This window comes from Stenotrophomonas sp. OVS01A (genome assembly GCF_019969775.1).
Classification (GTDB): Bacteria; Pseudomonadota; Gammaproteobacteria; order Xanthomonadales; family Xanthomonadaceae; genus Stenotrophomonas; species Stenotrophomonas indicatrix.
The window spans coordinates 55,730-146,370 of record NZ_JAHXYV010000008.1 but is presented as its reverse complement, the minus strand read 5'-3'; the positions used below and the strand labels follow the sequence as shown (position 1 = coordinate 146,370).

At 66.7% G+C, this 90,641-nt stretch carries 88 protein-coding genes, 1 tRNA gene and 1 pseudogene (1 of these 90 cut by a window edge); 41 read left to right on the top strand and 49 right to left on the bottom strand.

Translation table 11 applies throughout. From position 1 onward, the window contains the following. Window positions 1-479 precede the first annotated feature (479 nt). On the bottom strand, window positions 480-1,688 hold the full coding sequence (gene tyrS / locus LC407_RS19815; RefSeq protein WP_025879425.1) for a tyrosine--tRNA ligase: 1,209 nt from the start codon (window positions 1,686-1,688) through the stop codon (window positions 480-482). A 167-nt stretch (window positions 1,689-1,855) separates the two neighbouring features. On the opposite strand from tyrS, the gene LC407_RS19810 reads away from it, so the two are divergent. Together LC407_RS19810 and LC407_RS19805 are read left to right on the top strand one after the other, a co-directional pair. Further along, the gene (locus LC407_RS19810; RefSeq protein WP_025879426.1) at window positions 1,856-3,325 is read left to right on the top strand and encodes a peptidoglycan DD-metalloendopeptidase family protein; all 1,470 of its coding nucleotides are present in this window, start codon (window positions 1,856-1,858) and stop codon (window positions 3,323-3,325) included. A gap of 64 nt (window positions 3,326-3,389) precedes the next feature. Then, a complete protein-coding gene (locus LC407_RS19805) occupies window positions 3,390-4,517 on the top strand; it encodes an anhydro-N-acetylmuramic acid kinase (protein WP_223483455.1) in 1,128 nt (375 codons plus the stop codon). Between the two features lie 87 nt (window positions 4,518-4,604). Here LC407_RS19805 and LC407_RS19800 read toward each other — a convergent pair whose 3' ends face one another. From LC407_RS19800 to LC407_RS19790, 3 genes are all read right to left on the bottom strand, one after another. Continuing rightward, a complete protein-coding gene (locus tag LC407_RS19800; RefSeq protein WP_025879428.1) occupies window positions 4,605-4,835 on the bottom strand; it encodes a hypothetical protein in 231 nt (76 codons plus the stop codon). A gap of 77 nt (window positions 4,836-4,912) precedes the next feature. Next, complete coding sequence (locus LC407_RS19795) at window positions 4,913-6,217, bottom strand: MFS transporter (protein ID WP_032977021.1); 1,305 nt, start codon at window positions 6,215-6,217, stop codon at window positions 4,913-4,915. Next, window positions 6,214-7,014 (bottom strand): exodeoxyribonuclease III, encoded by an 801-nt coding sequence (locus LC407_RS19790; protein WP_032977024.1) that lies wholly within the window; start codon window positions 7,012-7,014, stop codon window positions 6,214-6,216. The genes LC407_RS19795 and LC407_RS19790 overlap by 4 nt, the downstream gene beginning before the upstream one ends. Window positions 7,015-7,177: 163 nt before the next feature. Between LC407_RS19790 and pyrE the strand changes: the two genes are divergently transcribed. From pyrE to LC407_RS19750, 8 genes are all read left to right on the top strand, one after another. Further along, window positions 7,178-7,837 (top strand): orotate phosphoribosyltransferase, encoded by a 660-nt coding sequence (gene pyrE, locus LC407_RS19785; RefSeq protein WP_025879424.1) that lies wholly within the window; start codon window positions 7,178-7,180, stop codon window positions 7,835-7,837. A gap of 19 nt (window positions 7,838-7,856) precedes the next feature. Then, complete coding sequence (locus tag LC407_RS19780) at window positions 7,857-8,531, top strand: hypothetical protein (RefSeq protein ID WP_025879423.1); 675 nt, start codon at window positions 7,857-7,859, stop codon at window positions 8,529-8,531. 175 nt (window positions 8,532-8,706) lie between these two features. Next, window positions 8,707-8,799, top strand: a complete 93-nt coding sequence (locus LC407_RS19775; protein WP_005407770.1) for a potassium-transporting ATPase subunit F — start codon at window positions 8,707-8,709, stop codon at window positions 8,797-8,799. A gap of 12 nt (window positions 8,800-8,811) precedes the next feature. Further along, window positions 8,812-10,521: a potassium-transporting ATPase subunit KdpA gene (gene kdpA / locus LC407_RS19770; protein WP_025879422.1), complete on the top strand. Its 1,710-nt coding sequence runs from the start codon at window positions 8,812-8,814 to the stop codon at window positions 10,519-10,521. Window positions 10,522-10,530: 9 nt separating this feature from the next. Beyond that, complete coding sequence (kdpB, locus tag LC407_RS19765) at window positions 10,531-12,591, top strand: potassium-transporting ATPase subunit KdpB (RefSeq protein ID WP_025879421.1); 2,061 nt, start codon at window positions 10,531-10,533, stop codon at window positions 12,589-12,591. Then, window positions 12,588-13,232, top strand: a complete 645-nt coding sequence (gene kdpC, locus LC407_RS19760) for a potassium-transporting ATPase subunit KdpC (protein WP_223483454.1) — start codon at window positions 12,588-12,590, stop codon at window positions 13,230-13,232. Before kdpB ends, kdpC begins: the two co-directional genes overlap by 4 nt. 51 nt (window positions 13,233-13,283) lie before the next feature. Beyond that, a complete protein-coding gene (locus LC407_RS19755) occupies window positions 13,284-15,944 on the top strand; it encodes a sensor histidine kinase KdpD (RefSeq protein WP_025879419.1) in 2,661 nt (886 codons plus the stop codon). Next, window positions 15,925-16,638, top strand: coding sequence for a response regulator transcription factor (locus tag LC407_RS19750; RefSeq protein ID WP_080150427.1), 714 nt, complete (start codon window positions 15,925-15,927; stop codon window positions 16,636-16,638). The genes LC407_RS19755 and LC407_RS19750 overlap by 20 nt, the downstream gene beginning before the upstream one ends. 336 nt (window positions 16,639-16,974) lie before the next feature. Here the strand turns inward: LC407_RS19750 and LC407_RS19745 are convergent, their stop codons facing one another. From LC407_RS19745 to coaBC, 3 genes are read right to left on the bottom strand one after another with little or no spacing between them, the layout of a single operon-like run. Then, window positions 16,975-19,323: a phosphomannomutase/phosphoglucomutase gene (locus tag LC407_RS19745; protein ID WP_100437098.1), complete on the bottom strand. Its 2,349-nt coding sequence runs from the start codon at window positions 19,321-19,323 to the stop codon at window positions 16,975-16,977. A 12-nt stretch (window positions 19,324-19,335) separates the two neighbouring features. Beyond that, complete coding sequence (dut, locus tag LC407_RS19740) at window positions 19,336-19,824, bottom strand: dUTP diphosphatase (RefSeq protein WP_025878378.1); 489 nt, start codon at window positions 19,822-19,824, stop codon at window positions 19,336-19,338. Then, entirely contained in the window at window positions 19,821-21,077 is a 1,257-nt protein-coding gene (coaBC, locus tag LC407_RS19735) for a bifunctional phosphopantothenoylcysteine decarboxylase/phosphopantothenate--cysteine ligase CoaBC (RefSeq protein WP_140226755.1), read from the bottom strand. Before coaBC ends, dut begins: the two co-directional genes overlap by 4 nt. A gap of 225 nt (window positions 21,078-21,302) precedes the next feature. Here coaBC and LC407_RS19730 point away from each other — a divergent pair, with 225 nt between their 5' ends. The 4 genes from LC407_RS19730 to LC407_RS19715 all read left to right on the top strand — a co-directional run bounded on the left by LC407_RS19730 (window position 21,303) and on the right by LC407_RS19715 (window position 25,423). Further along, window positions 21,303-21,929, top strand: coding sequence for a response regulator transcription factor (locus LC407_RS19730; RefSeq protein ID WP_025878376.1), 627 nt, complete (start codon window positions 21,303-21,305; stop codon window positions 21,927-21,929). Between the two features lie 71 nt (window positions 21,930-22,000). Then, window positions 22,001-22,705 (top strand): DNA repair protein RadC, encoded by a 705-nt coding sequence (gene radC / locus LC407_RS19725; RefSeq protein WP_025878375.1) that lies wholly within the window; start codon window positions 22,001-22,003, stop codon window positions 22,703-22,705. Between the two features lie 114 nt (window positions 22,706-22,819). Next, on the top strand, window positions 22,820-24,508 hold the full coding sequence (gene argS, locus LC407_RS19720; RefSeq protein ID WP_025878374.1) for an arginine--tRNA ligase: 1,689 nt from the start codon (window positions 22,820-22,822) through the stop codon (window positions 24,506-24,508). 21 nt (window positions 24,509-24,529) lie between these two features. Then, window positions 24,530-25,423: an SPOR domain-containing protein gene (locus tag LC407_RS19715; RefSeq protein WP_218788453.1), complete on the top strand. Its 894-nt coding sequence runs from the start codon at window positions 24,530-24,532 to the stop codon at window positions 25,421-25,423. An 86-nt stretch (window positions 25,424-25,509) separates the two neighbouring features. On the opposite strand, the gene LC407_RS19710 is transcribed toward LC407_RS19715, so the two are convergent. After that, entirely contained in the window at window positions 25,510-26,262 is a 753-nt protein-coding gene (locus tag LC407_RS19710) for an SDR family NAD(P)-dependent oxidoreductase (RefSeq protein WP_025878372.1), read from the bottom strand. 88 nt (window positions 26,263-26,350) lie between these two features. After that, window positions 26,351-26,845: a hypothetical protein gene (locus tag LC407_RS19705; protein ID WP_080150422.1), complete on the bottom strand. Its 495-nt coding sequence runs from the start codon at window positions 26,843-26,845 to the stop codon at window positions 26,351-26,353. Between the two features lie 85 nt (window positions 26,846-26,930). On the opposite strand from LC407_RS19705, the gene LC407_RS19700 reads away from it, so the two are divergent. Beyond that, window positions 26,931-27,398 (top strand): DUF1456 family protein, encoded by a 468-nt coding sequence (locus LC407_RS19700; RefSeq protein WP_025878370.1) that lies wholly within the window; start codon window positions 26,931-26,933, stop codon window positions 27,396-27,398. On the opposite strand, the gene LC407_RS19695 is transcribed toward LC407_RS19700, so the two are convergent. After that, on the bottom strand, window positions 27,367-28,254 hold the full coding sequence (locus LC407_RS19695; protein ID WP_223483453.1) for a LysR family transcriptional regulator: 888 nt from the start codon (window positions 28,252-28,254) through the stop codon (window positions 27,367-27,369). The two genes, LC407_RS19700 and LC407_RS19695, sit on opposite strands and share 32 nt — an antisense overlap. A 99-nt stretch (window positions 28,255-28,353) precedes the next feature. On the opposite strand from LC407_RS19695, the gene LC407_RS19690 reads away from it, so the two are divergent. Continuing rightward, window positions 28,354-29,547, top strand: a complete 1,194-nt coding sequence (locus tag LC407_RS19690; protein ID WP_223483452.1) for an MFS transporter — start codon at window positions 28,354-28,356, stop codon at window positions 29,545-29,547. Here the strand turns inward: LC407_RS19690 and LC407_RS19685 are convergent. After that, window positions 29,544-30,242, bottom strand: coding sequence for a TorF family putative porin (locus LC407_RS19685; RefSeq protein WP_223483451.1), 699 nt, complete (start codon window positions 30,240-30,242; stop codon window positions 29,544-29,546). The genes LC407_RS19690 and LC407_RS19685 overlap by 4 nt on opposite strands. 165 nt (window positions 30,243-30,407) lie before the next feature. On the opposite strand from LC407_RS19685, the gene LC407_RS19680 reads away from it, so the two are divergent. Continuing rightward, on the top strand, window positions 30,408-30,797 hold the full coding sequence (locus LC407_RS19680) for a DUF6165 family protein (RefSeq protein WP_223483450.1): 390 nt from the start codon (window positions 30,408-30,410) through the stop codon (window positions 30,795-30,797). A gap of 9 nt (window positions 30,798-30,806) precedes the next feature. Here LC407_RS19680 and LC407_RS19675 read toward each other — a convergent pair whose 3' ends face one another. Together LC407_RS19675 and LC407_RS19670 are read right to left on the bottom strand one after the other, a co-directional pair. Then, window positions 30,807-31,484 carry a response regulator transcription factor gene (locus LC407_RS19675; RefSeq protein ID WP_025878365.1) on the bottom strand — a complete coding sequence of 226 codons (678 nt, stop codon included), beginning with the start codon at window positions 31,482-31,484 and terminating at the stop codon, window positions 30,807-30,809. Between the two features lie 191 nt (window positions 31,485-31,675). After that, the gene (locus tag LC407_RS19670) at window positions 31,676-32,248 is read right to left on the bottom strand and encodes an Ax21 family protein (protein WP_025878364.1); all 573 of its coding nucleotides are present in this window, start codon (window positions 32,246-32,248) and stop codon (window positions 31,676-31,678) included. 278 nt (window positions 32,249-32,526) lie between these two features. Between LC407_RS19670 and LC407_RS19665 the strand changes: the two genes are divergently transcribed. After that, the gene (locus tag LC407_RS19665) at window positions 32,527-32,886 is read left to right on the top strand and encodes a DUF1428 domain-containing protein (protein ID WP_025878363.1); all 360 of its coding nucleotides are present in this window, start codon (window positions 32,527-32,529) and stop codon (window positions 32,884-32,886) included. A gap of 15 nt (window positions 32,887-32,901) precedes the next feature. Here the strand turns inward: LC407_RS19665 and LC407_RS19660 are convergent, their stop codons facing one another. Beyond that, window positions 32,902-33,600 (bottom strand): hypothetical protein, encoded by a 699-nt coding sequence (locus LC407_RS19660; protein ID WP_223483449.1) that lies wholly within the window; start codon window positions 33,598-33,600, stop codon window positions 32,902-32,904. A gap of 139 nt (window positions 33,601-33,739) precedes the next feature. Continuing rightward, a complete protein-coding gene (locus tag LC407_RS19655) occupies window positions 33,740-34,654 on the bottom strand; it encodes a histone (RefSeq protein WP_223483448.1) in 915 nt (304 codons plus the stop codon). A 489-nt stretch (window positions 34,655-35,143) separates the two neighbouring features. On the opposite strand from LC407_RS19655, the gene LC407_RS19650 reads away from it, so the two are divergent. From LC407_RS19650 to LC407_RS19605, 10 genes are all read left to right on the top strand, one after another. After that, complete coding sequence (locus LC407_RS19650) at window positions 35,144-36,577, top strand: Do family serine endopeptidase (protein ID WP_025878360.1); 1,434 nt, start codon at window positions 35,144-35,146, stop codon at window positions 36,575-36,577. Window positions 36,578-36,681: 104 nt separating this feature from the next. Beyond that, complete coding sequence (locus LC407_RS19645; RefSeq protein WP_025878359.1) at window positions 36,682-37,044, top strand: hypothetical protein; 363 nt, start codon at window positions 36,682-36,684, stop codon at window positions 37,042-37,044. Window positions 37,045-37,052: 8 nt separating this feature from the next. Continuing rightward, window positions 37,053-37,523, top strand: coding sequence for a phage holin family protein (locus LC407_RS19640; RefSeq protein ID WP_025878358.1), 471 nt, complete (start codon window positions 37,053-37,055; stop codon window positions 37,521-37,523). Beyond that, window positions 37,520-37,957, top strand: coding sequence for a hypothetical protein (locus LC407_RS19635; RefSeq protein ID WP_025878357.1), 438 nt, complete (start codon window positions 37,520-37,522; stop codon window positions 37,955-37,957). Before LC407_RS19640 ends, LC407_RS19635 begins: the two co-directional genes overlap by 4 nt. 67 nt (window positions 37,958-38,024) lie before the next feature. Next, complete coding sequence (locus LC407_RS19630) at window positions 38,025-39,131, top strand: AI-2E family transporter (RefSeq protein ID WP_025878356.1); 1,107 nt, start codon at window positions 38,025-38,027, stop codon at window positions 39,129-39,131. 97 nt (window positions 39,132-39,228) lie between these two features. Continuing rightward, window positions 39,229-39,699, top strand: coding sequence for a hypothetical protein (locus LC407_RS19625; protein ID WP_032978295.1), 471 nt, complete (start codon window positions 39,229-39,231; stop codon window positions 39,697-39,699). 62 nt (window positions 39,700-39,761) lie between these two features. Continuing rightward, entirely contained in the window at window positions 39,762-40,490 is a 729-nt protein-coding gene (locus tag LC407_RS19620) for an HAD-IA family hydrolase (protein WP_025878355.1), read from the top strand. A 3-nt stretch (window positions 40,491-40,493) separates the two neighbouring features. Continuing rightward, a complete protein-coding gene (locus tag LC407_RS19615) occupies window positions 40,494-41,861 on the top strand; it encodes a M17 family metallopeptidase (protein WP_223483447.1) in 1,368 nt (455 codons plus the stop codon). A 168-nt stretch (window positions 41,862-42,029) separates the two neighbouring features. Next, window positions 42,030-43,136 (top strand): catalase family peroxidase, encoded by a 1,107-nt coding sequence (locus LC407_RS19610; RefSeq protein ID WP_223483446.1) that lies wholly within the window; start codon window positions 42,030-42,032, stop codon window positions 43,134-43,136. Beyond that, window positions 43,133-43,669, top strand: a complete 537-nt coding sequence (locus LC407_RS19605) for a cytochrome b (RefSeq protein ID WP_088100728.1) — start codon at window positions 43,133-43,135, stop codon at window positions 43,667-43,669. The genes LC407_RS19610 and LC407_RS19605 overlap by 4 nt, the downstream gene beginning before the upstream one ends. A gap of 511 nt (window positions 43,670-44,180) precedes the next feature. Here LC407_RS19605 and LC407_RS19600 read toward each other — a convergent pair. The 3 genes and pseudogenes from LC407_RS19600 to LC407_RS19590 all read right to left on the bottom strand — a co-directional run. Further along, entirely contained in the window at window positions 44,181-44,783 is a 603-nt protein-coding gene (locus LC407_RS19600; protein WP_025878350.1) for a response regulator transcription factor, read from the bottom strand. Beyond that, window positions 44,780-45,994, bottom strand: a complete 1,215-nt coding sequence (locus LC407_RS19595; protein WP_223483445.1) for a sensor histidine kinase — start codon at window positions 45,992-45,994, stop codon at window positions 44,780-44,782. Before LC407_RS19595 ends, LC407_RS19600 begins: the two co-directional genes overlap by 4 nt. Before the next feature lie 33 nt (window positions 45,995-46,027). Then, window positions 46,028-46,336, bottom strand: a pseudogene (locus LC407_RS19590) (ATP-binding cassette domain-containing protein); the annotation flags it as partial. Window positions 46,337-46,538: 202 nt separating this feature from the next. On the opposite strand from LC407_RS19590, the gene LC407_RS19585 reads away from it, so the two are divergent. The 5 genes from LC407_RS19585 to LC407_RS19565 all read left to right on the top strand — a co-directional run bounded on the left by LC407_RS19585 (window position 46,539) and on the right by LC407_RS19565 (window position 54,408). Beyond that, window positions 46,539-47,786: an efflux RND transporter periplasmic adaptor subunit gene (locus LC407_RS19585; RefSeq protein WP_140227881.1), complete on the top strand. Its 1,248-nt coding sequence runs from the start codon at window positions 46,539-46,541 to the stop codon at window positions 47,784-47,786. Window positions 47,787-47,903: 117 nt separating this feature from the next. Then, the gene (locus LC407_RS19580; RefSeq protein ID WP_025878346.1) at window positions 47,904-48,593 is read left to right on the top strand and encodes an ABC transporter ATP-binding protein; all 690 of its coding nucleotides are present in this window, start codon (window positions 47,904-47,906) and stop codon (window positions 48,591-48,593) included. A gap of 14 nt (window positions 48,594-48,607) precedes the next feature. Next, window positions 48,608-49,765 carry an FtsX-like permease family protein gene (locus LC407_RS19575; protein WP_032978283.1) on the top strand — a complete coding sequence of 386 codons (1,158 nt, stop codon included), beginning with the start codon at window positions 48,608-48,610 and terminating at the stop codon, window positions 49,763-49,765. A gap of 13 nt (window positions 49,766-49,778) precedes the next feature. Beyond that, window positions 49,779-51,095 carry an ABC transporter permease gene (locus LC407_RS19570; RefSeq protein WP_223483444.1) on the top strand — a complete coding sequence of 439 codons (1,317 nt, stop codon included), beginning with the start codon at window positions 49,779-49,781 and terminating at the stop codon, window positions 51,093-51,095. Window positions 51,096-51,549: 454 nt separating this feature from the next. Next, complete coding sequence (locus LC407_RS19565; protein ID WP_180831779.1) at window positions 51,550-54,408, top strand: TonB-dependent receptor; 2,859 nt, start codon at window positions 51,550-51,552, stop codon at window positions 54,406-54,408. A gap of 135 nt (window positions 54,409-54,543) precedes the next feature. Here the strand turns inward: LC407_RS19565 and rarD are convergent, their stop codons facing one another. Together rarD and yedA are read right to left on the bottom strand one after the other, a co-directional pair. Continuing rightward, window positions 54,544-55,443 carry an EamA family transporter RarD gene (gene rarD / locus LC407_RS19560; protein WP_025878342.1) on the bottom strand — a complete coding sequence of 300 codons (900 nt, stop codon included), beginning with the start codon at window positions 55,441-55,443 and terminating at the stop codon, window positions 54,544-54,546. Beyond that, window positions 55,440-56,345: a drug/metabolite exporter YedA gene (gene yedA / locus LC407_RS19555; RefSeq protein WP_222387925.1), complete on the bottom strand. Its 906-nt coding sequence runs from the start codon at window positions 56,343-56,345 to the stop codon at window positions 55,440-55,442. Before yedA ends, rarD begins: the two co-directional genes overlap by 4 nt. A gap of 221 nt (window positions 56,346-56,566) precedes the next feature. Between yedA and LC407_RS19550 the strand changes: the two genes are divergently transcribed. Together LC407_RS19550 and LC407_RS19545 are read left to right on the top strand one after the other, a co-directional pair. Then, window positions 56,567-57,901: an MFS transporter gene (locus LC407_RS19550; protein ID WP_032978271.1), complete on the top strand. Its 1,335-nt coding sequence runs from the start codon at window positions 56,567-56,569 to the stop codon at window positions 57,899-57,901. 31 nt (window positions 57,902-57,932) lie between these two features. Next, a complete protein-coding gene (locus LC407_RS19545; protein ID WP_223483456.1) occupies window positions 57,933-58,268 on the top strand; it encodes a hypothetical protein in 336 nt (111 codons plus the stop codon). 167 nt (window positions 58,269-58,435) lie between these two features. Here LC407_RS19545 and LC407_RS19540 read toward each other — a convergent pair whose 3' ends face one another. The 4 genes from LC407_RS19540 to LC407_RS19525 form a co-directional block, all read right to left on the bottom strand. After that, window positions 58,436-60,088 carry a M28 family metallopeptidase gene (locus tag LC407_RS19540; protein ID WP_100437110.1) on the bottom strand — a complete coding sequence of 551 codons (1,653 nt, stop codon included), beginning with the start codon at window positions 60,086-60,088 and terminating at the stop codon, window positions 58,436-58,438. Window positions 60,089-60,237: 149 nt separating this feature from the next. Next, on the bottom strand, window positions 60,238-61,170 hold the full coding sequence (locus LC407_RS19535) for an MBL fold metallo-hydrolase (protein WP_223483443.1): 933 nt from the start codon (window positions 61,168-61,170) through the stop codon (window positions 60,238-60,240). Between the two features lie 156 nt (window positions 61,171-61,326). Then, a complete protein-coding gene (locus tag LC407_RS19530) occupies window positions 61,327-61,629 on the bottom strand; it encodes a hypothetical protein (protein WP_099786217.1) in 303 nt (100 codons plus the stop codon). 126 nt (window positions 61,630-61,755) lie between these two features. Beyond that, window positions 61,756-63,048 carry a tryptophan--tRNA ligase gene (locus LC407_RS19525; protein ID WP_025878334.1) on the bottom strand — a complete coding sequence of 431 codons (1,293 nt, stop codon included), beginning with the start codon at window positions 63,046-63,048 and terminating at the stop codon, window positions 61,756-61,758. Between the two features lie 108 nt (window positions 63,049-63,156). Between LC407_RS19525 and LC407_RS19520 the strand changes: the two genes are divergently transcribed. Beyond that, window positions 63,157-63,969: a hypothetical protein gene (locus LC407_RS19520; protein ID WP_223483442.1), complete on the top strand. Its 813-nt coding sequence runs from the start codon at window positions 63,157-63,159 to the stop codon at window positions 63,967-63,969. Window positions 63,970-64,047: 78 nt separating this feature from the next. On the opposite strand, the gene LC407_RS19515 is transcribed toward LC407_RS19520, so the two are convergent. The 3 genes from LC407_RS19515 to rocF all read right to left on the bottom strand — a co-directional run bounded on the left by LC407_RS19515 (window position 64,048) and on the right by rocF (window position 65,706). Continuing rightward, complete coding sequence (locus tag LC407_RS19515) at window positions 64,048-64,269, bottom strand: CsbD family protein (RefSeq protein ID WP_025878332.1); 222 nt, start codon at window positions 64,267-64,269, stop codon at window positions 64,048-64,050. A 211-nt stretch (window positions 64,270-64,480) separates the two neighbouring features. Next, window positions 64,481-64,618: an entericidin A/B family lipoprotein gene (locus LC407_RS19510; RefSeq protein ID WP_019661832.1), complete on the bottom strand. Its 138-nt coding sequence runs from the start codon at window positions 64,616-64,618 to the stop codon at window positions 64,481-64,483. A 167-nt stretch (window positions 64,619-64,785) separates the two neighbouring features. Continuing rightward, window positions 64,786-65,706, bottom strand: coding sequence for an arginase (gene rocF, locus LC407_RS19505; protein ID WP_032978254.1), 921 nt, complete (start codon window positions 65,704-65,706; stop codon window positions 64,786-64,788). 130 nt (window positions 65,707-65,836) lie between these two features. Here rocF and LC407_RS19500 point away from each other — a divergent pair, with 130 nt between their 5' ends. After that, complete coding sequence (locus LC407_RS19500; protein WP_117309301.1) at window positions 65,837-66,184, top strand: hypothetical protein; 348 nt, start codon at window positions 65,837-65,839, stop codon at window positions 66,182-66,184. A gap of 15 nt (window positions 66,185-66,199) precedes the next feature. Here LC407_RS19500 and LC407_RS19495 read toward each other — a convergent pair whose 3' ends face one another. After that, window positions 66,200-67,144 (bottom strand): ankyrin repeat domain-containing protein, encoded by a 945-nt coding sequence (locus tag LC407_RS19495; RefSeq protein ID WP_223483441.1) that lies wholly within the window; start codon window positions 67,142-67,144, stop codon window positions 66,200-66,202. Window positions 67,145-67,202: 58 nt separating this feature from the next. Continuing rightward, window positions 67,203-67,979: a DUF3011 domain-containing protein gene (locus tag LC407_RS19490; protein ID WP_223483440.1), complete on the bottom strand. Its 777-nt coding sequence runs from the start codon at window positions 67,977-67,979 to the stop codon at window positions 67,203-67,205. A gap of 161 nt (window positions 67,980-68,140) precedes the next feature. Here LC407_RS19490 and LC407_RS19485 point away from each other — a divergent pair, with 161 nt between their 5' ends. After that, on the top strand, window positions 68,141-69,076 hold the full coding sequence (locus tag LC407_RS19485) for a hypothetical protein (protein ID WP_223483439.1): 936 nt from the start codon (window positions 68,141-68,143) through the stop codon (window positions 69,074-69,076). Window positions 69,077-69,097: 21 nt separating this feature from the next. On the opposite strand, the gene LC407_RS19480 is transcribed toward LC407_RS19485, so the two are convergent. The 6 genes from LC407_RS19480 to birA form a co-directional block, all read right to left on the bottom strand. After that, on the bottom strand, window positions 69,098-69,475 hold the full coding sequence (locus tag LC407_RS19480; protein WP_025878326.1) for an addiction module antidote protein: 378 nt from the start codon (window positions 69,473-69,475) through the stop codon (window positions 69,098-69,100). A 46-nt stretch (window positions 69,476-69,521) separates the two neighbouring features. Next, a complete protein-coding gene (locus tag LC407_RS19475) occupies window positions 69,522-69,842 on the bottom strand; it encodes a type II toxin-antitoxin system RelE/ParE family toxin (protein WP_059064042.1) in 321 nt (106 codons plus the stop codon). Between the two features lie 55 nt (window positions 69,843-69,897). Continuing rightward, a tRNA-Thr gene (locus tag LC407_RS19470) sits at window positions 69,898-69,973 on the bottom strand. A gap of 41 nt (window positions 69,974-70,014) precedes the next feature. Beyond that, window positions 70,015-70,848 (bottom strand): SPOR domain-containing protein, encoded by an 834-nt coding sequence (locus LC407_RS19465; protein WP_223483438.1) that lies wholly within the window; start codon window positions 70,846-70,848, stop codon window positions 70,015-70,017. A 9-nt stretch (window positions 70,849-70,857) separates the two neighbouring features. After that, entirely contained in the window at window positions 70,858-71,589 is a 732-nt protein-coding gene (locus LC407_RS19460; RefSeq protein ID WP_025878323.1) for a type III pantothenate kinase, read from the bottom strand. Then, the gene (gene birA, locus LC407_RS19455; RefSeq protein WP_093820899.1) at window positions 71,586-72,551 is read right to left on the bottom strand and encodes a bifunctional biotin--[acetyl-CoA-carboxylase] ligase/biotin operon repressor BirA; all 966 of its coding nucleotides are present in this window, start codon (window positions 72,549-72,551) and stop codon (window positions 71,586-71,588) included. The genes LC407_RS19460 and birA overlap by 4 nt, the downstream gene beginning before the upstream one ends. A 143-nt stretch (window positions 72,552-72,694) precedes the next feature. Here birA and LC407_RS19450 point away from each other — a divergent pair, with 143 nt between their 5' ends. Further along, entirely contained in the window at window positions 72,695-72,970 is a 276-nt protein-coding gene (locus tag LC407_RS19450) for a hypothetical protein (RefSeq protein WP_025878320.1), read from the top strand. Continuing rightward, complete coding sequence (locus LC407_RS19445; RefSeq protein WP_223483437.1) at window positions 72,937-73,725, top strand: M90 family metallopeptidase; 789 nt, start codon at window positions 72,937-72,939, stop codon at window positions 73,723-73,725. Before LC407_RS19450 ends, LC407_RS19445 begins: the two co-directional genes overlap by 34 nt. Window positions 73,726-73,798: 73 nt before the next feature. Here the strand turns inward: LC407_RS19445 and LC407_RS19440 are convergent, their stop codons facing one another. From LC407_RS19440 to dusA, 4 genes are all read right to left on the bottom strand, one after another. Continuing rightward, complete coding sequence (locus tag LC407_RS19440; RefSeq protein WP_032978238.1) at window positions 73,799-75,223, bottom strand: sensor histidine kinase; 1,425 nt, start codon at window positions 75,221-75,223, stop codon at window positions 73,799-73,801. A gap of 22 nt (window positions 75,224-75,245) precedes the next feature. Beyond that, the gene (locus LC407_RS19435; protein WP_004136763.1) at window positions 75,246-75,929 is read right to left on the bottom strand and encodes a response regulator transcription factor; all 684 of its coding nucleotides are present in this window, start codon (window positions 75,927-75,929) and stop codon (window positions 75,246-75,248) included. Between the two features lie 72 nt (window positions 75,930-76,001). Continuing rightward, window positions 76,002-76,370 (bottom strand): hypothetical protein, encoded by a 369-nt coding sequence (locus LC407_RS19430; protein WP_025878314.1) that lies wholly within the window; start codon window positions 76,368-76,370, stop codon window positions 76,002-76,004. 212 nt (window positions 76,371-76,582) lie between these two features. Next, complete coding sequence (gene dusA / locus LC407_RS19425) at window positions 76,583-77,614, bottom strand: tRNA dihydrouridine(20/20a) synthase DusA (protein WP_223483436.1); 1,032 nt, start codon at window positions 77,612-77,614, stop codon at window positions 76,583-76,585. Between the two features lie 146 nt (window positions 77,615-77,760). On the opposite strand from dusA, the gene LC407_RS19420 reads away from it, so the two are divergent. After that, window positions 77,761-78,339 carry a hypothetical protein gene (locus LC407_RS19420; protein ID WP_099786226.1) on the top strand — a complete coding sequence of 193 codons (579 nt, stop codon included), beginning with the start codon at window positions 77,761-77,763 and terminating at the stop codon, window positions 78,337-78,339. 57 nt (window positions 78,340-78,396) lie between these two features. On the opposite strand, the gene LC407_RS19415 is transcribed toward LC407_RS19420, so the two are convergent. From LC407_RS19415 to LC407_RS19370, 10 genes are all read right to left on the bottom strand, one after another. Beyond that, window positions 78,397-80,799 (bottom strand): peptidoglycan-binding protein, encoded by a 2,403-nt coding sequence (locus tag LC407_RS19415; protein WP_059064037.1) that lies wholly within the window; start codon window positions 80,797-80,799, stop codon window positions 78,397-78,399. 41 nt (window positions 80,800-80,840) lie between these two features. Beyond that, window positions 80,841-81,431 carry a lysozyme inhibitor LprI family protein gene (locus tag LC407_RS19410; protein WP_105163269.1) on the bottom strand — a complete coding sequence of 197 codons (591 nt, stop codon included), beginning with the start codon at window positions 81,429-81,431 and terminating at the stop codon, window positions 80,841-80,843. A gap of 130 nt (window positions 81,432-81,561) precedes the next feature. After that, window positions 81,562-82,425 (bottom strand): lysozyme inhibitor LprI family protein, encoded by an 864-nt coding sequence (locus tag LC407_RS19405; protein WP_223483435.1) that lies wholly within the window; start codon window positions 82,423-82,425, stop codon window positions 81,562-81,564. A 210-nt stretch (window positions 82,426-82,635) separates the two neighbouring features. Next, window positions 82,636-83,187 carry a hypothetical protein gene (locus LC407_RS19400; RefSeq protein ID WP_223483434.1) on the bottom strand — a complete coding sequence of 184 codons (552 nt, stop codon included), beginning with the start codon at window positions 83,185-83,187 and terminating at the stop codon, window positions 82,636-82,638. A 7-nt stretch (window positions 83,188-83,194) separates the two neighbouring features. Beyond that, the gene (locus tag LC407_RS19395) at window positions 83,195-84,655 is read right to left on the bottom strand and encodes a SulP family inorganic anion transporter (protein ID WP_223483433.1); all 1,461 of its coding nucleotides are present in this window, start codon (window positions 84,653-84,655) and stop codon (window positions 83,195-83,197) included. Window positions 84,656-84,880: 225 nt separating this feature from the next. Beyond that, window positions 84,881-85,558, bottom strand: a complete 678-nt coding sequence (locus LC407_RS19390) for a hypothetical protein (protein WP_134831864.1) — start codon at window positions 85,556-85,558, stop codon at window positions 84,881-84,883. Window position 85,559: 1 nt separating this feature from the next. Continuing rightward, the gene (locus tag LC407_RS19385; protein ID WP_033832795.1) at window positions 85,560-85,838 is read right to left on the bottom strand and encodes a hypothetical protein; all 279 of its coding nucleotides are present in this window, start codon (window positions 85,836-85,838) and stop codon (window positions 85,560-85,562) included. After that, complete coding sequence (locus LC407_RS19380) at window positions 85,838-89,326, bottom strand: host specificity protein J (RefSeq protein ID WP_223483432.1); 3,489 nt, start codon at window positions 89,324-89,326, stop codon at window positions 85,838-85,840. Before LC407_RS19380 ends, LC407_RS19385 begins: the two co-directional genes overlap by 1 nt. Further along, the gene (locus LC407_RS19375; protein WP_080150377.1) at window positions 89,323-89,925 is read right to left on the bottom strand and encodes a tail assembly protein; all 603 of its coding nucleotides are present in this window, start codon (window positions 89,923-89,925) and stop codon (window positions 89,323-89,325) included. The genes LC407_RS19380 and LC407_RS19375 overlap by 4 nt, the downstream gene beginning before the upstream one ends. Beyond that, a protein-coding gene (locus tag LC407_RS19370; protein ID WP_080150375.1) for a C40 family peptidase crosses the window boundary here: on the bottom strand, window positions 89,918-90,641 show its 3' portion. Its footprint extends 17 nt past the window's final position; the window shows 724 of its 741 coding nt (coding positions 18-741); its start codon lies off the right edge, out of view; it ends in the stop codon at window positions 89,918-89,920. Before LC407_RS19370 ends, LC407_RS19375 begins: the two co-directional genes overlap by 8 nt.

The following is a 90,641-nucleotide window of genomic DNA, read 5'->3' as shown; positions in this document are numbered from 1 at the left end:
AATGATTCTGGCAACGTATCGCTTGCTTTAAAACAATTAATAGTTGCTTGATCAAACGTCTGCAAGATGGACAATCATCCTTCCTGCAGGCGCCTTCACAAGATACCTGCGCATACTTTCAAAGATCTTGGGAAGTGGCCTCAGCGCCGTTCCCGCGTGCTGCGAAGTTTCCTTCGTAGCGAGCCGCCTATTATGCCGGACTTTTCGAGTCCGTCAACACCTTTCGTTCGATCATCTCGTTCGTCGGTGGCGGCGTCCCTTGTGTCGCTGAAGCCCCTTGTTGGCGACCCCTGCGACGGGGGAGGGAAAGTATGTCCCTATTCGCGGCCTTTGTGAAGGGGGTGTGGCAACTTTTTTCATCGGATGTTGCATCCGTTCATGCAAAGGCGCCGCCACAGGCCCCGCGAACAGCGGCAGAGCGTCAGCGCCGCTCTGCAGGAGCAGAAGCAGGGGCCGGCTGCGCCGGCCCCTGCCTCCGGTCAGGCAGCGACCAGGCGCACGCGGGCGAAGGTGCGCTTGCCGACCTGCAGCAGCCCCTCGAAGCCGGGCTGCAGTACCTGTTGGCCGTCTTCCACCACTTCACCGTCCACCTTCACCGCACGCTCCTTGAGCTTGCGGTTGGCCTCGGAGTTGCTCGGGGTCAGGCCGGCGGCGGTCAGCAGGGCCGCGATGCGCAGGCCCTCGGCCGGGATGGCCACATCCTGCAGCGGCAGCTGGGTGATGTCGCCCTGCCCGGTAACGGCAGCTTCCCAGCCGGCAATCGCCTGCTCTGCCGCTGCGGCATCGTGGAACCGGGCAGCCAGTTCGCGGGCCAGGCGCAGCTTGACCACGCGCGGATTCAGGCCGGCGGCGATCTGCTCGCGCAGGGAGGCCGCTTCGGCCTGGCTGATATCGAAGGACAGCAGTTCGATCCAACGCCACATCAGGGCATCATCGACCTTCATGGTCTTGGTGACGATGTCGATGGCCGGCTCGCTGATGCCGATGTAGTTGCCCAGCGACTTGGACATCTTGTTGACGCCGTCCAGGCCTTCCAGCAGCGGCATGGTCAGCACCACCTGCGGCTTCTGGCCGTGGTGTTCCTGCAGGCCACGGCCCATCAGCAGGTTGAACTTCTGGTCGGTACCGCCCAGCTCGACGTCCGCTTCCAGGGCCACCGAGTCGTAGCCCTGCACCAGCGGGTACAGGAATTCGTGGATGGCGATGGACTGCTGGGCGGCATAGCGCTTGGCGAAGTCGTCGCGCTCGAGCATGCGTGCCACGGTGTGCTGGCCGGCCAGGCGGATCATGTCGGCCGCGCTCATCTTGCCGAACCACTCCGAATTGAAGCGGACCTCGGTGCGGCTGCGGTCCAGCACCTTGAACACCTGCTCCTCGTAGGTCCGGGCGTTGGCCAGCACGTCGTCACGGCTGAGCGGCTTGCGGGTCAGGCTCTTGCCGGAGGGGTCGCCGATCATGCCGGTGAAGTCGCCGATCAGGAAAATGACCTGGTGGCCGAGGTCCTGGAACTGACGCATCTTGTTCAGCAGCACCGTGTGGCCCAGGTGCAGGTCAGGCGCGGTGGGGTCGAAGCCGGCCTTGATGCGCAGCGGGCGGCCTTCCTGCAGGCGCGCGCGCAGATCCTCGAGCTTGAGGATCTCGTCGGCACCGCGGCCGATCAGGGCAAGGGCTTCTTCAATCGAGGACACGTGACTACTCCCGGCAACGCCGTTTCTTATGTGGGGTGTTAAAGCGAAGTTAACCCGATCGGCTTCACAAAAGCCAATAGGCACAAGGGTTTGACGCGAATTTGTTAGGTGTCTATGTTACCGGCGTTTGGGCCCGCGTTCCCGGGTCAGCCAGAGACCGACATCTGATGCTCAATTCCGATCAAGGCCGCGCTCGCAAGCAGCGCTTCCAGGAACGACTCCACGTCCTGCACGACAACGCCCTGCACCGGAAGCTGAGGCAACACCTTCCCGCTGCGTTCAATGAGCGCTGGACGCGGCGTCATTGGATGCACGCCAGCCTGTTTGTGACCATTGGCGCGCTGGTGGCCACGATCGTGCCGGGCTTCTCGCACACCATCGATGCGCCCTACGCCGACAGCCACACCAGCCTGGCACTGCCGTTGCCGCCGTTGGCAATGGCCCGCCAGCAGCAGATCCCCGGCGACAGCTGGCAGGTGCTGCGGGTGCAGCGCGGGCAGACCCTGAGCGACCTGTTCGACAAGGCCGGCATCTCCGCCACCACCCTGCACCGGGTGCTGGACCATCCGGGTGCGCGCGAATCGCTGACCAAGCTGCGCCCGGGTGCCGAGATCGCCTTCGACATGCCGCTGTCCGGTGACCTGCGCAGCATCCGCTTCGACCGCGATGCCGACAACCGGGTCGAACTGAGCCTGAGCGGCGATGACATCAAGGAAACGGTGACCAAGCGCGAGACATCCACGCGCACGGTGGTCACCAGCGGCGAGATCACCAGTTCGCTGTATGCGGCCGCGCGCCGCGCCGGACTGTCACCGTCGGCGATCGCGACGATGACCGACGACATCTTCAAGTACGACATCGACTTCTCCAAGGACCTGCAACCGGGCGACCGCTTCAGCGTGGTGATGGATGAGACCTGGCGCGAGGGCGAGAAGGTCGATACCAGCAAGATCCTGGCGGCGACCTTCACCACCGGCGGCAAGACCTATTCCGGCTTCCGCTTCGACCGCAACGGCAAGTCCGAGTACTACGACATCAGCGGCCGTTCGCTGAAGAAGAGCTTCATCCGCATGCCGATCCCGTTCGCCCGGCTGAGTTCGACCTTCGGCGCGCGCAAGCACCCGGTGCTGGGCAAGATGCGCATGCACAAGGGCGTGGACTACGCCGCGCGCACCGGTACCCCGATCATGGCCGCCGGCGATGCGCGGGTGCAGTTTGTCGGCGTGCAGCGCGGTTATGGCAACGTGGTGATCCTCGACCACGGCCGTGGCCACACCACCCTGTACGGCCATATGTCGCGCTTTGCCGGGATCAAGAATGGCCAGCGCGTGGCCCAGGGCACGGTGATCGGCTACGTCGGCTCGACCGGCCTGGCGACCGGCCCGCACCTGCACTACGAATTCCGCGTCAATGGCGAGCACCGCAACCCGCTGACGGTGACCATGCCGCCGCCGGAGCCGCTGAAGGGCGCCGAGCTGGTGGCCTTCCGGGCGCAGACCGCGCCGGCGATGGCCCGCATCCAGGGCATGGAGAAGCTGATCTACGCCGACGCCAGCCCCGCGCCGGCCGCCGAAAGCGCGAGCACCGAGGTGGCCAGCGCCAAGGACAAGGCGCCGGCAGGCCGCAAGCGCGGCTGAGCCCTGCGTTGACGAAGGAGGACACGGCAGCACAAGCTTGCCGTGTCCTTTTTTTATGCCCGCCATGAACACCACTGCCGATCCGTCCCTTCCCCTCTACCTGGGCCTGATGTCGGGCACCAGCGCTGACGGCATCGATGCCGCGCTGGTGCAGTTCCCGGCCGATGGGGGGTGCCGCTTCGTGCACGGGCTGACCGCCCGCTGGGAGCCGGTGCTGCGGGCGCGGCTGGTGGCCCTCGGCGAAGGCGGCCCGCTGCAGTCGCTGGAGGAGCTGGGCGAACTGGACGCGCGGATTGCGATCAGCTTCGCCGCCGCCGCCAACCAGCTGCTGGAAGAAGCCGGTGTCGACCGTTCGCAGGTACGAGCCATCGGCTCGCACGGGCAGACGGTGCGCCATCGACCGTTGGCCGACCCGGCCTTCACCGTGCAGCTGGGTGACGGCAACCGCATCGCCGAGCTGACCGGCATCACCACCGTGTGCGATTTCCGCCGCCGTGACGTTGGCGCCGGTGGCCATGGCGCGCCGCTGATGCCGGCCTTCCACCTGGACATGCTGGGTGCGGCCGATGAGGACCGTGCGGTGCTGAACCTGGGCGGGATCGCCAACCTGACCCTGATCCCATGCGAGGGCGTCGTGCGTGGCTTCGATACCGGCCCGGCCAACGCGCTGATGGATGCCTGGTGCCAACGCCATACCGGGCGCAGCTTCGATGCTGACGGCGCCTACGCAGCCAGCGGTGCGGTGGATGACAGCCTGCTGGCCGGCTGGCGCGCGGATCCGTGGTTCGCGCTGCCGCCGCCCAAGAGCACCGGGCGCGAGCAGTTCCACCTGCCGTGGGCCGAGGCACACATGGAGGAAGGCCAGTTCGCCGCAGCCGATGTGCAGGCAACACTGCTGGAGCTGACCGCGGCGACGGTGGTTGATGCGCTGCTGGCCCAGCAGCCGCACACCCGGCGGGTGCTGGTGTGCGGCGGTGGCGTGCGCAATACGCAGTTGATGCGGCGGCTGGCGGCGCGGTTGCCGGGCGTGGTGGTGGAGTCCACGGCGCTGCACGGGCTGGACCCGGAGTATGTGGAGGCGATGGGGTTTGCCTGGCTGGCGCAGCGGACGATGGACGGGCTGCCGGGCAACCTGCCGAGCGTGACCGGGGCGACGGGGCCGCGGATTCTCGGGGCGATCCATCCGGCGTGAGGTGACGCCATCCGCCGGGCATGGCCCGGCGCTACCCGTCGGCGGCGCGCGGTAGCGCCGGGCCATGCCCGGCGACCCGACATCAGATCAATCGAAGCCCTGGCCGGCCGGCAGCGCCTGCAGTGCGGCGATCGCGTCGGAAAGCGCGTCGACTTCGGGATCGCCGAAGCCGGAGCGGACCTCCAGTTCACTGCTGAACAGGCCCTGCTCCAGCAGGACCGCGCAGGTCTGTTCGTGGGTCCAGCCCCGGGCCACCGAGACCCGTTTGATGCGTTCCAGCAGCAGCGGGTCCAGGTCCCGCAGCACTACGTCGGCCATGCTCACTTCCCCGTTCGCAAGGCACCGCCCCCTCGGCGCGTCGGGGCGATCATCCCGCAGTAGGCGCGGACAGGCAATCAGGCGGCGGGGGACGGCCCACGATCAACGATGCGTGGCCACAGCCAGGCCAGCAGCAGCATGGTGGGCACCACCGTGACGGCGCTGAGCATGAAGAAGGTGCTGTACGAGGTGGCCTCCACGATGTAACCGGAAACGCCGCCGACGAACTTGCCCGGCAGGTTGGCCAGCGATACCAGCAGGGCATACTGGGTTGCGGTGAAGTTGCGATCGGTCAGCGAAGACATGAAAGCCACCAGCACCGTGCCGGCAAAGCCCTGGAACAGGTTGTCGGCGCTGAGCGCGGCGTAGAACGCCCACAACTGCCCCGGATTGTGCGCCATCAGCAGGAAGGCCAGATTCGACAGGGCCACACCCAGCGCCGCGACAAGCAGCATCCGGCGGAAACCGAAGGCGGCGACGGCGATACCGCCAAGGAACGCCCCACCAATACCCATCCACACGCCGAACAGCTTGGAGACCGTAGCGATGTCTGCCTTGTCGAAGCCCGAATCGAGATAGAAGGGTCCGGCCATCACGCCGATGACCTGGTCAGGAAACTTGAAGAACCCGACGAACGCCAGCAGCGCCAGCGCCAGTGCCATGCCGTTGCGGGTGAAGAAGCTGGTGATCGGCTGTACGAACGCTTCGGCAATGTCGATGCGGCGCTGCACGGCGTTGGCCGGGCGCTCCGGTTCGCGGCAGAACAGGGTGGTGATGATCGGCAGGATCATCAGTGCGGCCATGGCCAGATAGGCAATGATCCAGCCTTCGAACTGTGCCAGGTACAAGGCGCCGGCACCGGCCAGGATCAGGCCGATGCGATAGCCCAGCGTGTACGTGGCGGCCAACGCGGCCTGCGCGGTCTGCGGCGCGATCTCGATGCGGTAGGCGTCGACCACTGAATCCTGGGTGGCACCTGCAAACGATGCCACCAGTACCCAGGCCACCAGCGGCCACACGCCCTGCTCTGGTCGCACGAACGCCAGTGCCACCAGGCCCACCAGTACCAGGATCTGCGAGACCAGCAGCCACGAGCGGCGGCGACCGAGGAACCCCAGCAACGGAAACGCGTAGCGATCCAGCAGGGGTGCCCAGACGAACTTGAGCAGGTAGAAGAAGCTGGCCAGGCTGATCAGGCCGATGCTGCCCAGATCGAGGCCGACATCGCGCAGACGGGTGGACAGGGTCTGCGAGGCGATCAGCAGGAACGGCAGGCCACTACCGAAGCCCAGCAGGGCCATGGTCAGCGCCGAGGGCGTACCGAACGCACGCTTGATGCCGGCCCAGCCCTTGTAACCGGCAGGCTTGGCAGCCTCGGTCACAGGTCGTAGTCCACGATGAACGGCGCGTGGTCGGAGAAGCGCTGGTCGCGATAGATCGAGCAGCTGCGCAGGCGGTCACGCAGGCCCGGGGTGATGAACTGGTAGTCGATGCGCCAACCAACGTTGTTGGCGCGGGCGGCGCCACGGTTGCTCCACCAGGTGTAGTCCTCGCCGGTCGGGTTGAGCAGGCGGTAGGCATCGGCCCAGCCGCGACCTGCGCCCACATCGGTGGCCTGGCCATGGTCGGCACACAGGGCATTGAGCCAGTCGCGTTCCTCGGGCAGGCAGCCGGAGTTCTTCTGGTTGGACTTCCAGTTCTTGATGTCCAGCGCCGAGCGGACGATGTTCCAGTCGCCACACAGCACGTAGTCGCGGCCACTGCGCGCCCATTCTTCGAGGATCGGCCGCAGCCACTCCATCACTTCAAACTTGAAGCCCTGGCGCAGGTCGCCCGAACTCCCGGACGGGATATAGAAGGAGACCACGCTGAGGTTGCCGAAGCGGGCCTCGATGTAGCGGCCTTCGTCGTCGAACGGGGCCCAGCCCAGCGAGGTGATGACCTGGTCCGGTTCGCGCTTGCTGTAGATCGCCACGCCGCTGTAGCCCTTCTTGGTGATGGCATCGCGGTAGAAGCAATGGTGGCCGTCCGGGCGGAACATCGGGTCGGTCAGCTGGTCTTCCTGGGCCTTGGTCTCCTGGATGCAGAGGACGTCGGCGTCCTGGCCACGGAACCAGTCGAGGAAGCCCTTGGTGGCGGCCGAGCGGATGCCATTGGCGTTGAAGCTGATGATGCGCATGCGGAAGAACCTACGGCGGGAAACCGGGCAAGCATACCGGTTGCCTGCCGGGCTGAGCAGCCCGCGGGGGCAGCTGCGGATACCTGCGTGAAGGGGCCGGACGAGCGCAGAAAGCCCAGCTGGATTAGGATTTGCGCTCCAAATGAAGATGAATCGAGTTTTGATGAGCGACCACCGTCACCGTTTCCTGCAGCTGGCCCTGACCGCCGACGCCCTGCGCTTCGGCCAGTTCACCCTCAAGTCCGGCCGGCTGAGCCCCTATTTCTTCAACGCCGGCCGTTTCGACTCCGGTTCCCTGCTGTCGCAGCTGGGTGCGTGCTATTCCGACGCCATCGACGCCACCGGGATCAAGTACGACGTGGTGTTCGGCCCGGCCTACAAGGGCATTCCGCTGGCCACCGCAATGGCCTGCGAGCTGGCCCAGCGTGGCCGCGACCTGCCGCTGTCGTTCAACCGCAAGGAAGTGAAGGACCATGGTGAAGGCGGCCAGTTGATCGGCGCCGACATGACCGGCAAGCGCGTGCTGATCGTCGACGACGTGATCACCGCCGGCACCGCCATCCGCGAGGCGCTGGCGATCATCCGCGCTGCGGGCGGTATTCCGGCCGGCATCGTGGTCGCCCTGGACCGCCAGGAGATCGCCTCGGACAGCGACCATCGCTCCGCCGCACAGGCCGTGGCCGAAGAAGCCGGCATCCCGGTGATCGCCGTGGCGACGCTGGCCGACCTGCTTGATTTCGCGTCCGGAAATCCGGAACTTGTAGGCTACCGGCAGCCGCTGGAGGCCTATCGCGCCCAGTACGGCGTCCGTTCCACGCGCTGACCACCAGGGGGAAGGTCGCATGTTCCGAGTTCCTGCCATCGTTGCTGCCAGCCTGCTGCTGGTGATGCCGCAGACGCTGCTGGCACAGTCCAGCGGCAAGGCCGCAGACAAGAAGCTGTACTGCTGGAACGAGGGCAAGGAGCGGATCTGCAGCGACGCGCTGCCGGCCGATGCGGTCAACCACGCCCGTGATGAGTTCAGCGCCAACAGCGGCCTGCGCAACGCGCAGGTGCAGCGCGCGTTGAGCGATGAGGAACGCGCTGCCGCCAGCACGGCGGCGGCGCAGGTCCAGCTGGACCAGATGGCCGAGCAGACCCGGCAGCGTACCGAACAGGCGATGCTGACCACCTACGGTGATGAGAATGCGCTGCGGCGCGTGTTCGCCGAGCGCCAGGAGGTGCTCGACAACAACCTCAAGACCGCCCAGTACAACGTGGCCAGCCTGCGCGAATCGCTGGTGGCCCTGCTTGCTGCCGCCGGCGACCGCGAACTGGCCGGCGGCAAGGTGGCCGACAAGCAGGCCCAGGCGATCGGCCAGCGCCATGCGCAGCTGCAGTCGCAGCAACGGCTGCTGGCCAGTTTCGAACAGCAGCAGCAGGCATTGAAGGTCGAAATCGAAAGCAGCCTGCAGCGCTATCGGCAGCTGAAGGGATTGGCGCCGGTGGACGTGCCGGCACAGACCCCGGCGGGTTGAGCGGCGCGCTGCTCGCCCGGCATGGGCCGGCGCTGCCGCTTGCCGGGTTACGGCCTGGACCCTGAAATTTATGCACTCTTTACGCGTCGGCCCTGTCCGGCGCGTAGTGCGTTTATGGGGGCGGGGACGACGATGACGGCCTGAGGTGGAGGGGTTCCACCAGGTCTCAAATTCCATGTCCCCCTGGCTGTCGTTGCTGTGTGGCGTGCTGGTGCTGGTTGCCGCCGCCTATCTTCTTTATGTCGTGCTGCGGCCCGAGTCGTTCTGAGCGGAGCCTGCCATGACTGAAATTCTTGCCATTCTTGCCGCCAGCCTGGTGCTGGCCTGGCCCCTGGGCCTGTACCTCGCCCGGGTGATGCGCGGCACGCCGATGAAGGTCGACGTGCTGTTCCACTGGATCGAAAAGCCGCTGTACAAGGTGCTCGGCGTTGATCCTTCACGTTCGATGTCCTGGCGGGGCTACGTGCTGGCATTCGTGCTCAGCAACGTGGTGATCGCGGTGCTGACCCAGGCCGTGTTCATGACCCAGGCGTGGTTGCCGTTGAATCCGGACCAGATCCCGAACATGCGCTGGGACACGGCGCTGCACACGATGATCTCGTTCCTGACCAACACCAACCAGCAGCACTATTCCGGCCAGGCCCAGCTGTCCTACTTCTCGCAGATGACCGGCATCACCGGCCTGCAGGTGGTGACGCCGATGATGGGCCTGGCGCTGGCCGTGGCCACGTTGCGTGCATTGTTCTCGCGCGCGCCGAAATCGGTTACCGCGCCCGCCGCGGGCGATGACCGCCAGGTGGCGGTGGGCAATTACTACGCCGACGTCGTGCGCCTGTGCGTGCGCTTCCTGCTGCCGCTGTGCCTGGTATGGACGCTGCTGCTGACCAGCCAGGGCGTGCCCTCCACGATGGCCGGTGGCCCGCAGGCCACGCCGATCGATGCCAGTGCCGGCATGGCGCAGCAGAAGCTGCCGCTGGGCCCGGTTGCGGCGATGGTCGCGGCCAAACAGCTGGGCGCCAACGGCGGCGGCTGGTATGGCCCGAACAGCAGCTTCCCGCTGGAGAACCCGACCCCGGTGTCGAACATGCTGGAGGTGATCGGCATCCTGCTGGTGCCGATGGCGGTGATCTTCATGATCGGCGCGTTCACCGGGCGCCGTCGTTTCGGCGCGCTGGTGTTCAGCTGCATGCTCGGCATGTCGCTGCTGTCCACCGGTGCGATGGTATGGAGCGAGGGCCATAGCGCGAGCGCGGCCACGCCGCTGCTGATGGAAGGCAAGGAAGTACGCTTCGGCGCCGATGGCACCGCGCTGTGGGCGGCGGTGACCACCCAGGTCTCCAACGGTTCGGTCAACGGCATGCATGATTCGCTGAGCCCGCTGTCTGGCGGCCTGGCGATGGTCAACATGCTGGTCAGCGCGATCTGGGGCGGCATCGGCTGCGGCCTGCAGCAGTTCATCGTGTACCTGCTGCTGGGTGTGTTCCTGGCCGGGCTGATGACCGGCCGTACACCGGAACTGTTCGGCCGCAAGCTGGAAACGCCGCAGGTGCGCCTGCTGGCACTGCTGGTGCTGCTGCAGCCGATCACCCTGCTGCTGTTCACCGCGATCACGCTGGCCGTGCCGGGTCTGGCGGGCACCTCCAATCCCGGCTTCCATGGCATCAGCCAGGTGTTCTACGAGTACGTCTCGGCCTACGCCAACAACGGCTCGGGCTTCGAGGGACTGGGTGACGCCACGCCCTGGTGGAACCTGAGCTGCTCGCTGGTGCTGCTGCTGGGCCGCTTCCCGCTGCTGATAATCCCGCTGGTGGTGGCCGCACAGCTGGCCGCCAAGCGGCAGGCCCCTGAATCGGCCGGCAGCCTGCAGATCGAAACCCCGACGTTCGCCCTGACCCTGGTCTCGGTGATCGTCATCCTGACCGTGCTGCAGTTCATGCCGGCGCTGGTACTCGGCCCGATCGCCGACCACCTGAGCCTGGGACTGCACTGAGGACACCCCATGAGTAGTCACGCAACCGCAAACCGTTCCTCTTCCGTGGCTTCCCGCCCGGCCCTGCTCGATGCCGCCGGCCTGCGCCGCGCGCTCATCGAGGCCGTACGCAAGCTGTCGCCGATGCATCTGGTGCGCAGCCCGGTGATGGCGGTGGTGATGGCCGGCACGATCGTCGCCGCGATCATCACCCTGACCGGCAATGCACCACTGGGCTTCGGCCTGGCGGTGACCGCGATCCTGCTGGTCACCGTGCTGTTCGGCAATTTCGCCGAGGCCGTGGCCGAAGCACGTGGCCGTGGCCAGGCCGCCTCGCTGCGCCGCGCCCGCCAGGACCTGGTGGCGCGTCGTCTGGCGTCGGCGCAGGCCGGTGCCAGCGAGACCCAGGTGCCCGCCGCGGAACTGCGCCCCGGTGATCATGTGATCGTCAGTGCCGGCGAGCTGGTGCCGGCCGACGGCGAGATCGTGCAGGGCCTGGCCACCATCAACGAAGCGGCGGTGACCGGCGAGTCGGCACCGGTGCTGCGCGAGGCGGGTACTGATCGCTCCGGCGTGATCGGCGGCACCAAGGTGCTGTCCGACCAGATCGTCGTACGCATCACTGCCGAGCCGGGACACAGCTTCCTGGACCGCATGATCGCGCTGGTGGAAGGCGCCAACCGTCAGAAGACCCCGAATGAAATCGCGCTGACCCTGCTGCTGGCGGCGATGACGCTGACCTTCCTGGTGGTGGTGGCGACGCTGCCGGCGATCGGTGCGTCGGTGGGCGTCAAGGTGGATCCGCTGCTGCTGATCGCGCTGCTGGTGTGCCTGATCCCGACCACCATCGGTGGCCTGCTGCCGGCCATCGGCATCGCCGGCATGAACCGCGCGCTGGCGGCCAACGTGCTGGCCAAGTCGGGCAAGGCGGTGGAAGTGGCCGGTGACGTCGACGTGCTGCTGCTCGACAAGACCGGCACCATCACCTACGGCGACCGCCAGGCCAGCCACTTCCACGCACTGGCCGGAATCGACGCCGACCAGCTGCGTGAGGCGGCGCTGCTGTCATCGCTGGCCGACCCGACCCCGGAAGGCAAGTCGATCGTGCGCCTGGCCCGCGAACAGGGCTGCACCACCGCCGAGCCGGACCAGGCCGACTACCTGGCCTTCAGCGCGCAGACCCGCATGTCCGGTGTCGACCTGATGCACGGCCGGCAGATCCGCAAGGGCGCTGCCGATGCGATCCGTGCCCATGTGCAGGCGCTCGGCGGCACCGTACCGGCCGAACTGGCCGGGCGCGTGGACCAGGTCGCGCGCAACGGTGCCACGCCGCTGGTGGTGGCCGAGGGTCGCCATGTGCTGGGCGTGATCGAGCTGTCGGACGTGGTCAAGCACGGCATGCGCGAGAAGTTCGCACAGCTGCGGGCGATGGGCATCCGCACGGTGATGATCACCGGTGACAACCCGCTGACGGCTGCTGCGATCGCCGCCGAAGCCGGCGTGGATGACTACATCGCCGAGGCACGGCCCGAGGACAAGCTGGCCCGCATCCGTGCCGAGCAGGCCGGTGGCCGCCTGGTGGCGATGGTCGGCGACGGTACCAACGATGCGCCGGCGCTGGCCCAGGCCGACATCGGCCTGGCGATGAATTCGGGCACGCAGGCGGCCAAGGAAGCCGGCAACATGGTCGATCTGGATTCGGATCCGGCCAAGCTGCTGGCGGTGGTGGAGGTGGGCAAGCAGCAGCTGATCACCCGCGGCGCGCTGACCACGTTCTCGCTGGCCAACGATGTGTCCAAGTACTTCGCGATCCTGCCGGCGTTGTTTGCCGCCACCGTGCCTGCGATGGCCGCGCTGAACGTGATGCAGCTGTCGAGCCCGCGCAACGCGGTGCTTGCGGCGCTGATCTTCAATGCCCTGGTGATTCCCGCCCTGATCCCGCTGGCATTGCGCGGTGTGCGCTTCCGCCCGGCCACCGCAACGGCGCTGCTGCGCCGGAACATGCTGGTGTACGGCCTGGGTGGCGTGCTGCTGCCGTTCGCGGCGATCAAATTGATCGACCTCCTTCTTGTCCTGGTATTCGGCGCATGAACCGTTCTGACTCCCCTTCCCTTTCCCGCGAGCTGAAGCGCGAGGCGCGCGTGGCCACGCTGCAGGATGGCGCCAGCTGGCGCCCGGCCATCGGCCTGAGCGTGGCCACCCTGCTGCTGGCCGGTGCGGTCTACGCCGGCATCGCCACCGGTTTTGCCGGCCTGTCCTTCCCGGCGCAGGCCGAAGGCAGCCTGCTGCGCGATGGCAGCGGCCAGGTGCGTGCGTCGGCATGGCTGTCGCAGCCGTTCACCGGCGATGGCTACTTCCAGGCGCGACCGTCGGCCGCCAACTACGACCCGATGGCGGCGGCCGGCTCCAACCTGGCCCGCAGCAACCCGGCGCTGGCCGAGCGTGTGGCGGCGAGCACCGCAGCAGTGGCCGCGCGCGAAGGCGTAACGCCCGCGCAGGTGCCTGCCGATCTGGTCACCCAGTCCGGCGGCGGGCTGGATCCGCAGTTGTCGCCGGCGGCAGCGCAGCTGCAGGTGGCCCGGGTGGCGCGTGCGCGTGGCCTGCCCGTCGAGCAGGTGCAGGCACTGGTGAAGGCCAACACGCAGGGCCGGCAATGGGGCGTATTCGGCCAGCCACGGGTGAACGTGGTGACGCTGAACTTCGCACTGGACCACGCGGCACGCGCGCCGTGATGCAGGGCTGCACCCGCTGCGCGCACAATGGCGGCCATGACAGCGGCTCCCATGACTGATCTGCGGACCCGCCAGGCCAACGCCCTGGTGGAAGGACTGCAACGCGAAGCCGGTGGCAAGCTCACCGTGTTCCTGGGCGCTGCGCCCGGCGTCGGCAAGACCTACGCCATGCTGACCCGCGCGCAGGAACAGCTGCGCCGTGGCGTGGACCTGGTGGTCGGGCTGGTGGAGACCCACGGCCGTGCCGATACCCAGGCCCTGCTGGAAGGCCTGCCACGGCTGCCGCTGAAGGACGTGGCCTACCATGGCCACGACCTGCAGGAGATGGACCTGGACGCCGTTCTGGCGAGGAAACCCGCGCTGGTGCTGGTGGACGAGCTGGCCCATCGCAATGCGCCGGGCAGCCGCCACGAACGGCGCTGGCAGGACGTGATGGAACTGCTGGACGCCGGCATCGACGTCTGGACCACGGTCAACATCCAGCATCTGGAAAGCCTCAACGATGTGGTGATGCGCATCACCGGCGTGCGTGTCAGCGAGACCGTGCCCGATGGCGTGCTCGACCGCCTGCATGACATCGTGCTGGTCGACCTGCCGCCGCGCGAACTGATCGCGCGCCTGCAGCAGGGCAAGGTGTACGTGCCCGAGCAGGCCGCGCAGGCCCTGCAGGCGTTCTTCTCGCCGGCCAACCTGACTGCATTGCGCGAGCTGGCGATGCAGGAGGCCGCCGACCGTGTCGACAGCAGCCTGCGCGAAGCACGCGCCGCGCGCGGCGAGAGCAATCTGCCGTTGCGGCGCGGCGTGCTGGTGGCGATCGACGGCGGTGGCCAGAGCGAATACCTGGTGCGGGTGGCACGGCGCATCGCCGAACGCCGCGATGCACCGTGGACGGTGGTGACGGTGCAGGGGCGCCGCCAGGACGAAGCGACCCGGCGCGAGATCGATGCTGCGTTCGCGCTGGCCCGCCGCCTCGGCGGCGAAGCCGAGCTGCTGCATGGTTCAAGCATCGCCGATGCATTGCTCGACCACGCCGCGCACAACGGCGTATCGACGCTGGTGCTGGGGCGTACCCGCGAACGGCCGCTGGCGCGGATGTTCAACCGCACCCTGACCCAGCAGCTGATCCAGCGCGGCGCGCACTACGAGATCACCATCATCAGCACGCCGCAGGCGCGTGCGCGTTCCCGTCGAGAGGGGCTGCTGCCACCGATGCGCGGGGTCAGCCACGAGCCGTTGCAGGCCCTGATCGCCACCGCCCTTGCCTGCGCGGTGGCGTGGCTGGTCGAACGCTGGGTGGGCATGGCCGATCTGTCGATGGTGTTCATCGTGGCGGTGGTGCTGGTGGCTGCACGTACCCGCGCCAGCGTCGCGGTGATGGCGGCGATCCTGTGTTTTCTCGCTTACAACTTCCTGTTCATCGCGCCGCGCTTCACCTTCGCCATCGGCGCGCGGCAGGGCGTGATCACCGTGTTCCTGTTCCTGGCGGCGGCGCTGGTGGCCGGACGCCTGGCGTCGCGCCTGCGCATGCAGGTGATCGCATTGCGCGCGGCCAACCGCCATGCACGCGCACGCCAGCAGCTGGGCCGGCAGCTGGCCAGCGCGGCCGGCAATGGTGAAGTGGCACAGGCCGGCCGGCATGCGCTGGAACAGGCCATGGACGTACCGGCCTGGCTGCGGATCGGCGCCGATACCGCCGCCGGTGGCCGCAGCCTGCCCGGTGATACCGATCTGGCGGCGGCCGACTGGGCCCTGCGCCATGGCCAGCCCAGTGGCCGCTTCACCGATACCCTGGCCGGCGCGCAATGGTGGTTCCTGCCGCTGCTGGACGGCGAAGACCGCGCGATCGGCGTCGCTGGCCTGTACCTGCCGGGTGCGCAGGCGCGGCTGCTGCCCGAACAGCGCCAGCTGGCCGAAGCGATGGTCGACGACATCGCCCAGGCCGCGTTGCGCACGCGCCTGGTGGCCGAGCTGGAACAGGCGCATGTGAGCAACGAGACCGAGCGGCTGCGCTCTGCCCTGCTTTCTTCGGTGTCGCACGACCTGCGTTCGCCGCTGGCAGCGATGATCGGCTCGGCCGACAGCCTGGCCAGCTACGGTACGGCGATGGATCTGGCCGACCGCCGCGCGTTGCTGGACACCATCCTGGTCGAAGGCGAGCGCCTGGACCGCTACATCCAGAACCTGCTGGACATGACCCGGTTGGGCCACGAGGGCCTGAAGATCAACCGCGACTGGATAGGTGTGGACGAGCTGATCGGTTCGGCCGCCCGTCGCCTGCAGCGCTACCAGCCGAAGGTACGGCTGGAGCTGGATATTCCGGCAACGCTGGCACCGATCTGGGTGCATCCGGCGCTGGTGGAACAGGCGGTGTTCAACGTGATGGAGAACGCCGCCAAGTTCTCGCCAGCCGATGCCGCCGTGCAGGTGCTGGCGCGCGAACTGGACGGTCAGCTGCGCATCGACGTGATCGATGCCGGCCCCGGCATTCCCGACGACGAGCGCGCGCGCATCTTCGACATGTTCTACAGCGTCGAACGCGGCGACCGCGGCCGCCACGGCACCGGCCTGGGCCTGACCATCTGCCAGGGCATGATCGGCGCACACGGCGGCAGCGTGCAGGCGCTGCCCGGGCGCGACGGTCGCGGTACCCTGATCCGCATCACCCTGCCCCTGCTCAAGCCAGCCTCCCACGATGAGTCCGACCCCGACTGATGCCAGCACGCCGGCCCCGCGCGTGCTGGTGATCGACGATGAAACCCAGATCCGCCGGTTCCTGGACATCAGCCTGCGCGCGCAGGGCTACCAGGTGCGCCAGGCCGCGACCGGCCAGGAAGGCCTGCAGATGGCCGCCAGCGAGGACATGGACCTGGTGATCCTGGACATCGGCCTGCCGGACATGGAAGGCCACGAGGTGCTGGAACAGCTGCGGCAGTGGAGCCAGGTGCCGGTGATCATGCTGACCGTGCGTGCCGGCGAAACCGAGAAGGTGCGTGCACTGGACAACGGCGCCAACGACTACGTGACCAAACCCTTCGGTACCCAGGAGCTGATGGCGCGGGTGCGGGCGCTGCTGCGCACACGCAGTGTGCCGACCGATGGCACGCCGCCGGTGTTCGACGATGGCCACCTGCACGTGGACCTGGTGCGCCGTGAAGTGGCGATCGATGGCGAGCTGGTGGCATTGACCCGCAAGGAGTACGCATTGCTGTCGCTGCTGCTGCGCAATGCCGGGCGGGTGGTCACCCAGCCACAGATCCTGCAGGAAATCTGGGGGCCCACCCACCAGCACGACACCCACTACCTGCGCATCCTGGTCGGCAAGCTGCGGCACAAGCTGGGCGACTCGGCGCTGGACTCGCGCTACCTGTTCACCGAACCGGGCGTGGGGCTGCGGTTCAAGGGGTGAGGCGTGCCGACCCACGGTCGGCACCCGCCAGCCAAGTAGATCCACGCCATGCGTGGATGGACATCCATCGAAGAGCATCCACGCTTGGCGTGGATCTACTGTGTCGACCAAGGTCGACACCCACCAACAGCACCGGGAAATTGTCAGAGGTGGGGCGGTGTCGGAGTGCGGGGTGTCAGCCGCATGGATGCGGCTGCCAAGCCTACAAGGACGTACTTGCGGCGTCCCCGCACTCCGACACCGCTCCACCAACCCACGGAGTGCCCGCTGTTGCTGTTGAGGTTGCCGGCCAGCGGCCGGCACTACCGCGGGTGCCGGGCGCAGCCCGGCCTCACCTCAGAACCCCAGCGGGGTGTCGCCCAGCACCGGCTGCAGCTGGCTGCGGAACAGCGCCTGGATACGCTCCAGTGCTGCTTCGTCGTTGCCTTCGAAACGCAGCACCAGCACCGGCGTGGTGTTGGAGGCGCGAACCAGGCCCCAGCCGTCGGCGAAGTCCACCCGCAGGCCGTCGATGGTCGACAGGCGGCCGCCGACATACGGGTTGTCCGGCGACTGCGCAGCGGCCACCAGCATCGCCACCAACGCATGCGGGGTGCCCTCGGCCACCGGCACCTTCAGCTCCGGCGTCGCCACCATTTCCGGCAGTTCGGCCAGCACTTCGTCCGGCGTTTCCTCGCGCTGGGCGAGGATCTCCAGCAGGCGTGCAGCGGCGTACAGGCCATCGTCAAAGCCGAACCAGCGTTCCTTGAAGAAGAAGTGGCCGCTCATCTCGCCCGCCAGTTCGGCGTCGGTCTCGCGCATCTTCGCCTTCATCAGCGAGTGCCCGGTCTTCCACATCAACGGACTGCCGCCGTTGCGCAGCACGTGATCGGACAACCTGCCGGTGCACTTCACGTCGTAGATCACCATCGCGCCCGGGTTGCGCATCAGCACGTCGGCGGCGAACAGCATCAGCAGACGGTCGGCGTAGATGATCTTGCCTTCACTGGTGACCACGCCAAGGCGATCGCCATCACCATCGAACGCCACGCCGAGGTCGGCGCCAAAGCGCTTGACCGTCTGCACCAGGTCTTCCAGGTTGGCCGGCTCGCTGGGATCGGGGTGATGGTTGGGGAAGGTGCCGTCCACATCGCAGTACAACGGGATGACTTCTGCGCCGATTGCTTCCAGCAGCTGCGGGGCGAAGGCACCGGCCACGCCGTTGCCCGCGTCGGCCACCACTTTCAGTGGGCGGTCCAGCTGCACGTCATCGGCAATACGCTGGATGTAATCGGCGGCGACCTCGCGCTGCTGGTAATCTCCCGGCTCCGCAGCCTGCACCAGACGGCCTTCGACAATGCGCTGGTAAAGGTCGGTGATCGCATCGCCGGACAGGGTCTCACCACCGATGACGATCTTGAAACCGTTGTAGTCCGGCGGATTGTGGCTGCCGGTGACCGCTACGCAGGTACCGGTGCGCAGATGGAAGGCGGCGAAATACACCACCGGGGTCGGCGCCAGGCCGATATCGATGACCGCACAGCCGGCGCGCCGCAGGCCTTCGGCAAGACCGGCTGACAGTTCGGGACCGGACAAGCGCCCATCGCGACCGATCACCACCTCGCGCAGGCCCTGCTCAAGGGCGACGGTGCCGATGGCCTGGCCGATCAGCGCGGCGGTGCGCGCCGTCAGCTGGCTGCCCACGACGCCGCGGATGTCGTAGGCGCGGAAGATGCCTGCAGCCAGCTCGTCGGCCGGAACCGGTGGCGGCGGAGGTGGCGCAGCCTCGGCCACCGTCTCGCCGGGCACCGCCGGCGGGACCATCTGCAGGCTTTCACGCAGGGTCGGGCCGTGATCGGCGTCGGCCACCGCGCTGCGCCGGCTGGGCAGCGGCAGCGACTTCGGCAGCCGGCCACGACCTACCACCAGCAGTACCGCGATGAAGCCCAGCAGCAGAGCGACAATCGCGCTGGCCAGGGCTCCCAGCCCCAGCGGCCCGGGTTCCACATTGGGCACCCCGGCGGCCAGCCGCAACGGCGTTCCCGCCACCGGGCGCGCCATTGCTTCGGCGCTCTCGGACAGGCCGGTATCGCCCTGCACCACGATGTTGTGTGCTCCCTGGCGCAGCGCCAGGAAGCCGTTGCCGGGGGCGCTCACCTGATCCAGCGGCGCGGTCAACCGCAGCAGCGGCTGGCGGACATACACCACCGCCGGCCCGACACCGGCCAGTTGTACCGGCGCGGCCAGACCCAGGCGGTTGCCGCCGCCATCGCGGACCACGCGCAGGGTTGCCTTGCCTTCGGCCAGCGCAGATTCCAGCAGGGCCAGGCGTGCGAATCCAAAAGTGGCCGCATCGGCATAGCCTGCGGCCAGGTCAGCGCCCAGCACCTCCACCTGCTCGACGCCGGTCCAGCTTTCCCGCAGCGCCAGCGCGGCGCCGGCGGCATCACCGGCCTGCAGCGCCTGCTGCACGCGGTCGCCCTTCAACTGCTGCTGCAGCTGCTGCAACTGGCCGGAGGCCGCCTGCTGCAGCCCTTGCACGGCCTGGTCGCGGGCCTGTTCCAGCGCGTCCCCGCTGGCGGCCTGCCGCCACTGCTGTACCGCGCTCCAGCCGAACCAGGCGGCCAGCAGTACCAGCAGCACGCCCAGCAATGGCGCGCTGCGTCCCAACGTCGTTCCCCGCTGTGCTTCCCCGATGCCGCTCATCGATGTCCCCTGTCAACGCACCCCGGTATGGCCGAATCCACCCGTTCCCCGCACGCTGTCGGTGAAAGTATCCACCACCTGCAGACTGACGCGGGCAATCGGCACGATCACCAACTGGGCAATGCGATCGCCCGGCTCGATGGTGAAGGCCTCGCGGCCACGGTTCCAGACACTGATCAGCAGCGGCCCCTGGTAGTCGGCGTCGATCAGGCCGGTGCCGTTGCCGAGCACGATGCCATGGCGGTGGCCCAGGCCCGAACGCGGCAGGATCACTGCGCACAGATGAGGATCGGCGATATGGATGGCCAGGCCGCTGGGGACCAGTGCGGTATCGCCCGGCTGCAGGGTCAGCGCGGTTTCCAGCGCCGCGCGCAGGTCCATGCCAGCGCTGGCTTCGGTGGCATAGGCCGGCAGCGGCCAGCTGTCGCCGAAGCGCGGGTCGAGCAGCTTTACCTGCAACGGTTGCGGGGAGAGTCCGTGGGTGTTGCTTGCCTGGGTCATGCCTGAAGCCTCCGCGCGATCAGCGCCAGCAGTTGTTCGGCCAGCTCACGCTTGGAAGTAGCCGGGAATACCTGTTCGCCATCCTGCCAGAAGGCCGTGGCGGCATTGTTGTCGCTTTCGAAACCACCGCCGCTGATGCCCACCTGGTTGGCGATCACCAGGTCCAGGCGCTTGTCGACCAGCTTGCCGCGCGCATATTTCTCCACATCGTGGGTCTCGGCGGCAAAGCCGACCACCAGCTTCAACGACTGCGTCTGCGCGGCAACCTCGGCCAGGATGTCCGGGGTGCGCACCAGCTCGATCACCAGCGACTGGCTGTCGGCGGTCTTCTTCAGCTTCTGCGCGGCCACCTGACGCGGGGTGTAGTCGGAAACGGCGGCAGCACCGATGTAGATGTCGGCCGGCAGCGCATCCAGTACCGCCTCGCGCATCTGCGCGGCGGAGCGCACATCGATGCGCTGCACGCCGGGCGGCGTCGGCAGCTGCACCGGGCCGCTGACCAGCACCACCTGGGCACCGAGCCCGGCGGCAGCGGCGGCCAGCGCGTAGCCCATCTTGCCGCTGCTGCGGTTGCCCACGTAACGCACCGGATCGATGTCTTCATAGGTCGGGCCGGCGCTGATCAGCAGGCGCAGGCCCTGCAGGGCGCGCGTTTCCGGCGCTGCGGCAGCGGCAGCGTCGTTGGCGGCCAGGGCGGCGACGATGTCGGCCGGCTCGGCCAAACGACCGGGGCCGGATTCGCCTTCGGCCAGCGGCCCATCGACCGGACCGATCACCTGCGCGCCGCGCTGGCGCAGCAGGGCGATATTGGCCTGGGTGGCCGGATGCAGCCACATCCGATGGTTCATCGCCGGGCACACGGTCAGTGGTGCGGTGCTGGCCAGGCACAAGGTGCTGACCAGGTCATCGGCGTGGCCCTGGGCCAGGCGGGCCAGCAGGTCGGCGGTACCCGGCGCGATCACGATGCGATCGGCCCAGCGTGCCAGTTCAATGTGGCCCATGGCCTGTTCGGCGGCGCTGTCCCACAAGGTAGTGCGGGTCGGCTGGCCGGAAAGGGCCTGGAAGCTGAGTGGGGTGACGAACTGCTGGGCGCCGGCCGTCATCGCCACCTGCACCAGCGCACCGGCATCACGCAGGCGTCGAACCAGTTCCAGGGCCTTGTAGGCCGCGATCCCGCCACCGACACACAAGAGCAGTTTCTGGCCTTCCAGCGCGCGGGTCCGCGTCGGGGAAGCGTTGGGAGAATCAGCCACCTGGAATTCCTGTGCAAACGAGGGCGTTAGCTTACCCGAAGGCCAGCAACCTCCCGGTGCACGCGGCACATAGCGGGCGGCTATCAGCACATGGGCGGGGGCCGATGGAGTTTTCCGGGTTTGCTGCGCGCCGATTCGGAACTTTCCTATACCTCTTCGCGTCCCCGCTTTGCAGAATCATTGCTGGCCACCGAGGTGTGCCGTTCGATTTCCCAGGAGTTCCCCGTGCAACCGCGCATCATCATTGCCGACGACCATCCGGTCGTCCTGCACGGCATCCGAATCGTGCTTGAGCGTCACCAGATGGACGTGGCCGGTGCCGCTGCCGACGGTGCCGGACTGCTGCAGCTGCTGGTCCAGCAGCCCTGCCACGCCGTACTCACCGACCTGTCCATGCCCGGCCCCGGCCCGGACGGCCCTGAACTGCTGGCCGAGCTGCGCCAACGCCATCCCGACCTTCCCGTGGTAGTGCTGACCGGGGCCAGGCACCCGGGGTTGCTCGATGGCCTGCTGCGCGATGGCGTACACGGCCTTGTCGACAAGAGCGCCGACTTCGCCGAACTACCGCAGGCCCTGCATGCCGCCATGGCCGGGCAGGTGTTCGTTTCCGACCAGCTGCGGCGCCACCTGCAGGCCCGCGATCTGCTGTTTCCCCACCCACCGGCCGCATTGTCGACACGCGAACTGGAAGTGCTGCAGCTGCTGACCGACGGCCTGAACATCAATGCCATCGCCGACCGCAGCGGGCGCAGCCCGAAGACGATCAGCCGGCAGAAGGCCGAAGCCATGCGCAAGCTGGGCCTGCAGACCAACCAGGAACTCTACGACTACCTGCAGACCCGGCGCGACTGAGGGCTTGGCCGACCCGCAGGTGCGGCAAGGGCTTATGGGAGCGGTCGGCGATGATCGCCATGATGGGCGCCATGCCCATCCACGAATGGCCCGAAGAAGAGCGTCCCCGCGAGAAGCTGCTGGCCCGGGGTCCCACGGCATTGTCCGACGCCGAACTGCTGGCCCTGTTCCTGGGTTCCGGCATTGGCGGCCGGGACGCCGTACAGACCGCGCGCGACCTGTTGCTCGCCCACGGCCCGTTGCGGGTGCTGCTGGACCGCTCCGCCCGCGAACTATCGAAACTCCCCGGGTTGGGGCCGGCTCGCAGCTGCACGCTGGCCGCAGGGCTGGAGCTGGCCCACCGCTACCTGGCCGCTGAACTGCAGCAGGGCGAAGCGGTCGGCAACAACCCTGCCGCCGTCGGCCGTTACCTGCAGCACCGTCTGCGTGGGCAGGCACGGGAACTGTTCGTGGTCCTGTTCCTGGACAACCGCCACCGCCTGATCGCCTGCGAGGAACTGTTCGCCGGTACCATCAACGCGGCCCCGGTCTACCCCCGTGAAGTAGTGCGCAGAGCCCTGCTGCACAACGCCGCCGCGGTCATCCTCAGCCATAACCATCCCTCTGGCGACCCGGAACCCTCGGCCGCCGACGCGCAGATCACCGAGGAACTGCAACGGGCCCTGGCACTGGTCGACATCCGCCTGCTGGACCACTTCGTGGTCGGCGAGGGGCGTCCGGTTTCGTTTGCTGAACGGGGTCTTCTGCCACCGCTCCAGGCCCGCCTGGTCGGATGAGCCCCGCAGCAGCACGCCGCGACGCGTGCCCTGGCAGGCAGGCCCCGGTCAGCGTTGAGGCCGGCATCTGCGCTAAAATGGGCGATTCCGCCGCTCATTCTCACAGCAGGCCTCGTGAAAAATCTCCTCCGCGCCCTGATCAGCCAAGGCATCGAAGCCTTGCGCGCCAATGGCACCCTGCCCGTCGACTCCCTGCCGCCGGACTTCGTGGTCGAGCGCCCGAAGACCCGCGACCATGGCGACTTCGCCACCAACGCCGCGATGCTGCTGGCCAAGGCCGCGCGCAGCAATCCGCGCGCACTGGCACAGGCGCTGGTCGAGGCACTGCCGCGCAGCGAAGACGTCAGCAAGGTCGAGATCGCCGGCCCCGGCTTCATCAATTTCCACCTGGCGCCGGCCGCGTACCAGCGTGAAGCCGTCACCGTCATCAAGGAAGGCGCCGATTACGGCCGCAACCTGTCCGGCAATGGCCGCACGGTAGGCGTGGAGTACGTGTCGGCCAACCCGACCGGTCCGCTGCATGTCGGCCACGGCCGCGCCGCGGCCATCGGCGACTGCGTGGCACGCGTGCTCGATGCCAACGGCTGGAATGCCAAGCGCGAGTTCTACTACAACGATGCCGGCGTGCAGATCGAGAACCTGGCGCTGTCGACCCAGGCCCGGGTGAAGGGCATTGCCCCGGACCAGGAAGGCTGGCCGGAAGGCGGCTACCGCGGCGACTACATCGCCGACGTGGCACGTGCCTACATGTCCGGCGCCAGCGTCGACCTGGAAGGCACCCTGGTGGTCGGCGCCAAGGACCCGGACGACCTGCAGGCGATCCGCCGCTTCGCCGTGGCCTACCTGCGTAACGAGCAGAACCTGGACCTGGCCGCGTTCGGCGTGGATTTCGACATCTACTTCCTGGAAAGCTCGCTGTACGCCGATGGCAAGGTCGCCGAGGCAGTGGCCAAGCTGCAGGCGTCGGGCCATACCTATGAGGAAGGCGGCGCGCTGTGGCTGCGCAGCACCGACTTCGGTGATGACAAGGACCGCGTGATGCGCAAGTCCGACGGCACCTTCACCTACTTCGTGCCGGACGTGGCCTACCACCTGTCGAAGTGGCAGCGCGGCTACGAGCGCGCGATCACCGAACTGGGCGCGGACCACCACGGTTCACTGGCGCGCGTGCGTGCCGGCCTGCAGGCCATGGAAGTGGGCATCCCGCAGGGCTGGCCGGAATACGTGCTGCACCAGATGGTCACCGTCATGCGCGGCGGCGAGGAAGTGAAGCTGTCCAAGCGTGCCGGCAGCTACTTCACCCTGCGCGACCTCATCGAAGAAGCCGGCCGCGACGCGACCCGCTGGTTCCTGATCGCACGCAAGCCCGATTCACAGCTGACCTTCGACATCGACCTGGCCCGTCAGCAGAGCAACGACAACCCGGTGTTCTACGTGCAGTACGCACATGCCCGCGTCTGCAGCCTGCTGCGCCAGGCGCAGGAGAAGGGTCTGGTCTACGAACAGGGCACCGGCCTGTCCAATCTGGGCCGCCTGGCCGATGACGCATCGCTGGCCCTGATGAACGAGATCTCGCGTTATCCGGAAGTGGTGGAAGCGGCCGGCGTGGCGCTGGAACCGCATCTGGTCGCGCAGTACCTGCGCGAATTGGCGCACGCCTTCCACACGTGGTATCACGGGACGCCGGTGCTGGTGGACGACGCGACCGATCGCAATGCCAAGTTGACCCTGGCCTGCGCGGCGCGCCAGGTACTGGCCAACGGCCTCGACCTCCTGGGCGTTTCCGCCCCGGAAAAAATGTAAGCCTCAGGAGACGCAGTAGACATGGCAGCACGACGCGGCAAGACACAGGCTCGGCGCAACAGCAGCCAAGGCACGCCCGGATGGGTGTGGCTGGTTGCCGGCGTGGCGATCGCCGCCGTGGTGTTCCTGGCGGCGCCGAACCTGTTCAAGGGCGAGGGCGATGGCTTCCTGCGCGCCGGTCCGCAGCCGAACCCGAACGCGCAGCCGGCGCCGGTGGCCGATGGCGAAGGCGATGTCGGCACCCAGCCGGCCGCACAGCCGGCCACGCCGAAACCGGCTGAGCCGGAAAAGCCGGCCGCCACCCAGTACGACTTCTACACCCTGCTGCCTGGCAAGGAAGTGGAGATGTCCGACGCCGAACTGGCCGCCAGCGCGCGCGCCGAGGAACAGCGCCGGAGCAAGGCCGAAGCGCAGCGCGCGCAGGCCGCACTGGAAGGCAAGCCCGTGCCGGCGGCGGTTGCGGCCGCAGCCCCTGCGGCGACGGCGAGCGTTGCCAGCACCGCGCCGGTGACCGCCACCAGCCGTCCGCTGCCGACGCCGGTGAGTGAACGCCCGACGACCGCCGCGCCAGCGGCCACCACCGCGCCGGCCAGCACCAGCACCGGTGCCGCCGCTCCTGCGGCACGCAGCGAAACCGCGCCGGCCGCCGCCAGCACTGCAGCAGCCCCCGCACCGGCCGACAACGCCCGCTACATCCTGCAGGCCGGTGCGTTCGGCGCGTCCGGCGATGCCGAAGCGACCAAGGCCAAGCTGGCGATGATGGGCCTGGCCGCACGCGTGGAGTCGGCGCAGATCAACGGCAAGACCGTGTACCGCGTACGCATGGGGCCCTATGGCACCGCCGGTGAGCTTTCCGAAGCCAAGCAGAAGCTGGATGGCACCGGCCTGCAGGCGATGGCGATCAAGGCGCAGTAAGCGTGCAGGCATAATGAAAAAAGCCGGGCATTGCCCGGCTTTTTTTTTGCCCGTGCAGCGCCGGGCTCGACGCTGCAGACAGCGGATCAGCTCTCGCGGGCAACCTGGAAACCGGCGAACGACTGGCTGACCGGCATCAGTTCCAGGCGATTGATGTTCAGGTGGGGGGGCAGGCTCGCCACCCAGAAGATCTGCTCGGCGATGTCTTCGGCGGTCATCGGGTTGGCGCCGGTGTACAGCTTGTCCGACGCAACCTGGTCGCCATGGGTGCGGACCACGGTGAACTCGGTTTCGGCCATGCCCGGCTCGATGGTGGTCACGCGTACACCGGTACCGTGCAGGTCCGAACGCAGGCCCAGCGAGAACTGGCTGACGAACGCCTTGGTGCCGCCATAGGCGTTGCCGCCCGGATACGGATAGACACCGGCCACCGACGAAATGTTGATGATGGCGCCCTTGCGCTCCACCAGCTGCGGCAACAGGCGATGGGTCAGGGTGACCAGCGCGGTGATGTTGGTGTCGATCATCGTCGTCCAGTCCTTCAGGCTGGCGCTCTGCGCCGGCGCGGTGCCCTGGGCCAGACCGGCATTGTTGACCAGCAGATCGATGTCACCGAAGGCCGGCGGCAGCGCCAGCAGTGCCGCTTCCATCGCGACCGGATCACGCACGTCGAACACGGCCGCGTGCACCACCTCCTTGCCGTAGCGCTCGACCAGCGGCTGCAGGCGTTCGCTGCGACGGCCGGTGGCGATCACTTTCCAGCCCGCCTGGGCGAAGCGGTGTACGGCAGCGGCGCCGAAGCCGGACGTGGCGCCGGTAATCAGGACGGTTCGGGTCATCAGACAACTCCGTGGGAAACCAGACCGCCATTCTGGCACCGTCGGCCCACGGCTGCGTTGCCTGATCGGCCCGCTGCGGTGCGCGCGGTCAGCGCAGGCGGAACACGCGTGCCTTCGGCAGATCTTCGTCGACCTGCAGGAACCAGCGCCCGGCAATGCCCGGAATCACCTCGATCTGCGGTGCCTGCAGGGTCTTGCGCAGCTTCATCTGGCCCTTCATCACCTGCCACTGCTGACCGTTGTCGAGGGTGAACACCGTGCCCGGCTGCCAACCCGCAACGTCGCCGACCACGCGGGCGCTGACCGGCCCCTCTTCCAGGCCCAGGTGCATCGCCGCCGGGGCGGGAACGTTGGCCGGCAACGGCGCGCCGGTGTTGGCCGCAACCGCCGCCCGCGTGGGTACGGGCGTAGATGCCTCGGCCTCGCGCAGCACGCGGTTCAGGGTCTGCAGCTGGGTCGCGTCCAGGCCCACTTCGGCCAGCTGGGCCGCGCTGAGACGCTGCTCCACGGGCACGAAACGGTCCTGGGCGGTGGCGGCGAAGCTGCTGGCGGCCAGCAGAACGGAAAGGAGGTACCGGCGCATCGGAGAGGGTCTCTGCAGAACAGCGCTCACGATGCTGCAATCCGGTGACAGTCCGGTTACAGCCGCAGGGCCGGTACAATGGGCTATGATCAATAATGATGTACTGCGCAGCGTGCGCTATTCCCTGGACCTCGGCGACCACCACGTGGTGACCCTGTGCCAGATGGCCGATCCGGCGTTCGAAGTGGATGTCGACCAGGCCAAGGCCTGGCTGCTGCGTGAAGACGAGCCGGGTTTCCAGCCGATGAGCGACAGTGCGCTGGCGCACTTCCTCGATGGCCTGATCCTGCACCTGCGCGGTCACGATGAGGGCCAGGCGCCGCGCGCGGTGGAAACCCGCATCGACAACAACCTGGTGTTGAAGAAGCTGCGCGTGGCCTTCCAGCTGCGCGATGTCGACATGATGGAGATCTTCACCAGCATCGGCTTCAACGTCTCCAAATCCGAACTCGGCGCGCTGTTCCGCCAGCCCGGCCACAAGAACTACCGGCGCTGCCTGGACCAGATGCTGCGCAACTTCCTCAAGGGCCTGAGCCTGCGCCTGCGCAGCTGAGCACGGCGTCGACGAAGGCGCGTGCGGCCGGCGTCGGCAGGCGCTGCCAGACCAGATGTACGCGCCGGGTCGGGGTCGGTTGCAGCGGCACCTGCACCACCCCTTCAAAACCGTCGGCGATCCGCACCGGCACGATGCCCACCGCCAGGCCGTGGCGGACGAAGCGCTCGATCAGTTCCATCAGGTTGACCTCGAAACGCACCTGATGCGGCAGGCCCGCTGCGGCGAACGCATCATCGGTCTGCCGGCGCGCGCCGGTCCCCCGCGGGAAATCGACCAGAGCCTCATCCTGCAGCGCCGCCAACGGCAACCGCTGGCGCGTGGCCAGCCGATGCTGCGGCGCCAGCACGGCCACCAGATCCTCTTCCTGCAGCATCTGGTGGCAGACGCCCTCCAGATGGGCCGACGGCGCCAGCCCCACCAGCGCCACGTCCAGTGCGCGCGACTGCACCTGCTGCAGCAGGGTCTCGCTCTTGTCCACCCGCAACTGGAACTCCACCTGCGGGTGCTGCTGCTGGAAGGCAGCCAGCATGGCCACCACGTCGACGCCGGTCAGCGACGAGATCTGCCCGATCGCCAGCAGCCCGCGCACGTCACCACTGACGGCAGCGACGTCGGCACGCAGGTGGCGCAGGCTGGCCAGCACCTGCCGGGCGTGCACCAGCAACGCCTCTCCCGCCGCGGTGGCGCGCACCTGGCGCGGCAGCCGCTCGAACAACACCGTGCCCAGCTCCTGCTCCAGATGGGCAATCTGATGGCTCAGGGCGGACTGCACGACGTGGCAGCGCGCGGCCGCACGGGTGAAGTTGCCCTCTTCAGCCAGGGCCACGGCGAACTCGAGCTGCTTGAGGTTCACACCCGTATCTCAATTTCAGATGACAGCGATGATGATGATTCATTTCCATCATGAGAGCAGCAGGCGGACACTGTGCTGCCCTGCTTCACGGAACATCGCGTGTCCCCTTCCCTTCCTCCCCTGCAGCGCTGGCAGATCCTGTTGATGTCGGTCGCCACCGGTATCGCGGTGGCCAGCAATTACTACGCGCAGCCGTTGCTGCATACCATCGCCGATGCCTTCGGCGTGCCTTTCGGCCAGGTCGGCATGGTGGTGACCGCTGCGCAGTTGAGCTACGCCGCTGGCCTGATCCTGCTGGTGCCGTTGGGTGATCTGTTCGAGCGCCGCCGGCTGATCGTGGTGATGACGTTGCTGTCGGCCAGCGGGCTGGTGATCAGCGCGTGCGCGCCGTCGTTGCCATGGCTGCTGGCCGGTACCGCGATCACCGGGTTGTTCTCGGTGGTGGCGCAGGTGCTGGTGCCGTTCGCCGCCACCCTGGCCGCACCGGAGCATCGCGGCCGCGTGGTCGGTACGCTGATGAGCGGGCTGCTGCTGGGCATCCTGCTGGCACGCACCGTGGCCGGGCTGCTGTCGAGCCTGGGCGACTGGCGCCTGGTCTATGCGATCGCTGCAGGTACGCTGGTGCTGACCGCGCTGGCCCTGCAGCGCGGCCTGCCGCGTTTCCACCACAGCGCCGGGCTGAGCTACTTCGCGCTGCTGCGCTCGATCGGCACGCTGTTCGTGCAGGAACCGGTGCTGCGCCAGCGCACGCTGCTCGGCGCGTGCAGCTTTGCGATGTTCGCGATCTTCTGGACGCCACTGGCCTTCCTGCTGGCGCAGCCGCCGTATGCCTACAGCGACGCCACCATCGGCCTGTTCGGGCTGGTCGGTGCCGCCGGTACGCTGGCTGCCGGCCTTGCCGGGCGCATGTCGGATCGTGGCCAGACCGGCCGGGCCACGGCCATTGCGCTGGTGCTGTTGCTGCTGTCCTGGCTGCCTCTGGGGCTCTCGGCGCATTCGCTGCTGGCGCTGCTGGTCGGCGTGGTGGTGCTGGACCTGGCCGCGCAGCTGCTGCATGTCAGCAACCAGAACCTGATCTACGCACTGCAGCCGGAGGCACGCAACCGCCTCAATGCCGGTTACATGACCGGCTATTTCATCGGGGGTTCGCTGGGCTCGCTGCTGTCGGCACAGGTCTACCAGCGTTTCGGCTGGACCGGCGTGTGCGTGGCCGGTACCGCGGTGGCGGTACTGGCCCTGCTGGTGTGGCTGCCCAGCGCCTGGCGCACCCGCCAGGCCGCGTCGGCCGACTAGAAGCTGCCCTGCAGCGCCAGTTCCCAGCGTCCACCGGCATTGCCCGGGAACAGACGCTTGGCGGCGCTGTCGGTGTCATGCACGGTGGCGCGCAGTTCCCAGGCCGGCGTCAACGTAGCAATGGCACTGAGCTGGCCATGCAGGTAGTCCGGCCCCTGCGCGGTGGCCAGCCAGTACTGCCCCACCGCCGCTTCCAACCGCACGCGCTCGTTCAACGGCACCCGCACGCCCAGCTGTGCGTAGATGCCGCGACGGCCGCCGGCCAGGGCATCGTTGGAGTGGGCAACCTGCAGCCAGGCGCGTTGCTTCCAGGTGGTGGTGACATTGAGTTCGGTCCAGTCCAGTGCGCGGCCAGTGCCCGGATAGACATACCGGGTGAGGTTCGCATCCAGGCTCCAGTCCGGCGACAGCGCGCCGGACCAGCCGGCGACGAGATCGAACTCGCTGCGTGCCCCGCTGTCCGGCGTGAACGAGACATTCGAGCCCCATGCGCTGGCATACCAGCCCGAACCCACCGTCACCTTTGCCCCCACCTGCGCGGCCGGATCGCCCTCGCTCTGCGAACTGCCGCGCCAGACATAGTCGCTGGTCAATGCCGCCGTGCCACTTACCTGCACCTGCGCCTGCACGCTGCCGGCGCACAGCAGCCCCGCCAGTGCGGCCGCGCTGGCCACGATCATCCCCTTGCTCTTCACTGCACTCACTTCCTCGTCGAAGGCGGTCTGTCCGCCGGGACGGCAGTGTCGATGGCAGGGCCGTAACGGTTCGATGGCGATGCCGCCGTGCCAGCGCAAATTCAGCGTAAATCCGCGCTGCGGTGGGCGCGGTATCATGCGGGCCTATTTCCAGGAACCAACCACGTGGACGCCATCCTGACCCCGGTATCGATCGGCGAGCTGATCGACAAGATCACCATTCTCGAGATCAAGGCCGAGCGCATCGACGATGCGACCAAGCTGGCCAACGTGCGCACCGAGCTTGACGGCCTGCTGCCGCTGCTGCAGCAGCAGCTTGACGCGCAGCCGGTACTGGCCGCGCTGAAGACGCAGTTGAAGGCCATCAACGAGCGCATGTGGGAGATCCAGGACCAGCTGCGCGACAAGGAAGCGGCTCAGGTATTCGACGAGGCGTTCATCCAGCTGGCGCGCGGCGTGTACGGCACCAACGGCGAGCGCGTGCAGGTGAAGAACGAGATCAACCGTGTTGCCGGTTCGGCGCTGGTCGAGGAAAAGCAGTACCAGGGCGAGTAAGCGCGCCCGTCAGCCACACTCCAGCAGGTGGCGGATGCGGAACAGTTCGAGATCGCTGCGGATGCCGAGCTTCTGGTAGGCCGCTTTCTTCTGCGTGCTGATGGTGCTGGCCGAGCGCTGGAAGCGCCGGGCCACTTCGCCGGTGCTGCACCCCTGCAGCACCAGCCGCAGCACTTCGCGTTCACGCCGGCTCAGTGGCGTCAGGCTGGGCGCCGACATGCGCCGCGCGCGCGATCGATTCAGCTGCGTGCGCAGCTCCGGGGGCACGAACCGCCCACCGCGGGCCACCACGTCCACCGCGCGCAGCAGCATTTCCGGCGTGGTCGCCTTGGACAGGAAGCCGCGTGCGCCGGCCTGCATCGTCGTGGCCACGGTGCTGGCATTGCAGTGCGCCGACAGCACCAGTATCGGCAGGCTGGGCCAGCGCCGGGACAATCCGCGCAGCAGCTGCAACCCGTCGCCAAGATCCCCCAGCGGCAGCGCATCGATCACCAGCAGGTCAACGCAGCCGGGTTCGCGTTGCAGCAGTTCCACCAGGTCATCTTCGTTGGCGTAGCTGCCGCGCACGTGCACGCCGCTGTGCTGGTGCAGCAGCACTTCCACCCCCAGCCGCAGCACCGGATGCGGATCCAGCAGCGCCAGACGGCGCGGCCGGTCGGGGAGCAGCGGTGGGAGTACGGGCGGCATCGCGGTGTATCCGGCAGCACGGGATATCCACCGTAGGCCGCCACTGGCGGTGGCGGAATCCAATTCATTGCAATGCAACATGACGCCGCGCATCGCAGTCAGACTCTGTTCTGATTCCCCACAACGCAACAGGCCCGGCAATGCCGGGCCTGTTTCAGCACGAACAGCGCGCGGGCGCGCCGTAGATGCAATTACCAGCTGAAGCGCGGGCCGACGGTGTATTCCTTGTCGCCGTGGCGGTTCATCTTCAGCTCGCCGTTCAGGCCCCAGTTCTGGTTCAGCTTGACCTGACCACCCAGACGGCCGTACCACTGGCTGTCGATGTCGACGCCGTGCTTCTTCGAATAATCTTCGTAACCGACCAGGCCGTAGACCTCAGCGTGGGCACCGAACGCGGTACGGATACCGGCTTCAGCGCTGTAGCCGTTGAAATCCAGGCCGTGCTTCTGGTCGAACTTCTGGTAGGCGACGCGGGCAACGAAGTCGGTCGACGGAGCGATTTCGACGTTGTAGCCGGCACCGACCTTCCACTGGTCAACCTTGATGTTGGTGTGGTCGACTTCCTGGCGGCTGTACTCGCCGAAAGCGTGGAAGTTCGGCAGGAAGCCGTAGGAACCCTTCACGCCCCAGCCATCAGCCTTGATGCCGTCAACGTCGGTCTTGGCGTAGTCAGCCTCGGCGTAGTTGTAGGACAGGTTCTCGGCGGCCGAAGCGGTGAACGGCAGGGCAGCGGCCAGAGCCAGAGCAATCAGCGAATTCTTCATGGGGGTACACCTTTACTTTCTTATGGTGTGCAGCAGCGCCAGGGCGCCATCGCATCGGGAATGTAAATTCTCCGTTATTCGCCACAACGCTCCCTGAAAACAGCGGTCTTCGCATTGCTGAATTTTTTGCATTGATTCAGCAAGGCTCAGGCATACGCGCGCGGTACGCGCACGCGCTTCGATTCAATGGCGCGGCAATCGATGTCGATTTGCCGCGCCCTGAAGCGTCGACTCAATGAAGGCCGTGCACCTGGCACGGTCCATTCCGGAGGCAAGCGATGAGCTACATCGATGGTTTCGTCCTGGCGGTGCCCACCGCCAACAAGGAGAAGTTCCTCGCCCACGCGCGCAGCGGCGACGTGGTGTTCCTCGAACACGGCGCGCTGCGCGTGGTCGAGTGCTGGGGCGATGACGTGCCGCACGGCAAGACCACCGACTTCTTCGGCGCGGTGAAAGCCACGGCGGAGGAGACCGTGGTGTTTTCCTGGATCGAGTGGCCGGACAAGGCCACCCGCGATGCAGGCATGCAGAAAATGATGGAAGACCCGCGGTTGGACCCGTCGAAGAATCCCATGCCGTTCGACGGTGCACGGATGATCTACGGCGGATTCGAGCCGATCTTCGAACTCAAGCGCTGACCCGGGCGGGCGTCCTCAGCGGGCGCCCGCTTCATCCTCACCGGCCGCGTGGCCGGCACCCAGCGCAGCACCGGCACCAACACCCAGCCCGCCCATTCCGGCACCCATGCCGCCGCCACCGCCGCCACCTCCACCGGTGCGACCGCCCTTGGCTTCGCCCTCGTTGCGGCCCTTGCCACTTCCGCCACCGCTGCCCGCAGGGCGGGTAGGCCCCTGGCGCGGGATCTCCAGGTCGCCCGGTACCGGCGCAAGGTCCAGCGCCTCGCGGACGAAGTCGCGCAGCGAGATCACCAGTTCGTGTGTGTGCACCGCACGCCCCTGTGCCAGTTCACTGGCAGCGCGCGCGGCCAGCCGTACCTGCTCGTCGGTGCCCAGCAGCAGGATGTCCGACAAGGCCGCTTCGACCGCATCGCGGATGCGCCGGGCCCGATCCGAGCCCGGCTCGGCGATGCCTTCTTCGTGGGCCCGCTGGCGCAGGTCGCGCAGGTGGGTTGGATCGACCCCCAGTTCACCGGTGAAGGAGCCGCCCAGCGTCTTGTAGGCCGCCATCAAGGTACGCAGCCGCTCATTGATCTGCCGGTTCTCTCGTTCGCGGCGCTGCTGCAGGGTCTGCATCACCAGCAGGCGGATGCCCACGCCGAGCAGGGTGATCAGGACCAACCCGGCCAGGGTGGACAGCACGCCCTGCCAGGAACTGAAATCGATGCCGCGCATGGTCAGGGCTCCTGCGGAAGACCTTCATCTTGCCCCAGGCTGCTGCCGCAGATCCACGCCAGGCAATGATCAGTCCCCCCCCGAAAACGCAGAAGGCCCTCCCGCCCGATGAGCGGAAGGGCCTTCGAACCACGCGCGTTTACTTGCGCTTGGCAGCCTTGCGCACGGCCTTCTTGGCCGGAGCCTTCTTGGCCACGGCCTTCTTCAGCGGTGCAGCCTTCTTGGCGACCGTCTTGCGGGTAGCAGCGACCTTCTTGCCGACAACCTTCTTGGCAGCAGCGGTCTTCTTGCCGACAACCTTCTTGGCAGTGGCGGTCTTCTTGCCGACAACCTTCTTGGCAGCGACGGTCTTCTTGCCGACGACCTTCTTGGCAGCGACGGTCTTCTTGCCGACAACCTTCTTGGCAGCAGCGGTCTTCTTGCCGACGACCTTCTTGGCAGCGACAGTCTTCTTGGCCACAGCCTTCTTGGCGGTAGCGACCTTCTTGCCGGCAACCTTCTTGGCGGCCACGGTCTTCTTGGCCACAGCCTTCTTGGCGGTAGCGACCTTCTTGCCGACAACCTTCTTGGCAGCAGCGGTCTTCTTTGCCACAGCCTTCTTGGCGGTCGCAACCTTCTTGGTGGCGGCCTTCTTCACGGTAGCGACCTTCTTGCCGGCAGCCTTGGTGGTCTTCTTGGCAGCAGCAGCCTTCTTGGTCACGGTCTTGCCGGCAGCCGCCTTCTTCTTGGCCACTTCCTTCTTCAGGGCAGCCGCTTCGGCCTTGGCGTTCTTCTTGGCCGCTTCCAGCTTCTTCTTGGCGTTGGCAACGGTCTTGCCGACCGACTTGGCAGCCTTCTCGGCCTTCTTGGCAACGGTCTTCTCGACCTTGGCCACGACCTTCTTGGCCTTGGCGACGCGGGTGGTGGCAGCCTTGCGGGCGCGCTTGACGGTCTTCTTGACCGACTTCACTGCGTCTTCGGCGGCGTGGGCGATGGTCTCGCCGACGTTGGTGGCGGTTTCTTTCACGTTCTCGACGGCGTCGGTCACGACCGACACACCATTACCGTTGCTCATGTTGCCCTCCTAGGGGCCTGGATTGTCAAAACGGGGCGATGCTATACCGACAATGGCTATCGTGGAACGGGCACGACCGGCCAATCGCATCCGGTGCGACGCAACTGGAGTAAGCGATAGCGGCGGCTGACGTGCCCCGCAGTCAGGAAATCCCTTTTTTTAAGCAGTGTGCTGCGCAGCCTGCCTGCTGCTGGCGTGCCGATGCAGGCACTGGCAGCAGCCACACATCCGCGCAGCACTGAGCGTCATCGCAAGGTCGGGATGCGCGGAACTGCGCAAGTGTCGCGGTGTATCAGGGCGCTGCCGGCGTGCCTTGCGGCGCTCGCTCGCGGCTGTCGCGAACAGCGTTGTGGTGCGCGCGTCAGCTTTCCGGCGCCTGCGGTGGGGGTCGGATTTTCATGGGGCATTTATCCAGATCGCGACACACTCATTCAGCTTGTTCTACCGTATGCGTCAACGGCCCCAACCTCAGCCTGCGAACCGACTCCCATGCGACCGCTTCCCACCCTGCTTACGCTCGCAATCGCCGCTGCCTTCGGCGGCTTCGTTGCCACCGGCCTCAATGCGCACCTGGACAACCGTGCCGATGCCGCTCCGCTGCCGGCGGTACTGCCCACCTCCGCAGCGCTGCCGGCCGCGGTCGCCGGGCAGGCGGTGCCTTCGCTTGCACCGATGCTGGAAAAGGCGATGCCGGCGGTGGTCAGCGTCAACACCAAGCAGGTGGTGCGGGTACGCAACCCGTTCTTCAACGACCCGTTCTTCCGCCGCCTGTTCCCGGACATCCCGCAGGAGCGAATCAACGAGTCACTCGGTTCGGGCGTCATCATCGATGCCACCGAAGGCCTGGTGCTGACCAACCACCACGTCATCGACAACGCTGATGACGTGCAGGTGACACTGGCCGACGGGCGCACGGTGAAGGCCGAGTTCCTCGGCTCGGACCGCGACACCGACATCGCGCTGATCCGCATTCCGGCGCAGAACCTGACCGACATCAAGCTGGGCAACAGCGACCAGCTGCGGGTGGGCGACTTCGTGGTCGCGATCGGCAATCCGTTCGGTTTCAGCCAGACGGTCACCTCGGGCATCGTCTCGGCGGTGGGCCGCAGTGGCATCCGCGGGCTGGGCTACCAGAACTTCATCCAGACCGATGCATCGATCAACCCGGGTAATTCCGGAGGCGCGCTGGTCAACCTGCAGGGCCAGCTGGTGGGCATCAACACCGCCAGCTTCAACCCGCAGGGCAGCATGGCCGGCAACATCGGCCTGGGCCTGGCGATTCCGTCGAACCTGGCCCGCAGCGTGGTCGACCAGCTGGTCAAGCATGGCGTGGTGGTGCGCGGCACGCTGGGCATCGAAAGCCAGAACCTGAGCGCGCAGATCGCGCAGGGCCTGGGCCTGGGCGAAACCCGCGGCGCCCTGGTAACCCGCGTGCTGGCCGGTTCGGCCGGTGCCGCCGCAGGACTTAAGCCGGGCGACGTGGTGGTATCGGCCAACGGCCAGCGCGTGGACAGTGCCGAAGCACTGCACAACGTGGAAGGCCTGGCGGCGGTGGGCAGCGTGCTGACCCTGGACGTTCGCCGCGAAGGCAAGCCGCTGCAGATCAAGGCAACGCTGAAGGAACAGGCGCGCGTGGTCAGCGGCGAGAGCCTGGACCCGCGCCTGACCGGTGCCAGCTTCGTCGACCTGCCCGAATCGCTGCGTCAGTCTGGCGTGGGCGGCGTGCTGGTCAGCGAGGTCAAGCGCGGCAGCCGCGCCGCGACCAATGGCCTGCAGCAGGGCGACATCATCACCGACGCCACGGTGGGCGAGTTCGCCGACCTGGCCAGCTGGCGCGCCAATTTCCAGCAGCGCCCGCCCACCCTGGTGCTGCGCGTGCTGCGCAACAATGGCCAGCAGCAGGGCCAGTTGGTGATGCGCTGATCGCCTGGCCGTAACGCCCCCTATACCCACGTGATGCTATTGCTGTACGTCCAGGTCGGCCAAGCGCCGATCGCCCGTTCCCCCATCGCAACAGGAGTGATTCGATGAGCCCCACCAATACCGAGAACCTGAAGGACCACCTGGGTGAAGCCGGTTCCCACCTGAAGCAGGCCGCCAGCGCTGCCGGCGGTGCGATCAAGGGCGCTACCGGCGCCGCGACCGACGAACTGCGCATCGGCAAGGCCAACGTCAAGGCTGAACTTTCCGACAGCGCGCTGTCGGGCCTGGCTGCTGCCGAGTTCGGTGGTGCCGCCGCCAAGGAACAGGTCGACGCGCTGATGGACAAGGGCAAGGACCTGATCGACAGCGCTGCTGAGCTGATCCGCGAACGTCCGCTGGCCTCGTTCGGCGTGGCCTTCGCTACCGGCTGGATCATCGCCAAGCTGGCCCGCGGCAGCGACAAGTAAGCTGCGGCGTGAGCGAAGACACCACGCAACGTCCTGATCCGGCGGCCACGCCGCCGTTGGACGAAAGCATCCGCCAGGTCGGCGCAGCCGGCCGGGCGACTGCCGATTCGGCCAAGCACTCACTGCGTTCGCTGCGCCGGTTGGCGTCGGCGGACTTCGCGCTGGCGCGCAGCGCATTCGGCCGCGCATTGGCCTGGGCCGGCGTCGCCATCGTGTTCGGTGCGTCGGCCTGGCTGTTGCTGGCCGCCACCCTCATCGCCCTGCTGCAGAGCTTCGGCCTGAGCTGGCTGCAGGCCCTGCTGATCACCTCGCTGCTGAGCCTGGCCGTCACCGGCTATGCGATATGGCGCGTTTCCTACTTCTTCCACCACACCGGCATGCACGCCACCCGGCGTCAGTTGTCCCGGTTGGGCCTGTTCGATGAGCCCACCGATGATGATCCCGATGCCGGGGTGCAGATTCCGGAGGGCAAGCCATGAAGTTCGGTGCACTGCAGCGGCGTGTGAAACGTTGCGAACAGGTGATGGCCGTGCGCCTCGGCGAGACCCAGGACCACTGGAACGTGCTCAGCCAGGTCTGGCGACAGGGCTGGTCGCCACTGCGCATCGTGGTGGTGGGTCTGGCCGGCGGGTTCATCGCCGGCAAGCTGGAGGTTCCGGGCAAGGTCAACGGAGCGCGTTGGCTGCAGATGGTCGGTTCGGTGTCCAGCCTGTTCGCCAGCGCCCAGGCCGCGTTTGCTTCGGTGGTGGCGGCGCAGGCGGCGGAAACCGCAGACGATGCCGCCGACCAGGTGGATGAGGCGGCCGGGCCGCCACCCGCCGCTGCGGCACGACCGGCAGCACGCCCGGTGGCCGAGCCCGAGCTGCGTGAGCCCCGTCCGGCCGAAGCGGCGACCGAGATGTCCGAACGTTGACGAACCTTACCCGCCGCGTTGATCGCGGCGGGCCGATAATGGGCTTCTCTTTCTGGTCGGTGCGTCGATGAGCGAGTCCCTGTTGTCCCCGTCGTCGCCTGCGCCGGACGAGTCCGCACCCCTGCCGCCGCCCTCGCGCCCACGTGGCCCGATGTCGCTGGTGATCCTGGCGACCCTGGCCGTGGCGTTCACCCTGTGGGCGGCGCAGGACATCATCCTGCCGGTCCTGCTGGCGATGTTCTTCGCCCTGGTCGGCAACCCCATCCTGCGCCTGCTGCAGAAGCTGTGGATTCCGCGCGCGCTCGGCGCCCTGCTGGTGCTGGGCGCCGGCTTGGGCGTGACGGGTGCGTTGGCTGTGCAGCTGATCGGCCCGGCGATGGACTGGGCACAGGAAGCACCGCAGCAGCTGCGCAAGGTTGCGCGCCAGGTGCAGGACCTGACCAAGCCGGTGCAGCAGGCCAACCAGGCCGCAGAGAATTTCGCGCGCGTGGCCGGCGGCGACGGCAACCGCAAGGTGCAGGTGATCCGCACCCAGCTGGACGACCCCTACCGGATGCTCACCCGTGCGCCGCGGCTGGCCGCCTCGGTGCTGGCCGTCGTGCTGCTGACGCTGTTCTTCATGATCTACGGCCAGAGCCTGCAGCGTGCAGCGATCGCCCTGTTCCCGAACCGGCAGCAGCAGCGTTTCACCAGTGACATCCTGCGCTCGATCGAGCATGAGGTGTCGCGCTACGTATTGACCATCAGCGTGATCAACACGGTGGTCGGCCTGCTGTTGGCCGGGGTGCTGATGCTGCTGGGCATCGGCCTGCAGGAGGCGCTGCTGTGGGGAACCGTGGCGGCGCTGCTGAATTTCGCGCCCTATGTCGGCCCGCTGCTCGGCGTCGCATTGATGCTGCTGATGGGCTTTGTCGAGTTCCGCGACCCGCTGCAGGCACTGCTGCCTGCGGCCGCCTACCTGGCACTGCATACCCTGGAAGGGCAGCTGGTGACGCCGATCGTGCTTGGCCGGCAGATGAAACTGTCACCGCTGGTGCTGATCCTGGCGCTGATGGTGTTCGGCTGGGCCTGGGGCATGATCGGCCTGCTGCTGGCGGTGCCGCTGCTGGTCTGCATCAAGCTGGTGCTGGCACGGCTGGACGGCATGCACGGCTGGGCGCGGCTGCTGGAGTGAGGCGCGCTCCATCGACGGGCGTGCGGGGAGAGGAACGGTGGGACGGCGAAGGCTGGCAGAATATGCGCCCGCTTTTTCCCAGGATGGAACCCTCCCCATGTTCTCTTTCGCGCGTCGATGCCTCGCCCTGACCTGCCTGGCCGCCCCCGCCTTCGCCGCGGCCCCGCCCAGTGCGGAAGTGGCCCGCACCCAGCTGGTGGAGGCCATCACCTGCCAGCGCCATCTCACGCCCGAACAGTTCGATGCCATGGCCAAGGTGCTGATGCCCGCCGGGGCCAAGACCAGGGACGAGTACGACGACGGCTACACACTGGCCTCGCCGCTGATGGTGCTTGGCCTGCCGGTGACCCATGTGACCTCCTACGACGGCTCCAGCGGCGAGGATGGCGTGGACAGTTACACGGCGTACTTCGGCAGCGCGGAAATCAGCAAGGTCGCCGCCTTGGCGAAGATGCCGCCGCCGGTGGCCGGTGGCTACCGGCGCGAAGTGGGCAGGCATGACCTGAGCGTGGATCGCGTCGATGGCCAGACCGTCCTGTACTGCTCCTACGACCTGCGCAGCCACTGACGGCGGCAGCGCCTGCCCGCCGCGCGCATGAAAGCCCGCGCGGGCAGGCGTAGAATGGCGGGGTGAAATTCCCTGTCCTTGCCATCACCCTCGACCTCGACGATACGCTGTGGCCGTTCGCTCCGATCGGCGCCCGCATCGACCAGGTCCTGTTCGACTGGATGCGCGAACACAGCCCCGCCACCGCCGCGATGTATCCGGTGGCGGCCATGCGCGAACTGCGCGAGCGCTCGTTCCGCGACAACCCACACCTGCATTTCGACCTGAGCGCGCTGCGCCGGCTGACGATCCAGGAGGCGCTGGAAAACAGTGGCGCCAGCCTGGATCTTCTGGAGCCGGCGTATGAAGTGTTCTACGCCGCGCGCAACCAGGTGGAGTGCTACCCCGATGCACTCGACGCACTGGCGCGTATCGCCGCGCGGGTGCCGGTGGCCGCGTTGAGCAACGGCAATGCCGATCTGGAACGGATCGGCCTGGCCCATCACTTCAGCTTCCAGCTGGGCGCCCGCGAGCATGGCGCGGCCAAGCCCGAAGCGAGCATTTTCCACGCTGCCTGCGACCGCCTGGGCGTCGCCCCGGCGCAGGTGCTGCACGTGGGCGACCACGTCGAGATGGACGTGGCCGGCGCGATGGCTGCCGGCCTGCGCGGCTGCTGGATCAACCGCGAAGCGGCCACCTGGAACCATCCGCAGCTGCAGCCTGACCTGCAGTTCGACACCCTCACCGGCCTGGCCGATTGGCTCGATGCCAACCTCGACGCCGCCGACGCTGACGCATCCCGGAGTACCTGACGCATGAGCGAGATCACTGGCTTCACCGCCGACACCACCGCCGCACTGCCGCTGCACGTGCTGGACCGCAGCCAGTTCGAGGCGTGGAAGAACAACCAATCTGCTGCCACCCAGGCGTGGTTGAAGTCGCAGGGCTTCACTGCGGGCGCGCATTCGGTTGCGCTGCTGCCCGGCGCCGATGGCCTGGCTGGCGCGGTGATCGGCGTCGGTGATCGTGCCGACGCCTACAGCTACGCCCATGCACCGCATGCCCTGCCGGAAGGCAGCGTGTGGCAGCTGGCCAGCGAACTGCCGGCCGCCGAGCAGGCGCTGCTGCAGCTGGGCTGGGGCCTGGGCAGCTACCGATTCGACCGCTACCGCAAGCGCAACCGCGCGCCGGCCCAGCTGGTGGCTGCACCGACCGGCGAAGTGGCCGACCTGATCGCCGCCAGCCTGCGCGTGCGCGACTGGGTCAACACGCCGACCGAAGACATGGGCCCGCAGCAGCTGGAAGACGCCGCGCGTGCCCTGGCTGAAGCGCATGGCGCGCAGGTGGAAGCCATCACCGGCGACGAACTGCTGGCGCAGAACTTCCCGGCCATCCATGCGGTGGGCCGTGCCTCGCACCGTGCGCCGCGGCTGATCGTGCTGCGCTGGGGCAAGGAGACCGACCCGGCATTGGCACTGGTCGGCAAGGGCGTGTGCTTCGATACCGGCGGCCTGGACATCAAGCCGGCCGATGGCATGCGCAACATGAAGAAGGACATGGGCGGCGCCGCACACGCGCTGGCCCTGGCCGGGCTGGTGATGGCCCAGCAGCTGCCGGTGCGCCTGACCCTGCTGGTACCGGCCGTGGAAAATGCGATCGGCCCGGATGCCTTCCGCCCGGGCGAAGTGATCGCCACCCGCAAGGGCCTGAGCGTGGAGATCGACAACACCGATGCCGAAGGCCGGGTGATCCTGTGCGACGCGCTGACGTTCGCCGGTGAGCAGAAGCCGGACCTGGTGCTGGACTTCGCCACGCTGACCGGCGCGGCACGCATCGCGCTGGGCCCGGACCTGCCGGCGCTGTTCAGCAACGATGACACGGTTGCCCAGCAGTGGCTGCAGGCTGGCGACGCCACCCGTGACCCGGTGTGGCGCATGCCGCTGTGGCGTCCGTACCTGCGTTACCTGAGCAGCGGCATCGCCGACCTGGCCAACGCCGGTTCGCGCATGGCCGGCTCGGTCACCGCCGCGCTGTACCTGGAACGCTTCCTGGAAGACGGACAGCGCTGGGCACATCTGGACGTGTATGCCTGGAACGATGGCGAGCGCCCGGGCCGCCCGGCCGGTGGCGAAGCCCTGGCCCTGCGTTCGGCGTGGACGATGCTGAAGGCACGTTACAGCTGATGGAGCTGCCGGGCATGGCCCGGCGCTACCCATGCCGGTGGGTGCCGACCTTGGTCGGCACTGCATCACCCTGCAAATCTGACGAAAAATTGAATTTCGGCCCCGGCCGGGTTCTGCGAGGATGTGGTGGTCGCCCACCCACACATCCGTGAAGGCAGGACTTCGATCATGTCGCTCTTCCGCTACACCCGCGCCGGCCAGGAGCCGAGCGCGCCGCGCCGGCATTCGCCCTTGCCCTGGATCGCGCTGATCGCACTGATCCTGGGCATCGTTGCCCTCGCCTTCGCCTGGCTGGCCGGTTGGATCGGCCGCGACCGGCTGACCGCACAGCGCTTCACCGACACCATCGAGGCCACCGGCCCTGCACATCCCGGCTTCCGCCGCGCGCACAGCAAAGGGGTGTGCGTGAGCGGCTGGTTCGAACCCAGCGCACAGGCGCCCACGCTGTCCAGCGCACGGGTGTTCTCACAGGCGAAGGTTCCGGTGCTGGGCCGGCTGTCGATCGGCGGCGGCGATCCGCACGGCGCCGATGGCAGCGCGCGCGTGCGCAGCATCGCCGTGCAGCTGGTGGGCGATGACGGGCAGGAATGGCGGATGGCGATGAACAGCTTCCCGTTCTTCGCCGTGCCCACCGCCGAGGCGTTCTACGAGCAGACCCGCGCGCAGATTCCGGATCCGGCCACCGGCAAGCCCGACCCGCAGAAGATGGCGGCCGTGCTGGCCAGGTACCCCAGCGCACAGGCCTTCCAGCAGTGGGCCAAGAGCGCACCGTGGACCAGCAGCTGGGCCAACACCACCTTCAACAGTGTCAACAGTTTCTGGTTCACCAACGCGCAGGGGCAGAAACGCGCGGTGCGCTGGCGCTGGCAGCCGCAGGCGCCGCTGGTGGAGATGGATGCAGAGGCACGCAAGCAGGCCAATGTCGATTTCCTCAGCCAGGAACTGCAGCAGCGCCTGGCCACCGGCCCGGTGCGCTGGAACCTGGTGGTCAGCCTGGCCGCGCCGGGCGATGCCATCGATGATCCCTCGGTGCCGTGGCCTGAATCGCGCGAACAGGTGGTGGCGGGCGTGCTCAGCCTCGACCGCATGCAGTCGCAGGAAGAAGCCGCCTGCGGCCAGCTCAACTTCGATCCGCTGATCGTGCCCAGCGGCGTGCGCGGCAGCGACGACCCGATCCTGGCTGCGCGCTCGGCGGTGTATTCGCAGTCGTTCAACCGCCGCGAGCGCGAGCGCGCCAGCGGTGCGGCGGCACAAACGAAGGGGGAAGCACGATGAGTACCGGCAACGGCCACTTCAACCCGCTCGCCCGGGTGCTGCACTGGTCCATGGCGCTGATGATCATCGCCATGCTGTTCATCGGCGTGACCATGGTCGCCTCGCTGCACCTGCGCCCCATGCTGATCGACCTGCACCGGCCGCTGGGTATCGCCATCCTGCTGCTGGCGGTGCTGCGCCTGTACAACCGCCTGCGCCATCGCCCACCGCCGCTGCCAGCGGATCTTCCCGCGTGGCAGGTGCTGGCGGCGAAGGCTTCGCACTGGATGCTGTACGCGTTGATGCTGGCGATGCCGCTGATCGGCTGGGCGATGCTGTCGGCCGGCGGCTACCCGATCGTGCTGGGCGGTGGCCTGCACCTGCCGCCGATCGTGCCGCACACGCCAGCGCTGTACGCCGCGCTGCGCAATGCGCACAGCCTGCTGGCATACGTGTTGTTCGCCACGGTGCTGATGCACGTGGGTGCGGCGCTGTTCCACCTGTGGGTGCGCCGCGATGGCGTGTTCCAGGCGATGGCACGCGGGAAGGATTGAATGGGTTCGCCGGGGTTCCCGGCTGCCCTTTTCCGCGACTGCGGAGGGGTGTCACTTTCTTTGCTCGTGCAAAGAAAGTAACCAAAGAAACACGCCGCCGGCCGCGAGCCGGTGCTGCGCACCGGTACCCTGCGCTTCTCGGTGAATCAGGGGACGGCGCCGAACTCGCTGCGCTCAGACATCGGCGCCTCTTCGCCCCTGATTCCCCTGCGATGCTCGGCTCGCTACAAGGCGGACCCAACGTCAAAAGCCGCAGCTGCACCCAGTAGATCCACGCCATGCGTGGATGCCTTTGCCGTTGATCTTTACCTTCCATTCCGCCTTGAGCGAGCCGAGCACCACAGGTCCGGCGAGGGCGAAGAGGCGCCGATGTCTGAGCGCAGCGAGTTCCCGCGCCCTCCCTCGACGGACCGAGAAGCGCAGGGTACCGGTGCGCAGCACCGGCTCGCGGCCGGCGGCGTGTTTCTTTTGGTTACTTTTCTTTTCACGCGAAAAGAAAAGTGACGCCCCGCTACAACCACCCCTTCTGCCGCGCCAGCCGGTACGCCTCGATCCGGTTGGCCACGCCCAGCTTGCCGATGCATTCGGACAGGTAATTGCGCACCGTGCCGTGCGACAGCCCCAGCTGCTCGGCGATCTCGCTGGCGGTGCGGCCCTCGCCCGCCAGGCGCAGTACGCGGCGTTCGCGGTCGGTCAGCGGGTCGGCCTGCGACCACGCATCCAGCGCCAGCTGCGGATCGATCGCACGGATGCCCTGCTTCACCTTGCGCAGTGCCTCGGCCAGGTTCTCGGCCGGTGCATCTTTCAGCAGATAGCCCAGTACGCCCGCTTCCAATGCGCGACGCAGGAAACCGGCACGGGCGAAGGTGGTCACGATCACCACCTTGATCGGCAGTTCATGGCGGGCGATGCGCTGGGCCAGTTCCAGCCCGCTCAGCCCCGGCATCTCAATGTCGGTGACCAGGATGTCCGGCTGCAGCTGCTGCAGCATGCGCCAGGCGGCTTCGCCGTCGGCAGCACTGCCCAGTACCTCGATATCCGGTTCCAGGCCCAGCAACGCCGACAATGCGCCACGCACCATCGCCTGATCCTCGGCCAGCAATATGCGGATCATGCCGCGTCTCCCTGTGCCAGCGATGCCGGCGACAGCGGCGTAGTCGCGGCCACCAGGGGCACGCGCACGGTCAGCAGCGTGCCTTCCCCGCGCGGCGACTGCAGCGTCAACTGGCCACCCAGCGCCGCTGCGCGCTCACGCATGCCACACAATCCGTTGCCCTCGGCCTGCACACCACCACGGCCGTCATCGCGTATCTGCATCACCAACTGTCGGTCCTCAAGCATGAAATCCACCTGCACCCGGGTCGCCTGCGCGTGGCGCACGATGTTGGTCGCCGCCTCGCGCAGCACCAGTGCCAGCCCACGCTCTACCTCCACTGGCATCGGTGGCGGCGGCATGTACTGCAGGTGTACCTGTTGGCATTCCAGCAGCAGGCGTGCCGAGGCCAGTTCGCCGGCCAGGTCGCTGGCGCGGATGCCGGTGACCGCACTGCGTACCTGCGCCAGCGCCTCGCGGGCAATGTCCTCGGCCTCGCCGATTTCCTGCCGGGCACGCGCGTCATCGCGGTCGTACAGCTTGCGCGCCAGTTCCAGCTTCAGCGTGATCAATGACAGCGTATGCCCCAGCAGGTCATGCAGATCACGGCCGATGCGCTCGCGCTCGGCGGTGGTCGCCAGGCGCCGCACCTCGTCCTGGGACAGCTGCAGGGCAACGTCGCGCTGATGGCTCAAGGCCTCCACGTTGACCACCAGCCCGACAATGAACGACACCGCCGGCATCCACACCATGGCCTGCCACGGATAACCGAAGTAGAGCGCGGTGCTGCAGAACAGGAGATTCAGGCCAGTGAGCTGCAACAGGTACACCCACCAGCCGCCGCGGCTGCTCATGCGGATCATCACGCAGCCGAACACGAAGTAGCTCAGTCCCGACGGATACCACGGCAGCAGCACCAGGGCCATCGCAATCATGCCCAGGGCGTAGCGCCAGGCGTGGTGCCGTGGCGCCAGCATCACCCTGGCATAGAACAGCAGGAACAACGGATAGCTGGCCAGCGTCAGCAACAGCCAGCGCAGCGTGAAGCCATTCCCGAGCACCGGGGTAAGGAAGATCCAGACCGACCACAGCAGGTGGATCGCACCACTCCAGGGCGACTTGCCACGCCGCAGCAGTTCGGCCACCGCCGAATCCGGGGCAGGGCGCAGCAGGGACGCAAGCCAGCTCGGTGGCACGGAAGATTCCAGGCGGGGACGATCGCTGCCGATCATGCCAGTTCAGCCGACCCGGCACAGGCGCCGACACGCCTGCGCCACCAGTTCATCCACCTGCAGCATCGGCGGCAGGCTGGTGCTCTGCAGCATCACGCCGAGGCCGAGCCGCTGATCGCGCTGCTGCGGATCACCGCCCAGCAGCTCGACCTGGCCGGCGTCGGCACGGCGCAGGCCCAACAGCACGCTGATCGCGGTACTCTTGCCGGCACCGTTGCGGCCCAGCAGGGCCAATACCTGGCCAGCGCGCACCTGCAGGTCGATGCCGTGCAGGGCGGTATGGTCGCGGTAACGCACCTGCACCTGCTGCAGGCGGGCCAGCGACGGAGCGATCGTATCCATGGGCGGTACGGGTAGCGGGGACGTTGCCATCCTGTGCCGCCGTGGTCACATTTCGCAGTTGCCGCCGTCAATGACATCGGATGACAGCTGTCACTGCCATCGCCGATGCACCTGCCTTCATGCTGTGCCGCACGCTCCACCGCCGGAACCGCCGCTGCCTGCCCTTCCGGTCACACCCGCCCGAACGCCTGTGATGGAACGAATGAACGCTTCTGCCGAGCTGTTGAAGGAACTCCGTATCGACCGCAAGTCGCCGCCGCCCGCCTCCAGTGGCGGCAGTGGTGGCCGCCGCTGGTTGTGGATCGCCGTGGCCGTGATCATCGTGCTGCTGGCCGGTGGTGCATTCGCACTGTTCGGCCGCGCGCCCACCGTGGAAGTGGACACCGCGCCGGCGGTGGCCATCCAGCAGGGCAGCGCCAGCAGCTCAGTGCTCGACGCCAGCGGCTACGTGGTCGCCCGGCGCATGGCCACGGTGTCGGCCAAGATCACCGGCAAGGTGCGCGAGGTGATGATCGAAGAAGGCATGCGGGTGGAACAGGGTCAGATCATGGCCACCCTGGACCCGATCGATGCCGACGCGCAGCGCAACCTGTACGCCTCGCAGCTGCAGGCCGCACGCAGCCAGGTGGTCGGCCTGGAAGCCCAGCAGAAGCAGGCCGCCGCTGAAGCCAGCCGCCTGCAGGCGCTGGTCGGCCAGCAGCTGATCTCGCGTTCGCAGTACGACCAGGCCGTGGCCCAGCGTGACAGCCTGCGTGCGCAGCTGGAAACCGCACGACGCAACGTCAAGGTTGCCAACGATCAGCTGTCCATCGCCGACCTTGGCGTGGACAACAACATCGTGCGCGCGCCGTTCTCCGGCGTGGTCACCGCCAAGGCCGCGCAGCCCGGCGAAATCGTCTCGCCGCTGTCCGCCGGTGGTGGCTTCACCCGTACCGGCATCGGCACCATCGTCGACATGGAATCGCTGGAGATCGAAGTCGAGGTCGGCGAAGCCTTCATCGGCCGCGTGCAGCCGAAGATGCCGGTGGAAGCCACGCTCAACGCCTACCCGGACTGGAAGATCCCGGCCGAGGTGATCGCCATCGTTCCCACCGCTGACCGCGGCAAGGCCACGGTGAAGGTGCGGGTGGCACTGAAGGTGAAAGACCCGCGCATCGTGCCGGAGATGGGCGTGCGGGTCAGCTTCCTGGAACAGGCCAAGCCGCAGACCGAAGCCAAGCCGCAGGGCGTGCGCGTTCCGGCCACTGCGGTGGTCGAGCGTGAGGGTGCGTCGGTGGCCTTCGCACTGGGCGATGACAACCGTGTGCAGCAACGCACGGTCGAGGCGGGCCAGGCGATGGGCAAGGACCGCCAGATCCTCAAGGGCGTGAGCGCAGGAGAGTCGGTGGTGGTCAACCCGCCGGACACCCTGCGCGACGGCACCAGGGTCAAGCAGAAGCAAGCGCAGTAACGGCCCGGCGCCCGCATGGCGCCACCGGCAGTACCGCTGGAAAGCACCACTGTTCGACGCGTGCCGGCCGTTGGCCGGGACGCATCCCCGTTTCCCGCCTTTCGTGGAGAACCACCCATGTCGACCCTGGTTTCACTGCGCAACATCACCAAGACCTACCAGCGTGGCCCCGAAAAGGTGCAGGTGCTGCACGGCATCGACCTGGATATCGCCAGCGGCGATTTCGTCGCGCTGATGGGCCCGTCCGGTTCCGGCAAGACCACCCTGCTCAACCTGATCGGCGGCCTGGACAACCCCACCGGCGGCGAGATCAGCATCGAAGGCGAGCGCATCGACCAGATGAGCGGCGGCCAGCTGTCGACGTGGCGCAGCCACCATGTCGGCTTCGTGTTCCAGTTCTACAACCTGATGCCGATGCTGACCGCGCAGAAGAACGTGGAACTGCCGTTGCTGCTGACCCACCTCAGCGCGGCGCAGCGCAAGCGCAATGCCGAGATCGCGCTGACCCTGGTCGGCCTGGCAGACCGCCGCAGCCATCGCCCCAACGAACTGTCCGGCGGCCAGCAGCAGCGCGTGGCGATCGCCCGCGCGATCGTCTCCGACCCGACCTTCCTGATCTGCGACGAACCTACCGGCGATCTTGACCGCCAGTCCGCCGAAGAGATCCTCGGCCTGCTGCAGCAGCTCAACCGCGAACACGGCAAGACCATCATCATGGTCACCCATGACCCGAAGGCCGCCGAGTACGCCACCCACACGGTGCACCTGGACAAGGGCGAGCTGGCCGACGCGCCGCTGGCCCACTGACGGAGGCCACAGCGATGAAATACTTCTCGTTGGTCTGGGCGCAGCTGTTCCGCAGCCGCACCCGCACCCTGTTGACCCTGCTGTCGGTGGTGGCCGCGTTCCTGCTGTTCGGCATGCTCGACTCGGTGCGCGTGGCGTTCTCGTCCGGTGGCAGTGTGGAAGGTGCCAACCGGTTGGTGGTGGCTTCGCGCCTGTCGATCACCCAGTCGCTGCCGATCCGCCTGGAAACGCAGATCCGCCAGGTCAGCGGCGTGCGCGATGTCACCTACGGCATGTGGTTCGGCGGCATCTACCAGGACCCGAAGAACTTCTTCCCCAACTTCTCGGTGGCGCCCAACTACTTCGATGTCTACCGCGAGCTGCAGATCGACCCGGCGCAGCTGCAGGACTGGCAGCAGACCCGTACCGGCGCGATCGTCGGCGAGACGCTGGCCAAGCAGTTCGGCTGGAAGATCGGCGACACCATCCCGCTGCAGGCCACCATCTTCCCGCGTGGCGGCAGCAACGACTGGCCGCTGGAACTGAAGGGCATCTATCGCTCGAAGGATCGCGCACTGGCGGCCAATGAAGAACGCCAGTTGATGATGAACTGGAAGTACTTCGATGAGTCCAACGACTACATCAAGAACCAGGTGAGCTGGTACACGGTGACGCTGGACAACCCGGAGCAGTCGTCGAGGGTGGCGCAGGCCATCGATGCGATCTCGGCCAACTCCGACCACGAAACCAAGACCCAGACCGAATCGGCGTTCCAGCAGGCGTTCGTGAAACAGTTCGCCGACATCGGCATGATCGTCACCTCGATCATGGGCGCGGTGTTCTTCACCCTGCTGCTGTTGACCGGCAACACCATGGCCCAGGCGGTGCGCGAGCGCGTTCCGGAACTGGCCACGCTGAAGACGCTGGGCTTCAAGGACAGCACGGTGCTGACCCTGGTGATGGTCGAATCGGTGCTGCTGATCGGCCTCGGTGGACTGATCGGCATGGGCCTGGCGGCGCTGATCCTGCCGGCCATCAGCCCCAAGAGCATGGGCATGCTGCCGCCGCACGTACCGACGCCGACCTGGCTGGTGGGCATCGTCCTGATCGTGGTGATCGGCATCGTGGTCGGGCTGCTGCCCGCACTGCGCGCCAAGCGCCTGAAGATCGTCGACGCGCTCGCCGGCCGCTGAAGAGGACACCGACATGAACAAGCTCAAGAAGTGGCTGGGGAACGCGGTGACCGTGCTGCTGCTGGTCGTTGGCCTGGTGGTTTGGATCAGCCTGCCGTGGATCGGCGTCGCCGCCATCGCGGTGCTGCTGGGGCTGTGGCTGGCGCTCACCCGCAGTGGCCGGCTGGCCTTGGCCGCCACCCGCATCGGCATCGCCAGCCTGCCGCAACGCTGGGGTGCCTCCTCGGTGATCGTGGTCGGCATCGCCGGCGTGGTCGGCGTACTGGTCGCGATGCTGGCGATGGGCGAAGGCTTCCAGGCCACGCTCAACAACACCGGCGATGACACCACCGCGATCGTGCTGCGCGGCGGTTCGCAGGCCGAGACCAACTCGGTCATCACCCGCGAACAGGTCCCGACGCTGTCCACCCTGCCCGGCATCACCCGCGATGCGCAGGGGCGGCCGCTGCTGTCGCCGGAACTCTCGCAGGTGGTCAACCTGGTGTCCAAGGCCGATGGCACCGACGTCAATGCGCAGTTCCGCGGTGTCGGCCCGCAGGCGTGGGCCGTGCATGACAGGGTCAAGATCGTCGAAGGCCGCCGGTTCGCCGCCGGCCTGCGCGAGATCGTGGTCGGCCAGGGCGCCAGGAGCCAGTTCCGCGACATGGATGTTGGCAAAACGCTCACCCTGGGCAACCAGACCTGGACGGTCGTGGGCGTGTTCGCTACCGGCGATGCGCATGACTCGGAACTGTGGACCGACGCCGACACGCTGGCCACCACCTACCAGCGCAGTGCCTGGCAGTCGATCAGCGTGCGTACCGACGGCAAGGCCGGCTTCGAGCAGTTCAAGGCCGCCGTGGCCGCCGATCCGCGCCTGAAGCTGGACGTGGAAACCACCCGCGTCTACTACAGCAAGCAGGGTGGTGGGTTGACCAAGCTGATCGACATCCTCGGCAAGGTGATCGGCACCATCATGGCCGTAGGCGCTGTGTTTGGTGCGCTCAACACCATGTATGCCGCCGTGGCGACGCGCGCACGCGAGATCGCCACCATGCGTGCGATCGGCTTCCGTGGCCTGCCGGTGGTGACTGCGGTGATGCTGGAAACCATGCTGCTGGCCCTGCTCGGCGGACTGCTTGGCTGCGCGGTGGCATGGCTGCTGTTCAACGGCTACAGCGTGTCCACCATCGGCAGCAACTTCAGCGCGGTAGTGTTCAAGTTCCATGTATCGCCGGAACTGCTGTGGAGCGGGCTGAAGTGGGCGCTGGGCATCGGCCTGGTGGGCGGGTTGTTCCCGGCACTGCGCGCGGCACGCCTGCCGATCACCACGGCGCTGCGCGAGACCTGAGCATCACGCATTGATTGAATGGACGTTGCGCAGGGGACGGAGCGAAGGCTCCGGCCCTTTTTTTTGCACGTCATCCACGCATGGCGTGGATCTACTGGCCCATCCACGCATGGCGTGGATCTACTGGCCCATCCGCATGGTGTGGACGCCGACGTTGTTGCAGTAGATCCACGCCATGCGTGGATGGATGCGTGTACGCACGCAACAACGATTACAGATTGCGCAAACACCGCCGCTATCGGTGCCTCTGCCCATCGCAAACGCATCGCGCGTGACGTTGCGCACAGTGCACCTGTGGATTGTTGGTTGCGATTCATTTTCGCGGCGTTACAGCGCGCGCGGACAAACAGTTACCGATGAAAACACTCTAGAATCCGGCCCCCACGTTGGTTTGCAGCACCCCACGCGTCCATAGAACGGACGCATGTTTTTTCTGAAACACGAGATTTCACGGATGTCCCTGAAGACCACCCCGCTGCGCAACGCGATCGTCATCGCGCTGGCCGCCAGCTGCACCACGCCCGCTTTCGCACAGGAAGCCGGCGATACCCCCACCAACCTCGACCGCATCGAGATCACCGGCTCGCGCATCCGCCAGGCCAGTGTCGAGACCGCGCAGCCGGTGGTGGCACTCAACCGCGCCGACATCGAGAAGAAGGGCTACGTCAACGTTGCCGACATCCTGCAGGACGTCACTGCAGCCGGCGCACCGAGCCTGAGCCGTTCGTCCTCGCTGAGCTCCTCGCGCGATTTCGGCGGCATGTATGTCAGCCTGCGCAACCTCGGCCCGGAACGCAGCCTGGTGCTGATCGACGGCCGCCGCATGGGCGTCAGCGCCGGCGGTTACTCCGACCTGGCCTCGATTCCGTCGGCGATCGTGGAACGCGTGGAAGTGCTGACCGATGGCGCCTCGGCGCTGTACGGCTCGGACGCCATCGCCGGCGTGGTCAACATCATCACCCGCAAGAACTTCGACGGTGGCGAAGCCAGCGTCTATGTCGGCCAGTACGGTGAAGGCGACGGCCAGAAGCGCTCCTACAGCGCCACCTTCGGCAAGACCTTCGACCGCGGCTGGTTCAGCGTCGGCGCCGAGCGCACCAAGGAAGACGAGATCCTCGGCGATGCGCGCGAGTTCAGCCGCTACCCGGGTGGCCCGCGCCATGCCGACGACGTCGACGCGCTGAGCCCGACCACCCAGTGGGGCACGGTCACCGTCGGTGGCAAGCCGCTGACCGTGGGCCCGGGCGGCGACCCGAGCAGCGCCGGCAACTTCCACACGCCGGATCCGGCTGACGGCGCCAACGCCAAGACCAACATGAGCCTGCTGAGCGGCCTGGAGCGCACCTCGGTGTTCGCCAACGGCGGCTTCTCGATCACCGACAACCTGCGCATCGTCGCCGATGCGCTGTACAGCAAGCGCGAGTCGACCAAGCACCTGGCCGGCTACCCGTACTCGGTCTCGGCTGCGCAGTCGCGCAACGGCACGCGCGCTGCGCTGTCCAAGGACAGCACCTTCAACAAGTGGGGCCAGGACGTGCTGTTCTCGCACCGCACCGAAGAGCTGCCGCGCGGTACCGAGAACACGCTGGAAACCAAGCGTGCCAGCCTCGGCCTGGAAGGCAGCTTCGAAACCGGTTCGCGCTACTGGGACTGGAACGTCAGCTACATGTACAACCGCAATGAAGGCGAGCGCGTTGGCACGGGCAGCATGTACCAGCCGAACGTCAACCTCGCCGTCGGCCCGTCCTTCATGGACGGCGACGTGGCCCGCTGCGGTACGCCGGGTGCGGTGATCGCCGGCTGCGTGCCGTGGAATCCGGCTGCGCCGATGGGCTACACCGGCCCGGGCTCGCTGGGCAACCAGGACGTGCAGGACTACCTGTTCACCCGCTTCGTCGACAAGATGCGCAGCACCACCAAGGTCGCCAGCGCCAACATCTCCGGCTCGCTGTTCACCCTGCCGGCCGGCGACATCATGGGCGCGATGGGCTTTGAGCACCGCAGCGAAGAAGCCAGCTACACCCCGGACCTGATGGTGCAGAAGGGCCAGATCGCCGGCACCACCGGCCAGCCGACCCGTGGCGACTACTCGCTCAACGAGGTCTACCTGGAAATGCAGGTGCCGCTGCTGGCCGACATGGCCTTCGCCCGCGAGCTGTCGCTGGACCTGGCCGGTCGCTACACCGACTACAACACCTTCGGTTCGACCACCAACAGCAAGTTCGGCCTGAAGTGGAAGCCGATCGACAGCCTGCTGGTGCGCGCCACCTACGGCACCGGCTTCCGTGCACCGACCGTGGACGATCTCTACGGCGGCGCGGTTTCCAGCCGCGATTCGTTCACCGATCCGTGCGACACGAAGTTCGGCATCGCCGCCAGCAGCCCGACCGTGGCAGCACGCTGCCAGGCGCTGAACGTGCCCGCCAACTTCCGTCAGCAGACCGGTTCGGACGGCAACCTTGCCAACCGCCCGGGCCAGCAGGCCACCTCCGATTTCAACTCCGGTTCCAACCCGGAACTGAAGCCGGAAACCGCCAAGACCTGGACCGTCGGCCTGGTCTACAGCCCGGAATTCGTGCAGGGCCTGGACGTCAGCCTGGACTGGTGGAAGATCCGCATCGACAACGCCATCGTGGGCGAGTCGGCTACCGACATCCTCAACCAGTGCTACGTGCAGGGCGTGGATTCGGCATGCGGTCGCTTCACCCGTTCCACCGCTGCGGCCACCCGCGGCCAGGTTTCGGCGCTGGACCGTTCGCTGGTCAACGCCGGCTACCGCGAAACCGCCGGCTATGACATCGGTGTGCGTTACCGCCTGCCGGAAACCGCATACGGCAAGTTCGCCATCAACTGGAACACCACCTACACCGACTACCTGGAGCAGCGCAACGACAGCGCCGCCACCACCCCGGTGGAGCAGCGCGTGGGCTGGGCCGGTGACTTCCGCGTACGTTCGACCTTCAACCTGGACTGGCAGTACGGCAACCTCGGCATCGGCTGGACCGCCCGTTACTACTCGGGCATGAAGGAAGCCTGCTCGTACGACCTGGGCGGTGGCCCGGACTGCAACATGGCCGACTTCGTTTCGCCGTATACCGATGCACAGCCGAGCCGCAAGGTGGGTTCCAACACCTTCCACGACCTGCAGGTGCGTTACAGCCTGCCGTGGGATGGCACCGTGTCGTTGGGCCTGAACAACGTGTTCGACCACCAGGGTCCGATCATGTACAGCCAGCCCAACAGCAGCTTCACCTACTACGGTGGCTTCGACATCGGTCGTTTCATGTACATGAAGTACCAGCAGCGCTTCTAAGCCTGCAACCGCGTTCCCGCCCCGGCCAACTCTCTCCTGGCCGTGGATGGAAGCAGAACGGCGCCCCTCGGGGCGCCGTTCTTTTTTGCGGCGTCGGATCCCTTTGCATCGCGAAGGGATCTGACCCCGGAGGCGCTACCGTTTCGCGCCGCGCATCGCCCGTACGTTGTCACCGACGTACAGGACCAGGCCGGCCCAGATCGCCGCAAAACCAATCGCCTTGCCGGTGTCGAACGCTTCGTGGAAGAAGAACACGCCCAGCAGCAGCTGCAGGCTCGGTGCGATGTACTGCAGGATGCCGACCAGCGACAGCGGGATGCGCTTGACCCCGTAGGCGAAGCCGATCAGCGGCACCGCCGTGATCACCCCGCCGAAAATCAGCATCAGGTCGTTTGCCCAGCCCCAGCCACCGAAGAAGCCACCGCCATGGCCGTTTTCCGACCACAGCGCGAAGCCCAGCGCGGGCAGGAACAGGTACAGGCTTTCCACGCCCAGCCCGGCCACCGGATCGACCGACACCAGCTTGCGCAGCAGGCCGTACAGGCCGAACGAGCACGCCAGGCCCAGCGCGATCCACGGCGGCGTGCCCGCATCGATGGTCAGCCAGGCCACGCCCACCGCGGCGATGGCTACCGCCAGCCACTGCACGCGGCGCAGGCGCTCCTTCAGAACCAGCACGCCCAGCAGAACGTTCACCAGCGGGTTGATGAAGTAGCCCAGGCTGGTTTCGATCACATGCCCTGCGTTGATCGCCCAGATGTACAGGCCCCAGTTGAAGGCGATGGTCAGGCTCGATACCGCCAGGATCGGCAGCGCGCGCGGTTGCGCGGCGATCTTCTTCCACCAGCCCAGCCGTGATGCGATCAGCAGCCAGGCCACCACGAGCACGGTGCTCCAGATGATGCGGTGGGCGATGATCTGGAACGAAGGCACTTCGTTGAGCAGATGCCAGTACACCGGCACCAGCCCCCACAGCACGAAGGTGGAGGCAGTGATCAACAGGCCCCGTCGCTGTTCTTTCTCGTCCATGCTCATCGCTTGCGTGTCCTTGCCATCGTCAGTACCACCACACCGAGAAGTATCACCGCCATGGCCAGGAAGTCGCGCCATCCAAAGCGTTCACCATTCAATGCAGCCCCCAACAGGACAGCAATCACCGGATTGACGTAGGCATAGCTGCCGGCCAGCGCCGGGCGCACGTTCTGCAGCAGCCAGACGTAAGCGGTGAACGCCACGATCGAACCGAACACGCACAGGTAGGCCATCGCCAGCAGGCCACCGCTGTCGGGCAGGGTGGTGGGGCGCTCGCCGACGACCAGGCCGATCAGCACCAGCAGCACGCCACCGCAGATCATCTGCCCGGCCGCCGTCATGAACGGCCCCGGCAGGTCCTGCCCGCGTGCCCACACCGAGCCGAACGCCCAGCCGACCGGCGCGATCAGCAGCAGCACCAGCCCGGTGGGCGATGCGGTCAGGCTGCTGCCGGCGTTGAGCCAGACCACGCCGACGAAGCCAACGGCGATGCCCAGCCATTCGCCCTTGCTGGCATGCTGCCCGCGCAGGGCCGAGAACAGCGCCATCCACAGCGGCACCGAGGCCACCGCGGTAGCGGCCAGGCCGGATGACACCTCGCGTTCGGCCAGCACCACCATGCCGTTGCCCAGCACCAGCATGGTCACGCCCATGATGACCAGGTTGCGCCACTGCCGCAGGGTGGGTCCGGGCATCTTCCAGAACAGGCGCAGCGCCAGGTACATCAGGCCGCCGGCAATGATGAACCGGCTGCCGGAGACCATCGTCAGTGGCAGCGCGCCGCCATGCAGGGCCTTGGCGATACCCAGGTAGGTTGAGCCCCAGACCACGTAGACCAGCAGCAGTGCCAGCACGACAAGGCCGCCCCGTGGGGCAGCCGCAGACGGAACGGGGGGAGCCGACATGACACACCAGGGAGCTGGGGGAACACGGATTTTAGGACGTTTTGGTTATGGTCCGGCAGCCCATGTAGTGGCACGCTGTCATCCATCCATGCCCCGCCCGCCCCTTCCGGCACCCGGCGTTGACGTGGGTTGCAGTACCAAGGAGGCTGGCCGGCAGCGCACCGCGCGCCTGGCAGCGCAATTTCCCGCATGGACGCACCGCATCGAGGATCCCCACCCGGATGAGCACTACGTCCCAATCCGCTGTCCCCAGCACCGACGGCGCCGCCCTGCGGCGTTCCATCTCCAACACCCTCAAAGGCTCCGCCGGCAACCTGGTGGAGTGGTACGACGTCTACGTGTACTCGGTGTTCGCCGTGTACTTCGAATCGCAGTTCTTCTCGCCTGAAGACAAGAACTCCACCCTGTACGTGTGGGCGATCTTCGCCGCGACCTTCCTGATGCGCCCGATCGGCGCATGGTTCTTCGGTCGCTTCGCCGACCGTCATGGCCGTCGCCTTGCGTTGACCGTGTCGGTCACGCTGATGGCCTTCTGCTCGTTCATCATCGCCATCACCCCCACCGCTGCCAGCATCGGCATCTGGGCGGCGATCATCCTGCTGTTCGCGCGCCTGCTGCAGGGCTTCGCCACCGGTGGCGAGTACGGTGCCAGCGCCACCTACATGTCCGAGGCCGCCATTCCGGGCCGCCGCGGCTTCCTGTCCTCGTTCCACTACGTCACCCTGGTGGGCGGCCATGTGCTGGCCCAGCTGACCCTGTTCGTGATGCTGACGTTCTGGGCCAAACCGGAAATCTCCGAGTGGGGCTGGCGCATCGCCTTCGGCATCGGTGGCATCGCCGCCGTGGTCGTGTTCTGGCTGCGCCGTGGCATGGACGAGTCGCTGTCGGAATCCTCCATCGAAGCCGCGCGCGAGGGCAAGGACAAGAAGTCCGGCTCGATGTACGAACTGTTCGTGCACCAGTGGCGTCCGCTGCTGCTGTGCTTCCTGATCACCGCCGGTGGCACCATCGCCTTCTACACCTACTCGGTGAACGGCCCGAAGATGATCCAGAGCGCCTTCGCCGGCAACGACCCGATGACCGGCACCCTGATCAACCTGGGTGTGCTGGCCTTCCTGATGGTGTTGCAGCCGGTCGGCGGCTGGCTGTCGGACATCATCGGCCGCAAGAGCCTGCTGGTGTTCTTCGGTGTGGGCGGCGTGCTGTACAGCTGGTACCTGATCACGCAGCTGCCGCACCAGCACGATGCCACCCTCGCCTTCCTTACCCTGGCACTGGGCTTTGTCATCCTCACCGGCTACACCTCCATCAACGCCGTGGTGAAGGCAGAGCTGTTCCCCACCCACATTCGTGCACTGGGTGTGGGCTTCGGCTATGCATTGGCCAACTCGCTGTTCGGCGGCACCGCGCCGCTGCTGTACCAGGGCGCATTGAAGACCGGCCACGTGGACTGGTTCGCCATCTACGTCACCGCGACGATCGCGGTATCGTTGGTGGTCTATGTGTTCTTCCTCACCAACAAGGGCCCCAACTGGCTCGACGGCACGCGCAAGTAAGCGCGCCGTAGTGATCGCGGCCACCGGTGCAATGCCGGTGGCCGCCGCGTCTCCTGCCACGCCGCTGGTATGGCTCGCACTGGGTCTGGGCGCGGCAACCCTGCTGGCATGGCTGATCCGCCGGCCCGGCGCCCAAGCGAGTTGGCCACGTATCGGCTTCGGCATTGCCCTGCTGGCGTTCTGCGCTGCACTGATGCTGCAGCTGGCAGTGGATCTGGGCAGCGGTGCCAGCACCCTGCATCTGCGTCTGAGCCGGGGCATCAACCCCGCACCGGTGGCCAGCCTGCGTACGATGGTGGCCTGTTATCTGGGCGCGCTTGCCTTCGCCGGTTGGGGCGCGTGGAAGCTGCTGCGGCCACGTGGCTGAAGATGCGGTAGTGCCGGCCGCTGGCCGGCAACTGCACATCCTTTCGGAAGGTCCATGAGCTTGCCGGCCAGCGGCCGGCACTACCGTGCGTTTGGAGGTTGCCGGCAAGCGGCCGGCATTGCCGTGCGTTTGAAGGTTGCCGGCCAGCGGCCGGCATTGCCGTGCGTTTACCGGCGGGCGGCTTCGCTCTTCTCGCGGGCGCCGTGGAATTCCGATTCCTTCTCCCACTGCGGCCAGCGACGGCTGTTGGCCAGTTCGGCGCCCAGGTCGTAGACCAGCAGGGTGTCGGCCGCGTGGCCCGCCGGATCCCAGCTCGGCGTCCATGCATCGCAGGCCTGGTGGTAGCAGTCGGCGAAGTACTTCTCGCGCAGCGCGCGACCGGCCTCGACGCCGCCCTCAAGCTTGTCCAGGCCCGGGCCGATGGTGATCGCCGGCACGCCCAGGCGGGCGAAGGCAAAGTGGTCGGCACGGTAGAAGAAGCCGGCTTCAAGGTTCGGATCCGGGCTGTAGCCGCGGCCACGGGCCTTGGCCACGCGTTCCAGGTCGCCTTCCAGCGACACCCGGCCCTTGCCCCACGAGGCGATGTCACGGGTGGCACCATCCGGGCTGAACATCTCGATGTTCAGCACCGCAGCGGTCTTGTCCAGCGGCGCCAGCGGGTGCGCGGCGTAGTAGCTGGCGCCCAGCAGGCCCTTCTCTTCGGCGGTCAGGGCGACGAAGTACAGGGTGCGCTGCGGCTGCGGGCCGGCGGCGAACACCCGGCCCAGTTCCAGCACGGTGGCCACGCCGGTGGCGTTGTCGATCGCACCACGGCGGATGCGGTCGCCCTTGGCGTCGGCCTGGCCGATGCCGAAGGCATCCCAGTGCGCCGAGAAGATCACCGCCTCATCGGCATGCTCGCCGCCGGGCAGCTTGGCCACCACGTTGCGGGTCACCACCTGCTCGCGCTTGAGCGCGAAATCGACGCTCAGCTTCGCGTTGTCCAGCGCAACCGGGCGGAAGTCCGCACTCATCGCCTTGCGCTTCTCTGCATCGAAATCCAGGCCGGCGTCGGCAAAGATCTGTTCGGCCAGCTCACGCTGCATCCAGCCACGCAGCGGCGTGTGCTGGGCCATCGCCTCGGCCTGGCCGCGCTCGATGTCGAACAGCGGCGAGGTGCCCGAACTCTTCACCGTGGCCCAGCCATACGCGGCCGGTGCGGTCTCGTGCACGATCAGCACGCCTTCGGCACCCCGGCGCGCGGCTTCCTCGAACTTGTAGGTCCAGCGGCCGTAGTAGGTCACCGCCTTGCCATCGAACGCACCTGGCGCGTCGGCTTCAAAATCGGCATCGTTGATCAACATCACGGCGATCTTGCCGTGCAGGTCCACGTCCTTGTAGTCATTCCAGTGGCGCTCGGGCGCATCGATGCCATAGCCGACGAACACCAGCGGTGCATCCTTGATCTGCACGCGCGTGCGCGGCTGCAGGCTCTGCAGGGTCACGTCCACGCCATTGGCCAGCGCGCGCTTGCCGCCCTTCAGGGCAAGACTGGCCTTGGCCTGGCCGTCCAGCTGCGCGCGCACCAGCGGTACCGGCTGTACCCAGCTGCCGTCCACGCCACCCGGCTGCAGGCCGTAGCTGCGGAACTGCTCGATCAGGTACTGCACGGTGCGTTCTTCGCCTTCGGTGGCCGGTGCACGGCCTTCGAATTCGTCCGATGCCAGCACGCGCACATGACGCGACAGCGCCTGCGGATCGATGCCGCCGCCGGGAAGGTCATTGGCCGCATGGGCCAGGCCACCGACGAACAGGCAGGACGACAGCAGCAACACGCGCATCGGGTTCACGGCAACACCACGGCTAGCTTGAAAGTCACCAGAGTGTAACGTGGTCATGACATCGCGGCGCGGCCCGGGACCGTGTCATCCACGCATGGCGTGGATCTACCAGGGGCGCAGCGGATCTCCGCCGCCAGGGCGTGCGCAGGTCAGCGCGACGTGCGGTCCAGCCAGCAGGCCAGGCCCTGCGCGTTGAGTTCGATATCCATCGCCAGTACTTCGCTCACTGCAGCCTGGTCCAGCGCGCAGCCATGCTGCTCTGCACGCTCCAGGTACAGCGCCTGCAACGCGGCCAACAGGCAGCGATGACGATCGGGGCGACCGTCGCACTGGCGGCCGATTGCCGCCATCGCATCGATCTGTTCGAACAGATCCTCGGCCAGCTTTTCGACCTGTTCGACACGACCGTAATGGGTCAGGTACATCGCCTGCGGTGCGTAACCGAGCATGCGCTGGATCGACGCCTTCATCGCTTCCGGGTCGAACTGCACCGGCGATGAGGTGGGGAAGATGAAAGCGCCCTGCGCGCTGTCCAGCTCGCGGTAGGAGATACCGAAGGTATCGCCGGTGAACCAGCTGCGGCTGCGCGCATCCCACACGCAGTAGTGGTGCAGCGCGTGCCCCGGGGTATGCAGCAGCACCAGCTCGCGGCCGGCCAGGTCGATGCGCTGGCCGTCGTCAGCCACCACCACGCGCTGCTCGGGAATCGCTTCGATGCGGCCATAGCTGCGGGCGATTTCCTCAGCGCCATAAACGGCCGTGGCACCGGCGATCAACCGGGTCGGATCGATCATGTGCGGCGCGCCGCGCGGATGCAGCACCGCGCGCGCATTGGGCAACTGCTGCATCAGCAGGCCAGCGCCACCGGCATGATCCAGGTGCACGTGGGTCAGCAGCAGCCAGTCCACCGCCTCCACGCCCAGCCCGTTGTCGGCCAAGGCCTGCAGCATCGCCGGTACCGACAGGCCGGTACCGCAGTCGACGAACGCGGCGCGACCGTTTTCGATGACCAGGTAGGCGGCATCGAAATCAGGCCGTTGGAAACCGGTATCGATGGTGTGGATGCTGGGATCGGCGGTCATCGACGCGCACCTGGCAGGATCGGGAACAGACACCCATGGTAGGCGCGCCGGCATGGCGTGATCGATGCGGCTTTGGTCGGATGGTGCCGGCCGCTGGCCGGCAATCCCGGGTTAGCCAGTTGAATGCAGTTGCCGGCCAGCGGCCGGCACTACCGATCAGCTGCAGCGCAAAGCGAACCGCGGCCGCAGCAGCAGCGCCAGTACCAGCACCGCCAGGAACGCGCCATAGGCATACAGCACCGCCAGCACCTGCGGCCAGATCGGCCCGGCGCCCGGTTGTACCAGACCGATGTGGTGGCCCCACAGCATCGCCACGATGCTCAGGGCCAGCGCCAATGCCAGCGCAGCGCCATCGAACAGGCGTCGCCGCGCGGTACGCGGCTGGCGCGGAAACAGCCAGTACAGGCTGCCCAGCAGGATGAACCAGGGCAGGAACAGCAGCAGCGACAACCAGGCCATTGCAGACTCCATGTCATCGCGCCTGAGGCGCGCGGACATCATGCCATGGGTGCACTGCCGTGGTAGTGCCGGCCGCTGGCCGGCATTTCGCCTTCAACAGCGCCGACCAAGGTCGGCATCTACCGATCAGTCGGCGCGCAGCACAGCCAGCGCCGCCAGCACCGCATCCACCTCGGCTTCCAGCTTGAACAGGTCGCTCTGCAGCTGGTCACCCTGCTCGGCCTGCTTCAGCACGGCGATCAGCTGGCCGGCATCGCGCGGCGAGTCGAAGCCTTCGCTCTGGATCAGCAGCGTGCCGTCACCGGCGGTGAGCTTGAAGTAGAAACGGCCGTCCTTCTCGCGGTACTGCTTGAACAGCGGCGGAGCGGCGCGGGCTTCACCGGCATCTTCGCTGGCGATGTCGCCGGCATCGGACAGATCACGCAGGCCCACCGCATGGCGCAGTTCTTCCAGCAGCGGTGCTGCCAGCTGCTCGCGCAACTGCTGGCCACGGCGCTTGAGCAGTGCTTCGATCTTCTCCGGCTCGGCCATCAGCGCGTTGTAGCGCTCGCGCAGCGGCGACAGTTCGCTGTCGATGCGCTCGAACAGCTGCTGCTTGGCATCGCCCCAGCTGATGCCATCGGCGAAGGCCTTGGCGAAGGCTGCGGTCTGCTCCGGGGTGGCGAACGCCTGGTACATCTGGAACAGCGCCGAACCTTCGGTGTCCTTCGGCTCGCCAGGGGCACGCGAGTCGGTCAGGATCGAGAACACCAGCTTCTTCAGCTCCTCGCGCGGCACGAACAGCGGAATGGTGTTGTGGTAGCTCTTGCTCATCTTGCGGCCATCCAGGCCCGCCAGGGTTGCCACCTGCTCGTCGATCACCACGTCCGGCAGCGGAAAATACTCCTTGCCGTACACATGGTTGAAGCGCTGGGCGAAGTCGCGCGCCATCTCGATGTGCTGGATCTGGTCACGGCCCACCGGTACCTGGTTGGCCTTGAAGATCAGGATGTCGGCCGCCATCAGCACCGGGTACATGAACAGGCCGGCGCTGACACCTGCGTCCTCGTCCTGGCCTTCCTCCCGGTTCTTGTCCACCGCCGCCTTGTAGGCATGGGCGCGGTTGAGGATGCCCTTGCTGGCGATGGCGGTCAGGAACCACATCAGCTCGGTGGTCTCGCGGATGTCACTCTGGCGATAGAACCACACGTGTTCCGGGTCCAGGCCACAGGCCAGCCAGCTGGCAGCGATCTCCAGGGTCGCGCGCTGGGTGCGCTGCGGGTCCTGCGACTTGATCAGGCTGTGCAGATCGGCCAGGAAGAAGAAGCTCTCGATGTCCGGCGCGCGGCTGGCCGCAATGGCCGGGCGGATGGCGCCAACGTAGTTGCCCAGGTGGGGCGTGCCGGAGGGGGTGATGCCGGTAAGGACTCGGGTCGTCATGACTGCGTGCGGAAACCTTCTATGAACGCGGCCAGTTTACCGTGCACACGGTCAACCCCGTCAGGGCCTCCGGCGCGTTCATTCACCCAACCCCGCTGGAGATGCCCGATGAAACGCCTGCTGCCCCTGCTGCTGATCCTGCCCCTGGCCGGCTTCCGCCCGGCCCCGCTGCCCCCGCCGATGCCGCAGGACGGCCCGGTGCGCGTGGCCCTGGTCGACCGCGACCGCGGCACCGAGCTGCGCAGCTACCCGGCCGACGGCCAGCGCTGGGTGGCCGGTGAGCGCGGCCACCGCTATGCCGTGCGCCTGTACAACGACAGCCCGCGACGGGTGCTGGTGGTGCTGTCGGTGGACGGGGTCAACGCCATCTCCGGCGAAGACGCCGATCCCTCGCAGACCGGTTACGTGCTCAACCCTGGCCAGCGCGCCGACATCACCGGTTGGCGCAAGACCCAGGACGAAGTGGCCCAGTTCGTCTTCAGCAGCCCCAGCGGCAGCTATGCCAGCCGCACCGGCCGCCCGGACAACGTCGGCGTGGTCGGCGTGGCGGTGTTCGAGGAAGCGCGTCGCTGGTACCCGCGTCCGCAGCCGATCCTGCGCGGTCGCGCCGGGCCGGCACCGGCGGCGGCGTCGGCCGAAGCCTCGGCGGCGGCCGACGCCAGCGCCAGCCGCATTGAAGGCTATTCGGCCAAGTCGCAGGCGCCCGCGCTGGGCACCGGGCATGGTGCGCGCGAAAGTTCATCGGTGCGCGATACCGATTTCGAACGCGCCACCCGCAGCCCGGCACAGGTGCTGCAGCTGCGCTACGACAGCGCCCGCAACCTGCGTGCACGCGGCATCCTGCTCGATTCGCCCTCGCGCCTGGACCGCCAGCCACAGGCCTTCCCCAACCGCTACGTGCCCGACCCGCCGGCGCGTTGATCTGCACACAGCACAACGCCCGCACCTTCCGGCGCGGGCGTTGTCGGTGGGGGCATAACGCGAGCGTTCGACGCCCGGTTACTTGTAGTCCGGGTAATCCTTGTGCATCGCTTTCTCGAAATCGCGCACTTCGGTTTCTGCGCGGTCCTTGGCCCAGCCATAGCGCTCCTGCAGGCGGCCCGCCAGATATTCGGCATTGCCCTCGGCCACATCGAAATCGTCATTGGTCAGATCGCCCCACTTCGCCTGGGCCTTGCCCTTGAGCTGGGACCACTTGCCGGAAATGATGTCTTTGTTCATTGCTGAGGCTTCCTTGGAATGCAACGGCGTTGTTACCGTGGCTGCAGCATCGCGCAGTGCACGTTGAAGCACGGTCAACCGGCCATGAAAGCGCTGCTCACCTGCTTGAATGGTTCACTACCGGTCGACACGCGGCGTCCACACGCAGCAAGCACGCATGAAAAAGGCCGGGAAGATCCCGGCCTTTTCCGTAGTGCGCACCACCTCAGGCTCAGTTGCCCTTGGCGGCATCCTCAACCTTCTCACCAGCCTTCTGCACGTCCTTGCCGGCACCGGCAACGGTGTTGCAACCGGCCAGCAGGGCCACCGAGAACATCGACAACAGCATCAGGGCAACTACGCGCTTCATGGGCTTCTCCTTGGGTTTGCCGCTACACCGCTCAATCACGGGGTTCGGTTGTATTGATCGGGGCGGCAGGCTGGCTCGAAGCCAACACTGCCGCGTGAGGTGCAATCTGGCGGCAGGGGCGTGGAGCGCGCGTGAACGGTTCGTCCAACCGTTCAGGCTGGATCCTCTCAGTCGCGCATCAGGGTCGATTTCCCGAACAGGCTTTCGACCAGGTCCACGGCCAGTTCGGCGGTGCTGTTGTGGTTGTCCAGCAGCGGATTGAGTTCGACGATATCCAGCGAGCCCATGCGGCCACTGTCGGCGATCATCTCCATCACCAGCTGCGCTTCGCGGTAGTTCACCCCGCCCGGTACGGTGGTGCCCACGCCCGGGGCAATGCTCGGGTCGAGGAAATCGACGTCGAAGCTGACGTGCAGGTGGGTGTTCTCGTCGATGCCGGCCAGCGCCGCTTCCACGGTGCGCTTCATGCCGTTCTCGTCGATGTAGCGCATGTCGTAGACATCGACCTTGTGGGTCTTGATCAGGCGCTTCTCTTCCGGGTCCACCGAACGGATGCCGATCTGGTGCACCTGTGAAGGCTGGATCGCCGGCGAAGTGCCGCCCAGCCTGGTCAGCGCATCCGGGCCGAGGCCGCACAGGCAGGCCACCGGCATACCGTGGATGTTGCCCGATGGGGTCACCTCACTGGTGTTGAAATCCGAATGCGCATCCAGCCACAGCACGCGCAGATCCTTGCCCTGCTCACGGCACCAGCGCGCGACGGCAGTGATCGAACCGATGCCCAGGCAGTGGTCGCCGCCGAGCATGATCGGCATGCGGCCGGCCTGCAGTTCGGCGTAGCTGGCTTCCATCAGCGCGTGGTTCCACGCCACCACCTCGTCCAGGTGGCGATAGCCCTGCACCGGCGCGGTCCACGGGTTGCGCGGGCCGTCCAGGTTGCCGAGGTCGCGCACGTCCACGCCACGCGCTTCCAGTGCTTCCGGCAGGCCCGCCACGCGCAGGGCTTCCGGCCCCAGCCGGGCGCCGCGATGGCCCGCCCCGATGTCGGTGGGGACGCCGATCAGGGTAACGGCGGGATGATGGGCCATGGGTGCCTCCTGCGAACGAAAAAGAAGCACAGTCTAGCCAGACGCATGTGACACCACTCGCGGCGGTGCAGCAGGGCCATCGCATGGCATGATGCCGCGCGGACCCGACCGCCCCTCATGGAAGATTGCGATGTCGCCCTTCATCAACACCGCCTGGCCGCGCTTTTTCATCGGGGCGCTGCCCATCGCCGTTTTTGCGATTCTGCTGAGCAGCTCGATGGATGCGTCGCCGAATGGCTGGCTGATGCAGGCGACGCTCCTGCTGGTGCCGTTCTCGACCCTGGTATTCCTCGGGTTGGGTTGGCAGCGTCTGCGCAAGGCACACGCCGAATATCCGATCCTGAAGAGCGAGCCGCAGCGGATGCTGGCAGCGTTGATCGGCAACGTGAAGGTGGCGGCGCTGTGGTTTGGCCTGACGTTCGCCGGCATGTTCGCCCTGATGCTGGCGTGGGTAGTGCTGCTGAAGATCGGCGGCTGACATTGAAAGCCACCGTCAAAGAATAGCCGACGACCACTTTTCAATTCGGAACGGGCGCTTCTTCAACACGTCGATACGCCACTTTCCTCCCACCCGCTTGAGTACGAACAAATGCTCGTAACGCAGGGAACGCGACTTCTGAGGGTTGTCGCGTACCAGCACTTCCGCCTTCGAGGCCCCGGGCTTCGCAATTGCTACCAGTAGGTCCTCCGGCATGTACCGTCGGGGGCTCCCGACCGAAACACCAGTTGAGTAGACCCGTTTGCGGTCGGTACACCACGCCGCCAGGATGTCCGCTTTCTCCTGTCGGAAGCCTGAGCTGCACAGAAGGTTGCCGCCGGAGCGGGAATCCTTGTAGCCACGCGTTTCCCACTCGTGATAAGCCAACAGGTAGCCGCGCACTACTGACGCGGGTTCACCTCCCGCATTTGGCTCGGGCCACTCAAGCGCCGGCGCCTCTACCAACACCGGCGGCAACCGCGCCCCCGCCACCTTCAAACGCGCTACCACGTCCTCGTGCTTGCGGGTATCGGCAATGGCGAGTGCGTTTCGCCCCTCGAAATTCAATGGTGCGATGGCAGCTCCACTGTCCAGCAATAGCTCGACCATCGCCAGATGCCCGCCCGAAGACGCCAACATAAGCGGCGTGTACCTCGATTGCGGCGAAGCGACATCCAGCAATGCGCCACGTGCAATCAGCATGCATCCGATTTTGGTGTCGCCCGCATCGGCAGCCCAACCCAACGCGGTGTAACCCAGTGCAGCGCAGGCGTGCTGGATGTTGGCGCCACGGTCCAAAAGCCGCAACACCGAGTCAGCCTTTCCGGCGATCACAGCCGAAAGCAGCGGAGTACGTCCGGTGCCCTTACGCTGCCACTCGATATCGGCACCCGCATCCAGCAATGCGTCGATTCGGTCAAGATCCTGTTTCTCGGCTGCCTTGGCCAGAAGATGGGACATGGTGGTGCCGCCAGACGGGTGTAAGGGTAGTCACCTTAGGGCTGCAGGCACGATGAGCTCAACCCCCGCGGCGGCGAATCGGCGTCACGCTCTGCACCCGGCCGTCGTTGCGCATCATGCACAGGAAGCGGCCCTCGGGGTAGTCGATGATGAGTTCTTTGTAATCGCTGCCCACCGGCACTTGGGTCACTACCCTGCCCTGCGCACCCTTGCGCACGTTGCAGGCCTCCAGCGCATCGTCACCGCTGGGAGCCGTATACGACACCCGCGAAGTATTGCGGAACGTCGCGCGGCAGCCACCGTTGACCCAGACCGAATGCCGCGACAGGCCCCAGTTGCTGCCCTGCTCGCAACGGGTACGGCTGAGCTGGCGCACGATCTCCACATTGCCACGCGTGTCCATGTCACAGGACACCTGGCGCTGGTCGGTGGATTCGCAGGTCACCTCGCGTGGCAGTGCTGCATCGTCATCGCGATCCTGATCACGGTGGTGACTGCCACCTTCCACGGCAGTCGCCGGCGTGCCGTTGTTGCTGACCTGGCAGATGCCGTTGGCACCGCCGCGTCCGGTGTAGCTGACCTGCGGCGTACCGTCGTCACCGGTGCTGATTGAAAGCGTGGTGCCGCTGCTGGCATCGCGCGCTTCGAAATAGCGATCGTTGAAGCGCTTGAGGGTGGTCTCGCGGCCCTGCACGTAGACCGGCCCGCCCTCGTCTGCATGGGCATCCAGCCCACCGGGGCAGCTGGCATTGAAGAACGGCACGGCGGCCATCGCCGGTGCTGTGAAGGCGCTGGCGAGCAGCGCAACGGTCAACGGCAAGCGGTGGCGGCGCATGGTCGGCTTCCTTGTGAGGAGTGAGCGGAGGGCGCCAGTATGGGGGCTGCCGGAGTTGCTCGACCGTGAGGAATATCAAGCAACCGATCACGGGCTGCAGACCACCGCCATCAGGCCAGCGCTATCATCGGGCGGATCACACGGACGTCCGGTATGCACACATGACAGCTCCTCCCTTCGACCACGCGCAGCAGCAGCTGCTGGCGCTGCAGCAACGCATCCATGCCTTCAATCTGGACAGTGCCGCCGAGCATGAACTGGATATCCAGGACCCGGCCGGCCCGCTGTGGGCAGCGCTGCAGGAACGGGTGACCGTGGCGCCGTTGTACGGCGGCCTGCACGTGGAGTTCTTCGGCAACCCATGGGAAGAGCCATTCGCGTGGACGCTGGCCTGCCTGTCCGACCAGGGCGTGGCCGATGCGATCATGTCGCTGTCGTTCACCGGCCCGGACGAGGGGGCCAATGGCACGCGCGAGTGGGAGTTCACCGCGCTGCTGGATAGCGATGTGCGTTTTCCACGCCTGCGCTCGCTGTCGATCTCCCCCACAGAACCGGCCGACCACAACATGTCGCTGGTGCAGCGCGCGGGCACCATCATGGAAGAAGACGGCGAGATCGCCCGCTTCGTTTCCAAGGCACCGTATCTGAGCGAACTGGTGGTGCCGACTGCACCGGACGCCGCGCTCTTCGAGGTGCCGCTGCCGCACCTGCACAGCCTGCGCATCGGCGGTGGCTCTGACACGCACCGCTTCATCCACAACCTTGCCGAATCACGCAAACTACCTGCCCTGGGCCTGCTGGATTTTTGCGAATCGACGGAGCTGCAGTTCTCCTGGGCCGACGCGCGCGTGGCTGAAGCGGTCACGCCTTTCGCGGCCTATGAGCGCTTGTTCGCCAGCGATGCCTTCGATGCGCTGCATACCTTCCGGCTGCGCAACAGCGCGTTGGATGTGGCGCAGCTGCAGACGCTGCAGGCCATGCGCCCACGGTTGTCGTTCATGGTCATCCAGGCCGCGACGGGGGGCTATGTCAGCCATTTCGCCAAGGATGTGTTTCCGTGGCGACACCTGGTGCCGGGTGATCCGGGGACGCGTTGATCGCACACGAACATTGCCAACTCACGCCACCTTCTTCACCTTCTTCGAAGTGGTCTTGCCTGGCTTGGTTTTGGACTTCGCCTTGATCGGCTTGCCGTTGCTGTCGACCGGTACCAGGCTCAGACGGAACCCGAGCGATCTGGCCAGCTTGCTGAGGTTGCCCATGGTTGGGTTTCCTTCTCCACGCAGCATCTTGTAGAGCGTTTCGCGGGCGATTCCCGTAGAGCGTGCAAGATCTGAGATGTTCCGTGCTCTCGCCACGATACCCAGTACGGATGCGATGAAGGCCGAGTCATCGGGAGCCTCTTCCAGCGCGGCTTCGATGAAAAAAGCGATGTCTTCTTCATCGCGCAGGTGTTCAGCAGCGTCCCAATCGTGCAGCTGTACTTTGTTGTTCATGACGGTCTGCCTCATCTTCTGTCGCGTATACGCTGCAGCCACGTGGTCAAAGCAGACTGGCGAGCTTGCGGGCCTGCTCGATGTCGCGTGACTGGCTGTCTTTGTCGCCGCCGCACAACAGGATGTAGGTAATCCCCGCGCGCTGCGTGTAATAGATGCGGTATCCCGGGCCGAAGTCGATTTTCAGTTCGGCGATACCGCCGGCGAGCACCCGGTGCTTGCCGGGATTACCCAGCGCCAGCCGTGTGATGCGTACAGCGATGCGCTGACGGCCCTGCTTGTCACGCAGACCGTTGAGCCAACTGTTGAACTCAGTGGTTGTCTGAATTCTCGCCACATGTCCACTATAATGGACACATGCGGCCATGGCAAATCAAGTGGGGAACGCCACTGGATTGCTTGCACTGATCGCAGTCAGTGGATGGTGCCGCTTATCCGAATCGAACGGATGACCTACTGTTTACAAGACAGTTGCTCTACCAACTGAGCTAAAGCGGCACGGGGTGAAACGCCGACGGCAGCGCCGTGGTTTAGGAATTCTAGCGCAGTCGCGTGCATTCCAGCGACCGTTGCTGTGCGGCACCGCTGCGCTGCAGCGCCTGGGCCGGTTCGCTGCCGGTGGCCAGCTGCCCTTCCAGCCACCATTGGCCGGCATCGCCGCTGGCCACCAGACGCGGCTGGAAGCCGGCGGCCTGCACCGCAGCCATGCGCCGTTCGGCGCCCTCGCGGTTGCGGTACTGGCCCAGCGCAATGGCGTTGGTCTCGTCGCCCTGGCTGATGATGTAGTAGTCGCTCAGCCCGGCAGCGACGATGCGCTTGACCGTGGCCTGTGCGTCATCGCGGCTGGCGGCGGCAGGCAGCAGCACGCGGTAACGGGCGCTGCCGCTGGCGGCGGGCTGCTCGCGCAGGCGCACCTGGCTCAACAGGTTGCCCGCACGACTCTGCGCAGCGCTGGCAGCGGCGCGGTCGGCGAACGGGCCCAGCGCCAGGCAGCGCGGCGGTACTGCCGGGGCTGCGGGTTTCTCAGCCACCGGTTCCGGCGCTGGCTTGGCGACGGCGGCCATCGGCTCAGGCGCCTTCACTAGTTCGGCGGGCTTGCCGGGTGCTGCAGGTGTCGCCGCTGCCGGTGCGGGTGCAGCGGCCACTGCGGTAGCCGGCGCCGCCTCACGCTCCACCAGTGCTTCAGTGGGTGCCGCTGCCGAGGCCTGCGCGGCCACGGCCGCATCGGTGCCACCGGGCAACCAGCGCAGCTCGGCCACGCCGGTCGGGGGCGGTGGCAACGGCGCGCGCGCGGGTTCATCGCGCAACAGCCACCAGGTGGCAACACCAAGATTGAGGATCGCCAGCACGACGATCAGGGCACGGGTCAGCATGCGCCGATACTAGCCTGCGGGCTGGTGCACCGCCCAGCGGGCGAGGCCATCCAGCACCAGCGAGGGGTGATAGTCGGCGCCGTCCAGCAGCGGCATCAGCGCGGGTGCACCACCGCCATGCACCAGCAGCGACGGCATGACGCCCAACAGCGCCTGTGCCTGGCGGGCGCTGCGCTCAACCAGCGCCACGGCGGCACCATCACAGCCGGAGGCCAGCGCATCGGCGGTGTCGTTGGCGAATTCGCTGTAGTCACCGCCGCTGGCCGGCAGCTGCACCGCGCGCGCGTGCAGCGCCTCGCGCATGGTGGTCGGCGAGGCGGAAATGCGTCCACCGTGATGCTGGCCGTTGGCATCCAGCAGGTCGATGGTCAACGCGGTGCCGACACCGACCACCAGCACCGGCCGCTGTGCCTTGGCGGCAGCCAGCAGCGCCAGGAAGCGGTCGACACCGAATTTTTCCGGCTTGGCGTAGGCAATGCGTACACCCGCACACTGGGCGCTGGTGCGCACCACATGCACGTGCTCGAAGCGGCGCTGCAGCTGATCCAGCATCGCGCTGGTCAGCGATGGCGCGGCGACGCTGGCCACAAACGCGGTGCCGCCACTGGGCAGGCTGTGCGGCGGTTGCCCGGCCATGCCTTCGGCGCCATGCGCCCAGGCCTGCACATCACCGGCACGATCACCCTGCAACGGCGCGAACTTGAAGCGCGAATTGCCCAGATCGAACAACCAGTCGCTCATGCTTTTCTCACACTGACTTCGCCGGCATGCAGCAGGCGCTCGCGGCCATCGATGCGCACGCGCAGCGCGCCATCGTCAGCCAAGCCGAGCGCGGTACCGTGCTGCCATTCGCCATCCAGCTGCACGCGCACTTCGCGCCCGGCCAGCATGTCGAACGCTGCGTAACGCGGCAGGAACGGCGCCAGCCCTTCCCGGTCGAATTCCTCCAGCGCCGGCAGCAGGCGTGCCAGCACCGCCGCCACCACCGTGTTGCGATCCACCGAAGCGCCGGCCAGTGTGTCCAGGTCCACCCACGGCTGGGTGATCTGTTCGGCGAAGGCCGGCGGCATGTGCACGTTGATGCCGATGCCGATCACTGCACGCGCCGGGCCGGCGTATTCGCCACCACCCTCGGCCAGCAGGCCCACCAGCTTGCGGCCATCGACCAGCACGTCGTTCGGCCACTTCAGCTGCGCCTGCGTGTAGCCCAGATCGTGCAGGGCTTCGGCCACGGCGACGCCGGCGACCAAACTCAGCCCGGCCAAACGGCCCAGGCCACCCTCGAACAGGCGCAGCACCGACAGATACACATGGGCGGCCAGCGGCGACGCCCAGGTGCGCCCGCGACGGCCACGGCCGCCAGTCTGGCGCTCGGCCAACAGGACGCTGACACCGCGCTGGGGCGCGCTGCAGCGCAGCAATTCGGCGTTGGTGGAGTCCACCGTCCAGGCCACCTGCAGGTCGTGCAGCAATGCTGCGGCCTCCTTGGGCAGGCCGGCGCGGATGGCCCCGGCGTCCAGCAGGTCGACCGGCCGGGTCAGCCCGTAGCCCTCGCCTGCGCGACCTTCAACCTCGACGCCAGCGGCTCTAAGCCCTTGAATTCGCTTCCAAATGGCGGCCCGGGTCTGGCCCAGCTCACGGGCCAGGGCGTCGCCGGACAGGCGACCGGCAGCGAGTTTGGCCAGCAATTGGCGATCGTCCACGGCAGCTTCCACAAGGTCAGGACGGAATTATGCGGGAAACCCGCCAGCGGCGCCCGCCGGCCCCGGTTCCGGCGGGCTTCCAATCTGGCGCCGGGTTCGGGCTAGAATCGGGAACTCACCTTCCCTTAACGTGGATGTCGTCAATGCGCCGTTATGCCCATTGCCTGATCCTGCTGACGATGCCCTTCGCGGCATCTGCCACAGCAGCGCTTGATGACAGCCGTGGCGCCTGCGTCTACTCGGCCAGCGATGCAGCCTCGCAGCGCACACCGACCAACGCGCCGACAGCGACGGCCGCCAAGCCGGCACCGGTACGTCCGGCCGCCGCGACCAGCAGCGGCGGTGGCGGTGACGACGATGTACTGCAGCGCATCCGTGCGCCGAAGTGGCACAGCTACCTGCCGGGTATGTTCCGCTGATCAAGTCGTTGCTGCAGTGGTTGCGGCCCGCGCCGCGACCGATCGAAGACGCACACTGGAACGATGCCTGCCACCGCGCAGCGTGGTTGCGCGGCCTGGACGACGAACGGCATGCACGCCTGCGCGCGCTGACCACGCGCTTCCTGCATGAGAAGACCATTTCCCCGATCGGTGACCTGCAGCTGCAGCCGGCCGATGGCGTGCTGCTGGCCGCACTGTGCTGCCTGCCGCTGCTGGAGTTCGGCGAGGTGGGGCTGGAAGGCTGGTCGCAGCTGATCGTCTACCCCGATGCGTTCCGCGTGCATCGCAGCCATATGGACGCTGCCGGCGTACTGCACGAGTGGGATGACGAGCTGATTGGCGAGTCGTGGGACAGCGGTCCGTTGATTCTTTCGTGGGCCGATGTGCAGGCCGACCTGGCAGCACCGCATGAGGGTTACTGCGTGGCCGTGCATGAAATGGTGCACAAGCTGGATGCGCTCGACGGTGCGATGGACGGCACGCCGCCGTTGCCGCGTGCGTGGCAACGCGAGTGGGCTGCTGACTTCCAGAAATCGTACGACGCGTTCTGTGCGCAGGTGGATGCCGGCGTGGAAACACGGATCGATCCGTATGCGGCCGAGGCGCCGGAAGAGTTCTTCGCGGTGGCCAGCGAGTACCACTTCTCTGCGCCGGACCTGCTGGCAGAAGCGTTGCCGGAGGTGGCTGCGCATCTGTGGCGGTTCTATGGTGAGCCGCCGGCAATGGTCGGGTGATTCATCCGTCCGCCGGGCATGGCCCGGCGCTACCCGAGGGTCTACGTCGACCGGATCGGGTCGCAACGGATCGTTACGGCCCCGGCGGCAGCCGCACTTCGAAACGGGCGCCGCCCAGTTCGCTGGAACGGGACACCTGCAGCTCGCCGCGGTAGTCCTTGATCAGGTCCTGCACGATCGACAGGCCGATGCCGTGGCCCTGTACGCGCTCATCGCCGCGCACGCCACGCTGCAGCACCTTGCCGATGTCCTCCGGAGCAATACCCGGGCCATCGTCATCCACCGCCAGCAGCAGGCCGGCGCGACGCGCATTCGGCGCCGGCAACGGCTGCGCGGTCAGCAGCACGCGGCGCTTGGCCCACTTGAACGCGTTCTCCAGCAGGTTGCCCAGCAGCTCCTGCAGGTCACCCGGTTCGCCGTGGAAGCGCGCGGCCGGGTCGATATCGAATTCGCACAGCACGCCCTTGGACGCGTAGACCTTCTCCAGGCCGCGCACGATTTCCTCGGCGTTGGATTCGATCGGCAGCGGTGCCGAGAACAGCTTGTGGCCCGACGAGGCCGCGCGTGCCAGCTGGTAGGACACCAGGTTGTTCATGCGCTGCAGCTGCACGTCCAGCTCTTCGCGCAGGGCGCCATCGCCGGCGCCGCTGTCCATCTGCGTACGCAGCACCGCAATCGGCGTCTTCAGGCTGTGCGCCAGGTCGGCCAGGGTATTGCGCTGGCGTTCCAGGTTCTCACGCTCGCCCTCGATGAAGGCATTGATGCTGTCGGTCAACGGCTCCAGCTCGCGCGGGTGGCGCTCGCTCATGCGCTCGGTCTCGCCGCGCTGGACCTTGGTCAGTTCGGTGATCACCCGCCGCAACGGGCGCAGGCTCCACTGCAGGATGACCGTCTGCAGCAGCAGCAGGATCAGGCCGATGCCGCCCAGGTAGAACCAGACCCGGCTGCGGAACACGCGCAGCTGCGCGCCCAGCGCGCGCGAGTCTTCCATCACGTAGATGGTGTACGGGAATTCGGTGGCCGGGTCGGCGTCGGCATCCCACACCAGGCCCAGGCCATAGCGATACACCGAGCCCTGGCTGCCGTCGATCTGGATCATCGGCAGCGGGCCTTCGAACACTTCCTGGCGCGGAGCCAGCAGGCCGCCGCCGACGGTGGGCAGCATCGGGCCTTCGGCGGACATCGAATTGCCCTTGCCGTCGGGCATGACGACCTGCAGGTACAGGCCGCTGCCGGGCACGTCGAAACGCGGATCCGGCGGCTGCTCGCGGATGTACAGCGAGCGGTCGCGGGTGAAGTCGATGCCGGCCGCATAGGCGGTGGCATAGTTCTTCAGGCGCTCGCGCAGGTTCGCCTTCGCCGTATCGGCGAAGGCGGCATCAAGCGCGTAACCGGCCAGGGCCAGGAACGCGACCAGACCCACTGACGCGGCGAACATCTGGCGCGCCTGCAGAGAGCGCGGCCGCCAGCGTCGGAAGAACCACAGACGGCCGGACATCGTTTATCGCCTGTTGAAGGCCTCAGCCCTCGTTACGCGGAATCGCGAAGCGGTAGCCACGACCGCGTACGGTCTCGATCGGCTTCAGTTCGCCATCCGGGTCCAGCTTCTTGCGCAGGCGGCCGATGAACACTTCCAGCACGTTCGAGTCACGATCGAAGTCCTGCTGGTAGATGTGCTCGGTGAGGTCGGCCTTGGAGACCAGTTCACCGGCATGCATCATCAGGTACTCCAGCACCTTGTACTCGTAGCTGGTGAGGTCGACATTGCTGCCGGCCACGCTGACGGTCTGCGCTGCCAGATCCAAGGCAACCGGACCGCATTCCAGGGTCGGCTTGCTCCAGCCGGCGGCGCGGCGCAGCAGCGCGTTGACGCGGGCCAGCAGCTCTTCCACATGGAACGGCTTGACCAGGTAATCGTCGGCGCCCTGCTTCAGGCCCTCGACCTTGTCCTGCCAGCTCGAACGCGCGGTCAGGATCAGCACCGGGAACTTCTTGCCTTCGTCGCGCAGGGCCTTGATCAGCTCCATGCCCGACATCTTGGGCAGGCCAAGGTCGATGATGCCGACGTCGAACGGCACTTCGCGGCCCATGTACAGGCCTTCTTCGCCGTCCTGCGCTGCATCGACGGCAAAACCTTCGCGCTTGAGCCGGGCTGCCAGGGTCTCACGCAGCGGGGCTTCGTCTTCGACCAGAAGGATACGCATGAACTCTCCCTAGTGTGCTGGGTGCGGCCCGGAGGCCTGTGGGTACGGGTTGATAGCGACAACTATCCCTGTTCAGGGGTTATCGCCGCGTAGTGATGACATATCCGACCGCGGCGTGCGCGGCTGTGAACGTGCCGGGGCGGGGTCATCCATGTAGCGGACCCGACCGCGGTCGTCCATGTATTTGACCCGGTTGATGTCACGACCATCGAACGGCACACGCTCGGCGCCCAGGATGTGGCCACCGGTGGTGCGCTGCACGCGGCGCACGGCATCGGACAGCGAGCGCTCGTTGCTGGCGCCACGGCCTCCACGCTCCATCATTTCTGCGCGCCCCTGTTCCCGCTGCGGGTCCTGCGCCAGCGCCGAAGACAGCGGGGCAGCCGCCAGGACCACGCAGGTGGCCAGGGCAATACAGCGGTGGAAGGGAGCGGAAGACATCGATGCGATCCTAGCCGAGCACGGCGATTCGTTCAAAAGTCGTAAATCCGGGCACCGGAATGGAACCCGGCGTTTTACAAATCTTTTGCAAATTCTTGGTTTCGGGCAGTGAATCCGGTCTGAACTTTTCCAGATGCTCCAGACCGTTGTTCAGCTAAGTGAACATTCGGGACGAAACGGCCGCCCTTGTCAAGTCAGGAATGTGACTGACGTCACGCAGCGGCGCGGTCGGCTTCGCGTCCGGTGACTGCCAGCGCCTGCTCGACCAGTGCCCAGTCGGCACCGGGGCGATGGGCACCCTCGCTCAGCACCTGGCGGAATGCGCGGCCGCCGGGCTGGCCGTGGAACAGGCCGAGGATGTGGCGGGTGATGTGCTTGAGGGCCAGGCCCTCGCCCAGGCGGGCTTCGATGTACGGGCGCAGGGCGCGCAGCAGCTCACCGCGCGGACGCAGCGGCGCGCCGGTCTGCAGCGCTTCCAGCTGATGCAGCAGGTAGGGGTCGTGGTAGGCCGCGCGACCGAGCATGACGCCATCGACGTGCGCGGCCTGCGCCTGCACCGCCTCGATGCTGGCCAGGCCACCATTGAGCACCACCGGCCGTGCCGGGCGCTCCTGCTTCAGCCGGTAGGCCCAGTCGTACTTCAACGGCGGAACCTCGCGATTCTCCTTCGGCGACAGGCCCTTCAGCCAGGCATTGCGGGCGTGCACCACCACCATCGCGGCGCCGGCCTCGACCTGGCGATCGACGAAACTGGCGAATACCTCGTAGTTGTCGTCTTCGTCCACGCCCAAGCGGCATTTCACCGTCACCGGGATGTCCACTGCCTCGACCATGGCCGACACGCATTCGGCCACCAGCACCGGCTCGCGCATCAGGCAGGCACCAAAGCGCCCGGCCTGCACGCGGTCGGACGGGCAGCCGCAGTTGAGGTTGACCTCGTCGTAGCCCCAGTCGGCGGCGATGCGCGCGGCCTGCGCCAGCAGCGCCGGATCGCTGCCACCGAGCTGCAGTGCCAGCGGCTGTTCGCTGACATCGAAACCGAGCAGGCGCTGGCGATCGCCATGGATGACCGCATTGGCGTGCACCATTTCGGTGTACAGCCGCGCACCCGGCGCCAGCAGGCGGTGGAACACCCGGCAATGGCGGTCGGTCCAGTCCATCATGGGAGCGACGGACAGGCGCAGGGAATCAGCGTAACGGGCGGTGGCGGACGTCATCGGGCGGTTGATCGTGGAGACTGGCATTGCCAGTGAGATCAATAGTTTACACCGGGCGGATGAATGGCGGCGGGCAGCCGGGGATGCAGGCCGGGTTGCCGCTGCCGCCCTTGCGTGGGGATACTCGGTACGCGAGTTCCTGTTGCACCGCATCTGTTGGAAGGGAAGCCACAATGAAACCGACTGCATCCTCGCTGGCGGGCTCTGGCCTCGCTTGCCTCACCCTGCTGGCGGGACTGGCCTTGGGCAGTGGTTGCAGCAGCGTCCGCGACACGCGCCTTGCGGAGATCAAGCCCGGCCCACGATGCGACTTCACCGAAGGCGCCACCTTCGACAACCGGCCGTCCTACCTGTCGGCCGGACAGGAAAATGCGCCCATCGGCGCGCTTTCCAGGCTCTTTGGCGTCTACAACAAGGACATCCACCAGGTCACGATCCGCCAGGAGGCGAGCCGGCTGGTGGCCCGCTTCCATGCCGCCGACGGCACCGGCATCGAGGCTGCAGGCAGCGCTTCCAGCAAGAGCTACAGCGCCGAAGGAGAACAGCTGGTCATCAACCGGTGGTCATCGTGCAAACCGGGCGAGGCCGGCGCCGGCTGCGTCTGGTCGCGCGTGGAACTGTCCTGCACGGTGGAAAACGATCTGGTGGTGAAGCAGGTGGACGGAGGCGCGGTCCTGCTGGCCCTGATCATCCCGATGGGCCAGCGCAGGACCCAGTTCGGGGTGTACCGGCGGGTCGACCCTGCAGAATGAATCGACAGAAGGCCCCGGGTCGTTGGGCCCGGAGCCTTCGGCCACAGTGCAGCAGGCTTACAGGCCGCGGTTGCGCACCTGCTCCTGCTGCTGTTCCTGCACGCGTTGGTTGAACTGGACATCCAGTTCCTCGGTCTGGCGGGTGCTGGCCTCGACCGACTGCGACACGGCCTGTCGGCTGTCGACGAAGGTGCGCTGCGCAGCCGGGTCGCCGACATTGCCCTGCACGGCGAACAAGCCGCTGCCATCCGGGCGTGCGACCACATGGTCGATCTGGCGCATGCCGGCGACCTTGCTCTCGTAGGCCAGCTGGCCGGCGGCGCGTTCGGTTTCCTGCGCATTGGCGAACAGCGGGCACAGGCCAGCCTGCACGCGCTGCTGCTGCAGCTCCTGTAGTTTCTCCAGGGCCTGGTTGAAGCGCGGATTCTCGGCATGCGAAGGATCGCGCATGCTGGGCGCTGCCGGTGCGGTCGGTTCGGCGCGTGCCGGGGCGGCGGCGGTCTGCGCGCCGGCTTTCACTGCGGCCGGGTCGTCCAGGCGCGCCAGGGTCTGGCGGCCGGCCTTGCCATCCTGCTCCAGGCCGTTGTTGGCCTGGAACTGCTTGACCGCTGCCAGCGTGTCCTTGCCAAAGATGCCATCGGTGCCCAGCGCCTTGCCGTCGGCGGCGGTGTAACCCAACGCGGCCAGCTTGCCCTGCAGCGCCTTGACCTCATCGCCGCGTTCGCCCTTCACCAGCATGCCGTCGGCCATCGGCGCCTGCTGCGTGGCGCGTGCGGCCTGCGCTGCTTCCGGCCCCTGCGCGTGTACCTTGCCGCCGAGGGTGATGCGGTCGTTGAGCATGTCGCCGAGGTAGCGGCGGAACTGCGCCGGCTCCACTTCGATATGCGCATGCACCGGTTTGCTGCCGGCGTTCGACTGCTGGATCAGCGGGGCGCCATACTCGACGAAGTCACCGTTCTTGTAGGGCGACGTGCCGGCGGCGCCGTGCAGCACCTGGCCTACCAGCTCACGGCGCGGATCGCCGGCCGGGTGGCTGTAGAGGCTGATCGAATTGGTCGCGTCCTTGTTGAACTGCGCGTAGCCGGCCACCGGGTTCGGAATCATCACATCGCGGCTGCCCAGGCGATCGGTGAGGATCAGGTCCTTGCGCACCAGCGGAATGTCATTCTTGTCCTCACGTGTGCGGATGTTCTCCATCTCGCCTTCGACCATGCCCGATTGGCGGTCGGCCTTGCGGGCATCGCCGGTGCGCACGGCTTCGGCATTGGTGTTGGGATGATGGATCTTCAGTTCGCGATAGGCCGTTTCGCCACTGATGCCGTGGGCCAGCGTGCGGTTGCTGGTGACATTGCCGTAGGGCTCGATCACCGTGATGCGGCCGCCACCGGGGGCGGCCGCCACCGGCGCACCATCCGTAGAGGGCGCCTTCGGCTCGTGGCGTTCTGGCGAGGGTACCGATGGCGGTGCCGGTGTCTGTGCGGGTGGGCGAACCCCGGCGTTCAGTGCAGAAAGCGTGTCACGCCCCGCCTTGCCATCTTCTTCCAGCCCATGCGCCTTCTGGAACTGACGCACCGCGTGGTAGGTATCGCTGCCGAAATCGCCGTCGGGCTTCAGCACCTTGCCATCCACACCGGTGTAGCCGGCCTGCGCCAGCTTCTGCTGCAGCGCGAGCACTTCATTGCCGCGTTCGCCCTGCACCAGCACACCGTCGGCCATCGGTGCACGCGCCGGGCGCGCGGCGGACTGACGATGCGCCGGCTCGCCGAACGCCTGTTCGTAGGTCTTGCCCTGGTACGGCTGCGGGTCGTGGTTGATCCTGTCGTAGCGCGCCAGCGCAACCAGCTCGGACTTTTCATTGAGCGTGCGCTCGCGCAGCGAATCCCACTGCTTGGGCGAGCTCTCGAAATGGCGCTGGACGTTGGCGTGCTTGTAATCCTGCACGGCCCTGACAATCTGCTCGTCACTCAGCTCGGACAGCTTGTAATCATCACCATAGGCTTGTTTCAGGCCATTCTGGAATACACCACGGGTCATGTTGCGATACTGCACCGACGTGCTCCACAGCGCGTCCTGCACGGCAGGGCCGCGACCTTGCAGGTCCACGCCGACCTTCTTCAGGCGATCCATCTGCACGTCGTAATACTGGTGCTGGATGAAATCGTGCTGTTCCTGGGCGAAGCCCTTTTCGTCGCGTGCGGCCACCGCTTTCCAGCGCTCGCTGAAGGCTTCCGTCGCAGGCTTCAGGCCGTGGAACTGGTCCGCATAGCGGGACGACTTCAGGTACTCGTCCACCCCGCCAACGGCGCTGGCGAACTGGTAGCTGCCATAGGACACGCCGCCATGGTCACCCTTGCCCGAGGAAATCCAGCCTGGACCACGGTTGTCGGTTTCAAAACGGGCGGAGGTCTGGCCGCGATGCCAGTGTTCCATCGCCTTCCTTGCATCGGTCACTACATCCATGTCGAAGGACTCCTCTCAGTTGGCAATGCGGTGGATTGAGGTCACTTGCTGCGTGCAGCGGCCTGCAGCTGGTCAACGCGGTTGGCCACGCGGTTGATGCGGCACGACTGCGCGTCCAGCCTCTGGCCCTGGCCATCGGTTTTGGGATCCCAGCGGCAATGGCGATTGGTGTCCGACCACCAGGCAGCCTGCGCATCCATCCAGTCATCCTTGGCCTTGCTGTCGGGACTTGCCACGACACCGGCGACGATCTCGGCCAAGCGGTTTTCCTGGTAACTCAACTCCTCGTCGCCACATGCCTGCAGGCGTGCTGTCACCGCTTCGCTGGCGTCCACGCAACGGGTGTACGCAGGACGCAGGTTGGCCTGGGTGTAGGAGGCATCGGGCAGCGGCGCGGGAAAGTCATCGGCATCCGCGTCGGCATCGGCGGCTGTAGTTGCAGGCGTCGCGCTGGCCGGTGTCGATGTGGCTGCCGGTGTGGGCTCATCTGCGCTGGCGGCAGCGGCAACCGTGGCGCTGTCGGCCGAAGGGGCCTGGCAGGCGCCCAGCAACAGGCACAGCACCAGCGCAATTCCGCGTCGGATTTCAAAGGCGGATCGATCAATGCGCGCAGGCGCGCTCAAGGCTTGCATTGCTTGCTTCTCCCTGGTGAGTCGCCGGGTGGGTCGGCAAAGAGGAGCCGTCCATCGGCCCCATCACGGTGAGGATGCTACGCCAGCGCAGAATGCCGGTGCCTGACTGAATTCAGGTTTCAGCCGGACATCAACGGCGCTCGCGCGCCTGCAGTTCCACCGCGCGGTTGGCGTAGCGGTTGATGAGGCACGACTGCGCGTCCAGCGCCTGGCCCACGCTCTCTGTAGCCGGGCTGCAGCGCTTGTCGGTGTCCTCGGCCCAAGTGGCCTGTTCGTCCATCCAGCGGTCCTTGGCCGGACTGTCGGGGCCGTTCATCAGGCGCGCCACTTCGGCCTGCAGCTGCATCTGGTGGTAGGCCAGCTCGGTATCGCCGCAGGCCTGGATATGGTCGTTCATGCCACGGGCCTGCTGCACACAGCGGATGAATTCCGGGCGAAGCGTTGCCTGGGTGTAGGAGGTATCGGGCGGGCCGCTCTGCGCCATCAATGCGTCGGCACGGTTGGCCACGCGGAACAGGCGGCACTCCTGTGCCTTCAGGTCATCCACACCGGCATTGGTCGGAGCGGAGCAATGACGGTCGGTATCGCTGCGCCAGGTCGCCTGGGTGGCAAGGAACGCCTGCTTCGCAGCAGCGTCGAGCCCGGTCACAGTCTTGCTGGCACCCTCCTGCAGGCGCCCTTCCTGATAGGCCAGTTCATCCTTGCCGCAGGCCTGCAGCTTGCCCGCATCCTCCACGCCATCCACGCACCAGCCATAAGCCGGGCGCAGGCGACCGTCCGTGTAGGACGCATCCGGGTACCGAGAGGAATCACCGGTCACTGCATGGGGGGGCGCTGCCGGCGCTGCCGCGGCGAGCGGAACCGGAGCGGCCGCCGCTTCGGCCGATGCCGGGGTAGAAGGCGCCTGGCACGCGGTGAGCACCAGGCACAGGGCCAGCACCTTCCAGTACCGACGGCCGGAGGCGATCTGTTCATTGCCCCCATGGGCATCCATTACCTGCATTGCTTGCATCTCCCTTGCTTGTGGCCAGCGGGTGCCGGCCGGGAGGGTCCGTCCATCGGCCCCGATCACGGTGCAGATCCTACGACAGCGGCGGTTTCAGATGGCTGACTGAATTCAGCTTGCGCGGACGGCACCGCAGAAACCTGACGCGACCAACTTTGGAGCGGTGGTGGCCTGCTGCGACCGGCCACCACCGCTCCGTCACAGCTCGTTGGGCCGATCAGGCTGCACGATCGGCGCGTGCGTTTCGTAATCGGTCTGCTTCCAACCGCCCCCACCCTCTCCCGCAACCCACTGGAACGTCCAGGTTTCCACGAAGCCACCGGGAAGCTCATTGGTGATGGTGATCTTCTCACCGGCAGCACCCGAGGCCGGAAGCGGAACGGGAGGGGCCACTGCGGCAGAGGCCCAGGCATCGGAGGGGGGCCGGCGCTGCTGCACCGTAATCGTGCCCAGCTCCATCGTCCGCCGATCCGCATCCGGGATGCTGTCCAGCCACCGTGCGATCGCCGCCGCCTCAGCGGTTCCTGCGCGGTGGTGGGAAACATGTTCGATAACGATGCGGGGCGAGGTCGCAACCGCACTGGGCGATAGCGCCGTCAAGCCAAGACCCAGTGCGGAGTACAGAAGTACCGGAAACACGCGTATTGCGATCATCTCTCGTCCTTTTCCGATCTGTGCCGAATGCACGAAATCACAGTGCATCCGGTGAAGGCAGGCCTCAATCAGAAAACTTGCAAGCGAAAACAGCAAGCGGCCATCAGTACGCACCGCCCCTGTCCCCCACCTGTTCGATCAGCGTCTGGCTGGCCGCGTTGAGGCCGACAACACTGACTTCGGCGCCATGCGCGGCCAGCTTTTCCTGCGCGCGTTGCAGCGCGGCGACGGCAGTCAGGTCCCACAGGTGGGCCTCCCGCAGGTCGATGTGTACCTTCGGCGCCACGTGCTGGTAGTCGAACGCCGCACCCAGCTGTCCGGCGCAGGCGAAGAATACCTGGCCGCGCACGCGGTAGACCTGCATGTCCATGTCTGCAACGTCTTCGCGTTGCACGTCGAGCATGCGGCCCACCTTGCGGGCGAAGAACAGGGCAGACAACAGCACGCCGCTGAGCACACCCTTGGCCAGGTCGTGGGTGGCCACGGTGACCACCACGGTCAGCAGCATCACTGCCGACGAGCTGCGCGGATGCGTGCGCAGGTCGCGCAGCGAGCGCCAGCTGAAGGTGCCGATGCTGACCATGATCATCACCGCCACCAGTGCGGCCATCGGGATCTGCCGCACCAGGTCGCTGCCGTATACCACCAGCACCAGCAGCAGCACGCCGGCCACCAGGCAGGACAGGCGGCCTCGACCGCCGGAGGTCACGTTGATCACCGACTGACCGATCATCGCGCAGCCGGCCATGCCACCGAGGAAACCGGTGACCGTGTTGGCCAGGCCCTGGCCGACGCACTCGCGGTTGCGCTCACTGGGCGTCTCGGTGATGTCCTCGACAATCTGCAGGGTCATCATCGATTCGAGCAGGCCGACCACCGCCAGCGTGGCTGACACCGGCAGCAGGATGCGCAGCGTTTCCCAGGTGAAGGGCACATCGGGGATGAGGAAGTACGGCAGGCTGTCGGGCAGCTGGCCCATGTCGCCCACGCTGCGTACATCGATGCCGAAGCCGATGACCACGGCGGTGAGCACGATGATCGCCACCAGCGGCGAAGGCACTGCGCGGTTGATGCGCGGCAGCAGGTAGATGATCGCCAACGCGGCGGCGCACAGCACATACACGGTGGGGCCGCGGCCGATCAGCTCGGGCATCTGGGCCAGGAAGATCAGGATGGCCAACGCGTTGACGAAGCCGGTGATGACCGAGCGCGAGACGAAGCGCATCAGCGAGCCCAGCTTGAACACGCCGGCCAGCACCTGCAGCAGGCCGGCCAGGATGCTGGCGGCAAACAGGTACTGCAGGCCGTGGTCCTTGACCAGGTCGACCATCACCAGGGCCATCGCGCCGGTGGCGGCAGAGATCATGCCGGGGCGGCCGCCTGCAATCGCGGTGATGACGGCAATGGAGAAAGCAGCATACAGGCCGACCTTGGGGTCGACGCCGGCGATCAACGAGAACGCGATGGCTTCGGGAATCAGTGCCAGGGCGACGACGGTGCCGGACAGCAGATCACCACGGAGGTTGCCGAGCCATTGCTGGCGCAGGGGATAAGACGTTTGCATGGGAAAACTCCGCGCACACGCGGGCTGGGCCACGTGGCGCTGCAGTGAAAGACGCGGGTTCCTGAGCCGGTTGGGCCGGCTGCCGAGGGGCGGCAAGGGTCAGGGTGGCGTGATCACTGCAGTGCGTCGTCGGGGAGCGTGGAAGGGGCGCAGTCTACGGGAAGGGGCCGGGCGGCTCAAATGGCCGCCCGGCTCCTTTGCATCCGACATTATGCGCTGGCGGCGCTAGTAGCCGGTGACGTCGAGCACTGCGAGGGACGCGTTGTTCCCGGTATAGGTGAACCCGGTCGGCAGAGGCAGCCCATAGTAGGGACCATAGGTGCGACGAGCCGTGGACGTCATCCCGAACGTGATGGTGCCACCAATCACTGCCCCTCCGGAAACACTTACGTCCTCGTATTGCAGGTACTCCTGTGGATCGCCCCATCGCCGGAACGAATTCACCGAATCGAACGCGGAGACCAGAGGCATCACCGCCCACGCCCGACCAGGATCGAACTGTGCACTGCCCTGCCACCCGGGGCGCGTCGATGCCGAACGCAGACCTGCCACCCGTGCGGCCTTCCTGCCTGCGTCGAACATCAGCCGGCCAGCACTGTCACGGATGATCAGGCCAAAACTGCTCGGCGGTTCCTGTGGCGGCGCGTAGACATACCACTGCACCACCGCGCCGGGTGGACCGAACAGATACAGCCCGGCCGGATAGCCATCGATCTGGTTGTAGTACTGGCTGCCCACCACTGCGGTCGAGCGCACGGCCACGGAACCAGCATGGTTGCCGATGTAGCGGCTGCCTTCACTGTCCAGCGTAGCGGTACCTTGAGCGAGCATCGCCAGTGTCGGGAAGGCATCGTCGATCAGCACCGTGCCCCAGTCATTGATGATCTTGATTCCTGCGGTCATGTCAGCGCGCCCATATTTCGACAGTGCCTGGATAGCGGTCCTTCAGAGGAACATTGACATGGCGCCAGCTGATGGTGCCCGAGGCCATATCGATGGTGAAATCCGGGGCATACCAGCCGCGAGCGACCGCTGTTAGATCGGTATCCTCCGGTTGCCGAGAGAAGGGGGCGCTGCCGTCGACCGTGCTGTACTGCACGCGTGCAAGCACGCGGAACAACCGGCCCTGCGGGTCATAGCCCAGGCTGCCATCGGCGTTGAAGACCTGGATTCCTGCTGGCATCACCACACCCCCATCTGCACGCGCAGCGTTCCGGCTGCATCAAATACCTGGATCACGTTGTTGACGATGGTCAGATAGCCGCCGTTGTCGGGGCCGGTCATGGTCATCGCACCGCTCTTGTCCAACCGCCAGCGGGGCTGCCCTCGGGCACCCACTGCGTTGGACTGGATGAAATCGCCGATCATCGCGTTCTGGATCCTGCCGTTGCCGATCAATGCCTGGCTGATGAAGGTCTGTCCGTTCTCGACCACGAAAGGCGTGGTGATCTGCCCGTTCCTTTCATTGATGAGGGCGAACCGATCGGCCTGCATCAGGATCTGGCTCTGGTAACTGCCATCGGGCTGCTGCTCGACGCCCAGGCCCATGCCGGCCATGTAGATCTGCCCAGCGCTGGTGATCTGCGCCTTGACCGTATAGGTCGCGCTGACCTTGCCATCCAGGTTCACCACCGCCTGCGAGACCTGCTGCACGGCCGCGCTGACACCTTCAATCTTGCCAGGCACACCATCGATGGATGCCTCGACCGTATCCACCCGCTTGGCCAATGCCGCGTCCTTCTCGGCCATAACGCTGTAGACGGTGATGGCGCCAGCAGTAACGTCGTTCTCACCGACGTTGTAGTCCTCCTCGCCCGCGCTGTGGTCACTGACCTGGGCGAACAATCCGTCGACCTTCTGACCCTGTGCGGCCACCTTGCCATCCACGTCGGTGACATCCATCTCAAGCTGATCGACACGGCCAACAATGGCACCCGCTTCAGCAACAGCGTCGCCGATGTCCTTCCAGTGGCTGCCCGGTGGCGTTTCGTTGCCTGCGGCGCTGCCCTGCCAGCTCCAGATCCGACCGTCGTGGATGACGGACTCGCCTGGGGCGTAGGTCGCCGCCGCGTCCCAGACCAGCGGCAGCACCCCGGTGAGGCGCTCGATCTTGCCCCTCAGTTGCTGACCCAACGCGCTTTCGTTGATGCGGCCAACAAAGTAACTGTCGTAGTCGTCTGGGTTGCTGCTCGATTCGCCGATCACCCCGACATCAAGGGGATACCAAGGGCCGATGTTGCCGCTGCGATCCACCAGCCTTCCCCAGAACCAGAAACGCGCGCCCGCTGCCAGGCCGTTCATCTGGTGCTGGGCCTGCGGATAGGCGAAGTCACCGAGCTTGATCGCGCTCTCACGATTGGGACCGGTGCTGTACCAGAGTTCGGTACGCTCGGTGTCGGTTGCGCCTTCGGGGAAGCCCCAGGACAGTGCGATGCCGAAGGGGCGACTGATGCTGGTCAACGATGAGAGCGACGGCGGTGGTGTGGTCTTGCCCTCAATCGTCGTCAGCGCGCTGACCATCGGCTGCGACACCGCTCCCAGCGCATTAACTGCACGAACCCGGGCCAGGTACTGGCCGGCGTAGATGCCGCGCACTTCCAGGCTCTGCGTACCCACGCGGCCGGCACGGACCCAGTTGAGATCACCACGACGCCATTCCACGTCATAGGCAATCGCCTTGTCCGCCGCGTCCCACTCGATGGTGAGTACGGAAGTGGCGATACCCTGGTCGACGACCACATGCGAGGCCATCCGCACGTTCGCGGGTGGCGGCTGCACACTGGGTGGCACGATGCTGATCGGCGGCTGCTCCAGGCGCGTGCCATCGTCGATGGCGGCGTACTTGCCCGGCACATGCTTGAGCGCGGTGATCTGGTAGGTCAGCTCTTCGCCTTCACTGATCGACAGCACGCGGTACTGCTGCAGCGCCAGCTCCGGCGACTCCAGTGCCCAGACTGACTGCGCGACCGGTACTGCCGACCACGGCGCGGTGACGGTGACCGTCTCGCCATCAACCGACTGCACGGTACGTGCTTCGGAATGCCCATTGGGCAGCGTCGCACGCAGGGTATCACCGGCTTCAATCTTCTCCGGCGGCTGGTCCAGCACCAAGGTCCGCGCACCCGCGCTGCGGATGCGCCCTGCGTTGCGGCGACCGGCGCGGTTCGGGTCGGCCACCTGGATGATGTCGCCGGGCATGCAACCCAGGGCATCCAGCCCCACCGAGAAGCTGATCGTCTCGGTTTCCAGCATCTCGGTGTGCAGGATGTGGTTGCCCACGCGCTGCGCCTGCGAACGCGAATGGCAACCCACCGCCGTCACTTCGGTCTGGTTGATGCCATAGCGGGCGACCCCCGGCAGGTGCTGCACCACTTCGACCTTCTGCCGGCCGAAATCATCCGGATCGATCCAGGACACCAGAGCGACGGTGTGCCGCGCCGTGCGGCTGCTGCCCGCATAGTGGAAGCGGCCCTCGATGACATTGGCCTGGCTGTAGGTCAGCAGCGGGTCCTTGGGCATGTCGGCCGAAGCCATGACCTGGCCGGCTGCATAGAAGCTGATGCCACGGAACATGGTGGCGATGTCCTGCAGCACCCTGTATGCCTCAGCGCGGGTCTGCAGGTACAGGCTGCAGGTGAATCGCGGCTCCCTGCCGCCCTGGCCATCGCTGACCAGTTCGTCGCAGTAGCGGGCGATCTGGTAGAGGCGCCACTTGTCCACCCAGTCCAGCGGGATGCGATGACCCAGGCCGAAGCGATCGTTGGTGACGATGTCGAAGAAGACCCACGCCGGATTGTTGGTCCAGCCGCTCTTGAAGGTGCCATCCCACACACCGCTGTAGACGCGGGTGAGCGGGTCATAGTTGGACGGAATGCGTACGATGCGCCCCCACAGCTGATACGAGCGCGTGGGAATGTTCTGGAACTGGCTGGCATCGACCTGCACCGCCGCCAGCGCGCAGTTGGGATAGCGCAGCTTGGCATCGATGATCTCGGTCATCGACAGCACGTTGACGGTATCAGCGATGGTGCTGCTGTTGGCGTTCGCGGTCAGCCGTCGGATGCGCACCTGCCACTGGCTTCCCGCCGGAAGATCGATGCGGCGGCTGCGTTCGTACTGGCTGGTGGTCTTGCCACTGAAAGCGTCGTTCAGCACGGTGCTGAACGGGCCGCCGTCGGTGGACAGGTCCACCGCATACATGATGCGATAGCCCTCGGTATCACCGTTTTCGGTGTTGGTCTTCTGCAGCGCGGGCACCGCAAAGCGGATGCGCACGGCCGACAGATCGGCACCGGACACGGTGCGAACCACCGGCGCATCGCTGCGCAGTTCGACGTTGACGCCGACTTCATTCTCGATCGAGGGGAAGCCGCTGATGTGCTCCTGGTCCTGGGTACCGGAACGCGTCTGCACGTCCACGCCGGAGAAGTTCAGCGTGCCGTCCGGGTTCTCGATCGGCACCTGGTCCAGGTAGATCGACTGCTTGCCGGCGACCAGACCGCGGATCTCGCCTTCGCTGGCGAGGTCGATGATGCGGGCCACTGCCATCGAGTGCAGGCTGTCCGGCGTTTCCACCGGCGTGCGTGCATTGCTGGCGCCCTTCTTTGCACCCACCAGTGTGGGTATGGGTGCACTGCGCTCACGCTGTGCGGAATGAATGATCTGGTTCAAAACTGGTCCTCCGCCAGGATGCCGCCGCTGATCACGGCCGAGCCGATGAACATGCCTTTCTTGTCATGCCCGCCGTAGGCCACCGGGACAGGATTGCCTTGCGCCTGGGTGTTGACGGTGCCGTTCATGCTGTAGCTGGGGGCGTTGTCGGGGCTATCTTTTGCGCCCAGGCCTTTTGGCTGCGGGGAGAGCATCTGGGTGACGCCGCCGATAACCATGCCAACACCCATCTGGACGAATCCCATACCTGATCCCGCAGCAGCGATGTTCATGTAAACGCCAATGACGATCAGGACAACACCGAGAATGGTCTGCAGGATTCCTCCCCGCTTGCTGCCCACCATGACAGGCGCAATACGGATGTCATCCTGCCCCGGCGGGTCGTGCAACTGCTCCCGGGAGAGATTTTGTTTACCGTTGAACACGGCAAACTCCATACCCTTGGCCTTTGCACCCATCAGGTACTGCTGAAAGCCAGGCAGCATCACGCATAGGGCATGCACGGCCTCGGCCGGGCTGTTCACCGCCAGCCGGAACTTGCGCCCGAAGCGCGCGCCCAGCTTGCCGTACAGGCGGATGGTACGAAGACGGTCAGTCATGGCGCACCTCGCGATGGCGGACGATGCAACGGGTGCGCTCGGCCCACATGCCGCCGTAGGGCACGGCCTCGGAAAGACGACCGTGCAGGTGATGCAGCATCTGCCCGTCGCCCAGGTAGACGCCGGCGTGATTGGTCACCGGCGAGCGGATCTGCATCAGGATCATGTCGCCACGCCGCGGTTCGCCTTCGATCAGGTCGAAGCCTTCCGCATGCAGTCGTTCAAGGCTGTACAGGTCCTGGCCCTTGTCCCACCAGTCGTCGTCGCGGGTGTAGTCGGACAAGGAAATGCCTAGTTCGCGCGCATGGAAGTCGCGCACCAGGCTGTAGCAGTCCAGCACGCCGTGGGCGAACTGGCGGCCGACCAGCGGCGCAACATAGCCGTTCGGCTGGATGGTCTGCAGGTCACCGCATTCGGGTGCCTCGCCATCCACCTGACCGACGCTGACGATGTGCCAGGTCAGGCCACTGTGCTCGCACATCACCCGATCCGCGTCGGACGGTGTGGCAGCTGCGTCCGGATGGCTGTGCACCAGGGCCAGCACCTCGCCCTTGTCCTCGGCCACGGCATAGTCCTCGGCCGGCAGGCGGAAGTGTTCACTGGGTGTGCCCGCGAGGTTGCGGCACGGCAGATAGTGCTCGTGGCCTTCGATGGCCACGATCAGCCCGCAGCACTCGCGCGGGTACTCGGCCACGGCATGTGCCTGGATGGCCTGC

What these genes read in the sequence shown, in the direction of transcription:
- LC407_RS19810 (WP_025879426.1), top strand. Translation starts at nt 1,856, where the DNA reads ATGCTCAATTCCGATCAAGGCCGCGCTCGCAAGCAGCGCTTCCAGGAA.
- LC407_RS19805 (WP_223483455.1), top strand. Translation starts at nt 3,390, where the DNA reads ATGAACACCACTGCCGATCCGTCCCTTCCCCTCTACCTGGGCCTGATG.
- LC407_RS19800 (WP_025879428.1), bottom strand. Translation starts at nt 4,835, where the DNA reads ATGGCCGACGTAGTGCTGCGGGACCTGGACCCGCTGCTGCTGGAACGC.
- LC407_RS19790 (WP_032977024.1), bottom strand. Translation starts at nt 7,014, where the DNA reads ATGCGCATCATCAGCTTCAACGCCAATGGCATCCGCTCGGCCGCCACC.
- pyrE (WP_025879424.1), top strand. Translation starts at nt 7,178, where the DNA reads ATGAGCGACCACCGTCACCGTTTCCTGCAGCTGGCCCTGACCGCCGAC.
- LC407_RS19780 (WP_025879423.1), top strand. Translation starts at nt 7,857, where the DNA reads ATGTTCCGAGTTCCTGCCATCGTTGCTGCCAGCCTGCTGCTGGTGATG.
- LC407_RS19775 (WP_005407770.1), top strand. Translation starts at nt 8,707, where the DNA reads ATGTCCCCCTGGCTGTCGTTGCTGTGTGGCGTGCTGGTGCTGGTTGCC.
- kdpA (WP_025879422.1), top strand. Translation starts at nt 8,812, where the DNA reads ATGACTGAAATTCTTGCCATTCTTGCCGCCAGCCTGGTGCTGGCCTGG.
- kdpB (WP_025879421.1), top strand. Translation starts at nt 10,531, where the DNA reads ATGAGTAGTCACGCAACCGCAAACCGTTCCTCTTCCGTGGCTTCCCGC.
- kdpC (WP_223483454.1), top strand. Translation starts at nt 12,588, where the DNA reads ATGAACCGTTCTGACTCCCCTTCCCTTTCCCGCGAGCTGAAGCGCGAG.
- LC407_RS19755 (WP_025879419.1), top strand. Translation starts at nt 13,284, where the DNA reads ATGACTGATCTGCGGACCCGCCAGGCCAACGCCCTGGTGGAAGGACTG.
- LC407_RS19750 (WP_080150427.1), top strand. Translation starts at nt 15,925, where the DNA reads ATGAGTCCGACCCCGACTGATGCCAGCACGCCGGCCCCGCGCGTGCTG.
- LC407_RS19745 (WP_100437098.1), bottom strand. Translation starts at nt 19,323, where the DNA reads ATGAGCGGCATCGGGGAAGCACAGCGGGGAACGACGTTGGGACGCAGC.
- dut (WP_025878378.1), bottom strand. Translation starts at nt 19,824, where the DNA reads ATGACCCAGGCAAGCAACACCCACGGACTCTCCCCGCAACCGTTGCAG.
- radC (WP_025878375.1), top strand. Translation starts at nt 22,001, where the DNA reads ATGCCCATCCACGAATGGCCCGAAGAAGAGCGTCCCCGCGAGAAGCTG.
- LC407_RS19715 (WP_218788453.1), top strand. Translation starts at nt 24,530, where the DNA reads ATGGCAGCACGACGCGGCAAGACACAGGCTCGGCGCAACAGCAGCCAA.
- LC407_RS19710 (WP_025878372.1), bottom strand. Translation starts at nt 26,262, where the DNA reads ATGACCCGAACCGTCCTGATTACCGGCGCCACGTCCGGCTTCGGCGCC.
- LC407_RS19705 (WP_080150422.1), bottom strand. Translation starts at nt 26,845, where the DNA reads ATGCGCCGGTACCTCCTTTCCGTTCTGCTGGCCGCCAGCAGCTTCGCC.
- LC407_RS19700 (WP_025878370.1), top strand. Translation starts at nt 26,931, where the DNA reads ATGATCAATAATGATGTACTGCGCAGCGTGCGCTATTCCCTGGACCTC.
- LC407_RS19675 (WP_025878365.1), bottom strand. Translation starts at nt 31,484, where the DNA reads ATGCCGCCCGTACTCCCACCGCTGCTCCCCGACCGGCCGCGCCGTCTG.
- LC407_RS19670 (WP_025878364.1), bottom strand. Translation starts at nt 32,248, where the DNA reads ATGAAGAATTCGCTGATTGCTCTGGCTCTGGCCGCTGCCCTGCCGTTC.
- LC407_RS19665 (WP_025878363.1), top strand. Translation starts at nt 32,527, where the DNA reads ATGAGCTACATCGATGGTTTCGTCCTGGCGGTGCCCACCGCCAACAAG.
- LC407_RS19660 (WP_223483449.1), bottom strand. Translation starts at nt 33,600, where the DNA reads ATGCGCGGCATCGATTTCAGTTCCTGGCAGGGCGTGCTGTCCACCCTG.
- LC407_RS19655 (WP_223483448.1), bottom strand. Translation starts at nt 34,654, where the DNA reads ATGAGCAACGGTAATGGTGTGTCGGTCGTGACCGACGCCGTCGAGAAC.
- LC407_RS19650 (WP_025878360.1), top strand. Translation starts at nt 35,144, where the DNA reads ATGCGACCGCTTCCCACCCTGCTTACGCTCGCAATCGCCGCTGCCTTC.
- LC407_RS19645 (WP_025878359.1), top strand. Translation starts at nt 36,682, where the DNA reads ATGAGCCCCACCAATACCGAGAACCTGAAGGACCACCTGGGTGAAGCC.
- LC407_RS19635 (WP_025878357.1), top strand. Translation starts at nt 37,520, where the DNA reads ATGAAGTTCGGTGCACTGCAGCGGCGTGTGAAACGTTGCGAACAGGTG.
- LC407_RS19630 (WP_025878356.1), top strand. Translation starts at nt 38,025, where the DNA reads ATGAGCGAGTCCCTGTTGTCCCCGTCGTCGCCTGCGCCGGACGAGTCC.
- LC407_RS19625 (WP_032978295.1), top strand. Translation starts at nt 39,229, where the DNA reads ATGTTCTCTTTCGCGCGTCGATGCCTCGCCCTGACCTGCCTGGCCGCC.
- LC407_RS19615 (WP_223483447.1), top strand. Translation starts at nt 40,494, where the DNA reads ATGAGCGAGATCACTGGCTTCACCGCCGACACCACCGCCGCACTGCCG.
- LC407_RS19610 (WP_223483446.1), top strand. Translation starts at nt 42,030, where the DNA reads ATGTCGCTCTTCCGCTACACCCGCGCCGGCCAGGAGCCGAGCGCGCCG.
- LC407_RS19605 (WP_088100728.1), top strand. Translation starts at nt 43,133, where the DNA reads ATGAGTACCGGCAACGGCCACTTCAACCCGCTCGCCCGGGTGCTGCAC.
- LC407_RS19600 (WP_025878350.1), bottom strand. Translation starts at nt 44,783, where the DNA reads ATGATCCGCATATTGCTGGCCGAGGATCAGGCGATGGTGCGTGGCGCA.
- LC407_RS19595 (WP_223483445.1), bottom strand. Translation starts at nt 45,994, where the DNA reads ATGATCGGCAGCGATCGTCCCCGCCTGGAATCTTCCGTGCCACCGAGC.
- LC407_RS19585 (WP_140227881.1), top strand. Translation starts at nt 46,539, where the DNA reads ATGAACGCTTCTGCCGAGCTGTTGAAGGAACTCCGTATCGACCGCAAG.
- LC407_RS19580 (WP_025878346.1), top strand. Translation starts at nt 47,904, where the DNA reads ATGTCGACCCTGGTTTCACTGCGCAACATCACCAAGACCTACCAGCGT.
- LC407_RS19575 (WP_032978283.1), top strand. Translation starts at nt 48,608, where the DNA reads ATGAAATACTTCTCGTTGGTCTGGGCGCAGCTGTTCCGCAGCCGCACC.
- LC407_RS19570 (WP_223483444.1), top strand. Translation starts at nt 49,779, where the DNA reads ATGAACAAGCTCAAGAAGTGGCTGGGGAACGCGGTGACCGTGCTGCTG.
- LC407_RS19565 (WP_180831779.1), top strand. Translation starts at nt 51,550, where the DNA reads ATGTCCCTGAAGACCACCCCGCTGCGCAACGCGATCGTCATCGCGCTG.
- rarD (WP_025878342.1), bottom strand. Translation starts at nt 55,443, where the DNA reads ATGAGCATGGACGAGAAAGAACAGCGACGGGGCCTGTTGATCACTGCC.
- yedA (WP_222387925.1), bottom strand. Translation starts at nt 56,345, where the DNA reads ATGTCGGCTCCCCCCGTTCCGTCTGCGGCTGCCCCACGGGGCGGCCTT.
- LC407_RS19550 (WP_032978271.1), top strand. Translation starts at nt 56,567, where the DNA reads ATGAGCACTACGTCCCAATCCGCTGTCCCCAGCACCGACGGCGCCGCC.
- LC407_RS19545 (WP_223483456.1), top strand. Translation starts at nt 57,933, where the DNA reads ATGCCGGTGGCCGCCGCGTCTCCTGCCACGCCGCTGGTATGGCTCGCA.
- LC407_RS19540 (WP_100437110.1), bottom strand. Translation starts at nt 60,088, where the DNA reads ATGCGCGTGTTGCTGCTGTCGTCCTGCCTGTTCGTCGGTGGCCTGGCC.
- LC407_RS19535 (WP_223483443.1), bottom strand. Translation starts at nt 61,170, where the DNA reads ATGACCGCCGATCCCAGCATCCACACCATCGATACCGGTTTCCAACGG.
- LC407_RS19530 (WP_099786217.1), bottom strand. Translation starts at nt 61,629, where the DNA reads ATGGCCTGGTTGTCGCTGCTGCTGTTCCTGCCCTGGTTCATCCTGCTG.
- LC407_RS19525 (WP_025878334.1), bottom strand. Translation starts at nt 63,048, where the DNA reads ATGACGACCCGAGTCCTTACCGGCATCACCCCCTCCGGCACGCCCCAC.
- LC407_RS19520 (WP_223483442.1), top strand. Translation starts at nt 63,157, where the DNA reads ATGAAACGCCTGCTGCCCCTGCTGCTGATCCTGCCCCTGGCCGGCTTC.
- LC407_RS19515 (WP_025878332.1), bottom strand. Translation starts at nt 64,269, where the DNA reads ATGAACAAAGACATCATTTCCGGCAAGTGGTCCCAGCTCAAGGGCAAG.
- LC407_RS19510 (WP_019661832.1), bottom strand. Translation starts at nt 64,618, where the DNA reads ATGAAGCGCGTAGTTGCCCTGATGCTGTTGTCGATGTTCTCGGTGGCC.
- rocF (WP_032978254.1), bottom strand. Translation starts at nt 65,706, where the DNA reads ATGGCCCATCATCCCGCCGTTACCCTGATCGGCGTCCCCACCGACATC.
- LC407_RS19500 (WP_117309301.1), top strand. Translation starts at nt 65,837, where the DNA reads ATGTCGCCCTTCATCAACACCGCCTGGCCGCGCTTTTTCATCGGGGCG.
- LC407_RS19495 (WP_223483441.1), bottom strand. Translation starts at nt 67,144, where the DNA reads ATGTCCCATCTTCTGGCCAAGGCAGCCGAGAAACAGGATCTTGACCGA.
- LC407_RS19490 (WP_223483440.1), bottom strand. Translation starts at nt 67,979, where the DNA reads ATGCGCCGCCACCGCTTGCCGTTGACCGTTGCGCTGCTCGCCAGCGCC.
- LC407_RS19485 (WP_223483439.1), top strand. Translation starts at nt 68,141, where the DNA reads ATGACAGCTCCTCCCTTCGACCACGCGCAGCAGCAGCTGCTGGCGCTG.
- LC407_RS19480 (WP_025878326.1), bottom strand. Translation starts at nt 69,475, where the DNA reads ATGAACAACAAAGTACAGCTGCACGATTGGGACGCTGCTGAACACCTG.
- LC407_RS19475 (WP_059064042.1), bottom strand. Translation starts at nt 69,842, where the DNA reads ATGGCCGCATGTGTCCATTATAGTGGACATGTGGCGAGAATTCAGACA.
- LC407_RS19465 (WP_223483438.1), bottom strand. Translation starts at nt 70,848, where the DNA reads ATGCTGACCCGTGCCCTGATCGTCGTGCTGGCGATCCTCAATCTTGGT.
- LC407_RS19460 (WP_025878323.1), bottom strand. Translation starts at nt 71,589, where the DNA reads ATGAGCGACTGGTTGTTCGATCTGGGCAATTCGCGCTTCAAGTTCGCG.
- LC407_RS19450 (WP_025878320.1), top strand. Translation starts at nt 72,695, where the DNA reads ATGCGCCGTTATGCCCATTGCCTGATCCTGCTGACGATGCCCTTCGCG.
- LC407_RS19440 (WP_032978238.1), bottom strand. Translation starts at nt 75,223, where the DNA reads ATGTCCGGCCGTCTGTGGTTCTTCCGACGCTGGCGGCCGCGCTCTCTG.
- LC407_RS19435 (WP_004136763.1), bottom strand. Translation starts at nt 75,929, where the DNA reads ATGCGTATCCTTCTGGTCGAAGACGAAGCCCCGCTGCGTGAGACCCTG.
- LC407_RS19430 (WP_025878314.1), bottom strand. Translation starts at nt 76,370, where the DNA reads ATGTCTTCCGCTCCCTTCCACCGCTGTATTGCCCTGGCCACCTGCGTG.
- dusA (WP_223483436.1), bottom strand. Translation starts at nt 77,614, where the DNA reads ATGCCAGTCTCCACGATCAACCGCCCGATGACGTCCGCCACCGCCCGT.
- LC407_RS19420 (WP_099786226.1), top strand. Translation starts at nt 77,761, where the DNA reads ATGAAACCGACTGCATCCTCGCTGGCGGGCTCTGGCCTCGCTTGCCTC.
- LC407_RS19415 (WP_059064037.1), bottom strand. Translation starts at nt 80,799, where the DNA reads ATGGATGTAGTGACCGATGCAAGGAAGGCGATGGAACACTGGCATCGC.
- LC407_RS19410 (WP_105163269.1), bottom strand. Translation starts at nt 81,431, where the DNA reads ATGCAAGCCTTGAGCGCGCCTGCGCGCATTGATCGATCCGCCTTTGAA.
- LC407_RS19405 (WP_223483435.1), bottom strand. Translation starts at nt 82,425, where the DNA reads ATGGATGCCCATGGGGGCAATGAACAGATCGCCTCCGGCCGTCGGTAC.
- LC407_RS19395 (WP_223483433.1), bottom strand. Translation starts at nt 84,655, where the DNA reads ATGCAAACGTCTTATCCCCTGCGCCAGCAATGGCTCGGCAACCTCCGT.
- LC407_RS19390 (WP_134831864.1), bottom strand. Translation starts at nt 85,558, where the DNA reads ATGACCGCAGGAATCAAGATCATCAATGACTGGGGCACGGTGCTGATC.
- LC407_RS19385 (WP_033832795.1), bottom strand. Translation starts at nt 85,838, where the DNA reads ATGCCAGCAGGAATCCAGGTCTTCAACGCCGATGGCAGCCTGGGCTAT.
- LC407_RS19375 (WP_080150377.1), bottom strand. Translation starts at nt 89,925, where the DNA reads ATGACTGACCGTCTTCGTACCATCCGCCTGTACGGCAAGCTGGGCGCG.